86 protein-coding genes, 2 tRNA genes and 1 pseudogene (2 of these 89 running past the window's edge) are annotated in these 115,343 nt (G+C 46.5%); 46 read left to right on the top strand and 43 right to left on the bottom strand.

The window, feature by feature from the left end:
- The 4 genes from PP178_RS03720 to PP178_RS03735 all read left to right on the top strand — a co-directional run.
- On the top strand, window positions 1-10,008 hold the 3' portion of the coding sequence (locus PP178_RS03720; protein ID WP_272592965.1) for a T9SS type B sorting domain-containing protein. Its footprint begins 3,432 nt before the window's first position; 10,008 of the gene's 13,440 nt are visible here — the last part of the coding sequence; its start codon lies off the left edge, out of view; it ends in the stop codon at window positions 10,006-10,008.
- 21 nt (window positions 10,009-10,029) lie between these two features.
- A complete protein-coding gene (locus PP178_RS03725; protein ID WP_272592966.1) occupies window positions 10,030-10,974 on the top strand; it encodes a PorP/SprF family type IX secretion system membrane protein in 945 nt (314 codons plus the stop codon).
- A gap of 41 nt (window positions 10,975-11,015) precedes the next feature.
- Window positions 11,016-11,375 (top strand): dihydroneopterin aldolase, encoded by a 360-nt coding sequence (gene folB / locus PP178_RS03730; protein WP_272592967.1) that lies wholly within the window; start codon window positions 11,016-11,018, stop codon window positions 11,373-11,375.
- A gap of 45 nt (window positions 11,376-11,420) precedes the next feature.
- Window positions 11,421-11,491: transfer RNA gene (locus PP178_RS03735), tRNA-Cys, on the top strand.
- Window positions 11,492-11,526: 35 nt separating this feature from the next.
- Here PP178_RS03735 and PP178_RS03740 read toward each other — a convergent pair.
- From PP178_RS03740 to rnr, 3 genes are all read right to left on the bottom strand, one after another.
- On the bottom strand, window positions 11,527-12,192 hold the full coding sequence (locus PP178_RS03740) for a LysE family translocator (RefSeq protein ID WP_272592968.1): 666 nt from the start codon (window positions 12,190-12,192) through the stop codon (window positions 11,527-11,529).
- A gap of 7 nt (window positions 12,193-12,199) precedes the next feature.
- Window positions 12,200-12,877 carry a head GIN domain-containing protein gene (locus PP178_RS03745; protein ID WP_272592969.1) on the bottom strand — a complete coding sequence of 226 codons (678 nt, stop codon included), beginning with the start codon at window positions 12,875-12,877 and terminating at the stop codon, window positions 12,200-12,202.
- Window positions 12,878-12,941: 64 nt separating this feature from the next.
- The gene (gene rnr, locus PP178_RS03750; RefSeq protein ID WP_272592970.1) at window positions 12,942-15,128 is read right to left on the bottom strand and encodes a ribonuclease R; all 2,187 of its coding nucleotides are present in this window, start codon (window positions 15,126-15,128) and stop codon (window positions 12,942-12,944) included.
- Between the two features lie 628 nt (window positions 15,129-15,756).
- Here rnr and rpiB point away from each other — a divergent pair.
- The 3 genes from rpiB to PP178_RS03765 all read left to right on the top strand — a co-directional run bounded on the left by rpiB (window position 15,757) and on the right by PP178_RS03765 (window position 17,619).
- A complete protein-coding gene (gene rpiB / locus PP178_RS03755; RefSeq protein WP_272592971.1) occupies window positions 15,757-16,188 on the top strand; it encodes a ribose 5-phosphate isomerase B in 432 nt (143 codons plus the stop codon).
- A gap of 63 nt (window positions 16,189-16,251) precedes the next feature.
- Complete coding sequence (locus PP178_RS03760) at window positions 16,252-17,172, top strand: cation diffusion facilitator family transporter (RefSeq protein ID WP_272592972.1); 921 nt, start codon at window positions 16,252-16,254, stop codon at window positions 17,170-17,172.
- 3 nt (window positions 17,173-17,175) lie between these two features.
- Entirely contained in the window at window positions 17,176-17,619 is a 444-nt protein-coding gene (locus tag PP178_RS03765) for a GNAT family N-acetyltransferase (RefSeq protein ID WP_272592973.1), read from the top strand.
- Window positions 17,620-17,665: 46 nt separating this feature from the next.
- On the opposite strand, the gene PP178_RS03770 is transcribed toward PP178_RS03765, so the two are convergent.
- The 5 genes from PP178_RS03770 to rnpA all read right to left on the bottom strand — a co-directional run bounded on the left by PP178_RS03770 (window position 17,666) and on the right by rnpA (window position 22,041).
- The gene (locus PP178_RS03770; protein WP_272592974.1) at window positions 17,666-18,040 is read right to left on the bottom strand and encodes a hypothetical protein; all 375 of its coding nucleotides are present in this window, start codon (window positions 18,038-18,040) and stop codon (window positions 17,666-17,668) included.
- A 135-nt stretch (window positions 18,041-18,175) separates the two neighbouring features.
- Window positions 18,176-19,036 carry a fructosamine kinase family protein gene (locus PP178_RS03775; RefSeq protein ID WP_272592975.1) on the bottom strand — a complete coding sequence of 287 codons (861 nt, stop codon included), beginning with the start codon at window positions 19,034-19,036 and terminating at the stop codon, window positions 18,176-18,178.
- A 3-nt stretch (window positions 19,037-19,039) separates the two neighbouring features.
- Window positions 19,040-19,996: an MBL fold metallo-hydrolase gene (locus tag PP178_RS03780; RefSeq protein ID WP_272592976.1), complete on the bottom strand. Its 957-nt coding sequence runs from the start codon at window positions 19,994-19,996 to the stop codon at window positions 19,040-19,042.
- 49 nt (window positions 19,997-20,045) lie between these two features.
- On the bottom strand, window positions 20,046-21,674 hold the full coding sequence (locus tag PP178_RS03785; RefSeq protein WP_272592977.1) for a S41 family peptidase: 1,629 nt from the start codon (window positions 21,672-21,674) through the stop codon (window positions 20,046-20,048).
- Window positions 21,655-22,041, bottom strand: coding sequence for a ribonuclease P protein component (gene rnpA / locus PP178_RS03790; RefSeq protein ID WP_272592978.1), 387 nt, complete (start codon window positions 22,039-22,041; stop codon window positions 21,655-21,657). Before rnpA ends, PP178_RS03785 begins: the two co-directional genes overlap by 20 nt.
- A gap of 126 nt (window positions 22,042-22,167) precedes the next feature.
- Here rnpA and PP178_RS03795 point away from each other — a divergent pair, with 126 nt between their 5' ends.
- Both PP178_RS03795 and PP178_RS03800 read left to right on the top strand, forming a co-directional pair.
- Window positions 22,168-24,024: a CBS domain-containing protein gene (locus PP178_RS03795; RefSeq protein WP_272592979.1), complete on the top strand. Its 1,857-nt coding sequence runs from the start codon at window positions 22,168-22,170 to the stop codon at window positions 24,022-24,024.
- Window positions 24,021-25,205 carry a succinylglutamate desuccinylase/aspartoacylase domain-containing protein gene (locus PP178_RS03800; RefSeq protein WP_272592980.1) on the top strand — a complete coding sequence of 395 codons (1,185 nt, stop codon included), beginning with the start codon at window positions 24,021-24,023 and terminating at the stop codon, window positions 25,203-25,205. Before PP178_RS03795 ends, PP178_RS03800 begins: the two co-directional genes overlap by 4 nt.
- Window positions 25,206-25,247: 42 nt before the next feature.
- On the opposite strand, the gene PP178_RS03805 is transcribed toward PP178_RS03800, so the two are convergent.
- The 5 genes from PP178_RS03805 to PP178_RS03825 form a co-directional block, all read right to left on the bottom strand.
- The gene (locus PP178_RS03805) at window positions 25,248-27,125 is read right to left on the bottom strand and encodes a M1 family metallopeptidase (RefSeq protein ID WP_272592981.1); all 1,878 of its coding nucleotides are present in this window, start codon (window positions 27,123-27,125) and stop codon (window positions 25,248-25,250) included.
- A 3-nt stretch (window positions 27,126-27,128) separates the two neighbouring features.
- Complete coding sequence (locus PP178_RS03810; protein WP_272592982.1) at window positions 27,129-28,772, bottom strand: S8 family peptidase; 1,644 nt, start codon at window positions 28,770-28,772, stop codon at window positions 27,129-27,131.
- A 69-nt stretch (window positions 28,773-28,841) separates the two neighbouring features.
- Window positions 28,842-29,702, bottom strand: a complete 861-nt coding sequence (locus PP178_RS03815) for an MBL fold metallo-hydrolase (protein WP_272592983.1) — start codon at window positions 29,700-29,702, stop codon at window positions 28,842-28,844.
- Window positions 29,703-29,777: 75 nt separating this feature from the next.
- Window positions 29,778-31,994 carry a SulP family inorganic anion transporter gene (locus PP178_RS03820; protein WP_272592984.1) on the bottom strand — a complete coding sequence of 739 codons (2,217 nt, stop codon included), beginning with the start codon at window positions 31,992-31,994 and terminating at the stop codon, window positions 29,778-29,780.
- Window positions 31,991-32,848 (bottom strand): universal stress protein, encoded by an 858-nt coding sequence (locus PP178_RS03825; RefSeq protein WP_272592985.1) that lies wholly within the window; start codon window positions 32,846-32,848, stop codon window positions 31,991-31,993. The genes PP178_RS03820 and PP178_RS03825 overlap by 4 nt, the downstream gene beginning before the upstream one ends.
- A 115-nt stretch (window positions 32,849-32,963) precedes the next feature.
- Between PP178_RS03825 and PP178_RS03830 the strand changes: the two genes are divergently transcribed.
- Window positions 32,964-34,829, top strand: coding sequence for a cation:proton antiporter (locus PP178_RS03830; protein ID WP_272592986.1), 1,866 nt, complete (start codon window positions 32,964-32,966; stop codon window positions 34,827-34,829).
- A gap of 39 nt (window positions 34,830-34,868) precedes the next feature.
- On the opposite strand, the gene lepA is transcribed toward PP178_RS03830, so the two are convergent.
- On the bottom strand, window positions 34,869-36,665 hold the full coding sequence (gene lepA / locus PP178_RS03835; RefSeq protein WP_272592987.1) for a translation elongation factor 4: 1,797 nt from the start codon (window positions 36,663-36,665) through the stop codon (window positions 34,869-34,871).
- A gap of 133 nt (window positions 36,666-36,798) precedes the next feature.
- On the opposite strand from lepA, the gene PP178_RS03840 reads away from it, so the two are divergent.
- Together PP178_RS03840 and dusB are read left to right on the top strand one after the other, a co-directional pair.
- Window positions 36,799-39,249: an outer membrane beta-barrel family protein gene (locus tag PP178_RS03840; RefSeq protein WP_272592988.1), complete on the top strand. Its 2,451-nt coding sequence runs from the start codon at window positions 36,799-36,801 to the stop codon at window positions 39,247-39,249.
- Window positions 39,250-39,313: 64 nt separating this feature from the next.
- On the top strand, window positions 39,314-40,312 hold the full coding sequence (gene dusB, locus PP178_RS03845; protein WP_272592989.1) for a tRNA dihydrouridine synthase DusB: 999 nt from the start codon (window positions 39,314-39,316) through the stop codon (window positions 40,310-40,312).
- Window positions 40,313-40,318: 6 nt separating this feature from the next.
- Here dusB and PP178_RS03850 read toward each other — a convergent pair whose 3' ends face one another.
- Both PP178_RS03850 and rbfA read right to left on the bottom strand, forming a co-directional pair.
- A complete protein-coding gene (locus PP178_RS03850) occupies window positions 40,319-41,527 on the bottom strand; it encodes an ABC transporter permease (RefSeq protein ID WP_272592990.1) in 1,209 nt (402 codons plus the stop codon).
- A 3-nt stretch (window positions 41,528-41,530) separates the two neighbouring features.
- The gene (gene rbfA, locus PP178_RS03855; RefSeq protein WP_272592991.1) at window positions 41,531-41,923 is read right to left on the bottom strand and encodes a 30S ribosome-binding factor RbfA; all 393 of its coding nucleotides are present in this window, start codon (window positions 41,921-41,923) and stop codon (window positions 41,531-41,533) included.
- Window positions 41,924-41,973: 50 nt separating this feature from the next.
- On the opposite strand from rbfA, the gene mce reads away from it, so the two are divergent.
- From mce to PP178_RS04015, 34 genes and pseudogenes are all read left to right on the top strand, one after another.
- Window positions 41,974-42,381 carry a methylmalonyl-CoA epimerase gene (gene mce / locus PP178_RS03860; RefSeq protein ID WP_272593614.1) on the top strand — a complete coding sequence of 136 codons (408 nt, stop codon included), beginning with the start codon at window positions 41,974-41,976 and terminating at the stop codon, window positions 42,379-42,381.
- Window positions 42,382-42,488: 107 nt separating this feature from the next.
- Window positions 42,489-42,562 (top strand) — tRNA-Ile (locus tag PP178_RS03865).
- A gap of 253 nt (window positions 42,563-42,815) precedes the next feature.
- Window positions 42,816-43,115 (top strand): hypothetical protein, encoded by a 300-nt coding sequence (locus PP178_RS03870; protein WP_272592992.1) that lies wholly within the window; start codon window positions 42,816-42,818, stop codon window positions 43,113-43,115.
- Window positions 43,108-43,452, top strand: a complete 345-nt coding sequence (locus tag PP178_RS03875) for a hypothetical protein (protein WP_272592993.1) — start codon at window positions 43,108-43,110, stop codon at window positions 43,450-43,452. The genes PP178_RS03870 and PP178_RS03875 overlap by 8 nt, the downstream gene beginning before the upstream one ends.
- A gap of 153 nt (window positions 43,453-43,605) precedes the next feature.
- On the top strand, window positions 43,606-43,863 hold the full coding sequence (locus PP178_RS14785) for an HU family DNA-binding protein (RefSeq protein WP_430974694.1): 258 nt from the start codon (window positions 43,606-43,608) through the stop codon (window positions 43,861-43,863).
- Window positions 43,811-44,380: a hypothetical protein gene (locus tag PP178_RS03880; protein WP_272592994.1), complete on the top strand. Its 570-nt coding sequence runs from the start codon at window positions 43,811-43,813 to the stop codon at window positions 44,378-44,380. The genes PP178_RS14785 and PP178_RS03880 overlap by 53 nt, the downstream gene beginning before the upstream one ends.
- Window positions 44,334-44,672: a hypothetical protein gene (locus PP178_RS03885; RefSeq protein ID WP_272592995.1), complete on the top strand. Its 339-nt coding sequence runs from the start codon at window positions 44,334-44,336 to the stop codon at window positions 44,670-44,672. Before PP178_RS03880 ends, PP178_RS03885 begins: the two co-directional genes overlap by 47 nt.
- Before the next feature lie 295 nt (window positions 44,673-44,967).
- On the top strand, window positions 44,968-46,932 hold the full coding sequence (locus PP178_RS03890; RefSeq protein ID WP_272592996.1) for a hypothetical protein: 1,965 nt from the start codon (window positions 44,968-44,970) through the stop codon (window positions 46,930-46,932).
- A gap of 15 nt (window positions 46,933-46,947) precedes the next feature.
- Window positions 46,948-49,272 carry a hypothetical protein gene (locus PP178_RS03895; RefSeq protein WP_272592997.1) on the top strand — a complete coding sequence of 775 codons (2,325 nt, stop codon included), beginning with the start codon at window positions 46,948-46,950 and terminating at the stop codon, window positions 49,270-49,272.
- A gap of 88 nt (window positions 49,273-49,360) precedes the next feature.
- On the top strand, window positions 49,361-50,476 hold the full coding sequence (locus PP178_RS03900) for a hypothetical protein (protein WP_272592998.1): 1,116 nt from the start codon (window positions 49,361-49,363) through the stop codon (window positions 50,474-50,476).
- 71 nt (window positions 50,477-50,547) lie between these two features.
- Entirely contained in the window at window positions 50,548-51,981 is a 1,434-nt protein-coding gene (locus tag PP178_RS03905) for a hypothetical protein (RefSeq protein WP_272592999.1), read from the top strand.
- Window positions 51,982-52,047: 66 nt separating this feature from the next.
- Window positions 52,048-52,872: a hypothetical protein gene (locus PP178_RS03910; RefSeq protein WP_272593000.1), complete on the top strand. Its 825-nt coding sequence runs from the start codon at window positions 52,048-52,050 to the stop codon at window positions 52,870-52,872.
- Entirely contained in the window at window positions 52,872-53,552 is a 681-nt protein-coding gene (locus tag PP178_RS03915; protein ID WP_272593001.1) for a hypothetical protein, read from the top strand. The genes PP178_RS03910 and PP178_RS03915 overlap by 1 nt, the downstream gene beginning before the upstream one ends.
- Window positions 53,553-53,574: 22 nt before the next feature.
- On the top strand, window positions 53,575-54,378 hold the full coding sequence (locus PP178_RS03920) for a hypothetical protein (protein ID WP_272593002.1): 804 nt from the start codon (window positions 53,575-53,577) through the stop codon (window positions 54,376-54,378).
- Window positions 54,379-54,451: 73 nt separating this feature from the next.
- Window positions 54,452-54,700 carry a hypothetical protein gene (locus tag PP178_RS03925; RefSeq protein WP_272593003.1) on the top strand — a complete coding sequence of 83 codons (249 nt, stop codon included), beginning with the start codon at window positions 54,452-54,454 and terminating at the stop codon, window positions 54,698-54,700.
- Window positions 54,700-55,764, top strand: coding sequence for a hypothetical protein (locus PP178_RS03930; RefSeq protein WP_272593004.1), 1,065 nt, complete (start codon window positions 54,700-54,702; stop codon window positions 55,762-55,764). The genes PP178_RS03925 and PP178_RS03930 overlap by 1 nt, the downstream gene beginning before the upstream one ends.
- Window positions 55,765-56,616, top strand: coding sequence for a hypothetical protein (locus PP178_RS03935; protein ID WP_272593005.1), 852 nt, complete (start codon window positions 55,765-55,767; stop codon window positions 56,614-56,616). It begins immediately after the preceding gene.
- Window positions 56,616-57,092, top strand: coding sequence for a hypothetical protein (locus tag PP178_RS03940; protein WP_272593006.1), 477 nt, complete (start codon window positions 56,616-56,618; stop codon window positions 57,090-57,092). Before PP178_RS03935 ends, PP178_RS03940 begins: the two co-directional genes overlap by 1 nt.
- Before the next feature lie 5 nt (window positions 57,093-57,097).
- Window positions 57,098-58,228 carry a hypothetical protein gene (locus PP178_RS03945; protein WP_272593007.1) on the top strand — a complete coding sequence of 377 codons (1,131 nt, stop codon included), beginning with the start codon at window positions 57,098-57,100 and terminating at the stop codon, window positions 58,226-58,228.
- 597 nt (window positions 58,229-58,825) lie between these two features.
- Window positions 58,826-59,203, top strand: a pseudogene (locus PP178_RS14790) (hypothetical protein); the annotation flags it as partial.
- A gap of 138 nt (window positions 59,204-59,341) precedes the next feature.
- Window positions 59,342-63,049: a tail fiber domain-containing protein gene (locus tag PP178_RS03950; RefSeq protein WP_272593008.1), complete on the top strand. Its 3,708-nt coding sequence runs from the start codon at window positions 59,342-59,344 to the stop codon at window positions 63,047-63,049.
- On the top strand, window positions 63,049-63,459 hold the full coding sequence (locus PP178_RS03955) for a hypothetical protein (RefSeq protein ID WP_272593009.1): 411 nt from the start codon (window positions 63,049-63,051) through the stop codon (window positions 63,457-63,459). Before PP178_RS03950 ends, PP178_RS03955 begins: the two co-directional genes overlap by 1 nt.
- A gap of 387 nt (window positions 63,460-63,846) precedes the next feature.
- A complete protein-coding gene (locus PP178_RS03960; protein ID WP_272593010.1) occupies window positions 63,847-64,485 on the top strand; it encodes a hypothetical protein in 639 nt (212 codons plus the stop codon).
- Complete coding sequence (locus tag PP178_RS03965) at window positions 64,469-64,657, top strand: hypothetical protein (protein WP_272593011.1); 189 nt, start codon at window positions 64,469-64,471, stop codon at window positions 64,655-64,657. The genes PP178_RS03960 and PP178_RS03965 overlap by 17 nt, the downstream gene beginning before the upstream one ends.
- Window positions 64,657-65,094 carry a M15 family metallopeptidase gene (locus PP178_RS03970; RefSeq protein WP_272593012.1) on the top strand — a complete coding sequence of 146 codons (438 nt, stop codon included), beginning with the start codon at window positions 64,657-64,659 and terminating at the stop codon, window positions 65,092-65,094. Before PP178_RS03965 ends, PP178_RS03970 begins: the two co-directional genes overlap by 1 nt.
- Window positions 65,091-65,684: a hypothetical protein gene (locus PP178_RS03975; RefSeq protein WP_272593013.1), complete on the top strand. Its 594-nt coding sequence runs from the start codon at window positions 65,091-65,093 to the stop codon at window positions 65,682-65,684. Before PP178_RS03970 ends, PP178_RS03975 begins: the two co-directional genes overlap by 4 nt.
- A gap of 184 nt (window positions 65,685-65,868) precedes the next feature.
- Complete coding sequence (locus tag PP178_RS03980; protein WP_272593014.1) at window positions 65,869-66,513, top strand: hypothetical protein; 645 nt, start codon at window positions 65,869-65,871, stop codon at window positions 66,511-66,513.
- The gene (locus PP178_RS03985) at window positions 66,506-66,940 is read left to right on the top strand and encodes a hypothetical protein (protein ID WP_272593015.1); all 435 of its coding nucleotides are present in this window, start codon (window positions 66,506-66,508) and stop codon (window positions 66,938-66,940) included. The genes PP178_RS03980 and PP178_RS03985 overlap by 8 nt, the downstream gene beginning before the upstream one ends.
- Window positions 66,937-67,686, top strand: coding sequence for a hypothetical protein (locus PP178_RS03990; RefSeq protein ID WP_272593016.1), 750 nt, complete (start codon window positions 66,937-66,939; stop codon window positions 67,684-67,686). The genes PP178_RS03985 and PP178_RS03990 overlap by 4 nt, the downstream gene beginning before the upstream one ends.
- Complete coding sequence (locus PP178_RS03995; protein ID WP_272593017.1) at window positions 67,686-72,413, top strand: hypothetical protein; 4,728 nt, start codon at window positions 67,686-67,688, stop codon at window positions 72,411-72,413. Before PP178_RS03990 ends, PP178_RS03995 begins: the two co-directional genes overlap by 1 nt.
- A gap of 99 nt (window positions 72,414-72,512) precedes the next feature.
- Window positions 72,513-74,336 carry a hypothetical protein gene (locus PP178_RS04000; protein WP_272593018.1) on the top strand — a complete coding sequence of 608 codons (1,824 nt, stop codon included), beginning with the start codon at window positions 72,513-72,515 and terminating at the stop codon, window positions 74,334-74,336.
- 191 nt (window positions 74,337-74,527) lie between these two features.
- Window positions 74,528-76,453, top strand: coding sequence for a hypothetical protein (locus PP178_RS04005; protein WP_272593019.1), 1,926 nt, complete (start codon window positions 74,528-74,530; stop codon window positions 76,451-76,453).
- Window positions 76,450-78,342, top strand: coding sequence for a hypothetical protein (locus PP178_RS04010; RefSeq protein ID WP_272593020.1), 1,893 nt, complete (start codon window positions 76,450-76,452; stop codon window positions 78,340-78,342). The genes PP178_RS04005 and PP178_RS04010 overlap by 4 nt, the downstream gene beginning before the upstream one ends.
- 17 nt (window positions 78,343-78,359) lie before the next feature.
- On the top strand, window positions 78,360-93,791 hold the full coding sequence (locus tag PP178_RS04015; RefSeq protein WP_272593021.1) for a hypothetical protein: 15,432 nt from the start codon (window positions 78,360-78,362) through the stop codon (window positions 93,789-93,791).
- 32 nt (window positions 93,792-93,823) lie between these two features.
- Here the strand turns inward: PP178_RS04015 and PP178_RS04020 are convergent, their stop codons facing one another.
- The 27 genes from PP178_RS04020 to PP178_RS04150 all read right to left on the bottom strand — a co-directional run.
- Window positions 93,824-94,378, bottom strand: coding sequence for an Lrp/AsnC family transcriptional regulator (locus PP178_RS04020; protein WP_272593022.1), 555 nt, complete (start codon window positions 94,376-94,378; stop codon window positions 93,824-93,826).
- 96 nt (window positions 94,379-94,474) lie between these two features.
- Window positions 94,475-94,885, bottom strand: coding sequence for a hypothetical protein (locus tag PP178_RS04025; RefSeq protein ID WP_272593023.1), 411 nt, complete (start codon window positions 94,883-94,885; stop codon window positions 94,475-94,477).
- Window positions 94,840-95,898 (bottom strand): hypothetical protein, encoded by a 1,059-nt coding sequence (locus PP178_RS04030; protein WP_272593024.1) that lies wholly within the window; start codon window positions 95,896-95,898, stop codon window positions 94,840-94,842. Before PP178_RS04030 ends, PP178_RS04025 begins: the two co-directional genes overlap by 46 nt.
- Window positions 95,898-96,584 carry a hypothetical protein gene (locus tag PP178_RS04035; protein ID WP_272593025.1) on the bottom strand — a complete coding sequence of 229 codons (687 nt, stop codon included), beginning with the start codon at window positions 96,582-96,584 and terminating at the stop codon, window positions 95,898-95,900. The genes PP178_RS04030 and PP178_RS04035 overlap by 1 nt, the downstream gene beginning before the upstream one ends.
- A gap of 226 nt (window positions 96,585-96,810) precedes the next feature.
- Window positions 96,811-97,137, bottom strand: a complete 327-nt coding sequence (locus PP178_RS04040; protein ID WP_272593026.1) for a hypothetical protein — start codon at window positions 97,135-97,137, stop codon at window positions 96,811-96,813.
- A gap of 27 nt (window positions 97,138-97,164) precedes the next feature.
- Complete coding sequence (locus PP178_RS04045; protein WP_272593027.1) at window positions 97,165-97,716, bottom strand: hypothetical protein; 552 nt, start codon at window positions 97,714-97,716, stop codon at window positions 97,165-97,167.
- A 16-nt stretch (window positions 97,717-97,732) separates the two neighbouring features.
- Entirely contained in the window at window positions 97,733-98,008 is a 276-nt protein-coding gene (locus PP178_RS04050) for a hypothetical protein (RefSeq protein WP_272593028.1), read from the bottom strand.
- Between the two features lie 2 nt (window positions 98,009-98,010).
- On the bottom strand, window positions 98,011-98,472 hold the full coding sequence (locus PP178_RS04055) for an A1S_2505 family phage non-structural protein (RefSeq protein ID WP_272593029.1): 462 nt from the start codon (window positions 98,470-98,472) through the stop codon (window positions 98,011-98,013).
- A 114-nt stretch (window positions 98,473-98,586) separates the two neighbouring features.
- Entirely contained in the window at window positions 98,587-100,101 is a 1,515-nt protein-coding gene (locus PP178_RS04060; protein WP_272593030.1) for a UvrD-helicase domain-containing protein, read from the bottom strand.
- Between the two features lie 9 nt (window positions 100,102-100,110).
- Window positions 100,111-101,184 (bottom strand): ATP-dependent DNA ligase, encoded by a 1,074-nt coding sequence (locus PP178_RS04065; RefSeq protein WP_272593031.1) that lies wholly within the window; start codon window positions 101,182-101,184, stop codon window positions 100,111-100,113.
- A gap of 16 nt (window positions 101,185-101,200) precedes the next feature.
- Window positions 101,201-101,977 (bottom strand): deoxynucleotide monophosphate kinase family protein, encoded by a 777-nt coding sequence (locus PP178_RS04070; protein ID WP_272593032.1) that lies wholly within the window; start codon window positions 101,975-101,977, stop codon window positions 101,201-101,203.
- Window positions 101,977-102,501, bottom strand: coding sequence for a hypothetical protein (locus tag PP178_RS04075; RefSeq protein ID WP_272593033.1), 525 nt, complete (start codon window positions 102,499-102,501; stop codon window positions 101,977-101,979). Before PP178_RS04075 ends, PP178_RS04070 begins: the two co-directional genes overlap by 1 nt.
- 17 nt (window positions 102,502-102,518) lie before the next feature.
- On the bottom strand, window positions 102,519-103,502 hold the full coding sequence (locus tag PP178_RS04080; protein WP_272593034.1) for a PD-(D/E)XK nuclease family protein: 984 nt from the start codon (window positions 103,500-103,502) through the stop codon (window positions 102,519-102,521).
- A 172-nt stretch (window positions 103,503-103,674) separates the two neighbouring features.
- On the bottom strand, window positions 103,675-103,905 hold the full coding sequence (locus tag PP178_RS04085) for a hypothetical protein (protein WP_272593035.1): 231 nt from the start codon (window positions 103,903-103,905) through the stop codon (window positions 103,675-103,677).
- A gap of 27 nt (window positions 103,906-103,932) precedes the next feature.
- On the bottom strand, window positions 103,933-104,760 hold the full coding sequence (locus tag PP178_RS04090; protein WP_272593036.1) for a hypothetical protein: 828 nt from the start codon (window positions 104,758-104,760) through the stop codon (window positions 103,933-103,935).
- A 71-nt stretch (window positions 104,761-104,831) separates the two neighbouring features.
- Complete coding sequence (locus PP178_RS04095; RefSeq protein ID WP_272593037.1) at window positions 104,832-106,151, bottom strand: hypothetical protein; 1,320 nt, start codon at window positions 106,149-106,151, stop codon at window positions 104,832-104,834.
- A complete protein-coding gene (locus PP178_RS04100; RefSeq protein WP_272593038.1) occupies window positions 106,151-108,379 on the bottom strand; it encodes a hypothetical protein in 2,229 nt (742 codons plus the stop codon). The genes PP178_RS04095 and PP178_RS04100 overlap by 1 nt, the downstream gene beginning before the upstream one ends.
- 23 nt (window positions 108,380-108,402) lie before the next feature.
- On the bottom strand, window positions 108,403-108,675 hold the full coding sequence (locus PP178_RS04105; RefSeq protein ID WP_272593039.1) for a hypothetical protein: 273 nt from the start codon (window positions 108,673-108,675) through the stop codon (window positions 108,403-108,405).
- Between the two features lie 22 nt (window positions 108,676-108,697).
- Window positions 108,698-109,315, bottom strand: a complete 618-nt coding sequence (locus PP178_RS04110) for a hypothetical protein (protein ID WP_272593040.1) — start codon at window positions 109,313-109,315, stop codon at window positions 108,698-108,700.
- Window positions 109,315-110,349 (bottom strand): CHC2 zinc finger domain-containing protein, encoded by a 1,035-nt coding sequence (locus PP178_RS04115; protein ID WP_272593041.1) that lies wholly within the window; start codon window positions 110,347-110,349, stop codon window positions 109,315-109,317. Before PP178_RS04115 ends, PP178_RS04110 begins: the two co-directional genes overlap by 1 nt.
- Window positions 110,350-110,398: 49 nt before the next feature.
- Entirely contained in the window at window positions 110,399-111,001 is a 603-nt protein-coding gene (locus tag PP178_RS04120; RefSeq protein ID WP_272593042.1) for a hypothetical protein, read from the bottom strand.
- A gap of 112 nt (window positions 111,002-111,113) precedes the next feature.
- Window positions 111,114-111,803, bottom strand: coding sequence for an AAA family ATPase (locus PP178_RS04125; protein ID WP_272593043.1), 690 nt, complete (start codon window positions 111,801-111,803; stop codon window positions 111,114-111,116).
- A 17-nt stretch (window positions 111,804-111,820) separates the two neighbouring features.
- Window positions 111,821-112,918, bottom strand: a complete 1,098-nt coding sequence (locus PP178_RS04130) for a DnaB-like helicase C-terminal domain-containing protein (RefSeq protein WP_272593044.1) — start codon at window positions 112,916-112,918, stop codon at window positions 111,821-111,823.
- Entirely contained in the window at window positions 112,884-113,450 is a 567-nt protein-coding gene (locus PP178_RS04135; RefSeq protein ID WP_272593045.1) for a hypothetical protein, read from the bottom strand. The genes PP178_RS04130 and PP178_RS04135 overlap by 35 nt, the downstream gene beginning before the upstream one ends.
- The gene (locus PP178_RS04140; protein WP_272593046.1) at window positions 113,447-114,670 is read right to left on the bottom strand and encodes a DEAD/DEAH box helicase; all 1,224 of its coding nucleotides are present in this window, start codon (window positions 114,668-114,670) and stop codon (window positions 113,447-113,449) included. The genes PP178_RS04135 and PP178_RS04140 overlap by 4 nt, the downstream gene beginning before the upstream one ends.
- Before the next feature lie 51 nt (window positions 114,671-114,721).
- A complete protein-coding gene (locus tag PP178_RS04145) occupies window positions 114,722-115,075 on the bottom strand; it encodes a hypothetical protein (RefSeq protein ID WP_272593047.1) in 354 nt (117 codons plus the stop codon).
- Window positions 115,063-115,343: the 3' end of a DNA polymerase gene (locus tag PP178_RS04150; protein WP_272593048.1), read on the bottom strand. It continues 1,636 nt past the right edge of the window; only the last 281 of its 1,917 coding nucleotides appear in the window; the start codon falls outside the window, past its right edge — the gene reads right to left on this strand; it ends in the stop codon at window positions 115,063-115,065. Before PP178_RS04150 ends, PP178_RS04145 begins: the two co-directional genes overlap by 13 nt.

The raw sequence follows: 115,343 nt of genomic DNA on the forward strand, positions 1-115,343 counted from the left end.
GCTGAACGATTCACAGGACTATCCAAGGGGGATTACCGTATCTATATCCGGGATGCCAGCGGCTGTGTTTACCGCACTCCAAAGATAGATGTGGATGAAGTTGACGGGCCTGACAGGCTTCACGTACGTGATATGTCTGATGTTACTTGTCCCAGCAATACCGCCGATGTCAGTCTTCACGTTCATGATGGAGAAGAGCCTTATACTTTCGAAATCATTGCCCCAATGGCGATCCCTTCTTCCAGTGTAGATGAAGACGAAGGCTTTTTTGATGGCCTGGCCCCGGGAACCTATACCGCCAGGGTTACCGACGCTAACGGGTGTACTTTTGATGACGTATTCACTATAGACCCCATTCCGCTTATCCAGGTAAGCGCTACTTCCGTTAGGGATGTAAGCTGTGTTGGTGGATCCGACGGGCGTATTGAATTAAACATCACCGACTTTGAAGATAAGTATAGCTACTTCCTCGATGGCGTGGAAATAGATAAGGACGAGGATGATGCTACGCAGACTATCAGTGGGCTCCCTGCCGGCACCTATACCATCATGGTCCGGGATAAAGATCTGGATTGCGAGGATACTATCAGTGTTACAGTTGCTGAACCTGCTTCTGCACTGAGCTTTACGGAAACTGTTAGTCCGCTTACCTGTACCACCGACGCATCCCTGGATATTGATGCCAGTGGTGGATGGGGCGGTTACAGCTACGAAGTAGAACAACCTGATGGAACCTTTCTTGGGCCACAGGGCAGCGATATCTTCAACAATTTGGCCCAGGTAGGAACCTATACCATTACAGTAAGGGATTCAGGAGGCTGTGCCACTACCGGCACTTTTGACGTGATCTCTACGACCAACCCTGTAGTTATCCTTGCCGCGACTACAGATCTTTGTTACGACCCTGTTAACGGGGTAAGCCTTACTGCTAGTGTCAGTGGCGGAGTAGCTCCTTACGCTTATAGTATCAACGGTGCACCCGGGCAGACCACCGGTGTATTTGACAACCTTAGCCCGGGAGTGTATACCGTAGTGGTCACTGACTCCTACGGATGTACCGGGACCTCGAATAGTATTACAATTGAACCCCAACTAACTTTAAGCGCTACCCTTGTTAAAGAGCTGGATTGTACTGCTTCACCGGATGCGGTCATCGATGTTACCATCAACGGGGGATATGCTCCCTTTAGCTACGAGGTGAATGGCGGCGGAAGCAATGCCGTGGCCGGGAATACCTTCACCTACACGACGGCTGTGGACGGCACTTTCAACTTTACTATCACGGATAGTGAAGGCTGTTCCGCCACGACCCAGGTGATCGTAGACCCTATAACTAATCCCGTAGCAACTCATAACCCGACCGATCCTTCCTGTGACGGGGCAGGAGACGGGATCGTAGAGATACTGATCGACAATAATTTCGGAACACCGCCTTACCAGGTCAATTTTGACGGGGCCGGACTCTCTGCCCAGACCTACTATAACGGTTTAAATGCAGGCACATATACCTATGTAATAGAAGACAGCAAGGGATGTACTTATACTGATACCGTAGTGCTGACCGCTCCGAACCCCATGGCCGGCGATGCGGTCATCATACAGGATTTTACCTGCCTGCAAAGCGGAACCCTGCAGGCTCAGAATGTGACCGGCGGAACAGCTCCATATGAATACAGCCTTGACGGCGTGACCTTCAACTCGGGTGCAGGTGCAGACACTTTTAGCGGTCTCTCTGACGGGACATACAATATTTTTATCCGGGATGCCAATGGTTGTGTATTCACCACTGTGAACGTGAACATCCCTGCCCTGGATCCACCAACAGACATCACTTTTGCCGCCACGGCGCCCAACTGCCCGGCACAGACTTCTGATGTAACCTTGACCGTTTCAGACGGGGTGGGAAGTATTACCTACGAGATTATCGCTCCAGCAGCGGCCGTAATCGACAACGGCAACAACAATGTATTTCCAGGGCTTGCTCCTGACACCTATACCTTCAGGGTTACTGATGCTAACGATTGTAGCTATGAAGAGAATTTTACCATCAACCCGGTTACCCCTATAGACATCACCGGTACACTGATCAGGAACGTCTCCTGCGTGGGATCTTCAGATGGATCTGTCGAATTTAATGTAAGTGGTTTCTCTGCTACCTATGCTTATAGTGTAAATGGCGGTGCTGCAACAACAGCACAATCCTCAGGAACCATCAGCCTGAACGGGCTTCCGGCAGGAAACCATACCATAATAGTCACCGACGAGACGACGAATTGTACCGATTCTGCAACCGTCACTGTAGATGAACCTTCAATCCCCTTGAGCTTTACCTTCGTGGTAACCCCGCTTACCTGTGATGTAGAAGGAACCGTTACCATTAACGCACAGGATGGCTGGCCACAATACACCTATGAAGTTGAAGAGCCGGATGGTACCATCCTGGGGCCACAGCCGGGTAACTTCTTCAGTGGGCTGAACCAGGTAGGAACCCATATCATCCGTGTAACCGATTCCGGTGGATGTACGGAGACAGATTCTTTTGACATCGTGACTCCTGCAAATCCAACCGCCAGTATTGATGCGGCATCGGACCTGTGCTACAGTTCTACCAACCTGGCAGATGTAGTGGTAGGAGCTTCAGGCGGAAATGCCCCGTATTATTACCGAATCAATGGCGGACCAACCCAAACCTCCAATACATTCAGCGACCTTATCCCGGGATCTTATACGTTTACCGTCCTGGACAGCAATGGATGTTCTGACGATGTAAGCCTGGATATTGAGCCCGAACTTACGGCCAATGCAGTACTAACCAAAGACCTGGATTGTACCGCTTCTCCCGATGCTATCATTGATGTAGCTACCAACGGTGGTTACGGGCCTTATACCTATGAAATTAACTTCAATGGTGGAGGTTATGTGCCTGTATGCGATTGTTTTCCTTACACCACTTCTACTGCCGGAACCTACCAGTTCCGAGTAACCGACAGCCAGGGATGTGTGGGAGAATCCAATATAGTGACGGTAACTCCTGCCGTAAACCCACAAGCAACTGCGATCACTACCGACCCTTCCTGTAACGGGAACAGTGATGGGGTCGTGGAAATAGATATCGATGCTAGTTTCGGCGTTGCACCCTACCAAGTGGATTTCAATGGTGCCGGGTTCACCGCACAAACCGTGTACAGCGGCTTACCAGGTGGCAATTATAACTATATCGTAAGAGACAGTAAAGGCTGTGTGTACAATGACACCGCCGTACTGAACGATCCTGCGCCCTTTATCGCAACAGTAACACCAACCAATGTATCCTGTGGTGGTGCCGGGGATATCCCCGGGAATATCGTAGTAGATATTACCAGTGGCGGAGTTCCGGGCTTTACTTATACCCTGTATGATAACCAGAACAACCTCGCTGTAACAACCAGTGCCAATCCACAAGTAACAGCAGCCACATCAGTTACCTTTGATGGTCTTGAATTTGGCGACTATTACATACGAATTATCGACGCCAATGGCTGTGAATATTACGAGAACCCAATCCGTATCTTGTCCAACCCTTTCCTGAGCCTGAGTTCGGCTCCGGCTGCGGTGGACTGTATCAGCGGAGGAACCGTCGAGCTCCTGGCTTCCGGTGGTTCTGGTAATTATACCTTTACCATGTACGATATCGGGACGCCTCCGAATACAGAAGTAGCCGGGCCTGGGGCAAGCGAAGAAACAGCAACTTACACCGGTCTTAACCCGGGGCAGACGTACATCTTTAAGGCAGTAGATAACGCAAATGGTTGTACCAGTTACGTAGAAGCGACTATCCCTAATGTCTCGCTTATCGACGTAGTTGCAGACCCGGTTATACAGGATATCAGCTGTAATGGTGCCAATGATGGTTCCATTAGCTTCCAGGTAGAAGATTATGATCCTAGTGTGGTTAATATCAATTTCAGTATACTGCGTGCTGTTTCTAATATTCCATTAGCCGGACCGGGCTACAGCGGGTCTTTCCCGACCAACGGGGGAGCGCCGACCGTAGCACATACGATTTCAAATATCCCTCCGGGAGATTATGTCCTGTTATTCGAGGAAAATGAGAGCCCATTCTGCTCTAACACTTATGCGTTCAGGATCATAGAGCCTACACCATTGTCACTGAACCTCTTGGATCAGAATAATGCCAATTGTAACGAATTCGGCCAGGTGACTGTACGTGCCCAGGGCGGAAGCGGTCCTTATACCTATGCTTTCGTAGAAGATGGGAACGCACCTGTTGCAGCCGATTTCACAAGCAGTTCTTATGCCGAACTGGATCCTGCGATTAATACCGCCTGGGATGTTTACGCCCAGGACGCCAGGGGTTGTATCACCGCTCCTATAGACATCACAGTCACAACAGATCCAAGCCCGGTCATAGACCTGGTGGCGCTGAACCAGTGTGCTGCACAGGAAGGAAGTTTTGAAATAGAGGTAACGCTGAACATCGAAGGCGTCGGCCCCTATACCCTAAGCCTTAATGGCGGGGCATTCCAGTCCTGTACCCTTACCAATGCTGGAGATACTAAATTATTTGGCGGGCTCAGCTCCGGTACCCACACCGTAACCATCCGCGATTCCAATGGTTGTGAGCACAGTATGAGTGTGGATGTGTTTCCTCCTTCTTCATTGTCTGCAGAAGCTACGGTACAACCTACCTGTGCACTGAACGACGGGCAGATCCTGCTAACTCCTTACGGGGGATCCGGAGCCTATACCTATGACCTGATCAATAACGGAACAGGTCTGAGCGAAGCCTTCGGAGGTGTGCCACAGGCATCCCCTTTATTTACTGCCCTTGCCCCGGGTAATTATACCGCCTATATCTACGATACCGTTGCTGTGGGTTGTAGCGCCTCGGTGACTTTAGATCTTGAAGTGCCTACCGCAGTGAGCTTCACAATTATTAAGAATGATGTCTCCTGTAATGGAGGAGCAGACGGAACCGCTACAGCGGTACTGCCTGCGGGAATGAATAATCCTCCTTATACCTATCAACTTCTAGATGCGTTTGGAATACCCATTACAGTTATTCCACAAGCCAATAATACTTTTAACGGACTTGCTGCCGGGGATTACCAGATCCGTGTGATGTCTGCCAGGGGTTGTTCCAGGGTAGAACCTGTCACCATTGACGAACCATCAGTTGTAATGGCTTCTGCTACGAATACGGAATTCAGCTGTAATCCAGATAATACCGTTGCCCAGGCTACGATCACCGTGAACGGGGTTGGTGGTACAGGCAGCTATATGTACAGTATTGACGGAGTTAACTATTTCAGCAATAACACCTTTAATATCAATGATACTGGGGCGGTACAGAACCTGACCCTCTGGGCCAGGGATGCCAACGGTTGTGCCGATGATTTCGCTCTTAGCGTTAACCCACTGCCAAAGATCACCGATGTAGCTGTGACCAGGCAAGTGGCTATCACCTGTGCTAATGACGAAACAGCCCGAGTTACGGTAACTGACGGGTCCGGAGATTTTGATTTTGACCTGCTGCCTATAGGATCTGCGCCAACGCAGAGTCCCGGTGCAGGTTTCTATACAGCCGATTTTGACTTGGCAGCTCCAGGAGATTACACTTTCAGGGTAACCGATAATGTTACCGGTTGTTACTACGTGACCACTCCATATACCGTAGATCCATATGATACTATAGAAGTAACTGCTACAGCAATAACACCTGTGACCTGTTTTGGGGATAGCGACGGTGAATTGGAAATCAATGTTAGCGGCTATACCGGGAATTATAACTACCAAGTATACCTGGCCAATGGAACCCCAACCGCCATCAGTGGCGTGGGGAATACCGCGACTAACCCCATGACCATCGGCGGATTATCTGCAGACAATGTTTACGTGGAAGTGGTGGCGACAGACACCCCATTCTGCGATGATAACAGCAACACGGTGACCATTGGATCGCCTAATGCTCCACTTCAACTGAACCTGATCTCTAATATCAACGCTAATTGTACCATTGGCGCCCAGGTAAGTGTACAGGCCAGCGGTAGTACCCCGGCTTTTGAATATGCCTTTGTACCTACCACCACAAGCCCGGCCGGACTTTATGGACCGAGTACCGATGCTACGCTGAGTCCTGCTGTTTACCCGGCAGATTACGATGTGTACGTGAGGGATTCCAGGGGATGTACTACCATGATCACCATTACCGTGGACGAAGATCCGATGCCTACCGTTACAGCACCGGCCTTTGCTACAGACCAATGTACCTCTGACGGTACCTCTTACGCCTTTACAGTAGCAGGAACAGGAATTGCTCCGCTGCAATACAGTGTGGGAGCAGGGTTCCAGAGCAGTACCACCCTTAACGTGAGTGCACCGGGAACCTATACCGTTACAGTACGTGACGGCAACGGCTGTACCTCGACCGATACTATTGATATACTGCCTCCGCTAGGATTAAGCCTGGTGGCCAGTGTACAACCTACATGTGCCCTTAATGACGGTGAGATCAGCATCACGGCCAGTGGTGGTTCCGGAAGCTATGAATACGACCTTCTGGATCCGGCCATGGTCAGCGTGACCGGCGGTGCAAGACAAGCTTCAAATACCTTTGCAGGACTGGCACCGGGAACCTATACGGCTATCGTATTCGATACTGCCGGATCCGGATGTGACCAGCAAGCCCTGGTAACCTTAGAGGTGCCAACCCCGGTGAATTTCAGTACGACCAAAAATGATGTTTCCTGTAATGGAGGAAGTGATGGTGATATCACCGTTATCTTACCTGCATCCAATGATAATCCACCATATACTTTTACCCTGGACGATGGGATCAACCCACCGGTGGTACAAAACGGAAGGGTTTTCAGTGGACTTCCCGCAGGAACTTATGACATTACCGTAACCTCTGCACGTAACTGTGTGGATACCCAGACCGTTATCATTGATGAGCCCGCGGTAGTAACCCTTTCGGCTACGGCTACATCCTTTGCGTGTAACGCTGCAAATGGTAAAACTCAAGCCGTAATCTCTACTGTGACCGGTGGAGGAACCGCACCCTATACCTACAGTATAGACGGTACTAATTTCCAAAGCAACAATAGCTTTAATATTAGCGATACCGGGGTTCAGCAGACCATAACAGTAACTGTAAGAGATGATAACGGATGTATCGAAACAGATACGGTCATCATTGATCCGTTAAATGTCTTTACGGCAACAGTAACACAGGTGAACGCCATAACCTGCGCCAACCCGGAACAGGTGATCATCAATATCTCTGATGATGGTAACCCTGCCAATACCTATACTTTTGAACTACTGCCAATTGGTAATCCTAATGGTGTACAAACTGGCAGTCCAACGAATACTTCTGCAGAGTTTGACCTGATGGATATCGGTACCTATACCTTCCGCATTACGGATAATGCTACAGGCTGTTATATTAACACTGTTGCCTACGAGGTGCTCGCATTCGACTTTATGGAGGTTGAAGCTACCGCAATATCACCGGCCATCTGCTTCGGAGATAGTAACGGGGCCCTGGAGATCAATGTTACCAATTATACCGGTGCCTATACTTACGAAGTCTTTACAATGGGTGGAGTGACTACAGGAATTACCGGGGCCGGGAATACATCGACCAGCCCTATGACCATAGGCGGACTACCGGGAGGAAACTTCTATGTAACCGTTTCTGCTACGGACACGCCATTCTGTGATGAAAACTCGAATAATGTAGTCATTGATTCACCTACTAATATACTGACGGTAAATACCCAGGAAGTAGCCAACGTAGAATGTACTAATGACCAGGGAGAGATCCTAGTGGATCCGTCCGGAGGTTACATGCCTTACAACATCGTGTTGACCAATACCACTACAGGCCAGGTATACACCCAGGCTAATGTGAACAGCTACGTCTTTAGAGCCTTGTCTGCCGGTAGTTTTACCGTAGATGTTACCGATGCTTCGGGATGTACGATCTCGGACAGTGAGACCTTGGTACAACCAAGTATGATCACCGCCGGAATTACTGCTGCTCCTGCTACTCTTCAATGCTTTGGAAATACTGACGCAACGGTTACCGCTACCGCTGTATCCGGGGGAGAAGGCAGTTATCAATATCGCCTGAACCGCTACGATTCGGCAGGGACAACCCTGTTATCGACCGGGGGAGCCCAGGTGAGCCCAACGTTCACTAACCTGGGGGCTGGCGTCTACAGTATCAGTATTTCTGATAGCTGGAGCTGTGATGTGGAAACCGCCCAGGTGACCATCACCGAACCTGCAGAGGTAGAGAGTTCATTAAGGCAGATCAGTACTCTGAGCTGTAATAACCTCGCCCGGTTAGAATTAACTGCCACAGGTGGAACCGCACCTTATGAATACAGCACCAACGGGGTATCGTTCAGCCCGATGTCCGGCGGAAACAGCCACGTATTTAATGTTTCGGACGGGGTATACCAATACTATGTCAGGGATGCATTCGGCTGCGAGGCGACGATCTCTAACCAGGTTTCCGTCGATGCCGTACCACCTCTAAGCCTGAACCTGGATACCAGCGCCGCTGTGATCAATTGTACCGGCGAAGCTACTGCAACAATTTACAGCAGGGCTAGCGGAGGACTCGGAAATTATTCCTACGAACTGTTCAGCGATGCAGCCCTGACCAGTCTTGTTGCAGGTCCTCAGAACAACGGGGATTTCAGCAACCTCGCTGCAGGACAATACTATATCAGGGTAAGCAGCATGGATTGCGTGGAAGTTTCACCGCAGATCCTGATCCAGGACCCACCGCCATTGCAGATCGATGTACAGCAGTATACTGATGTCACCTGTGCAGGGGAAGACGATGGTACCATTACCGTAGAAATATCCGGTGGTTCAGGAAATATATTATATGCCATCAGCCCGAACCTGAATAAGTTCAGTAGTGAAAATACATTTACTGATCTCGCCCCGGGTGTTTATGACGTGATCGCACAGGATGTCAACGGATGCTTTATTCCATTCCAGTTTACCATCACTGAACCAACACCGCTAGAGGCCACTTTTACGACCTTACCGGAGGTTTGTGCCGGGGAAGAGGACGGAAGTATCTCTTTGAACATATCGGGAGGTACAGCGCCTTACAGGACTGCATTCAATGCTAACGATGATAGTGATTTTGTAAACGGTCAGACCGACTTTAACAACCTGGCTGCCGGTACCTATGTCATCTTTATCAGGGATGCACAGGATTGTGAGACCAACGTGATCGTCGAGGTAGAAGGCGGAGTTAACCTGAACGCTATGATCAGCCCGGTTTACGAATGTAGCGGTGCCATCCCGGACAACTATTTGGATATTGTCCTTGAGGATGAGACTGTGGCCGACGATGTGATGTATGCCCTGGATTCAACCGATCCTGCAGATATGCAGCTCGATCCTGATTTCAGGAACATTCCGCCCGGAGATCACTTCATCAGTATCTCGCATGCCAATGGCTGCCTGAGAACCATCGACTTTACTATCGAATCCTTTGAGCCTTTAACGCTGGTTCTCGAACAACATAACATGAACGAGATCACAGCTGTAGCTAACGGGGGCGGTGGAGACTATACCTTCACTTTTGACGGGCGTAACAACGGGGATAGAAATACCTTTTTCATCAACAGGACCGATACCTATACGGTAACTGTGGAGGATGCCAATGGCTGTACCATGTCTGCCGAAATTGCGATGGAATTCATTGATATTGAGATCCCGAATTTCTTTACCCCGGATGGTGATGGAACAAATGACACCTGGGTACCGCGGAACCTGGAAGGCTTCCCGCAAATACTAACCATCATTTTTGATCGTTATGGTAGAGAGGTCTATCGTATGGACAATAAGAACAAGGGATGGGATGGTTTCTACCAGGAAACCGAATTACCAACCGGGGATTATTGGTACGTGATCAAGCTGAGAGGTGAGAACGATCCACGTGAGTTCGTAGGCCATTTTACCCTGTATAGATAACCAACTTAACCAGAATTTATAATGCGCAAAATCCTATTTTCCTTAATGCTTTTTTCAAGTGCATTAGGCCTATATGCGCAGGAACTTACGCTACCCCAGCTATCACAGTACCTGGCAGACAATCCCTATGTGATGTCTCCTACCTATGCCGGCATAGGGGACCACATTAAGATCCGCGTTAACGGTCTCACCCAATGGGTGGGGATCAAGGATGCGCCCGATACACAGTCCCTGGCGGCAGACGCACGGATGGGAAACCGCTCCGGTTTAGGGATGCTGATGTACAACGATAGTAACGGGGAGACCAAGCAGAGAGGGGCACGGGTATCTTTTGCCCACCATCTTACCCTGGATAAATACGATGATGAATTCCTGTCGTTTGGGCTTTCCTATAATTTTAACCAGTTCCGGATAGATATTGAGAATTTTGATAACCCTGATCCCAGCGTTACTGATGATCGGTCCACGACCAATCATAATTTTGACGTAGGCATGCTCTATCGAAAAGACAAATTCTACCTGAGCCTGAATGCCTCTAACCTGCTCGATAAGGACTTGTCTAAATTTAACCCGGTCTTTGAACCTAACCGTTTACGAAATTATTACGTGTATACGGGTTATCGTTATACAAAGAATAAAAACAGCAGGCTGGAAATTGAGCCTTCTGTCTTCTTCCAACTCTTTGAGAGTGATGGCCGTTCCGTGACCGACCTGAACACCAAGTTCCGCTGGTATAATTTTGAAGATTATTACTATGCCGGGGTCACCTACCGTTTTCTCAACGACCAGATCGGGAGCCCTTTGTACATAGCTCCAATTGCCGGCTTAAAGAAAAGCAACCTGTATTTTGGCTATTCTTACCAGATCATTCTCAACGAGATCCTAGGCTTCAGTACCGGTACCCACGTGGTTACCTTTGGAGTTGACCTCTTCCAGGGTCTCAGTAATTGCCGCTGCATGTACTGATTCTGTACGGTTTAGTGTAAATTTGCAGAAATTTATATGCATTGGGAATCATTACCATCAGCAATATCCGGCTCTATGCACACCATGGATGCCTGCAAGAAGAAGCCATTATCGGAAGCGACTACAGGGTAGACCTGGAAGTGGAAGCCAAGCTGGAAAAAGCATCTGTTACAGATGACCTGGATGATACGGTAGATTACGTACACCTCAACTATATAGTCAAAGACGAGATGAAACAACGTGCTAAATTATTAGAACATGTAGGTCAGCGGATCATTGACAGGATCTTTTCCGAAATCGGGCAGGTAGATAAGGTGATAGTTAAAGTGGCTAAATTAAATCCTCCTATCGGGGGCGATGTGGAGAGTGTTGCAGTGACCCTAAAAAAAGACAGGGTGTAAGTTTTTTACTTCGCAGGAAAAAATATTACATTTGCACCACCAGAGGGCATCGTGGCCGAGTGGCTAGGCACAGCTCTGCAAAAGCTTGTACAGCGGTTCGAATCCGCTCGATGCCTCAACAAAAAAGACCTGTTATAAAACAGGTCTTTTTTTATTCCTTGATCATCTCTATACCCTTTTCAAAATTCAGTTTATCCTTGGGCAGGAATCCCTTGGTTACCAGGAAAAGACCGCAGATAATAAGTATGATCCCCAGTACTTTCTTCAGGATCAGTATCCTGGGTTTTGTCAGTTTTCTTTTGAGTTGTTTCGCCAACAGTATCTTGATGAGGTCCATCACAAAATAGGCTCCTAACATACTTCCGAAAAAGACGGTTATCCGCTTAGGGTCGTTATCCACATTAGGGCCTACCACGATCAGTATACCTAACCAGAATACCAATACTCCAATATTGATGAAATTGAGCAGGAAACCTTTTACAAACAGGTTAAAATAACCACCTCTACTGCTTTTATATTTAGCCTTCTCTTTCCCTGTCCCTCGTTTTACAACAACTGTTATACCGTACATCAGCAGGATTACCCCACCAAAAACATAGAGACCGGGTTCATTACTGAGATTCTCCAATAACTGGAAACTACTGAAATAGGCAATACCGATAAAGAGTATATCGGCCAGGAATACACCAAGATCCAGAAACAATGCAGCCCTGAAACCTTTGGTTGCACTTGTTTCCAGTAAGACAAAGAACACAGGGCCGATCATAAAACTGAGTAAGAGTCCTAAGGGTATGGCTGCCTGTACGTCGTCTAGCATAATTCTATTACATTCTTTTTATTCTACCCCCAAAGACGGTTTTCTCATCCATCTTAGCAGGATCCCCGTAAACCAGGACTTCTCCTCCAGCTTTTACGGTAACCTTAGCATAGTCCGTGGCATAGATCTCCGCCGTAGAACCGGCGTTAACATTTACAGTACTGAATTTTGTTTTAAAATTCTTCCCATAATAGATTCCGCCTGTATTTATGGCCACATCCTGCAGGTCTGAAAGACCACGGGCGTTGATAATTCCACCAGTCACAGATTTGATCAGCATCTGTTCTACCTCTGCAGTGATATCCAGTTCTCCGCCTTCCTGCGCTTTAAGTTCCAAAACCTGTTGTTTAATGGTCTTTTCACTACTTATCCTCGCATCTTCATTAACATCAATAACCAGGAGGGGTTGAGTGTAGTGCAATTCCACGAAGGTCCTGTAGCCTGCGAACAGTTTATCTATCTCCATCCTAATCTTAAGAACACCATCACTGTTTACCAGGGCAACCTTATTGGTATTTGCCCCGGTGATCACTGCCTTATTGACATCAGAACGCACCAGCTTTACCGATAGGCCATCATAGACTTTAACCTCTGAAAACTGCTGCAGTTCCTGTGTGACTTTTTGCTGGGCATTGGCCACAGCAATAGTCAAACCGAGGAAAAATAATATCCGTAAGAATTTCATGATATAGGTTTTAGGACCAATCCCTAAGTATAAATATAAGCATCATTGCCACTGTAGCCGAAACTTATTCCACTTTTCCGATCAACGAGAAGTCCAAATGTCTTTTGACTAAATCGGTATCCTTTACCATGACCCGTACTTCATCACCCAGTTGGTATACTTTCTTTTTACGTTCACCGACAAGGGCATATTGCTTCTCATCAAAAACGTAATAATCATCCTTGATATCACGGGTTCTCACCATTCCCTCGCATTTATTCTCAATAATTTCCACATAGATACCCCATTCGGTGACCCCGGAAATAACACCGATGAATTCAGTGTCCTTATGATCTTCCATGAACTTGATCTGCATATACTTGATCGAGTCGCGCTCAGCGCTTGTGGCCAGGTATTCCATATTGGAAGAGTGCTTACACTTCTCTTCGTAGGCCTGGGCATCAGCCGATTTTCCACCGTCCAGGTAATGTTGCAGTAATCGATGTACCATCACGTCCGGGTAACGACGGATAGGTGAGGTAAAATGAGTGTAATAATCAAAGGCCAGCCCGTAATGCCCTATATTATCCGTGGTATATATTGCCTTACTCATAGACCTGATCGCCAGGGTATCGACAAGATTCTGTTCCTTTTTGCCTTTAACGTCTTCCAATAACTGGTTAAGGGAATCGCTGATCGATTTCTTATTCTTAAAATTCAGTTTATGACCAAAACGGGATACGATAGCATTAAGCGCCATCAGTTTATCCTCATCCGGATCATCATGCACCCTGTAAATAAAGGTCTTTTCAGGTTTCTGGCTACCGATGAACTGTGCCACTTTCCTATTGGCCAGTAACATGAATTCCTCAATAAGTTTATTAGCATCTTTTGATTCTTTGAAATAAACTCCAACCGGCTCGTTATTCTCATCCAGGTTGAATTTCACCTCTACTTTATCAAAAGAAATAGCGCCTTGTTTCATACGTTGAGCTCGCATAATTTTTGCCAGCTTATCCATAGTAAGCACTGCATCCACGATCTCATCGGAAACATTATAAGCGCCTTCCCTGATGGAAATTTCCTTAGAGATGGTATTCCCTTTATTTTCTATGATATGCTGGGCTTCTTCATAGGCAAATCTTTCATCAGAATTGATCACTGTACGCCCAAACCATTGCTTGATGAGCTTTGCATTCCGATCGATTTCAAAAATGGCGGAAAAGGTATATTTTTCCTCGTTTGGCCTAAGTGAACAGGCATTGTTGGAAAGTACTTCCGGTAACATTGGAACCACGCGGTCTACCAGGTAAACAGAAGTTGCCCTCTGGTATGCCTCGTCTTCTAAAATGGTATCCGGTTGTACGTAATGCGAAACATCGGCGATATGTATCCCTATCTCGTAATTACCATTTTCCAGTTTTTCAAAAGATAATGCATCGTCAAAATCCTTTGCATCCTTTGGGTCTATAGTAAAAGTGAGAACATCGCGCATGTCTCTTCTTTTAGCGATCTCCTCCTCTTTTATGGATGTGTCTATCTGGTTTGCAAAGTGTTCCACTTCTGAAGGAAATTCATACGGTAAACCGTATTCTGCCAATATAGAATGTATCTCTGTATTGTGTTCACCCGGCATACCCAGGATATCGGTGACCTTTCCTAAAGGTGAAGAAGCGTCTTCCGGCCAATCGAGGATCTCAACAATTACTTTTTCGCCATTCTGTGCCTCCCCGATCTTATCAAGTGGTACAAAAATATCCGTATACATCCGGTGGTCTGTCGGCCTGATGAAGGCAAAAGTCTTCTGCAAATCTACAATTCCTACGAACGAATGTTTTTTTCGTTCCACAACTTTTACAATCTCACCTTCCTGCTTATTGGATTTCTTTTTGGAAAGTACCTGTACTTCTACCGTATCTCCATGAAATGCTCTTTTTAATTTATTATAAGGCACAAATACGTCCTTATCCAATCCTTCTGCAACTACATAAGCATTTCCGCTGGCGGTTACGTCTATCTTTCCAATATATGTTTCAGGAACAAAAGAAACCTGGTATCTGCCTCTATCGGCTTCTTTAATCCTGTCTTTTTCCTTTAATTGACCTAATCGCTTGATTAGCAAGTTCCTGCCTTCCGTATCATTGATATCCAGCTTAGAAGCGATCTGTTTATAATTGAAACTTTTTTTCGGCTCTTTCTCCAAGACAGAAAATATTCCACGAGTTATTTCGTTCTGTCTATGGTTTTTGGCCCTTTTTTTCTTCTTTGACATTCAAATTTTTAATTAGGGGTGAAAATTACGAATTATAATCCAGTGCACCGATTCGTATCACTAAATGCTCATCGTAGTTTAAACTCTTATTAACATCTATATTAATATCTCTTTTCTTTTTATTGTTTTAAAAAATTAAATGGAGGTTATGATAGCTTGTTAATAGTGGGGATAAGATTCTTTTGATTTCCTTGCGTTGAACATTTAAAAAGGTTTACTAACATTTTATACCGGGTAAAACTATCTTAAAATTCAATTCGTTACCGCTGTTATGAACGAGTTTTAATAACCGCTATTAACATCATTTTTTTGATAACTCTGTAGTTTTTTAGTGTTCATACCTTCCTCTTTCATTTGCATATCTTTCTTCTAATTTCTAAGAAATTGATTTCTATCTTTGACTTGTAATTTGTACTACTGAATTTTTTTTGGAGTTAAAAATTTATTCTTTAGAACTTATCCGCTATTCATAAACTTTGTATGGTTTCCGGTAATTTCTTTATTTTCAGTGTATTATAAATTATCTTTAAAATTACATGTTCATAACCCCACCTGGGTGTTTAATTACCGCTATTTTTAATTGGGTCACAGCGGTAGAGACCTTATATAATAGATAAATACCTATAAAATGAAAATAGCAATAGGAAATGACCACGCCGGTACTGAATATAAACTTGCAGTGGTAGGCCTGTTAAAATCTATGGATATAGAAATAGTAAACCACGGGACAGATAGTACAGACAGTGTTGATTACCCTGATTTTGTCCACCCGGTTGCTGAGGAGGTAGAAAAAGGTTCGGTAGATTACGGTATCATTATATGTGGAAGCGGCAACGGAGCTTCCATGACGGCAAACAAACATCAGAAGGTAAGGGCCGCCCTCTGCTGGAACAATGAAATAGTTGCACTGGCCAGGGAACATAATAATGCCAATATACTGAGTCTTCCCGCAAGGTTTATAGCCTTGCCCCAGGCATTGGATATGGTTAAAACCTTTCTCACTACGGAATTCCAGGGCGGAAGGCATGAAAGAAGGGTAGATAAGATACCTTGCATGTAAATGGTAGTGGTATATATCTAGTCCTTCTCTGCTGAGCTACTTTATAAAGAGAACAAATTGCCTATGGCACATTCCCATTCCCACCACGATCATCGTCACTTCCATGGTGATAAGAAAGGAAAGAGGCTATTTATTACCATTTTTCTCAATATACTGATCACCATAGCCCAGGTAGTTGGGGGAATCATTTCAGGGAGCCTGTCCCTCATTTCTGATGCACTGCATAACTTTAGTGATGTCTTATCCCTATTGGTAAGTTATATCGCTAACCTCCTGTCTAAAAAGAAAGCTTCTCCCGGAAAAACCTTTGGTTATAAACGCGCTGAAATCCTGGCTGCTTTTATCAATTCTGCATCATTGATGATCATTTCACTGGTACTTATTAAAGAGGCTATTGAACGATTTATTCATCCTGCAGAAGTAGCTGCAGACCTGGTCATCTGGTTATCCCTGCTGGGTATAGTATTTAACGGGGGTAGTGTATTGTTAATAAAGCGAGATGCCTCCGCGAATATGAATATGAAGTCGGCTTACCTGCACCTGATCACAGATATGCTTGCATCCGTTGCCGTACTGGTGGGAGGTTTGCTGATGAAATGGTACCAATTGTATTGGGTGGATCCTCTTTTAACGTTAATCATTGCCTTGTACCTTATCTATATGGGGTATAACCTGTTGAAATCTTCTACAAAAGTCCTGATGCTCTTTACTCCGGACACCGTACAGGTAAAGGATATTGTAGAACGATTAAATCAGATCCAAGGGGTTAGAAACGTGCATCACCTGCATATCTGGCAACTCAATGAAGATGAGATTCACCTGGAGGCCCATGTAGATTTTCGAAAGGATATTCGCCTGTCAGAATTTGATGAGGTCTTGAAACGGATAAAAGAAGTATCAGAAAAAGAATTCGGGATCACTAATGTGAATATTCAGCCGGAATATGACACCTGTGATGATAAAAGCCTTATAGTAGAACATTGATGCATGAATATTAAAGTAAAGACTTTCCGGGAATTGGAATTACAGGAACTCTATGACCTCCTTGCCTTGCGATGCCGGGTTTTTGTCGTTGAACAGGACTGTCCTTACCAGGATCCCGATGGAAAAGATCATAAAGCATGGCATGTTCTTGGCTATAAGAACGATGATCTTGTTGCCTATACCAGGGTTTTTAAACCAGGAGATTATTTTGAGGAATGCAGTATTGGACGTGTAGTCGTAGCCCGGGAGGAGAGAAAGTATGGTTTCGGGAAAGATATTATGCAAGCTTCTATAGATTTTGTATATGAAAAATTCGGGCCTATAGATATAAGCCTGAGCGCACAAAAATATCTATTGAAATTCTACAGGGATCTCGGCTTCCGGGAAAGGGGAGAAGAGTACCTTGAAGATGGTATACCCCATATGAGTATGGTAAAAAAAATATAGCTGCAAAAGTGCAGCTATATCTGTAGTCTTCGCTTCAATAAGGGTTTTAGATCTTAATAGGCGTCTTATTGGAAAGATTGATATCCTGTAACATGGTATCGGTAAACTTATAATGCCCCCTGGTGGTGATGATCCTGAAACGGTTAGATTTCATTCTGCTCAGCGTATCCAGGAATAACCATTTGGATTTAAGCATTTTTGGTTTTTCTGACTTCAGGCTGATATCGAAGAAATACTTTCTTCCATTCTTTGAAGCCACTATATCCGGTGTTACGGTAGTCCCTGAACTCTTCTTGAGATAGGACTTTGGTGTTTCATACCCTTCCAGATCTGCTTTGATCTCCTTAAAACCCCTTGCTTGAAGGTGTTGGATCGATTTCTCTAAAAATTTCGCGTGATCTGACTTTTCTGCTTTTACCATAGGGTAGAAGATACAAAAAAATAAGGTCTGGGGCAAAGTATACTACCTGATTAACAGGACTTTAATATGCTTAGCGTTAAAATTTATTTCGATAGGGTGCAAAATTATCCTGAGCTAAGAAGGAAGCTTGAAGGATTAAATTCGCCTTTGCAGGATCTGCATGACTGATGATCGGTAGCTGCTACCAAAAACATTGAGATGCATTAGCAAGTAGTAAAGCTGGTACCAATCCTGTCTTATATCAATTCCGGGTTCAACAGGTCTCATCGCTTCGTAGGCCGAGTAGAATTCGGCCGGGAATGCACCGAACAACCGGCTCATCGCAAGGTCTACTTCTGCATGTCCCCGGTAAACAGCTGGATCTACAAGGAAGGGCTGGCCGTCTGTACTGATCATATAATTCCCGCTCCAGAGATCTCCATGGAGCAGGCTGGGTTGTACATTATCCATATACGGGTAGATAGCGGATTCTAAACGGGAAACGGTGGGAACATCACCCGGCAGTAGAAGTTCCTTTTCCAGGGCCAGTTGTAATTGGGGCACCAACCTCCTGTTTACATAGAATTGAGCCCAATTCTTTTCCTGGCGGTTATCCTGTGGCAGGCTCCCGATAAAATTAGCTGATTCTAAACCAAAATCGGGTTGACTAACCCTATGCATGCCGGCGAGTTGCTGTCCTAATAATTCTATTGCTTTTTTAGACGGCTTACCAGCTTCAATATATTCTAAGACCAGGATTCCCTTATTAAGATAGGAACTGCACGCCAGGACCCTGGGAGTGTTGATGGTATTGGTTCTGCGTATATAATCCAGGCCAGTTTGCTCTGCAGCTGCCATCTCGTAACCCTTATCCTGTTCATAGATCTTACAGAAATAACGATCTTCCGTGGTTTCTACAAGAAAAGCCTTTCCTATATCTCCCCCTCTGATATGGTCTGTGCGTTTTACAGCTGTTCCGAGGATATCGTTTAAAACAATAAGGATGTCACGGTCCATATTTTACAAGCGGAATTGCATTCCTTCCCTGCTGATATTGAAGCCAAGTTCTAGCAGTTCGCGACTTGCTTTACTGCCGGCCGATAACAAAGGGTTGGTGTGATTAAAATGAATGAAATATATCTTTTTGCGATCCTCATCTTTAAGTTCACTGAACCGTTCTAAACTTTCAACGACAAAAGGGTGGGGGATCTCTTCCATGGAACGGGAAGGGAGTTCTGAACCGTCATAGAATGTGGCATCCAAAAAAGCGAGATCTACTTTTTTTATCCATGCAGAAATATCCTGTTCCCAGCGGGACCATTTATCGATATCCGGGATAAATAAAGCAGTTCTAGCCCTCCCCTTGATCAGGTACCCGACCGTCTCGGAATATTCATCTCTATGGGGCACATTCAGCGGTTGAACGCTAAGTGCATCAGACAATTTTATTTCTTCATCTTCCCGGATTTCTGAGAGGTTGATATTCCCGTTGTGAATAAGCTGGTCCCATGGGCCATTTTCTTCTAGAAAATCCTGCATTCGCGGCATGGTATAAACCGTGATAGCTTTACTACTGGCTGCTTCTTTTCCCAGGTACATCAGGCCACTGTAGTGCCCTATATGGGCATGCGTGAGAAATATCCCGTCGGGCGGTGCATTTGAATTTCCTGCCTTCTGCTGTAATATTTTCATTTGATCCCCAATATCCGGAGTGGCCTCGAATAAATAGGAAGTACGCTGTGTAGGATCGACCACTCCAAGGGAAACAACTTTCTCATGTTTTGATGGATCGTCCCACCTGTTGCTACAACAACTTTTATTACAACCAATCTGCGGGGCCCCTGCATCCTGGGCTGTTCCAAGAATGTAGAGTTGAACGCCTTTATTCTCAGTTTCAGGAGAAGTTTGCTGTTGCCCACAACTGAGTAATAAAATAAAATAACAACAGCTGTGGATAAGGATTTTGAGTTTATCCATAAGACAAGATCTTTCTCCCTCAACTCTGTTCACAGGCCTGGATACCATCTTAATTCAGAATACCGGCGTAGCGAGATTTATCGGATAACAATTCCCTGGAGACCTGTATGGCATTATCATTTTCCAGGTAATAATCATATAGTCCTTCCCTGTAGAAATAGCGTTTCAGGATCTCATCTTCAAGATTTTTCTCTAATTCTTCCCGGTAAGTATCCAGGGAGGATAATTTTTCTTTTTCAATCTCTGCCAATAGTTGCTGGTAACGGGTATTCATCCCTGCTCCGAGGGCATCCGATCGCGGGTTGCTGATTGCTTCTTTCAGTGCTTTTTCGACTGGTGTTTCAAATTCCAGCCCACGTTGCGATACAAAACTTTTAAAAGACTGGTAATCTTTATCCTGGAAATTGAATTGTGAAAGATCATCCATAGGATTTTGGTAATGATACTGCGTGGCGAAATCAAAGATGAGCAGGTTGGCCATTAGGGCTTTGGTGAAATCATTGGATTTTAAAGCGGTAATTTCCAGGTCGGGCATTACTCCGCCCCCGTCCTGTACCTTTCTCCCATTCCTGGTCTTAAAATCCCTGAACTGGGTATTACGCACGGCATTACCTTGGTCATCCCTGTTCCAGTAATCAAGAGATTGAATACATCTCCCGGAAGGGGTATAATAACGAGAAATGGTTACCTTAAGTTGGGTGCCGTAGGTTAATTTAAGAGGGCGTTGTACCAAGCCCTTACCAAAGCTCCTAGCCCCGACAACCACAGCCCTGTCCAGGTCTTGCAGTCCCCCTGAAACAATTTCACTGGCAGAAGCACTGCTACCATCAATAAGTACCGCCAATGGGATCTCTGCATCCAGCGGTTGGTTCTTGGTCTTGTATTCCCTGTTAAATTTAGACACCTTGGACTTGGTGGTCACTATGAGTTCGCCTTTCGGTACAAACAGGTTACAAACAGCGATAGCTTCAGATAATAATCCCCCGGGATTTCCTCTTAAGTCCAGTATAAGTCTCTTTGCCCCTCTGCCCTTGAGATCATTAATAGCTGATTTGGTCTGGGAACTGGCTTTTTCATTAAACCTGGATAAGACAATATAGCCCGTTTCCGGATCCACCATGTTGTAATAGGGCACAGCGTCAATATCTATCCCTGCTCTTTCCAGGGTAGTTGTATTAGTTTTTCCCTGTCGCAGGTAGGTGATTTCTACCTCTGTATTCTTAGCGCCTTTAAGAAGTTCGCTGGCTCCTTCTTTGTATTCTGCGATACTGATATCGCCGATTTTAAGAATCTCGTCCCCAGCCTTCAGGCCCGCTTTATCCGCCGGGTAGCCCTTATAAGGTTCTATGATCAGTAAACGGTTGTCATAAGAGCGAACCAAGGCCCCAATTCCCGAATATTCCCCGGAATTATTAATACGATAAGCTTCTACATCCTGTTCATTAAGGAATTTGGTGTATGGATCCAGGTCATCGAGCATATTCTTGATGGCAGTATCCATTAATTCGGCCGGGTTGGTTTCGTCCACATAGTTCATGTTCAGTTCTTTGAACAGGGTGGTGAAGATCTCAATTTGTTTTGCGATCTCGAAAAAATCGCCTTTAAAACTACTGCCTGCTACCAGGATCACCAAGGCGAACACCGGTATCAGGATCTTTTTAGTCATTATCTTTTTCATCTCGTTTCGCTAAAAATTTATCGATAAGCAAGCGCATAGACCGGTCCATATCGACCTGGCTGGGGATTTCCTTTCCAAGGTAAATAAATAGAAACGCAAAAGTTTGCTCACTGTTGTTAAAAATAAGGGACTTATGCTTCCGGTAACTTTCGCGCATTAATCTTTTTATACGGTTCCTGTGTACCGCATTTTTAAACTTTCGCTTGGAAACCGTTACACCCGCCTGCACTAAAACTTCGCTGGGAAGAGGAGTTTCCAAATACTGCAGCCGGAGCGGGAATACCGTTAAGTGGCTACCTTCTTCAAAGAGCCGGTTAATAAGCGTGGCACTTTTCAGCTTTTCGTGCCTTGGGAAGCGTTGAGACATATCAGCACAAAAATAGGAATTAAAACGCGGCAAGACCTGCTGATGATATTAATCATAGGAGCATTGCGGCCTGCATTATAATTTGAACCGATATTCTGTTTTGAAAACACTTTAAAAACGGTAAACATGGGAGTAGCAAATGTAAAGGCATTGGAAAAAGGACAGGATCAGCTGTCATACCTCCACAGGCTGTTGGATGATATCAAGGCCCTGGAGATGATGTTAGAGAAAGACCTGATTGAAAAAGTTCCGATCAGAATCGGGGCAGAGCAGGAATTCTGCCTGGTCAGTGATCACTGGGAGCCATCGAACAAGGCTTTGGAAGTTCTTGAAACTATTGATGACCATCATTTTACATCGGAGCTGGCCTTATTTAACCTGGAGATCAACCTGGATCCCCTTGAACTGAAAGAAAACTGTTTTTCCAAAATGGCCGAACAACTGCAAACCTTGCTGGATAAAGCAAACAGAGCGGCTTCTGAACACGGAGATCGGGTACTGCTGACAGGGATATTACCTACCCTGACCCGGAAACACATGGACCTGAGGTACATGACACCGATAGATCGGTACCTGTTGCTCAATAAGAAAGTTCAGGAGATCCGGAAAGAAGCAATAGAGCTCCATATAAAAGGTGTGGATGAACTGAACCTACATCACGACTCTATTATGTACGAAGGATGTAACACCAGTTTCCAGGCGCATTTGCAGATCAACCCGGATGATTTTAAGAACACCTATAACTGGGCCCAGGCCATAGCCGGCCCGGTACTCGCTATCTGCACCAACTCACCAATACTGATGGGTAAAGAACTATGGGAAGAAAGCAGGATTGCACTCTTTACCCAAAGCGTGGATACCAGGGCCAGTACCTTTTTACTGAACGAGAGAGAATCCAGGGTAGGTTTCGGGAATGCCTGGTCTACCGGTACTGCCGCAGATTTTTATAAAGAATCGATCGTAAGGTTCAGGAGCCTGCTCAATACCCTTTCCGATAAGAATACGAGCACCTCCAAGGTAGAAGAGGGTGAAATGCCCGCCTTAGATGCTCTTAACCTTCATAATAGCACCGTATATAAATGGAACCGCCTATGCTACGGGGTAGCCGATGGGAAAGCACATCTGAGGATAGAGAACCGATACATGCCCGCCGGACCAAGTGTAGATGATGAGATCGCTAATATGATGCTGTGGGTTGGCCTGATGAATGGGCGTCCTAAGCACCTGGAAGCCATTGATGAGAAAATGGATTTCAGGGATGCCAAAAGTAATTTCTTCAATGCGGCCCGTTATGGAATGGCCAGCCAGTTCTATTGGGAAGGCAAACGGATATCCAGTAAAGACCTTTTATCCGATGTTTTACTTCCTATGGCCTTCAGGGGGTTATACCGAATGAAAGTAAGCCCGAAGGACGCAGAAAAATATTTAACCATTATTGAAAAACGGATTCGAACTGTCAGTGGTTCCCGCTGGATGGTAGAGGCATATCGTAAGCTGCAACAAACCCACCATATTCCGGACGCTATTCGTATTATGACTGCTACTATATACGAGAGACAGCAGAAAGGGTATACGGTAGATTCCTGGTTGTTTCCCAGGGGAGACGAGGATCTGAAAGGGTTTGAGGATCGCACGGTGGCAGACCAGATGAAAACCAAAGTGCTGACCGCCCAGGACGGGGACAGTGCAGAGCTGGTGCTTCGCATCATGGAATGGAATAATATTCACCATGTACCTATCCTGGATGATAATGCAGACCTGGTAGGGATTCTTTCCGCAACTGATTTTGACACGCAAGAGGAGCAGGAAAAGCTAGAAGTACAACGAGTATCAGAGTTAATGACTACAGACCTGGTCACTGTAACCGAATCTACCCCCCTGAGCGAGGCAAAAAGTATGATGCAATCCAAAATGGTGCACAGCTTACTCGTGGTGCATGGGAAGAAGCTGGTAGGCATTATTTCCGATAAAGACTTAAAATGATCAGCAATCCCCGGTCTCACATCATGGGAGAATTCCGCGGAACGGAACACGGCCCAACCGTGGTTATTATCAGCGGGATACATGGGAATGAGCCGGCCGGTGTCATGGCCCTGGAGGAAATTTGCCGGGAGATCAGGGAAGGGGATATGGAAATCAAGGGCTCTCTTTATGCCCTCAGGGGGAACCTGGAAGCCCTGAGGCAAGGCAAGCGTTTTATTGATGAAGACCTGAACAGGATCTGGCGTAAAGAAAGGATCGAGATGCTCTTCGGATCAAAGACCCTGAATAACGAAGAACGGGCAATGAAGGAGCTACTGGATATACTCCGAACTATTTTTAAAAAATCCTCACCCCCTTATTACTTTATAGACTTGCATTCAACTTCCGGGGATACGCATCCGTTTATCACTATCAATGATGCCCTGATCAATCGAAATTTTGCTCGCTTATACCAACTCCCGATCATACTCGGGATAGAGGAATACCTGTCCGGGCCTTTACTAAATTACCTCAACCTGGAGGGATGGCTTTCGATGGGGCTCGAAGTAGGTCAACACCATGCCCCTGTATCATTAAAAAATGCGGTATCCTTAATTTGGATGACCCTTGTTTTTACGGGGCTGCTAAACCTGTCCCAATGCGCTGACTTTAAAGCGCACCGTATCAGGATTTCTGCATCTGCCGGTGGACTCCGGGGATTCTATGAGATTTTTTACCGGGAACGCATCAGCGCTGGAGACCAATTTAAAATGGTTCCCGGCTTCCGTAATTTTGACCCGGTTGCAGCTGAAACCCTGTTGGCAAACCGCAACGGGAAAGAAATCATCTCACATCGGCGGGGAATACTTTTTATGCCCTTATACCAGGCACAAGGAGAAGATGGGTTTTTCCTGGTACGGGATATTCCGGCCTGGATCTTACAACTATCGGTACTGACCAGGAAGATCAGGTCTAAAGAGATTTTAGCACTGCTGCCGGGCATTTGCATAACCGGGCAGGATCATGCAGATCTATGGGTTACTGCTAAAACTTTTAAAAGGATGGGTAAACCCATATTCCATTTATTGGGCTACCGTTGCACTTTAATGGAGAGTGGTGATTACCGGATGACCAATCGGGAGTTCCGGGCAAAAAGCATTGCTTATAGCGGCGCCCCTTGGAAAAACGGGCTACTAAAATAATAAAGGGGGCAAGCCCCCTTTATTTCTATTCAAAAATATGCCTTATGGCTTATTCTCCTCTTCCGCTTGCCACAGGTTATTACTCCTGTCTACATCGGCCATCAACTGTGATGGATCGATCACGATGGCTGCGATCTCGCTTTTAGGACGGTCCAATTTAAAACTGTATTGTTTCATCGCCCATGGCCAGTCCGGTAAAACAGTCCAGGACAGGTTGGGATAAGGATTGGATTTTTCTCCGCGCATCATCCTGAGTGGGGCATACCTTATTTCCTGGGTTCCGTCGCTGTAGATCACGAGAATGTCCATTGGCATTGGCATTTTCCCGACTCTTTCCAGGATTACCTCCGTGGTCTCACCTTTATCTTCAACGGATTTGACGCCGTAATCTATAGTATTGGTGGTCTGTGTCCAGTCGGTCAGGTACCAGTCCAGTTGCATCCCGGAAACTTTCTCCGCGGTACGCTTTACATCGTTAGGGGTCGGATGCTTAAATTTGAAATCTTCGTAGTACTTACGAAGAGTTTCCATCAGTTCTTCCTGCCCTATCACGTAGCCCAACTGGGAAAGGAAAACAGCTCCTTTACTATAGGCGGCTATACCGTAGGCATAGTTAACATCGTAACGGTCTGCGTGAGTGCTCTGGGGCTCCTCAAGACCGGAATTCACCAGGGCAAAATAACCTTTATACGAATTTTCAAACGGGTTATCCTTACCCTGTTCCATGATGACATTCATGCACAGACTGGATATAAAACTGGTAAAGCCCTCATCCATCCATTCGTGCTTAGCCTCGTTGGTAGCCAGTACATGCTGGAACCAGGAATGCGCCAGCTCGTGTACCATCACCCCTACAAGACTTTCAAAACTACGCTCCCCGGTGATCAGGGTACTCATAGCGTATTCCATTCCCCCGTCACCACCTTGGATAACCGAGTATTGTTCATAAGGATATTCACCGATATTCCGGTTAAAAAAAGTCATGGCCTGGGCCGTCTTTTCCTGTAGTTTCTTCCAGTTTTCTTTAATTTCCGGTTCATCTTCGTAAAAGAAGTGCAGTGTAGGTCCGTTCTCCATCTCCAGGGTGTCGTGAATATAATCCGGATCGGCAGCCCACATAAAATCGTGCACCATAGGCGCTTTAAAATGCCAGGTCAGGGTTTTCCCTTTGTGCTTGGGTTGCTTAACACCCTTGGCCTGGTAACCATAGCCGATCTCATCGGCATTCTGCAGGTAACCACTGCCTCCTACGATATAGGATTTATCCAGGGTGATCTTTACATCAAAATCGCCCCATACCCCGTGAAATTCACGTGCGATATATGGATCGGCATGCCAGCCTTCAAAATCGTATTCAGCCAATTTGGGGTACCACTGGCTCATAGAAAGGGAGATCCCTTCTTCGCTATCTCTTCCCGATCTCCTGATCTGCAGGGGTACCTGCCCATTGAAGTCCATTTCAAAAGTGGTAGATGCTCCCGGCGCCAAAGGCTCGGCCAAGGTCACTTCTAAGACTGTGCCTTCCAGGCTATACTCCAATGGTGTTCCATCCTGGCTGAGGGAAGAGGCTTTTAAATAACCCATTTCTTCAGGTTTCAGCTCAGAAATCCTGCTTTTTCCATCTTCCTTCATCATCCTGCCGTCCGGATCTTTGATACTCTGCAACCGCATATCCATTTCACTTCCGGGTTGGAAAGCATTAAAATACATGTGGTAGAATACCTGGTCCAGTGTATCAGGAGAGTTGTTGGTATAGACCAGTTTCTGGCTGCCCTCGTATTGGAAGGTTTTTACATCCATGTTTACATTCATGGTGTAATCGACATGTTGTTGCCAGTAGGGGGAATTTTGTGCTGTTGTTACCTGGATAGCCAAGAGGGCTACGATTCCCAGCAACAGCGCTTTAGTTTTCAATATCATGTGTTATAGTTTAATTTTTCCTTTGGCCACTTTATCGGCCATTATTAAAGCATTATAAGCGTTCACCATTTTACCGGACCTGGAGATCCCGTCAAAGGACTTGGCTTTAGACTGGTCACCGGCTACCAGTACCGATGATTTGGTGGTTAGGCCGGATTCCATAATGATCTTTTTCACCTCGGAAGCGGAAAGTTTAGGATAATGAGACCATACCAGTGCAGCAACACCGGATACGGCAGGGGCAGCCATCGAGGTTCCTCCCATAAAGTCGTATTCGTTGCCCGGCAGGGTAGAGTATACCTTACCCCCCGGCGCAAAAACATCCACATTCACCTTTCCGTAATTAGAAAAAGTGGCGACCATATCTGCACCGTACTTACTCTCCAGTGCACCCACGGTAATCACGTTATCCGCAAACTCGGGCGTATTGCCTTCCTGGTCATTCGGGTAATTCGGGTTTTCCGGTTTATCCAGGTCCAGGCCATCATTTCCCGCAGCGTGCACGATAAGCACATCCTTTTCTGCGGCATATTTGATGGCATCGTAAACCCACTCTGCGTTAGGGGAGAACGATTTACCAAAACTGGCATTGATGATCTTTGCGCCGTTGTCTACAGCATAACGAATACCAAGGGCGATATCCTTGTCATACTCGTCACCATTGGGAACAGCCCTGATTGCCATGATTTTTACGTTATCGGCAACGCCATTGGCGCCCTGACCATTATTCCGCTCTGCCGCGATGATTCCAGCAACATGTGTGCCATGAGTCTCATCCTCGTGCCTTGGCATAGGGTTACCGTTTCCATAATCAGTATCCGTAATGTCATAAGGGTCATCCCCTACAACAGACCTCCCGTCAAAATCCAGGTTAAAATGGTATTCCAGTCGTTCCGAGAAATATGCGATCCCGTTTTTTAATTCTTCTATTACTTCGGGAATGCTGTCCTTAAAATTGTACATCTGTAGCAGTACCGCTTTATGCTGTTGTAAAGCCTGCTCTTCAGTTTCTATGTCGTATACCTCATCTTCGGTGTAGTCTTCCTTCCCCAGGTGGGCCGACACGGCCTTATCGGCCTCTTTTACAGCCTGCAGGATCTGCTCATATCGACTCTTGTTCTGTAGTGATTCCTGTTTTTCCTCGTCTAGCTTTGCTTGTGCGAGTGCACGAGTAGCGGCATCGTCAAGATCATTCTTCAGGATACGGGTATACTCCAATTGTTCATTATAGGATTCCCCCAAGAAATTATAACCGTGTACGTCGTCCACATACCCGTTCTTGTCATCATCCACACCATTTCCGGGTTTTTCATCAGAATTAGTCCAGATCACTCCGTCCAGGTCCTCGTGCTCAAGGTCTACACCGGCATCAAGCACGGCAACGATAACTGTTTCCCCTTTTTTATTGCCGATAATTTCCCGGTAGGCCTTGTCAACACTCATTCCCGGGATGGTATCCTTGATCAGGTCCAGGTGGCCCCAGTTCTCTTTTTCGGCTTGGGTCAGTTCTGCTGTTTTCAGCGGAACGTTGTCAATATTTTCTACCGGTGTACTTACGATGGAGGTACCTCCACAACTCACCATCAGGAGAAGGGCAGCGGATAAGCTGCTCAACCTGCTTGCGTATTTGATTGTCTTAGGATTCATGTATCTGTTAATGGTTATAAACTATGTTAGGATTAGCTGTACCCTGGCTTTAGCAGGGGACCGCCAAAATTAATTAAATACTTCATCAAACGTAAAAGTATCTTTCAGCCTTACCCCCTTTTCTGTATGTTCTACGGTACAGATCTCGTTATGTGCATCGTGTTCCAGCATAAGGTAATACCCTTCGTCTGCAGCTCGTTTCAGGAAGGCCCGTTTTTCATCAAGGGTCAGTAAAGGCCGGGTGTCATATCCCATTACATAAGGAAGAGGAATATGACCCACGGTAGGCAGAAGGTCTGCCATAAAGACCAATTTCTTGCCTTTGTAATCGAGGTGTGGGATCATCTGTTTATCGGTGTGCCCGTTTACAAACAGTATATCAAATCCCAATTGGGTTTCGGTTTCATAGGTGCCGTATGGCGGCTTAAGGAATTTCAGTTGCCCGCTTTCTTCCATCGGCAACAGGTTTTCTTTCAGAAAAGACGCTTTCTCCCTGGCATTGGGCTGCGTTGCCCATTTCCAGTGGTCCCTGTTGGTCCAGAACGAGGCGTTTTTAAAAGCCGGTTCATAACCGGTCCTGTCCTTATTCCATCTGATACTGCCTCCGCAGTGGTCAAAATGCAGGTGGGTCATAAAAACATCGGTAACATCATCCCTGTGAAATCCATGTTTTTCTAAGGATTTATCCAGGCTGTGGTCTCCCCAAAGGGAATAATAACCAAAGAATTTATCCGACTGCTTGTCGCCCATCCCGTTGTCTACCAGGATAAGCCTTTTACCTTCTTCGATAAGGAGGCACCTGGCAGCCATATCTATCAGGTTATTGGCGTCTGCAGGGTTGGTCCTGCTCCACAGTGTTTTTGGAACAACGCCGAACATAGCACCGCCGTCCAGTTTAAAATTTCCGGTCTCAATGGGGTATAAGGTCATGTCGTTGAAGTAAACAGCATGCAAAATAAGAAATGCAAAAGGGAAACCTGCCTTTGCTTTCAAATATTTAACAGATCAGTCGGCCTGTTGCAGCAGATTTCGCAATTGTTGGCCAAAATAGATCATCTGCTTTATCTCCTGTACGCCTAATAATCTCTCTTTTTTCATGATCAGGAGAGAGTGCCCGTTAGACTCTACATGGTAGTAGGGGTTGCTCTCCAGGAACAGGACGAGCGGATCTGTGAACATAGACCTGATCTGGTTATCATCTTCACCACTGAGGTAGAAGCGTTTGTTAAAATCAGGGTGGTGATCAATATCGATGTCCTTAAAGCCGGCCATCCCGTAGAGCATTTGTAACAGGCCCTCTTTATCCAGGGTGAATACAGGAATCTTATGGTCCAGTTCTATGTGCATGGCCGTGGTCTTTATCACTTCCCTGGCGATGAAAGCACCTTCAGTGAATTCCAGGTCAAACACGCTCATCTGTTCACCGGGTTCTGCAATTCGGTTATAAGAATACCGGATCTCCCTGGTGCGGAAGAAGATAAAATCGGACAGGAAAGAGGCATCGGTCTGTTTTTCGGGCTTGTACATCCAACGGTAATCCCCTGCTGTTGCTTGCAACCCCCTTTGCCGGGACGTAAAGTAGTTTTCGATGGGCTTTAAGGCACCAAAGGGTAAAATCTTGCGCAGTGCAAAGGGGTGAGCACTATCTGTTTCATGCTTATCAAGTCCGATCAGCTCCAGGCTCCCGCCTTTCTTTTTAAAAGTAGCACCATAACTTTCCAAACCTTCCATTACCGTATCGTCCACAAAATTACAGAGTGAAAAGTCTAAGACCACATCAGATTTACCCGGGATGGCATCCAGCTTATTCTTAAGCCGGTAAAAGTTCAGGAAGCTGCAGAAATACTTGACGCTAACATAGTAATTGTCCCCATCCGATTCCTTGTACATCAGGATATTGGGTTTTATCAGGTGACTGAGGAATAAGGAAAGGCTCCGGTTAACTACAACGTGAATTAAAAAAGTAGTCAGTATCCCTATGGTAATCCCGGTAATGAGATTGGTGAATAAAGTTCCCAGGAGTGTGGCGAGGAATATGAGCAATTGTTCCCGTCCTATACGAGCTACTTTTTTAAAGGTGTTCGGGGTAGCCAGTTTATACCCGGTATAGACCAGGATAGCTGCAAGGGCTGCCAGGGGTATCTTTCGGAGTTGCTCCTGGAAGAGTAGCACAAAGGCAAGTAAGAAGGTTGCGTGGAAAAGGTTGGCAGAACGGTCAGTCGCACCATTATTCACATTTACCGAGCTCCTGGCAATCACGGTCACTACGTTCAGCCCGCCGAGAAAGCCGCTCACTGTTGTGGCAAACCCAAGAGCTTTCAGGTCTTTATTTACATTAGAACGCCTGTTCTTGGGGTCCAGCTTATCTACTGCCTTGATTGAGAGCAGGGACTCGATACTTGCGATAAGGGTAATAGCTAATACTGCAAGGATAAAATCGGTATGCAGTGCTTTTCCAAAATCCGGGAAGGCAAGACTGGCCATAACGTCATCGGGGAGGCTGAGCAGAAAACCATTCTCCAGGGGGTATGCTATGTTCAGGAGATCGTAGGTATAACTAATTCCTATAGATAGGATGAGGATCCACATAGGGGCCGGCAGCAAATGAAAATAAGGGTTTCTTAATTTCGGGTACCCAAAGAGGATAAGCAGGCTGATGATACCGATGGCAGCGGCCATGATGCTGCCCTGGCTGGGCTCACTGAACAACTGGATAAAGGAAGCTGGAATGTCCCCGAGCAGGGAGACGATACTTCCCTGCGCCTCCATATTCCCGATCATGATGTGGAATTGCTTGGACAGGATACCCAGACCAATGGCTGCCAGCATTCCCTCAATGGCCGAGGCCGGGAAGAAATCGGCCAATCGTCCCATTTTGGCAAATCCCATTATGACCATGATAATCCCCGAAATAACTATAGCGGCAAGGGTAAAGAGGTATCCCTGGTAAAGATCTCCTTTACCTAAAGTAGTGATGGCAGATAGCAATACGATAACCAGGCCGTTCCCCGGTCCGGTTATGGTAACATTAGAGCCTCCGAGCAGTGCAACCAGCGTTCCCCCTACCACCGCGGCAATGATCCCAGAGATCGGAGGTGCTTCGCTGGCCAATGCCAGGCCGAGTCCCAGGGGTAATGCGATCAGGGAGACCACGAAGCCCGAGAAGAGGTTCTTGGGCAGATCAGCTGCCTTTCCCTTTATGAATTTATTCTTTTTCTTCACGGTTTGTTTCTTACGATCAAAAGATCTGTGGGCAGATCAGACAGTATATATTCAATATCATGGGTAAATACCCGGTCAATAAGCCGGGTACTGTTCGGGGCATTCATCACTAAAAGGTCTGCCCGTACCACTTCGGCATAATGGCCTATGGAATAGCCGCGACGCCCAAAAATACTTTGGTTCTTCACCTGTATCCCTGAACTAATATTGGAAGGAAGTTCTTTGACCAGGTTCCGAACCCGGTATTCTTCCCGGTGTTTTAATCTTTCTTTTACAATATTGGCCCGCTTCAGGGAGCGATCATCCTCTACGGTTACATGGATGTCTTTCTGGCGAATTTCCTCAACTATGGTCAGCTGTTTTGCACCGAGTACAGTTGCAGCATAGAATGCTGTACCTATAGTCAGCGGGGTGTCCGGTGCATCCAGGCCATTGACCACCACGTGCTGGCAGGGAACCCTTTCCAGGGAGGGTTTGATGAGGAGCATTACGGAACAGTTCACCTTACGTGTCAGCTTGCGTGCTATACTGCCCACATAGAACTGGTAGAGATTTTCGTGTTGCAGGGCTCCAAGGATAAGCAGGTCTATATGCAGTTCCTCGCATGCACCCGTTATGACAGGAATAGGAGCTCCTTCCCGCCAATGGATGTCTACCGGGACATCATTGTATTCGGCCCGGTTAAGGATTTCTTCAATTTTCCTTTGCTTGCTTTCGGTTTTATCTCCTACATGCAACAGCACCAGCCGGGCTTTAAAGAAATGCGATAAGCGGATGGTTTCCAGTATATTTACCTCCAGGTTCGGCGAGAAGGCAAAGCCGAACAGGATACGTTTAAAGCTGAGGTATTGCATGGAAAAGGCTCCGTTTTGCGGGCAATATAACACATAATTGCCTAACCGGTTTAGGCATATATAGCATTACCTTTGGGAATCAAATAAAAACTGTAATTTTCAGAAAAAAGATCTTATGGTAGAATTAGCGGGAATAATTATCCTTGGAATCCTCGCCCAATGGGTGGCATGGCGATTAAAGCTGCCGGCAATCTTGCCCCTTATTCTCATCGGGCTTCTCGTAGGACCTATCGCTACACTATTTACAGAAAAAGGTCAGAAACTGATAGAACCCACCTGGAACGGATCTATAGGATTGTTCCCAGGGGACAGCTTATACTATTTTGTTTCCCTTGCGATCAGTATTATCCTTTTTGAAGGCGGTCTAACCCTCAGGAGATCTGAAGTAGCCAACATAGGTCCGGTAATTACGAAACTGATCACTGTAGGCACCCTGACAACCTTTATTACAGCAGGAATTGCCGCGCACCTGATCTTTGGGCTCAGCTGGCAAATATCCTTCCTGTTTTCATCCCTGATCATCGTTACCGGGCCAACCGTGATCACGCCTATACTCCGGAATATCCCGCTGAAAAAAGACGTGTCTGCAGTGCTAAAATGGGAAGGAATCCTTATTGATCCCATCGGTGCACTTGTGGCTGTATTGGTATACGAGTTTATCAGCGTAGGAGATGGGGAGACCTATACCATGAAAGGATTGATCGATTTTGGAAAGATCCTGCTTTTCGGCTTTACATTCGGATTCACCTTTGCCCATGCACTCGCATTCGTGATCAAGAAAAACTGGATCCCGCATTACCTGCTCAACGTGGTAGCGCTATCCACGGTATTAGGTGTTTTTGTAATGTCTGACCAATTTGCACACGAATCAGGACTGCTCGCGGTAGTGATCATGGGAATGGTATTGGGAAACACCAACCTGCCCAACTTGAAGGAGCTGTTGTACTTTAAAGAATCACTCAGCGTGCTGCTGATCTCCATACTGTTCATTTTACTGGCTGCCAATATTAATATGGAAGACCTGTACCTGATCTACACCTGGAAAACAGCCCTCTTATTCGCCATCATCGTTTTCCTGATCAGGCCGATCGGCGTGTTCTTAAGTGCTTACGGGTCGCACCTCACATTCAAGGAACAACTGTTTGTCGGCTGGGTAGGTCCAAGGGGTATTGTAGCTGCCGGTATCGCATCATTATTTGGGTCTAAGTTGCTGGCCAGAGGAGAAGTTGGGGCAGAGTATATTACCCCGCTGGTCTTTATGATCGTCCTGGGAACCGTATTGCTAAACGCCACCACTGCGCGAATGTTTGCCCGAATGGTAGGCGTATTCCTGGAGAAATCTGAAGGAATCCTCATTATCGGCGCCTCAAAAACCTCCAGGCTGATTGCAGAATACCTGCACGCGAACAGCAGGCACGTAGTATTGATAGACAATAACGAGATCAACATAGAAAAGGCGAAGAAACTAGGGCTGGAAGCGATAAAAGCCAATATATATTCGGATACCCTGACCGATAATATTGAGCTGAACGACATGGGCTACCTGATGGCACTGACAGGTAATTCCGAGATCAACGATTACGCCATAGATAAGTTCAGGGACCAGTTTGGGGAGAACGGATCTTTCCGCCTGGTTAATGCCGATGAAATGAAAGACCCGGAGAATAACCCGAGAGAAGGGCTATTCTCGCATACGGACGACTTTATTAAGTTGATGGAGACTACCCGGAAGTTCCCTTATATCCACGAGATCGAGATCAATGACCAGAAACACTATGAAGGCCTTATAGAGATGACTAAGGCCGATGATGATATCATCCCCATATTCCTGAAATTTCCAAACGGGGAGCTCAATATCATCCCGTCATACAGCAAGGAATTCACAGATATTACTGAAGGATACAAACTGGTATACCTGGGGAAGAAGTTGCAGGTAGAAAAGACTTCTGAAACCAAACAAAAAGAAAAGACCGGGAACTGATCTGCAGTGCCCGGCCTTTAGGTATGATTTAAAAAAGTACTAATCGTTAAGCTTCAGCACAGCCATAAAGGCTTGCTGTGGGATCTCTACGTTCCCTACCTGTCTCATTCGTTTTTTACCTTTTTTCTGTTTTTCCAGCAGCTTTCTTTTACGCGAGATATCCCCTCCGTAACATTTGGCGGTAACATCTTTCCTCAGTGCCTTGATCGTTTCCCTGGAAATGATCTTGGCCCCGATGGCAGCCTGGATAGGAATATCAAATTGCTGTCTCGGGATCAGCTCTTTCAGCTTCTCTACCATCCGTTTTCCAATATCATAGGCATTGTCAAAATGCACCAGTGCCGACAAGGCATCAACGGGTTGAGCGTTAAGAAGGATGTCTACCCGCACCAGTTTAGAGGTACGCATCCCGATAGGTGTATAGTCAAAAGAGGCATAGCCTTTAGAAACGGTTTTAAGACGATCGTAAAAATCAAAAACGATCTCTGCCAAAGGCATATCAAAGGTGAGTTCTACCCTGTCTGTAGTCAGGTAGGTCTGGTTGGTGATCTGTCCTCGCTTATCGATACAGAGGGACATCACATTCCCGACAAAATCGGACTTGGTGATGATGGTGGCCTTGATATATGGCTCTTCTACACGTGCCACGGTAGAAGGGTCGGGCAGGTCTGAAGGGTTATTTACGATAATTGGCTCCTCGGGAGTCTTAGTGCTGTATGCAAAATAGCTCACGTTGGGCACCGTAGTGATCACCGTCATGTCAAATTCACGTTCTAAACGCTCCTGTACGATCTCCATGTGCAGCATTCCCAGGAATCCACAACGAAAACCGAAGCCCAGTGCAGCACTACTCTCCGGGGTAAATACCAGGGAGGCGTCGTTTAGCTGTAATTTTTCCATGGAAGAACGCAGCTCTTCAAAATCTTCAGTGTCTACAGGGTAAATCCCCGCAAATACCATGGGCTTTACATCCTCGAATCCCCCGATGGGATTCTTGGTTGGTTTAACGGCATCGGTAATGGTGTCACCCACTTTAACTTCACGTGCGTCTTTAATACCGGTGATCAGGTAACCCACATCCCCTGCTTTAATAGAAGCCTTAGGTACCTGTGTAAGCTTCAGGGTTCCCACCTCATCAGCATCGTATTTCTTATCAGTAGCGACAAATTTTATCTTTTGTCCTTTCTTTATTTCACCATTAATTACCCGGAAATAGGTCTCTACACCCCTGAATGGATTGTAAACCGAGTCGAACACCAGTGCTTGCAGGGATTCATCCACATTCCCTTTGGGAGCGGGCACCCTTTCAATGATGGCGGCAAGAATCTCTTCTATTCCCAGGCCTGTTTTGGCACTGGCAGGAATCACTTCCTCCGCGTCACAACCCAATAGGTCTACGATATCATCAGTCACCTCCTCCGGGTTGGCACTCGGAAGGTCTACTTTATTCAGCACGGGAATGATCTCCAGGTCGTTCTCCAGGGCAAGGTATAGGTTAGATATGGTCTGGGCTTGTATGCTCTGGGCTGCATCTACCACCAATAATGCTCCTTCACAGGCGGCGATAGAGCGCGAGACTTCGTAAGAAAAATCCACGTGCCCGGGGGTGTCAATAAGATTCAGGATATATTGTTCTCCTTTATAGATGTATTCCATCTGGATCGCGTGGCTCTTGATGGTGATACCGCGTTCGCGTTCCAGGTCCATACTATCCAGGAGCTGAGCTTTCTTTTCGCGCTCGGTTACGGATCCGGTGAAGTCCAGCAGCCGGTCGGCTAAGGTACTCTTACCGTGATCAATATGGGCGATAATACAGAAATTACGAATGTTCTTCATAGCATTTCCAACTTTTACGAGGTTGGTTTTCAGGAATGGCAAATATAATTCATTTCCACTCAAGGAATTCACATCTAGCCTCAAAATCACGGGCTTTAAGCAGGGAGATGATCGATTGTCGTAAATAATCTTAGTGATATACCTGATTATTTTTATAGATTTGACAGACATCCCTGAATCTGTGATGCGAACAACCATTTTGTTGCTTCTGCTGTTCCCCCTTGGACTTAAGGCCCAGACCTATGAAGTTAAAGGAACCGTCAAAGACGGCCTAGGTACTGCAGTGGCATTTGCGAACGTCTTTATCCTTAAAGCCAGCGACTCCTCTATTGTACAGGGTACTTCTGCCCGTGAAGATGGGCGTTTTGTGCTCAACAACGTGCTGCCCGATCTTTACCTTTTAAAAGCCAGCTACTTTGGCAGTGGATCAAAGTTGCGCGCCCTGGATATTAGAAAAGATGTGAATATCGGGACTATTATCCTTGAGGGTAACGGTGATGACCTGGATGAGGTCGTGGTCACGGCCAGGCAGCCCACCCTGGAACAACGGCCTGACCGACTTATTTTCCACGTGGAAAACACCATCGTCTCCCAGGGAAATACCTGGGACCTGATCCGGAATACCCCAGGAGTGGTCAATGTTCAGGGAAGCCTCCAGATACGAGGGCAGGAGGCCACGGTATACCTCAATGACCGCAAAGTGCAGTTATCTCCTAACGAAGTCCGGGACCTGCTAGAAGGACTCTCCGGCAGCAGTATCGCTTCAGTGGAATTGATACAGAACCCACCTGCCCGGTACGACTCAGAAGGAGGGCCTATCCTTAATATTGTGACCAGCAAGGCGGTTACCCCCGGTTACAAGGGAAGCCTGCAGGGTTCCTTTACCCAGGGAGTTTTTCCGAAATACCAGCTGGGAAGCAGTCATTATTTTAAAAATGATAAACTGAATCTCTTTACCAACTACAGCATCAGTCCCCGAAAGGAATTTGACGATGTTCCCAGCACAATCAATTTCATCAACCCGGCAGATGATATTTTTGCGCGTTGGGAATCCCAGTTAGATCGCACCACCGATAAGCTAACCCATAATGCAAACCTGACCGCCGATTACGACTTTGATAATAGGAACAGTATCAACCTGACAAGCAATGTCTCTTACACCCCGGAAGACAGGATCAGTAACAGCCTTATCATGGAAGCCCTCAATGCCACGGGTAATCTGGACTCTACCCTGGTGACCACAAGTACTATAGATAACAGGAACCTGAATCTAGCGACAGATCTTACGTACGAGCACCGCTTTAAGAAAGCCGGGCAGGTGATAAAGGTCAATGGGCACTATACGCATTACGACGACAGCCAGGACCAGGCCGGTTCTACAGATTATTTTGATCCCGGGGGAATGCTTATGAGAAACTTCAGCTTCCAGACCGATGCAGGGCAGGATATAGATATCTATACCGGGCAATTGGATTATTTTGACCTGTTTGGCGAGCTTAATTTTGAGGCGGGCCTGAAGCAATCCGTGATCCGTTCCAGCAGCCTGATAGACTACCTGGCCATTAACGGCTCCCAAAACAATTTCCCCGATGCTTCCACCGACAATTACGAGTACAGTGAAGATATTTCGGCGGGGTATATCAGCTTCCTGAGAAACTGGGATAAATGGTCCTTAAAAGCCGGGTTGCGCGCAGAGCAGACCAGGGCAGAAGGAAATTCCATCACCTTGAGCGAGACCATTGTACAGGATTACTTTGAACTGTTCCCATCTTTTTACCTGATGCACAACCTTACGGATGAGAACAGCCTATCCTTTAATTATAGCCGGAAGCTTAGGAGGCCCAATTACCGTGACCTGAACCCATTCCGCTACTATTTTAACGAGTATGATTTTGCTTCAGGGAATCCAAATCTCAGGCCTTCTTTCAGTCATAATTTTAACCTAAACCTTTCGCTGAAGAACACTTACTTCATCGACCTGTACTACCGGGATAACGGTCGATACGTGATGAACCTGAGTTTCCAGGACAACCAACGGCAGATCCTTAGGCAGGAAAGGCAGAATGGGCTGGGGAGTACCTCCTATGGGCTCGACTTTATCGTGAATGAATCGATCAGCAATGCCTGGTATCTCTTTGCCTACGGTTCCTTATTTGTGGAAGAAGAGAAGTTTTCAGGGATAGAGAGTGGAAATGTTCCTATCACCAACCGCGTGGAAGGCGTTTTCCTGCAGCTCGGTAATTTTTTAACCCTCAGTGCAGATGGCACCTTTACGGGGGAAGCTTCTTTTACCTATATCTCAGGCTTCCTTACCGGTTCTTATGTGCAAGATGCAACGGCCACCTGGAATATGGGGCTGAAAAAGACACTTTGGGATAACCGTGCCAGTATTTCGATAGCTTTTGAAGATATCCTGAATCGGTCTAACGCGCTACGAACTACACGTTACCTAAACCAGTTTAATTCCTACTTAAAAAACGAGGAAACCCAGATTGTACGGATCGGCTTCACCTATAATTTTGGTAATTTCCGCTTGGCGGATAACCAACGCGAGGTTAATAAAACGGAGAGAGACCGCCTGTAAACCAAGGAAATATCTTTTTAAGTCCGTCTTATTTCTTAATTTTGCATCCCAAATTATATAGCATATGCCCAAGATCGGTAACATAGAATTGCCCGAATTCCCACTTTTGCTCGCTCCTATGGAGGATGTGAGCGATCCTCCCTTCCGCGCCCTGTGCAAGGAACAGGGAGCAGATGTGGTATATACGGAATTCATTTCTTCCGAAGGGTTGATCAGGGACGCCGCTAAAAGCGTTATGAAGCTGGATATTTACGAAAAGGAAAGACCCGTAGGAATACAGATCTTTGGAGCCAACCTGGATTCCATGTTAAAGTCAGTGGAGATCGTTGAAGCTTCTAACCCGGATATCATCGATATTAATTTTGGATGTCCTGTAAAGAAGGTGGTCAGTAAGGGTGCCGGTGCGGGAATCCTGAAAGATATAGACCTTATGGTATCCCTGACCAAAGCCATGGTAGAGCATACCAAACTGCCGGTCACCGTAAAGACCAGGCTGGGCTGGGACCAGGAATCGATCAAGATCGTTGAGGTTGCTGAACGTCTCCAGGATGTTGGCTGCTCTGCAATTTCCATTCATGGCCGGACCAGGGTACAGATGTACAAGGGTGAAGCCGATTGGAACCCCATTGCCGATGTTAAGAACAACCAGCGCATGCATATCCCGGTATTTGGTAACGGGGATGTAGATAGCCCGGAAGCAGCGAAACGGATGCGGGATGAATATGGGCTGGATGGCGCAATGATCGGGCGCGCCAGTATAGGTTACCCCTGGTTCTTTAACGAAGTAAAGCACTACCTGGCCACCGGGACACACCTGGAGCCACCCACCATGGAACAAAGGGTAGATGCGGCAAGGAGGCACCTGCAGATGGCGATCGACTGGAAGGGGGAAAAATTAGGAGTATTTGAAACCCGCCGCCACTATACCAATTACTTTAAAGGGATCCCCAACTTTAAGGAGCTGCGTATGAAAATGGTAACCAGTGATGATGCTGCAGATGTATTCGCCGCCTTTGACGAAGCTTTGGAGCAATTTTCAGATCACGAATTCGCCCGGTTATAGCCCGAGTTAAGCCTGTAATAATTTTTTATTCACCCTGCTACTGGCGATCTGTGAAGCGATGATGCCCAGGAGAACAATAGTGCCGAGTACAATCAGGATATTGATGGGTTGAAACTCTACCGGGTAGGCCAGGGAAGGCGTGATACGCAACCAGCCGAATGCGATCTGTGACCCGATCAACAGCGCTCCCAGCCCAACACCAAAAAAACCTCCCAAGCTGGTCACCATAACTCCCTGTATAAAGTAGACCTGTCTTAATTCGCGCACCGTGGCTCCCAGGCTGTAGAGGGTCCTGGTATTCTGTTGCTTGTCCAGTATCATCATGATAATAGCCCCTACAACGTTAAATAGTGCGATGATCAGCACCAGGGTAAAGATGAGGTAGGTAGCCAGGTTTTCCGTATTCAGCATACGGTACAGGGTGCTGTTCAGGGCGCGGCGGTCTTTAAGGATGATGCCGGCGCCAAGAATTTCAGCAACTTCTGATTGAACTTCCTCCATATTGGCACCATCGGCTATATTAAAATTCACCCCGGAAACCTCTGCAGCTGATTTTTCGAGCAGGGCCTGCACCAGGTTCAGGTCCGTAAATACGTATTTCTTATCCAGGTTCTCTTCTATGGCATAAATACCCGTAAGCACCAGTGAAACCTCGGTGTAGGGTTTAGCATTCAGCGATTGCTGGGAGAGGGATCCCTTGCCCGGCTTGGGCGCCAGGGCGACGAGGGGATTCTGGTAATTGTTGATAGAAAGCCCGAGGAGGTTGGCGATACCAATCCCCGCTACGGCCTGTTGTCCTTGCACATTCCAGGATCCCAGGTACAAGGTGCTGTCGATCCCGGTGGCCTTGTTGTAATGTTCATCAACGCCTTTGATGTAGGCGACATGACTTTTCTGCTGGTGATTGAGGTACACCCGTTCTTCGATCTCTTTGGAATAGGATGCAAGGCCATTGACCTGGTCCAGGGCTTCTTCCTGTTCCAGGCTGACCGAAAAGAATTTACCACTTTCCGGGAGGGCCTTAAAATCAGGATCAAAGGTGTTGCTGAAGGAGAGGCTGAAGCTTTTCAGGCCGGCGAAACCCGAAAGCACTATAAAAAGGGCGGCAGAACCAATCACGATGACCAGGAAGGTGATCAGGTTGATGATGTTCACCGCATTCTGGCTGCTTTTAGATCGCACATACCGCTTGGCGATGTAGAACGGGAAATTCAATGATCAGGACTTTTTCCTTCTAGGTAGGAGGTCTGGATTTTCGATGGGGTTGTCCCCTTTTTTGAGCGATTTCTCAATTTGGTCTATATATTCCAGGGAGTCATCCAGGAAGAAAAGTAGTTCCGGGGTACGTCTTAATTGGTGGCGGGTACGCTGAGCCAGTTCATGCTTTACGGGAGCCGGGTTTTCTTTCAGCTCTTCCAGGATCTTCCCGGCCTTGTCGGTGGGGAAAATACTGACGTAGACCTTCGCAATTGAAAGGTCGGAGGTTACCGCAACTTTAGAGACAGATATAATGATCCCTTTTAGTCCGGCGTCCATCACTGTGCGTTGTAATATATCGGCCAGGTCTTTCTGTAAAACCCCTGCTATTTTTTTCTGTCGCTGTGTTTCCATGGGGCAAAAATACGCACATTATGTGTAATTTAGCACCAAAGCAAGGGATAGTGAACAAAATTGAACATATAGGGATCGCGGTAAAGGATCTCCAGGCCTCTAACGAGCTTTTTGCAAAGCTCTTCGGCCAGCCGCATTACAAGACCGAATCGGTAGCCTCGGAAGGGGTAACTACCTCTTTTTTCCAGGTAGGGCCGAACAAGATCGAATTGCTTGAAGCCACTAACGAGGACAGCCCGATTGCAAAATTCCTGGCGAAGAAGGGAGAAGGCATCCATCACCTCGCTTTTGCCGTAGATAATATAGAAGCAGAGATCAAACGATTGCAAGGCGAAGGTTTTACCATGATACACGAAAAACCGAAGAAAGGCGCGGACAATAAGCTGGTCGCGTTTTTGCACCCCAAGAGCAGTAACGGGGTACTGGTAGAGCTTTGCCAGGAAATCCCCCGCCCTTGAAGTTCGGGCGGACGGGCTGATCGGGATCTTATTTCTTTGCAGGCTAATAAAATAAGTGCTAATATTGCAGTCCGAAATTCACGATATTTCGGAATATCTAACTTAATGGTCCTATAGCTCAGTTGGTTAGAGCACCTGACTCATAATCAGGTGGTCCCTGGTTCGAGCCCAGGTGGGACCACATCGCAAACCCTCAGTAAACACTGGGGGTTTCGTGTTTCTACACCCCAGCGTAATACTTTCCTCTACACCAAAAGTATTAACAAAAGTATTAACAGAGCCAAATTTCATACTTCTGTTGACTTCTCTTTCCACCTGTTTACCCGGAGTACCCTTTTTTATATTGAAACAGAAGATAATTTCGTTAATCGAGGTAATTTCTTATATTTGTATCCCATATAACCAGCCCAAGGGCATTTTAACAGAAGAAAATTTTGGATATAGTAGAACACGGACAAGAATACCTTCTCGCCAACTTTGGAGAGACCTCAGGTAGCCAACGTATCCGATTCACCGAAAAGGTTAATGGACAATTTATCCAGGGAACAACTCACGAGGAAGTCATCGATATGCTGATCGACAGATTCTATGCCCTGAACAAGAAAAGTTACTCCCCGATCAACCAATGCATCATCCTCCTCTTGAAGAACATTCGCAGACTCATGAAGGAGAGACTGTCAAAAAAGATTGACCGAGTAATCAGGTACCAGGAAAAAACAGGTACACATGAGTAAGCCAAGAGAGATCACCGTAAAGACGACACCCGATGGATTCCTGGGGAAATACCTCAGAGCCATCAATGGGATGCTCAACCTTACCGAGAAGGAACTCACTGTACTGGAGGCTATGATCAATATTGACAGAGACATTACCGCAACAAAAGACATCCGCAGGATGTTAGTCTCCCAAGGAGTAGCCAGCTCTACCACAGTACTTGGCAATAGCATCAAAGCCCTCAAGGATAAAAAGGTAATCAGTCCAAACCCCAATGGTAAGGGCTACATCTATCACCCGCTGGTGGTTCCCATGACAGATACCATCGTCATAAAATTCAAGGTCGATGGAGAGTAACACGAACATATTCACCTTCTCGAGTTTCAACAAAGCGTGGGACTATCAAAGAAGGCAAGAGGAAGAATTTAGAAAGCACTACCCAGGTACGACATCCGTAATGGGAGTCGCAGGGTACTCTAAATACACCGTAACTTTTAATGTCCAACCCTAATGGCACGACGTTCAAAGTTCAAACATGATATTTATAGAGAGATCGTAGCCGAGAACGGCGGCACGATAAAAGAGACAGAAAGCATCGTAGAGTCAAGTTTAGCATTTACAAGGAAGACAGTAGAGAAAGGAGAGTTCGCGCAGGTACGCCTGCCGTTCTTTGGAAAGTTCCATGTAAACCCATACCGATTAAAAAAGCTAAACGATGCAATTCTTCAGAGAGGAACAGTTCAAGGTAATAGTAGATCCGGAGATTAAGGTCATCAAGGAGTTCAGGAATCTGATCGCCAAAGATAAAGACCGACAAAAACGCGAAGCTGTAAAATGGTTCGCCTACATCTACTATACCAATGATTACCGGTCGCCTCTTCTGAACTACCCAGCACAAGAGCGTCATGCACGTACCCTGGACAACGTAGGATTACCTGCAGACTTTAAAATATTCAAGGAACTCGAGGAAGCTACTGCAAAGTATAACGAGTTCCAGGAGACCGCCACAGTGCGATCTCTTAAAGCTATCAAGAACGGATTAATAACTTCTTCCCAGGTCATCAACATGCTCAATGACCGGATCGACACTGTACTTTCCAGCGGAGATCTCGCACCAGAGCTATATGATGAGATCACCAAGAATGTATCGCGCATGCTGGAGCTTTCCGATAAGCTCCCTAAAGCCATCGATACGATTGCGGACCTGGAGGAGAAAATCAAAAAAGAACAAGCAGCAGATGTCAAAATTAGAGGAGGAGGGCAAAAAGGAGCCTTCGAAGATTAAGATGAACGACCCTATGGACACAGAGCCCATGACCATCAAGCTCGAAGAGCTACGTAGATGCGCAGAAGGGCATGGTGATATGAGTGGGGAGGAGTACTACTTCTACCACTATTGCCGCATCAATGGAAAGCTACCTAAGCCAGGAACATTCAAAAAAGACTTTCATCGCAAAGGATGTACTGAGGAGCAGCAAAAGAACTGGAGGGTACTCAAGTCAAGAAGATCAGGACCTAGACCTCTACTACATTACTACCCATTAACTAAGGACGCATGGCGAGGAGAAAGAGAGTAGGGTTCGGACCTAAAGCGTTTTTGTGGGTCGACCATGAGAGTTGGAAGGTCAGTAAAGAACTTAGCCAGCGACAAGTTAGTAAAATAACTGAAGGACATACGTTTAGTAGCTTCCTTCGCAATAAAGGAACAGATGAGAAAGATTGAACAATTAGCAAGGCAAGTACTTAAAGGAGCATTATGTGTGATGGTATGCATTTGCTTTTACTGTCTCTGCTATATCCTAGCCTACAACATTATTTATCATATCATATTCTAGCACCTGAAGTTACGCAGCATAGTCAACCCAAATCACTATGCTTACAAATACTCAGGAATTCAGGCGTGAAGCCCAGAAATTCCTCAAACACGGATACTACTGTGGTGACCCCGCAGGTACCGCCAACCATTACGAATACTGGTCCGAGCAGCTCAGACGCTGCAAGGAAGGATTCACGGTAGGTGATACCTACATTACCGGGCATCACTATTTCTACTTGAACTTCTGCCAGATCCGTCTGACCGACGGGATCAAGAAGGGAGAGGCTACCCGGAAGGTAACTACCTTTCCAGGCTTCTGGGATGGCGATTACCATTTCTTTATCGGGATGGAAGAGGCTGCCAAGCAGGGTAAGCACATGATCGTGTCCAAAGCCCGGCGGAAAGGATTCTCCTATAAGAACGCGGCGATCGCTGCCAACATCTACAATACCCAAAAGCATTCTTACACCCTGCTATGTGCTCATGATAAGAAGTACCTGTACCCGAAAGGAATCATGACCATGGCAACCAACAACCTAAACTTCCTCAACGAGCACACCGCATGGTCCAAGAGAAGACAGCGTGTGGATCAGATGAAACATGTCAAGGCATCGTACCTGGAGAATGTCGGCGGGCAGATCATCGAGAAGGGATACAAGAGTGAGATCGAAGCGATTACCTTCAAGGATAACCCGGATGCTGCCCGGGGAAAGGATGCCTCCTTTATCATATTTGAAGAGGGTGGTGCTTTCGACAACTTAAAGCCCAGTTACTTAGCTACCCTTCCCTGTGTACAGGATGGTGGGGTAACGACGGGTCAGATCATCGTATTCGGTACCGGGGGTGATATGGAGGGTGGAACCATCGACTTCGAGTCCATGTTCTATAACCCGGAAGCCTACGACATGTACGCCTTCGATAACGTCTGGGATGAGGGCGGCGCCGGTGATACGTGCGGGTACTTCTTCCCCTCGTTTATGAACAAGATCGGGTTCATGGACAACGATGGGAATTCCCTGATCGAGAAGGCAAAACAGGAAGAGCAGGCGAAACGTGATGACCTGAAAGCCAACGCAAAGGATGCAGGAGTATATGACAAGTATATTACCGAGTACCCCTGGTGTCCGAAAGAGGCGTTTCTTCAAACCAATTCTAACATGTTCCCCACTGTTGCCCTGGCGGACCACAGAGGTGAACTTGTTCGATCTGGATTAAATAAGCGACTCTCCGTACACGGGCGGATGGTGCACGGTAAGGAGGGACCTACCTTCCGGATGTCTGAGAACGCTCGTCCCCTAGATAAGTTCCCGACACAGAAGGGCGATGACATCAGGGGCTGTGTAACGATATGGCAGGCTCCTTATGTGGGCAGCTCTGGACATACACCGGATGACATGTACGTGGTGGTACATGACCCCTATGCGCATGAGGGCGGTAAATCCCTTGGTGCCGCCTATATCATGAAGCGTCCCAATAGGTTCAGTAAGCCGGATGATATGATTGTTGCCGGGTACGTGGGAAGACCCGATACCCAGGACGAGTACAACGAACAGCTCTTCATGCTTGCCGAGTACTACAACGCACGGATCGGATTTGAGAACGATAGGGGAGAAGTGATCCCTTACGCCAAGAGACACAGGAAGTTACACATGCTTCTGCACGAGGCAGAGATATTCTCCAAGAAAGAGAACATCAATATCAAGGCTCTTGGGCGGGGGTATGGGTGTTCGATGGGATCCAGACAACGTAAAGATCAGGCAGAGATATACCTAAGAGACTGGTTAAAAGTCCCTAGAGGAATCACTGAGTCTGGCGAAAAAAGATTAAATTTACACTTTATAAATGATATCGCTCTTTTAGACGAGCTTATCAAGTACGACAGAGACAAGGGCAACTTCGACCGCGTATCAGCACTTCTGGTCGGAATGATGTACCTGAAAGACCTCCATGACCGGGAGGTTGAAGAATCACAAGTTACTACAGAATCAGATAATTTCTGGAACACCGAATTTTTCGGTTAATCCCTGTAATAACCTATGAGCTTCAACCTACCCAAACAAAAACTTACCTACGCGCAAAAGAAGAAGGACGACTTCGCTATCATGAAGGAGACCATCAAGGCGTATATCGACCGCGCTGACTTCAACCGCAAGCGAAAGCAAGACTTCTATTCCTTCTACGATTACTACAACGGGAAGATGAACCTGAAGGATTACGCCTATGTGACGGATCCTTACAACGCTGTCGCCAAAGGGAAGACACCCCGCAAGTTCCCGGCGCGTATCCGGAACTACAATATCATCAAACCCGTGGTGGATCTCCTAGTGGGAGAGCGTGCCCAGCGTCCCTTCAACTACCAGGCTGTGGTTGTCGGCGGCGACATCAAGAATAAGTATGAGGAGTACCGCACCAAGCAGTACCGATCGTACCTGGAGCAGATGTTCGTCAACGAGATGAATAAGCAGGGCGTACAAACCGGACTACCTTCAAAAGAACTTCCCGAGCCTGAGGACTTTGCCAAACAGGTACAGACCTCCTACCGCGACAAGCGTGCCATCATGGGACAGCAGGCGATGGATTACATCGTTGCCAATGTGGAGCTGGAGGACAAGCTACAGACCGCATTCTTTGACTGGGTGGTAACCGGAGAGGCGTACTCTTGCAAAGGGGTACTCTTCGGAGATGTGGATTACCAGGTAGTTTCTCCTACCGATGTCTTCTATGAGGCAGGACCTGAGGTGAAGTATATCGAGGATGGTGACATGGCAGGTCAGCGAAAGCTCATGAGCGTCAACGAGGTAGTGGACATGTTCCATGATGTACTCACTGACGATGAGATCGACCGCTTGGAAAACCCCGAAGCAAACACCTCACAGAACTTCTCTATCCCTTTCCTGGCACAGAACGGAAATGACAATGACGACAGGCATACTGACCGCCTAGTAGAAGTATACCACGTGAACTTTAAAACCTTCACCAAGATCGGATTCGTAGAAGTGCCGGACCAGTTCGGAGCCATGGAAGTGATCGAGGTAAGTGAGAGCTACAAGCCCATGCCTGGCGAAAAGGTGGAGTGGCATTGGATCAACGAAACCTGGGAAGGATACCAGATCGACGGATCCATCTACAAGCACATACGACCTACCGAGGTACAGCGTACCCAGATCAATAACGTATCCAAGGCGAAGCTCATGTACAATGGCGCCAGGTACTCGGATAGGAATTCTGAGAATGTCTCTATTGTAGAGATGGGAATTCCTTACCAGGTCCTCTACAACGTTTTCCATTACCGACTTGAGCTGTCCATTGCCAAGAACAAGGACAAGATCGCCCTGATGGAAATCAACACCGTACCTAAGAAGCACGGGTGGGATGAGGAGCAATTCATGTACACCGCAGACGCGTTGGGCTTTGCCTTTATAGATTCTACCGCACCGGGACAGAACAAAGAGCGCGTGAACTTCAATCAATTCCAGGTACTCGACATGTCCCTGGGACAGTACATCGGCGCACAGTTTGAACTTCTCCAAGCCATCAAGAATGAGTGGGAAGAGTTCCTTGGGATCTCCCGCCAGCGTAAGGGTCAGATCATGGCAAGTGATGGCGCCGGTAACACTAACATGGCAGTAGGGCAGAGTAACATCATGACCTACGAGCTGTTCAGGAAGTTCTCCAAGTTCGAGGAGCGCGAGATGAACGGTCTACTGGACGTATCCAAATTTGCCTGGAAGGAAGGTAAGCAGGCTACCTATATCACACCGGACTACCGCGAAGGTATCCTGGATATAGAGCCTTCTGAGTTCCAGGAAGCACAGATTGGAATCTTCATGAAGAACTCCTCTAAGGAGACAGAGAAGCTTGAGACCATGAAGCAGTTGGCATTCAGCTTCGCACAAAATGGATCCCAGCCCTCAACGGTAGCTGAGATTCTGGATCTAAACAACTTCGCCGGTATCAAGGAGAAGGTGAAAGAGGCAGAACTTAAGCAGCAGGCTTGGGAGAAATCACTCAAGGAGATGGATCAGCAAACTATCCAGATGCAGAACGAAGGTGCAGCGCAACAGGCACAAGCAGAACAGGCATTCACAGCACAGGAGAGTGCATCCGAGCGGGATAGCAAAGAGCGTATGCATGCTGAGAAGATACAGGTAGAGTGGGCAAAACTTGGAGAGAATTCCAAACCAGAGATGCCTGATAACAGCGCCGAGGCAATGAAGCTGCAGAACGAGCGTGAGAAACGCGAGACAGACAAGTGGAAGACCAACCGCCAGATAGCCTCTAACGAGAAAATTGCGAGCGGTAAAAATGAAATTGAGAAGAAGAAGATAGCCGCTATGAAGAATAAGCCCGCATCGAAATAATATAAAAAACCTATATAAGTAAGACCCCCGGTAACACGGGGGTTATAATAGATTCTAAGACAATGTTTAATTAATTTTGTAAGCAACTATGAGTGATCAAACCACTGGTTTTGACCTTAGTGATGTATCAGTCGGAGATATCCTTGGAGGATACGATGAGCCGATTGATAACCAAGAGGAAGAAGCCCAAGATCCAACAAACGGATCCGACAATGAGGGAGCTGACCCAATCCAACAGCAGGATCCAGACCAACCCACTGGAGATCAAGATGACCCTGAAAATCCCAACGATTCTGAAGAAGACCAAGACGAAGGAGAAGACTCGCAAGAAGGAGACGATCCAGTCGACTCCGAGGACGAACCTACGCTATTAGAAGAACTTCAAGAGCGATTAGGGTACGAGATTGATGGAGAGTTCGATGACAGTGTGGAAGGGCTTACCGAGTACACCAAGAAGGTGGGTGAGCAAGTAGGACAGCAGTACCTCCAACAGGTATTTGAGCAGTTCCCGGATGTGAAGAAGTACCTGGAGTACCGCGCACAAGGCGGAGACCAGGGGAAATTCTTCGAGACTGCAAAACAGGTACAGGACTATTCGTCCCTTACCGAGGAGCAGCTTAAAGGAAATGCAGCCCTACAACGTAAGGTAGTTACAGAGCTTCACAAAGAGCTGGGCTACGACGATGATACGATCAATGAAATTGTGAAAGACCTGGAAGATAGTGAGCTGCTGGAGAAGCAGTCGCTTATCGGTAGCAAACGTCTTGCCGCTATGAGTCAGCAACGTGAGGAGCAACTCCTTGCCGAGCAACAAGCAGAAGCCGAAAGGCGTGCTCAAGAGCAGCAGGAGACTTGGCGTGAGATCGGAGATACGATAAAGCGCGGAGAACTTAAAGGTCTTCAGGTACCTGAGGCAGACAAACGATCATTCTATGATTGGATGGCACGCCCGGTAGATAATTCAGGACGCACACAGCGGGACCTGGACATGGGTAAGATGGACCGAGAGGCTCAACTTGCACTGGAATATATGTATTACAAGAAGTTTGATTTCGCCAAGTTCGGCGGGACCAAGAGCAAAGCACAAAGTCTACGCAGCAGACTGCGATCCTCAAAAGGAGCAGTCACCAATACCCTCTCTAGGGGACAGAATCCAGGACACCAACGAACAACAGCATTACCTGGGTTAGACGAGATATTCTAACAAAACTTAGTTCACAGCATATAGAAGTTACTGCAGCATTTGGCACTTAACCTATAACCCCAAATATTGCCATGGCAGATAACAATCGCAAGCTGCGTCTTTATGAAGACGTATGGAATGCGCAAGGGATGACGGACGAGAACTCTCTGTCTAATGCCTTGCTGACCCAACCTGATGTTCTATCGCCAGTGTTGACCCACCTAGCCGGTAAGGAAGACAAGAGGTTCCCTCTTTCTTTTCTGACCGAAGGTATGGGTAACACTCGATACATCAACGACACCGAGTATGATTACCCGGTAATGGGTCGAATCAACAAAGCCGTAACCGCTACCAAACTGGTATCGGGAACCGGAGAAAACCACTCTCGATTTGTGGTGAACTTCCCTGAAAAGTGGTTTGTTCGTCAGTACATCATCGAGAACCCTTATGGTCTTCAGGCGAGGATCATGGAAGATCCTCGTGCAGGATTGGAAGGTGGTTTCGATTACACACTTCAACTGGTATCTCCTGACGCTGCCTCTGCAGTATCAGCCGGAGACATCGAAGGTCTGAAGTTCGTACAACTCTTCGCTCCTGTATCCTTCAGTGGATCAAGAGGTAACGAAAGTAACTGGGTCGCTCCTTCTAAAATGCGTAACCAGATTTCCATCATCAGGAAGTCTTACCGTTTCGAAGGTAACGCTCAGAACAAAGTCGTTAACGTTGAGTTCAACGTAAAAGGACGTACCACTAAGTTGTGGCACGACTTCGAGGAGTTCCAGCACATGCTGCGTTGGAAGGAAGAGTGTGAGTACTCTTACTGGTACTCTACCTACAACAGGGACTCTAAAGGTGTGATCCACATGAAGGACGATAACGGAAACGTTATTCCTCTTGGATCTGGTGTTCTGGAGCAAATCCCGAACTACGACACTTACGCGAAGCTTACAGCTAAGAAGCTGAAGAACATCGTAAGGGATACCTTGTACGGAGCTTCTGATGCTCAGACCATGAACATCGTATTGTTCACCGGTATCGGAGGTCTTGAGGAGTTTGACAGCGCTATGAAAGAGGAAGTTGCCTCTGGAGCGTACATCAAGAACACTGATCCTTCTAGCTTCATCGGCGGAAGCGGTCGTAACCTGACCCTTGGTGGATTCTTCACCAGCTACCAGCACATCGACGGGCACACTATCACAGTAAGGCACTTGCCTTTACTTGACCACGGTGCACGTGCGCTTAACTCTGAGTTGCATCCTTCAACCGGACTTCCTCTGGAGTCTTACAGAATGATCTTCTTAGACATGAGCACTTACGATGGTCAGCCTAACGTACAGATGGTTTCACGAAAAGGTCGTGAGCTTGTACGATGGGCAGTTGCCGGTGCTACTGTACCAAAAGGATTCAGTGGAAACGCACTGCGTGCTACTGACATCGATGGTGGATCTGTACACTTCATGAAGGAAGGTGGTATCTCTATCCGTAGAGCTACTAACTGCTTCCACTTAGAGTGTGTAGCTGCCTAAGAATAGCTTATTAAAAGCCCCTCACACCCTGGGGGGCTTTATTTATTAACCCAATTTTTACCACCAATGCGTAAAACAGTAATAATCAAACGTCGTCCAAATACGACAAACCTACCAGATCACGTGTACGATTCCGCAAAGAAAAGGATCGGCGCTACTTACAATGCCCAAGGAGATGTAAACACCGGGCTTTCCATCAAAGAGACCAACGAACTGATGCCTCACATACTGGGTGTATCGACTCAGGATCCTGCCTTCTTCAAGAAGGTAAAGGAGTTCTTCTTTGACCTTTCCGTTGATGTTCCAGCAATAGGCGTAGAGCTTGAAGTTGGAGTGGACAAGGACGATTCACCATACGAACTGATGGACTACATCAAATACAAATTTGCAATCAAGCACCCTTACCTACTTGTGGATCCAAGAGATCCGGCAGAAGTACGCAAGAAGCGTAAATACATATTCACCCTGGAAGATAAATCCAGAGAGCGTGCCGAGCAGGTTGCCAACAAGAACAAGCGTAAGGAAGCTACTAAGGAATGGATCAAACTTACAGCCGACGAGAAAAAGATGGCTATGGTTCTCCGCGTACTTGGAGAGTTCCCTGATTCAATGGACCAGGATACTATGGAGATCACTTTAGAGAAGATCGCCAACGAGACTCCGAGCCAGTTCCTAGCGGTAGCTAAAGACAAGCAACTGGAGACTAAAGCCTTCATCCGAAATTGTGTATCAGCAGAAGTGCTGAGAAAGGTTGGAAACAGCTACATGGATGGTGAAGAAGTACTTGGTCACAGTGAGGAAGAAGCAGTGATTTACCTGCAGGATAAGGCAAACTCTGAGACACTTCTGAATCTTAAAGCGAAACTTAAACACTACAATTCCACTAAGTAATGACGATCCAGGAAATGCACTACCATGTTGACCAGGGCTTGCAGAAGAACGCGAGCTTTGTGTACAACAACTTTCTCCCACAGGAGATAGATGCCTTTATCAATAAGATGATCTTACGCTTTATCAAAGACCGGTTCGATAGGACTGATCAGATGGAGCTAGGGTTTGAGGCGGTGCAGAAACGCCTGGACGACATTAGGGAATTAATCGAACCCCACCAGGCAACATTCTCAGGGCTAACCCTGGGACAAAATGCCTCTGCAGCACTCCCTGGCGATTACCTATTCTATATCGCCGGGGAAGTGAATGCGGGTTGGGACGACTGCAAACTAAAAGCAGATCTTTCCAAAGATCACACCGTACCGGTACTCATTGCGCCGCAGGACCAGGTACGTAAAATGATGATAGATCCTTTCCGAAGGACTAGCGAGAGAAGCGCACTAGCTACTATAACCCAAAGAGTACTGACGGTTATGGGTAGTAAAAAGTTTATATTAAAAGGTGTAACCTTTGACTACATTAGGTATCCCGCGAAAGTAGACTTATCTTTGAATCAATCGTGCGACCTGGCAGACCACACCCACGATGAAATAGTAGACCTCACAGTACAGCACATCTTAGAAGTTATAGCATCTCCACGTTACCAGAGCAACTCTGCCCAGGCAAATAAAACTGAATAATCTGTAACCCTAAATCTATACCATGTCTAAGCAATTATTTATTGTCAATGTCGATGGTGATGCTACTAACAAAACTGCTACCTCTTTCGCCGATGTTCGAGCTGGGAAGCTGGGCTTTGTTGAAGGCGGAGCTGTCATTGCAAGTCTAACCGGGGGCGAAGCTCAAATCGCTGTCGATGACGAAATCTCTACTCCTTTCACAGGCGTTGAAGTTCAAGATGCTGTAAAGCAAGCACCTTTCGCAGGTACTGCTCAACAAGCAACTATCGACTTCACAGGCGCTGCAGCTGGAGAGCCTCTGTACGTGAAACTGATCGACACTACCATTGGTACAATGGACGTTGAGATCAAGTCTTACGAGCGTGCTACTCTTCAGGGAATCGTTGATGCTATCAACGCTGACGGAGCAAAATCTGGATCTAAATTTGAAGGATTCTCAGCAGCCCTTGCTGCTTCTGTAATCACTGTCACTGCTCCAGTAAACAAAACCTTCAGGGTTTCTGCCACTGACGGATGTACACTCGATCAATTGGCTGTCAAGCCTGTTCCAACAAGAGGACAAGATGAGGATCTGAAGAAGCTGGAAGTTGAGTGCTTACCTTCAAGAGGTATCCACAACAACGTAGGTTTCCCAGTGGTCAAGCCAGACAGCAAAGTTGTTGCCGGAGCTACTTACGTACTTTACGTGTACGATATCGCTCGTGGTGTTCCTAACAAAGCTGGAACTGGTACTGCTGCTATCGAGGACAACCAGATCATCGTTGCTGTTAAGTCTGACTTAGCCAACACGATCGCTGCCCTTGACGGTGACGCTATCGCTGAGTAAGACCAACAACCAACCATAACCTAAGGGGAGGGTACACCCAAACTGCCCTCCCCTTTTTTTATACCTACTATTCATGGCATTCGACTCCACTCTTTATACTAATACCAAAGCACGCGTCCAGACCTTCCTGGCACAGTTTGCAGACACAGAGCTGTGCGGGTGCGATCAAAAGACCACGCTGTTTGTCAACAAGCTCATGGTACTGCTCACCGGCATAGACCTGGACTTGCGCTACGCGGACGACACAGAGGCTACAACGAAGTTGGACCTGTTAATTCGATTCCTCGATGGAGGTAAGGATTACGATTGCGGCTGTAAATAATGGAGGCTCCGACACTACAAGCGCGGAGCGCATACGCTAACACGACAGAGTACTACAACGCGATAACCTGGCGTTACAAGTACATCGCTACTGAATGGGCGAAGAAGACCCTCTATGGGGTCTGTTCTCCGCACCTGGAAGAGATGCTTTGCCTGCGTGCAAAGATCTGGGAACTACAACTGGAACTCGGGATTGATCAGATCGATTCCCCTGCAGCTCCAGGTTCTGCTATTCCTATTCCCGGAAATGAGGATCTGGTAGTAACCGACTCATACATCCACGAACACTACCTCGGGTACTACTCGACAGGTGGTGCAGTCCGGCTCTCCGATATTATAGACGAGCTGGATAACCAAGGAGTTTCCATCACTGGAACTCAACGATACATCGTAACGGCGCTGGTAGATCACCAGACTCAGGGCGCAACCCTAGACCGTTACCTCCTTTACAAGAACGAGACTGAGAAGTTGGTACTCCTGGAGAGTTTACCGATTTCAGATCAGTTCTCCCCTGCCTACCACATGATCAGTGGAAGCGGATCCCCTGCATCTATTGTTAACCAGGCTTCTACGTTCCAGGCAAATCCTAAGCCTCTGATCGTACAGGATGTAACCTCAGGAAAACTATACGGGTACCTGGGAACTTACTATCCAGAAGGTTTTGGAGCTACCGGTTATGTGACCCAAGGCAATGAATTTGTAGAGATCACCCCCTTCCGTGCCGAGGGTAGAACCTCCGACCTGATCAACGATGGTGAGAATGGACAGGATCCATTTATTACCTCTGACGAGGCGCAGGTACTTATCGATGACTCCCTGGAGAACTATTACGATAAGCCTGAGATAGATGCAATGCTCGGGGGCGCGGTAGACGCACACTATGTGCACAACCAAACCTCTGACTCTAACACCTGGGCAATCACACACAACCTTGGCAAGATGCCGAGTGTAGTGGTAATTGACGACCAGGGAAATAACGTAGAAGGTGAGATCACCTATACCAGCACCAATGGTCTGGTTATCACATTTAATAACCCATTTCAAGGAACTGCGTACCTGAACTAGATGAAGAAGATTTCAGCTCCCATAGTAGATTTTGACAAGTCGGAGATCAAGAACTTGCGGATGCCCTACGGCGTGGCGTTTCCTTCAAGTCCTAAGACCGGACAATCCTTCTTTATTGGGGATAAGTTTTACATCTTCAATGGTACGGTATGGGTAATGATCCAGGGAGAGGCGGGACGCGGTATTAAAAGCGCACGTTCTAATGGAGACGGTACATTCACCCTAACCTATACTGACAACACCACCTTTATCTCTGAAGACCTTTCCGGACCAAGAGGAGCTACTGGAGAGCCTGGTACGCCTGGACCTCCCGGTGCTGATGGTCCTATAGGTCCGCAGGGTCCAAAGGGAGACAAGGGAGATACTGGTGCTCAAGGTCCGCAAGGATTACAGGGACCTGCAGGAGCTGACGGTGCAGAAAATGCAGTAGCCTACGGAGCGTGGAACAACATAACTGTTAATACCCCTAGCGGTGGTACCAACTCGAATCATTTAGATTACGATAGTGAATGGGGTCTCTATGTGCCCTATCGAAAGATAGGTGACATGGTGTTCTTCAATTTGGATATCACTTTCGACTTGAACCCGATACCTAACAATACGCTGAATTATCTAGGACATTTTGAGGTAAGTGGATTTAGCGCAGGGGGACCCTTTGAGAGTATGCCTGTACAGGTGGTAGCGAGTTTAGATCACCCAGATATTATTGTCAATAACCATTCCTATTTCGATGGTAGCACCCAGAAGATCAAAGGGCAGGTAGTATTTGCCGGGTCTTCATCGACCAGTTATGGAGTGTCAAATGTAACCTTAAGACTATCAGGATGGCTCATTGAGGCTGTCGTAATGTAATGGCAAAGAAGATATTAAATACCGATGTAGAAGTAGCTGGAAAACTCCGGCTCGATACGATTGAAAATGGCGAAGGAAACTTCATAACGAGGGATTTGGAAGGCGACATCCAAGAGCGTTCTCCTTCCCAGGTACGTGAGGATATAGGAGCAGTATCGACCCAAGGAGGCACCATCGACGGAAACCTTCAGGTGAACTCTCTGGATATCAATACCGAAGAGGGATACCTAATGACGGATGCCAACGGGCGCGTAGTCTCAGTACAGGTAGATCCTAGCGGTGATAAGAACCACAGGCACTACCAGGGGACTCCTTCGGATACCTGGACAATAGTGCACAATTTAAATAAACGACCCTCTGTCTTCGTGACGGATTCCGCCGGAACGGTATGCGTGGGGGACATCAATTATATTGACCTGAACCAATTAACCATATCCTTTAATGGCGCCTTTAGCGGATACGCCGAATTAAACTAAACCCCATGAAATACCTAGTTAATTTAGACCTTAATAAGAACCAGCTATTAAACGCTGCGCTTCAAAACCTGGCTTCCCACCCAAGTAGCCCTGTTGTGGGACAAATCTACTGGAACACTACCGACGACGTAGCGTATGCGTGGGACGGTTCCCAGTGGCTCAACCCATTCCAGGATACCATCTACAACCATCCGACCTTTACGGCGTTGGATCCAACCCTCTCTGGAGCTAATGTGCTGGCGAGTTTGGAGACCAATACCGAAGGGCACATCACTGCTGCCACCACCAGGGTACTGACGCTTTCTGATCTGGGATACACTGGAGCTACTGACGCGAACAAATACGTACACCCTACCGATGGTGTGGATATGGGTCCCGCACTTACCGGAGCTACCGTAATATCTGATGTGACAGTCAATGCTGAGGGACACGTAATTGGATTCGCCACAAGGAACATGACTGCAAGTGATCTGGGCGCGGCGGTTATTGATGACGCTGCAAACAACCTAACGCACACCTGGAGTTCCAGCAAGATCCAAGCGGAGCTGGATAACATCAGCTCTCAGGTAGCCGGGGCACTGATCTATATCGGTGGATACGATGCCGCAACCAATACCCCTGATTTGGATACCACACCTTCGGGTATAGAGAAAGGTAACACCTTTACGGTAACTGCAGACGGTATGTTCTACTCTGCCTCAGTGCAAGCAGGAGATATGCTGATCGCTGAAGTGGATAATCCTGCGAGCCTGGCGGATTGGACCGTGGTCAACAAGAACATCCCGGACATCGTTGATGCCTCTACAACTGATAAGGGTATCATCGAGATCGCTACCCAGGCTGAAGTAGATGCCGGTACCGATACAGTACGTGCGGTAACGCCTGCAACTTTGTCGAGCTATGTGGCGGAAGCCATATCCGGTGGTGCATTTGCTGCCTCTGTAGGGGATGGATCTAACACCAGCTTCAACGTTACTCACGGACTAGGCACAGAGGATTGCCTGGTGGAAGTGTACGATGCTGTAACCAAAGAAACCGTAATTACTGATGTGGACAGGCTCTCTACCTCCCAGGTACAGATCCGAGTAAACGTCGCACCCGCAACCAATGCATTAAGAGTAGTAATCCGAGCTTAATAATCGATTATGTCGAAGTACCTGATTGACCTGGAGGTATCCGGGAAAGTAATTTCTAACGAGGGGTTAGACCTGTTCAATACTGACAAGAGCAGGCTAACCTCTATCTCCAATGATGAAGTATCTGGAAACAGTATGCTTAAAATCAAGGGGGCTAATTCTATCCACCGGACTGACTTCTATTCATCGTTCCAAGGGGAGTCCCATTACGCCCGCCTCGAAGGAGGTATGGACGGCGTGGATGGAGCATTGTACCTGTATAGTTTAGATGTCAATGGTACTCGGATAAATACTACGACCATAAGGGCAGGGAATTCAACCTTTGGTGGTGATGTAACAATCTCCGGAAATTTAAACCTACTTAAAGGTACTACCAGGATAGTTGATATCGGACACACAAAGATACGTGACAACAATGCAGATGCGACGATTATAAGTAACAATCAAAGTGGTACAGGTTCTATCTACTTTAGACCACAAGGTGATGGCGCTAGTTCTGGTCAGGTAAAGATCACAGCATCTGGAACATTAGAGGCTCCGGCATTTAAAAAGAATGATGGAACGTCTGATCAGATCCTTCTCGCTGACGGTACGACCATGGAAGTCTCATCACTTAATATCGACAGTAAGCTGGATAAGGCAGGAGGCAGTGCAACAGCCTCACTAAATGTGTCAGACGGCTCTACATCAAACATACAATGGCACAGGTACAGCTCTCCTGTTGTTGATGGAACCGGAACCGGGGGTGAAGTTGATAATGCCAACGGATTAATAACATTCAATACCCACGCTGGTGAGTACGGTCGTCAACTTGCATGGAATGATACTGGCGACGGGTTCTACACCCGGAAATTCACGGCAGGAGTATATTCTTCCTGGAGAAAAATTTGGACGGAAGGAAGTTTCGATCCATCAACTAAATCAGACGTAGGGCACACGCATACCGTTAGCGAGATTACAGATTTCGACCCCTCACAATATCAAAAACGAGACGGCTCAAACTCAATAACGGGGGTTCAGACCTATGGCGCTCTGTGGGAAGGAACGTTACCAGCCCAGGGGACAAGAGTAGCCCTATTTAATATTGGAAACTCAAGCGCTGCCCACGTCTTAATGACTTCAGCAGAGAACGGACACTATCAGCCGATTGAATTGCTTATCTACCGCTCTTCGGGTGGTCAGATTACAATTATTCGACAAACCAAACAGGTTCATGCACACGGCAATGATATCGGATTCACCGTAGATAACACAACTGGAAATATTTACGCCGAGAAAGTCAATCACACCACAGCTAGGACGGTTACCATCGCCCACGCTAAAGCCCTAAGAGGTTCATTTAGCGTATTGGACGGTTCCTTGACCGACACAGGATTAGGCGTTGACCAAAGTGCAAGGACAGCTATTGCAGATGTTTCAAATCTGCAAACAGTATTAGATGACAAGAGTGACGTAGGACACACCCACCCCGAGTACGGTCTGAAGGCAAGCTCCAATACCTGGACCAGTATAAACTACTTCGATAACGCTATCGGGCTACGTAATAACCAGTCGTACTCTGGAGGTGCTAATCTTAACTTCATTGGCAGGAAGTCGACCGATAAATTCCTCTTCTCCAGGGAGGGGTACGCTAATATAGCTGCCCTTTTGGATGTGTCTCAATTATCGGCAGAACGCAACTACATCCTTCCTGACCAGGGAGGTACCATAGCACTAACTTCAGATCTTGGAGGGCTTAGTACTTCTGCGGAGTGGGGAAGCATCACCGGAACACTTGCAAACCAGGCGGATCTTTGGAATGTGCTGACGCAGATTGATATTGTAGATAACCTGGACGGGACCTATACCTTCACAGATGCACAAGGAGGCACCACGGTTATCGGGGACACCTCAGTATCTACCCTGGTCAATAACGGCGATGGCACCTACACGTACACGGACGAGACTGGAGCTACACAGTCTATCGACACCAACGCGTCCAGCAACCCGTATAACAACGCGATCTCCGGACTTGCTGCTATCAATGTACAGTCGGCTATTGATGAAGTATATGCCGCTATAGGAGATGATCTTGGTAACCACACGGCGACCCAGACGCTTAACATGGATGGTAACAGCCTTGATAATGTTTCTGAGATTCGCCCTAGTGGGAGATTCAATATTGGAGGTTACGGGGATGGGCAAGGTTTTGGAAACCTATACTCCTTCGGTTTGATGATCGAACCTGTGCGGACGTATGGTCCAATACGCTATTGGAAAATTAGTAACGGGTTAAGTAACGGGCATTTAGAGATCCAGTCTGAGAATTCAACGAACGAAAATGGATATACAACAGTCGCAACGATAGCTATAGATGGTACACCCGCTGTGTCCACAGACCTTACCACAAAGGCATACGTCGATGCTGCTGTAGGAGGTGCAGGAGGCGGTGACGCAGGTACATTTGATGGACTGGACAGTACCCAATTCCTTCGCTCGGATGTAGATGACACTTTTGATGGAAACCTTACTGTTACTGGGGATGTATCAGTATCTGTAAACGGATCAAGTAATTTGAACCCCAGGATCATTGGTGCGGTAGATATGAATGGTTCAGGGGAAGGGGCTGCTTTCCAGTTTGGTGACGAGTATAATTCCATTGAGAACCAGTACACCTATGGTCTAGCACTGAATTCCTACCATACAATCATTTTCCGCGGAGGACATAGAACCTTAGGGGGTCGAATGAACTTCCAGGATGCTGGGGGGTGGTATGATCCTGATACCGCAGAATCGGTTAGGTTCCTTTTAACCGGAGCCGATGATGGGGTAGCACTGCAGCAAGTGAGTGCTTCTCCTACAGGTACTTCGATGCATCTAAAGAACAGCGCAGGGACCAAGATATGGCAAGTCAACGCTGATGGATCCACTACCGCTGATGCTTTCATTAAGTCTGGGGCAACCTCGGATGATGTGCTCCTGGGTGACGGAAGTACTACAAGCCTCGCTGCCATTGGGGGCGGAGGGGGAGGAAATGTAACCAAGGTCGGTACTCCGGTGAACAACCAGGTAGGTGTCTGGACTGGAGACGGAACTATTGAAGGAACTCCGGATGTCACTTATGACGGATCTCAATTTAAAATCAGCAGAAACAGGACAGGGACCTACAACAAGACTGCTGGCTTTTATGTACCTAACATGGCAAATGGGGATTGGAATGAGTTCATCTTTGGTAAAGATGAGAGCACTAATGACAGGATCTCACTCGCCTTCAAGCATGTTGCTGCAGGATCTGCAGATAATGAGTTCAAAGCGATCTTTTACGGAGGCGAAGCTATGACCTTTAATGGGCATGGAACCTTAACTGTAAAAGCTGCTGATACTACTTCATATAAGTATAATAATTCAAACTCAGGGATAGTACATGCGCCAGACGGAGGGTACTTTTCTACGAGTACTTCAAGTATTACAGGAGCTATAGAAGTTGCTTTACCTGCAGCTACTGAAGGTGCGGCAGATATGATATCTTTTGAGGTTCACATTTTTAGGTATACAGGAGGAGCAGGAGGCGGAAAGTCACACAAGTTCATCATACACGGATATAACTATCAAGCTGCAGGAGGAACCACTTGGGCAAATTGTAATGCCACCCAACTTACCTCTGTCGCTAATGATGAACTTACCGTTAGATTTGGGAATAACGGAACTCAACCTTGCATTTGGATTGGGGAGACAACTACAGCATGGGAGTATCCACAAGTTCAGGTAATGAATGTAACAGCAGGATATTCTACAAACATCAAGAACTATCTTAGTGATTGGAGTGTATCTATAACTCCAACTCTAGGGGAGGTAGATGCTACAGCCTCTACAAACCTTACTGCGTCGAGTTCTCTTGAAGGACTCAAACTATCCCAAAGTGGTAATTATTGGGGGGTGATACCTCATGTTACTTCTGGGGGAACAATAGAGATTGGAAAATACATAGATTTCCATGATACCGACGGAGACACAGGTGATTATAGTTATAGAATCACAACAGCACAAAATGAAATATCTTTTCCCAAAAATGTTAAATTCTCTGAAGACAGTGGGGCGGTTGATTTCTATGGCGTAGGCAGATTTTATGTTTCCGCAGCATCTCCCTCATACCAAAGAATGGACGCTAGGTCTGATGGAACAGAAGCTAGATTACACTGCTATGGTGTCCCAGAGTCAGGAACAGGAGCAACTTCGTTTAAACAAGCATGGTGGGATGGTGGTTCGTATTTAAACGTGACAGCCGTCTCTGGTACTGCGACTTTCGATGCTGCGATTTACGCTGATAGATTTCAGACATCTAATTCAGGGGATGGCGCAACTCTTTTGACATTCAACAGTGATAGGGCATGGTCATTCTTGCAAGAGGGTTCAGGGTCAGGTACACGACTAGCCCTTCGAGATTTGACAGGAGGTAAAACCTTTGAGATTCAAAACAATAGTGGTGTAAAGCAATTTGAGTTTTGGACAGGAGGTGGAGTTGCGTATGCCACGGACTGGACTAACTACTCCGATGAAAGACTTAAATCCGACATTAAACCTCTCACAGGTAAGAAGATGAATGTCGATTGGAAGTCTTACACCTTTAAAAAGGAGGATAGGGTAAGGTATGGTGTAATTGCACAAGAGCTTGAAGAACATCATCCTGAGCTAATACGGGTAAGTGACGACGGGATGAAGGCTGTCTCTTATACCGACCTATTAGTATGCAAAATGGCAGAAAAAGATGAAGAGATAAACACCCTAAATGCGCGAGTAGAAAGGCTAGAAGCTATGGTAGAACAGATATTAAACAATAGGTAATGGCACTGAGTACCGCCTCGAATATAAGTCTCTCACAAGTGATCACTGAGATTGGACTTCCATCCGATTCCTCCCTGGCAGACTGCATCGCTAATGTGAACTCCAGTGGATGGCATTCCTCGTACTCTGGCAGCAAGGATAGACTATCGAATTTTAGAGGGTACAACCACTCCGCAGGTGGAACCTACCAGCAGACCACTGCAGCCCGCAGTACCAGTAGCTCCTCTAACGCCTGTAGTATCGGGGAGAGTACGTACTGGATTGATCAAGGGACGAACTTCGGTAATACCACCAAGATATACCGCACCAGTAGTGGAACGCTCGCCTACTCAGGGTGGTACGCTAAGAGTGGTCAATGGAGGTACTGGAGTGGATCTGCGTTTACCAGCAGCGGTCTATGTACGCTCTAAATATTTTTCTATAGACCTTTGACTCAAACAGAAGAATATTTTGTAATTTTACCTCATAAGAAACATTACAGGTTCTACACCTCACAGAAACTAAAGTTATACAGAATTAAATTGTGCTATCGCATACTGTATAACTATGTCCATCTCCGAATTCATCCACATCCGAAACTTTGCCACGAAGGTTATCTTCTTCCTGGTGGCATGTGCGTTACTGGCGGCGGTATGTTATCCACACATCTTAGAAAAATTCTATCTCAGCGACCGTAAAGCGGACGACTGGGATTCTACTGATACCATACTGACCAGTCTATCGTTGTGCCTATTTGGTGGTGGGGCTTATTTGAACAGACTAAAAGACACCGGTCTTAAAATCCTCGAAAAGTTCAAATGATTAAGCTCGTAAAATCCATCCTCTCCTTTGGAGATCGTGACAGTAAAGACATTAAGAAGGTACGCAACTACCGGATATTGGTCCTTTATGCCGCGACCTCGATTTCCTTTTTCTGGAACATGAATAACCAGGCTGTTATCGAAACACTATCGGTTGAAGTACGGGAGCTTACCTACAACCTGCACAGGTACAAGGTAGAGAATAAGATGCTGATGATGCGCGAGAGTGCCCTACTAGAGGCTCTGGCAGACATTCCCATTCCGATCTGGGTAAAGGAATCCTCAGACAGAGGCTTCATAGTACGGTACGTGAACCGTGCCTACGTGGATGAGTTCTTAAAACCTAGAGGGTACACCTATTTCGATTACATCAACGAGACTGACTATGCGGTATGGGACTCCGTTACTGCCAAACAATTTCAATATAACGATTCACTTACCGTCGCCTTGGGAAACGCTACTGCGTTCCCTGAAATGGTTCCCGACTCCTTAGGGATCCGACGACGATGGATCGTAGGCAAGACGCCTAAAAATTTCCAAGACTCAATCTGGTTCGTTGCAGGGACTGCTGTACGGAAAGATCCAGACGAAGAATTTAAACCACGTAAACGAAAATACAATGCTAGACAAAGTTAAACTATGGGTAGAGAAGACAGGAATGATCGGAGCTGCATGGCTTGCAATCGCTGCAGCAGCATGGGTCCTAATGGGGGAATTCTACGCGGGAGCTGCTCTCGGGATCTTCGTGTACATCAACTTCAACGTGATCAAGAAGATTGTGATGGATCAATATAACAAGCTGGTCTGATGGTAACCTCCAGGGAATGCATACAGGTCTTCGGCAGACCTACGGTAAAGTTTGAATACGCCCACATGGAAGTGTACCACACTTCTTTTGAGGAGCGTAAAGCTATACCATGTCTTCCTGAGCGGATCTACATGAACCGGCAGATGGTAAAGCCTTTCCGCCAGGGACTACGCAACGCCATCGACCGTGATGTTGCCTGCGAGATCCTTACCTGGGACGGCTGCTTTGTGGTTCGTAAGATGCGCGGCAAGGATGCCTGGTCGCTGCACTCATGGGGTATCGCCTTTGATATTAACCGGGAGTGGAACGAGCTGCACCAGAAGCCTACCATGTCACCAGAGCTTGTGAAGTGTTTCACGGATGCTGGCTTTGAGTGGGGTGGATACTGGGAGGACCCGATAGATGGAATGCATTTTCAATTAGCCAAGATACAATGAGAATAAACCTGCCCGCCATACTGATATCTATTCTGCTTTTGATGGTCATGATTGCCCAGTGTCAGAAGGATCAGATGGATGATCGCATCACCACCGAGGTGACTCTCTACCGTGAGGCGAAAGTATTTGTATCTGATACGGTGTACCTACCGGAGCCTGTAGAAACTATTATCCAAAACCCTAATAATGAAGGATATAAGCAAAATGAATTATCTCCCACAGGAGAAGCCAAAGACGGAGAGCTATCGCTTCCTGATCCTGGACATGTCATCAATACCTACCGTGAGCAATTTCGAGACAGCCTCGGAACTACGGAGGTACACTCAGAGGTCAGGGGTACACTTCTACGACAGTTCGTCACGAGATACCAAGACCCCTACACCATAACCATACGGGACACCGTTTCCCTCCAACCCCGACATGAAGTGTTTGCTGGGTTCGATATCGGTGTCCCTGTATTTGGTACCCAAGTACAAGCAGCACCTATGGTACGTGGGAACCTATTGTGGAAAATGAAAAATAAAAATATAATGTCCATAGCCTTAGATACTTACGGGTATGTCTGGCTTGGTTATAACTGGAAGCTATGAAAAATATACTGAAGAATTTCAAATTCAAGAACCATTGGAAAGTACACAACAAGAGCGGGAGGAAAGTAAGCATCAAGATACGAGTCGGAAAGGTCACTGTCCTGGATGTATACTTCACCCTGGGTGTAGCGTTTCTAAGCGTTACTCTCTTCAACTATACTGTCCAATACGCAAAAACTAAATAATGACGACCCTCAACAAGATTGTTTATGACATCGCCCACTCCCAGGGACGAGAGCATGAACTGGATTACATCGAGCGGCTGAAGTTCCGGGTTCACGGACTGCGTGCCACGATCATACGTCGTGACCTGGATCGTAACCGCTTCACGCCTAACATCTACCTGCAGACTATCGGATGCCTGGACATGGAATTCGTCGATGCATCATCTTGTTGTGGCGTAGAAGTAGGCTGTAAAGTGTACCGTTCTACCGATCGCGTACCTGAGCCGGTAAGATTTAAAGACCGGATCCCTTTCTATTACGTGGGAACTATTGACTCTAAAATAGAGTATGCACCAATAAACCGCGCAGCTCTAGGTACTGTTGGATACAGCAAGTTTACGGCGGGCATGCCCCGGTACTACTTTGATGATGGTTATATATACGTACTGGGGACCCTGCCCAAAGCCGTACAGGTCAAAGGTGTCTTCGAGTACCCGAACCAACTTGCTCCCTTCTCATGTGATGGGAAAGCATGTTACGACGATGACCAGCCTTACCCGATCAGTGCAGATCTGGCTCGGGATATTACCAGGACACTTCTTGGAGAAGATGTACGTACAGAACAGCCTGACAAGGATAAAGACGAAGTAACCATAGATGGATAAATTTTCAGCAAAGGATATGTACGAGTGGTACCGGAAGAACAATCCCGGATCCGATGTGACGTACACCCTCTACAAACATATCCTGGTAGAATTCTATAAGAAAGCAAGTAAGAAGATCCTGGAAGGGGAAACCTTCAACCTGGGACACAAGCTCGGGAGTATCAGGATTAAGAAGGTAGAGCGCAATTTTAACCGCCCTACGATCAACTGGCACGAGACCAACAAGCTCAAAGAGCAAGGCATCAATAAGCATGTCTACTTCACGGATCCTTACTGGTTCCGATGGGCTTGGGATAAGAGCACAGTTGCCTTGAGAAATAAGAGTGTGTATAAGTTCTCGCCTACCGAAGGGAAGAATGGGAACAAGAAGATGCTGGTACGCATGCTCAAGACAGATGAATTTGCACAACTAAACTATAAACCATGAATTATAAACTGACATCCTCCAAAGAAATCATCGCCAAAGTATTCCGGGACGTAAAGCCGGACAGTGGTTCTTGGGTACTGGATGCTATCGAATGGATTGGCGAAGCCCTGGAGTACATCGGCGTGTACTCGGGACTGGAAAAGACCTTCGAGGATGTTGAGATCGAGAACTTCAGAGCTGCACTTCCCTGTGACCTGCACCTGATATCCATGGTAGAATACAACGGTTGCCCCTTGCGTTATGGTTCCAATCCCCAGATCTACGCCCTCCCCAATGACCCCGACGCGTATCTGAACCCTAATGCCTTCACTCAAGTCACTGCATATTTTAAGAGTGATGCACAAGGGGGCAACCTCACTTCATTTACCCAGGTAGACGCACGTGGTAGCGATGGCGAGCGTTATGTGCTCAACCCCGGTATGATCCAGACCACCTTTGATAAAGGAACGGTACGGATCCATTTCATGCGCATCCCGACCGACAAGGACAACATGCCTATGGTACCTGATAATGTCATTGTCAAAGAGGCGCTGCAGTGGTACATCCTCAGGCAGATGATGTTCTCCGGGTACAAACATCCCATATTCAATTTCCAGTACTGTGACGCGAAATGGGAGAAGACCTTGGGGCAAGCACAGAATGATCTGATGTTCCCATCAGTAGATAAAGCTCAGTCTTTCAAGGACATGTGGGTGACCATGGTTCCTTACGGACGTAGCTATGACGAATTCTTTAACCACGATTAATGAAACAGCGACTCGTTACCGATACTAATGCTCTGAATCAACCTCAGGATTCCTACCGAAGGGCATACAATGTGATCAAGAACCGTGCACTCGGCGCTCTCTCGAATGAGGAAGGCTTTGAGCGGATCAGTATCACAGCGTATGATATCATCTATGCCCTGGCTATCGATGATGATCGCCTGGTTCTTTGGGCAAAGGAAGGAGCATACTCCGTAATTGCGGTGCTGGATCCGGAAGGTAACCTGGATGTCCGTATCCGTGAGGAGGCGCTGAACTTCAGTATGGACCGTCCCATGAAAGCGGTTTACCTGCGGAACTTTAAAAAAGAACTCACTGTAATCTGGGTAGATGGCATCAACCATGACAGGATTCTTAACCTGGACAATATACCGTTTGACCAAAATGGATCCAAAGGTCTTGTACGTGAGGATGACCTTGCGCTAATGCGCCTGGCTCCGGGGTACAACACTGCCAATATAAAATTGTTGCCAACTGAAAACTCGGGCGGTGAGTTGAAGACCGGGGCGTATTACTTCACATCCAGATATAAACTAGAGGATGGAAGTGTTACTGCCCCCGGCTTCACTATGGGACCGGTGCACATCACTGATGGATCTACTCGTGATGGATTCTTTGTCTACGATGGAGCACCTGCCGGTATCCCCTCTGGCAAGAGTATCAAGCTGAGCTTCACAGACACAGACAGTAGGTACAAATCCATGGAGATCATAGCGGTACGCAAGATCAACAGTACCCTAGAAGCATTTGTCGTTGCGGAGCGTCCCTCTGGATCTGATTTCGAATTCACATACCGAGGTAACGAGAACCACGAGGAAGTTTCCCTGGAAGAAGTACTCGTACCGGAGATGATCTACGATTACTCGAAGACCCTGACATTACATGATAACAGGCTCTTTAGAGGAAACCTGAAGTCGGATGCTGCCAAAGACTTCAACTACCAACCTTACGCCAATGATATCTATGTGGACTGGGTAGTGGATACGGTCAACCTTGACCAGGTAGAGGGATCTTTCAAAGACCCGTACACCATATTTACCAAGCGCGGATTCTTCCCTGATGAAGTCTACGCCTTTTACATCCGACTCTACTTTGAGAACGGAACCAAGTCTGATGCCTTCCACATCCCCGGTCCGGAGGCAACCCAGGCAGATGATTACCACATGGATCATCCTGCCAACTATTCTTCAGTACTCGACAGGATCTCATCTATTAAGTCCAGGGGACACCTGCACAAGCGCTCGAACCTGATCGATGGTACGTACACCAGTAACACGGATCACCTGGAACACGACCTGGAGGTAGAGGGCGATATCAAGTTCTACCAAACCAGGGAGACTGCTATCGACCGATCGGATAGGAACATGGGTGTGTGGTACAACGAGGACGAATACTACGAAGACGACGCAGAGAAGTGGGGAGATCTAGCCGGTGAACAGGTACGTCACCACAAGTTCCCATCCCTTCCTATGCTGGTGGACTCTAACAACCCGATGGTCACTGGAGGCGGCGCCAATGCCCTTAGAGCTTCAGCCAACTCTTCCTTGTACCTGAGGGGTATGAAGGATAAGAATAACTACGGTGTTGCTATGGCAGTCCCGCTTACCGTCGACAAGTCAGCGAACCCAAATATCCAAGGGCAGTCTTCTTTTATCATGCCTTCCGGGTCACAGACTGCGCAGGCAAGTATAGGAGATGAGTGCTGGTATTACAAGACAGAACAGATCACCCCTGCAGATGTCTACATATACTCGAAGATGTCCTCTGCATTCGAGCCGCTATTCTTTATCAACCAGGTATCGCAGACCGAGACCTTTGTGATCGACTACGATATTAGTTTTTCTCACCTTGTACACCGCTCCCATACCAAGTGCCGCGTGCGTACTCAGTTCGGACAGTTCCGAAGGGATGGAGATAAACCTTTCTCGCCTATCGATGATGCAGGGCAACTAAAACACTACAGCCTCGGAGAGCATACTAATCCGGTGTCTTCTTCAGGAGAGACGCACGAGTACAAAGGTACCATGACCATTACCTTGAACAAGAATGAGTCCCTGGCACTGATGATCGAATATTTCATGCCTGATGAGGCTACCGATGATGTATGGCACGAGTTAGACTTCACCTTCTACCGTTCTGATGTGAAGGTGAGAAGGTTGGGCGAACCTGAGAACACCACATCAGAAGGTAAGGTCCTGGGGATCGATGTCAAGAACATCAAGTTCCCTACGGAGATCCAGAGTACCATCAAGGGATACGAAATCCTCTACGCGAAACGCGACACCTCTAACATGCGTGTGGTAGGGCAGTCCCTTCTTTTCGGAACAGCTCCCCATCCACTTAAACTGAGTTCCCTTGGATCCCATGCAGGTAATAGTCCTACGACGGTAGCCAGGTCAGAATCTAACGCAAACGACTCTGTAATCCCAACCTTGCGGGATGACAAGGTGCGTTTCCATGCCTTCGACCTGCTCAAGGATAAGCCGATGCTTCAGCCCTCATACGTGAAGGTAGGGGCGACGCTCCAGGGATACCGTACCGGCGAGCGACAGATTGAGGATAAGTTCTGGGATCCAGAGCTTGCCAGTGATGATGGACGACTTAGCCAGGATACTCCAGTGCAAGCCCACTACCGAATGGATCTGGTATCTACCGGAGACGCTGGAGCACTGAACCCGGTATCGGAATTCAACGAGCTTCGTGCAGTGAGTAATTACAGGTACATTCCTGCAGATGGTATCATGTCATACGGGGAAGAGAAGCTTGACAACAGTTACTCTGAGGAGTGCGCCATATTTACCGTCTCTCACCCTAACCCACAGATACAGGAGCAGGGATCAGATAAGACCTCCATCAACGGCTGGTTCCCGAAGACCACTAAGTTCGACCATGCTGCCTCACAAGGCAATGATAATACGCTACAGAACTATTACCTGGGATCGCTCTATGTACACAAGAGAAATGTCTACACCAACCTGGAGGACCAGGAACTGGTCAGTACCGGTAAACTATTCAAGGTAGTTTCGCCGACACTTACCCAGAGGACCTACTCCCTTTTCGGTGGAGATACATTCTTCTCCCTCTACGGGATCCGTCTCACCGCGGCACTGTTCTATGGACTCACCAAGTACGTGTCTATTGATAAGAATGAAGCCCTGAAGAACATCTTCTATTTCCCCTGCTACACGGTAAGTAACGTCGCGCTACGACACTCCGGTGGAACCTACAAGGACAATTACTACCCGGCAGTGGGGACCAACTACTCCTCTTATGACGAGTGGCTTACCCGCCCGGCAGATAACGCCAATACGAATTCCTTCACCTACAACGACGACTATACCTCTGTGGGAGATCTTGCCTCAGGTACGGTCTACAACCAGAAGGAGGAATTTCTATCGGAGTTCCCTTTCCGGGTAGCTCGTGGTGTGGCGTATGACCCAGAGAATAAGTACTTCACCCTTCGTAAGTTCCTGGCGAATGATTACAAGGAGATGCCTAAGAACCGAGGGGAGATCATCAACCTGGAGAGTTACGCTACGGCGCTGATGATCCACATGAAGTACTCCCTGATGCGTACTGTATCCAAGGAAACCATTGCCACCTCAGAGCGTGATGCGGAAGTAGGTACCGGAGATATCTTTAGGATGGAACCCTCGGAGCTTCTAACGACCGAGCATGGGTACGCGGGAACACAACACATGGGCGCGTGCCTGGTATCCCCACTGGGATATCTCTCCATTGATGCTGACCAGGGGAAGATTTCCCTCTTCAACGGGAAGCTCAATGAGATTTCAGGGCAGGACATGCGCAACTACTTCCGGGACGAATTCATCCTGAAGCTCAAGGAACAGCTCGATGGCAAGGAAGTACAGCTCAATACCTACGATAATCCATTTGCCCCTGGCGGTGTAGGATACACCACAGCCTTTGATCGCAGGTGGAACAGAATCATCATCACCAAGATCGATAAAGTACTCAAGATTCCAAGTACCAACCTGAGCCTCACTGTATCCGCCGGGGATTCCCTGGTGGTACGTGAAGGCAAATTCCAGATCCTCAACGGAACGACGCTTCGAGACCTGGAGCCGAGCGATGAAGAGATCTTTTTTGATGACGTTTCCGAGACGATCTCCTTCGACGGGCAGTCTTGGATATCCTGGCACAATTACGCGGGTAAGGTGATGGCTAACACCCGTAATGAAGTGTACTCCTTCAAAGGTGGTGATGCGTATCTGCATAATCAACCCGGTACTTATGGTAAGTTCTACGATGGTGAGATATTCCCATGTACCTTGGATGTGTCGATCAACCCACAATCCAATATCACGAAGCTCTATCAGTCCCTGCAGTGGATATCTGAGGTGACAGATGGGTCACGGTTCTTACATGATAAAACCATATCCCAGGTACTGCTCTACAACAATTACCAGTGTTCGGACTATATCTCCATTGAACCCATGGTCAATGCAAGGAATAATGAGGGCACATGGTCCTTTAACGAGTTCCGGGATATTGTCCTGGATAAGGAGGCGGCGTTCATGGAAAGCGACGAGCCAATCCCATCAAATTTAGATCCAAACATGCCTTGGTTTAACCAGAGAAGGTTCACTGATAAATTCGTTGTGGTCCGGGTTTTATACGACAATATTGACCAAAATGCCTTATATTTGTACTCGTTAGAAGCATCAATTCTAAGGTCACACAGATAGATACGGGGAAAGGGTATAATACCCTTTCTCCATATACAGCATAAGAGAGTTCACGTAGCATATTGACCACTAGGCAGATAGCCTATTCAATCTTATGCTATGATCCCAGAACTCCTCAAATACCTCCAATTACCGCAAGCCCCACAGGGTGACGCGACCTCACAACAAGTTCCCAACTACTCAGGACAATTCTATGAGATGCTACCCATGCTTACTGGTGGGCAGCAAGGTACTAATGGGTTCAACTACCTACCAGGACAGTTACAGTCTCCCAACCTTAATGCGCAGATGCCTACACAGCTAGGTGCTGCTATAACGGGAGGAACTCCTGCCCAAAGTCCTATGGGCGGACTCTTTGGAAATGTCAAAGACTTCTTCGGCAAAGGGGGACAAGGTATGGGCACTATGGGAGGTGCAATGGCATACGCTGGTGCGGGACAACTGGCAGGCAACATGGCAAGGAATGCCTTCGCAGGAAAAGACAAAATCGTATCCAAGACAGAAGGAAAGATAGCCGGAGCACTTAAAGGAGCGGGTACTGGTGCAGCCATCGGATCTGTGATCCCTGGAGTAGGTACCGCAATCGGCGCCGTTGGTGGAGCACTTGTCGGTGGACTTACCGGTCAAGGAAACCGCGATGAGATCATGCAAGATCGTCGCACTGCTTACAACGACGTCTTAGATCGCAACCGTATTATGGACCACATGCAGGGCGGCAACATCCTGAACAACTACAGCTCTTATGGCGTTGAGTCTTCCGGGTACATGGAGTATGGCGGAATAGTAGGTCCCACTACGCACGGTAAGAAACGACAGCTCCAACGCAAAAGCGAGGAGCAGATAAAACGAGAGCGTGCAGCCCTGGCTAAAGAAGCAGTGGCGAATTCCAAGAAGACACGAGAGAAGGCGGGTACACGATTATTTGCTACCGGAGGTAAGGTAGATCCAGGCAAGAAGAAGGAGCAGGTATCCTCAGGCTTGGGTACAAACCTGATACGTAGAATGCTACCCATGCCCCTTAACGCATCACAAATGGTAGCGTCCATGGCAACTGGAGATAATAAGTTCTCGACCAGGGATGCAGATGTTATGACCAATAACCATCTCTATAGGTCAGTTGAAAACGCTATCAAGCGTTCAGGAAAGAAGAATGGTGGAACCGAATACAACGATTATAGCCCAGCTGTAAATAGAGATATCAATTCCCTTAGGATGAATGCAGCTGATATGGCTGCTGGCAGCTTGATTTCTCCTGAGTTAAAGGCAGCTACCACTTTCGGAAGGGTATCTTACAGAACTAATCCAGATACCGGGGAAGTAGAAGTGTATGATTCTTATGACTTCTCGAAGACTCCGAAGACCGGGGGTGTGTATGGAAATATCCGCAACACGGCAGGTGAAGTAAGCCAGGCTAGAGGCATCAAGGAGCAAGCCCAACTCATTGGAAAGTTTACCCCCGGAGAATGGGCACCTGGACTCAACCCTGCATCCTTAGCTAATACCCTGTCTAATCCGTTCAATCTTATTGATGTTGATTACGATACTATTAAGAAGGTTAGTGGGACGGCTTCTCGTATAGGCAATCGTGCAATGGATGCCGTTGAAGATTTCGGGGATGATGTGTATAGGACAGGTAGGAAAGCCTACAACACCGTGAAGAAATACATACCATTTGAGAATGGAGGATCTGTACCTGCAGACTACAAAGTAGAGGGTGGAGAAGTAATGCAAGTTCCGCAGGGTGCACCCATCACAACAGATAACCACGGTGGAGCAACACCAATAGCTCCAGGGATGGTAAAATTCCAAGGAGACAAGCACAGCGCAAAGAGCGGTGGCATAGGAGTACAAGGTGGAGAAGGTGGATTTGTATTCTCCGACAAGCTAAAAACAGACCCTAAGAAATACCTAAGCGGTCTTTAAACGATAACAAAATTCTGTTCTGGGCTTTTAGATAAAGTGCCCACAGGAAAAAGATAAGTGTTAATAACGGATGAATAATTACGAAAACCCAAATGTTGATCTCTTTATAGGTGAGTCCAGTCATGCGTGCTCCCCACTCAAGAAGCTCTACGCAAAGGTCGAATATATAGTCCATAATAAATAAGCTTTACATGCAAACTTACGCAAAGATCGCTGAGGCTCTGGCGAAGAAGGAGTTGAAATATCAAAAGATGATGAACGATGCATCTTCCGAGCGCGAGAAGAATGCTGCACAGCTCATGCTAGAGCGTGTGACTGAAGCGAAAGCTTCCCTGATGGCAGACAACCAATCTGCTGCAGATGTGCAGACTCAGAAGTCCTATGCTAAAGGAGGCTACGTAAAGTACGACGATGGCGGAGAGGTTGATCCTATCAAAGAGCTTATGAAGAAAGCGAAGGATACGATCATGAATAAGCCTAATGTCAAGCCACAAGTAATCATCAGTGACCTTCAGGCGCAGTTCCCAGGTATTCGTCCTGAGGTAATCCAAGGTGCCTATGATAAATACAAGCATGAAGCTGTAGAGGGAACAATTACCCCGCAGGGAATCAGTACCAAAGGTACAAAAGGTGCTGCTCCATACTATGGCGAGAGACCTGGACAAGCTAAAGCTGCTACGGCAGCTGCTCAAGGACCGCGAATGATGAAGGAGATGACGGTCAACGACAGAACTTACCCCCACCAGGAAACTCTGCCGATTATCCATCCTTCCAATCCCTATACAAACAACCGGTCTGCATGGGAAACAGGACCTCAGATTATCAATGATGGGTATCCACAACAGGGAGGACCTATCCAGTCTCAAATGTACCAACCCAATCCACTTACCCAAGGCGCGTATGGATCTAATCCCGGAACTGGAGAGTACTCGATATGGGATCGCCTCAAGGATATGGGAAAAAGTACCCTGGATTATTTGAACAACACCATTGGAAATTCTTCTACCGACAATCCTAATTTCGATAAGAGTGCATGGCAAAGGAGGCAGGACGAGGCTAAGAAGTATGGTCCCGACACCGTAAGGATCACTCCTGATGGTAGGGCACATACGCAAACAAGCGGCTACAATATCGATCCTAATCGTCCAGAACATCAAGGTGTACCTGCAGGATACGAGGCAACAAACCAGGAGAATATCTATCCTCAGAATGCAGGTTCAATATTTGATTACGGAATACCTGGCGCAGTAGCGGCAAAGAATACCACTGCTGCTAAACCTGCAACTGCTTCAGCTAAAAAGGCAGGAGGTACTAAAGCTTCCGGAACTGCAGCAGCCAAGGCATCCACGACGACCGTACCAACAGGCGCAGACTTTACTCCTAAGGTAAACCTCCCTGGTTCTATGTCGTATTCTGACTGGCAAGCAGGTCCAGATCTGGAGTCAGATCCGGTAAAGGCTGCACTTGCCCAAGATCCTGCAGCTAATGCACCAGACAATAAGTTCTGGCAAAGACCAAACTATGGTAACAAGATCATGGACATGGCGGGTATGGCTGCACCCTTCGCAGATAACGTCGCCTTCTCCAAGTACCTGGATAAGGTAAAACCTGATGCGATGCCTCACCTCTATGGTGCGCCGCAGATGAATACCAATTACAACATTGAACCACAACTCGCCGATGCGAAGCGCGGACAGCGTGCGGTAAACAAAGCTCTGGATCAGTCCAATGCCTCCAGGGGAGCTTCCAATGCCAACAAGGTAGGCGCATTTGCTGCTCGTATGGGGCACGTGGGACAGCTGCATGCCCAGAAGGAAAATGCTGAGAACCAGATGAAGAACCGTAAGGCGCTTATAGGGAACAGGATCGCCAATCAAAACGCGAACCTTATGACCCAACACGGACAAAATATGGTAGACTTCCACAACCAGAAGGGCTACAATAAATACCTCAATGTCCTGAACATGACTGAGGACTTCGGGAACATCAACGGACAACGATTAGAGCGTGACCGTCAGAACCAGATGCTAGAGATCCTTAAACCGTACCTGGATCGCTACGGTCAGTACACCAAGTACGTGAACATGTACGGACCACAAACACAACAGCTTAAATGAGAAATTATTTCGGAGCACCCAAGTTTGCTCAAGTAGGGAAACTCTTCCAGGATCTTCCAATGGAAGCTATCCAGACCACAGCGGAGGGATTCAACCAGATGTATGAGACTAACCTGGCAGATATCAATAAGCTTCAGGCTGCGATGGCTGCAATAGAAGTCTCAGAGGAAGACGACCACTGGAAACAGGATAAGATCGCGAAACTTCAGGAGCAGATTGACCAGGTAGCCGCAGGGGATGGACTGGAGAACGCTGCTGCCTTCGTAGGTAGGGCTACTGCAGACCTTCTTAATGACAAAGATCTAAAGCACCTGCAACGAACTCACGCTAAGCGTCAGAAGGATGGGGAGATCCGTGACACTTTAAGGGCACAAGGATTCACGCCGATCGATGCCCGGAATATTCTCAATGGAGAGAACTTCCAAAGTATTTCCCTGGATGAGAATGGGAACAAGGTCTACAATGAGTACCAGACCGGGTACATGAAAGCCGGTGAATACGACAAGGTAAAATCTTCCCTGTTTGACCACATGCCAGAGCGTGGTGGTACATTCTACGCACCCGGACCGAATGGTTCGATGAAAGAGATCACAACCACAGGGATCGCAGAAGTGGACGTAAAAAACTACGCGGACGCCGCCATGGATCGTTACCGTAGTACGGATACCTACCGTACAGAGCTGCTGGATTGGAGAAGTAGAGGATACACGGCAGAGGAGGCAGAGAGGGAAATTTATAAGGGGCTTATCGGAGCTGGTATGGAGCGCGTTGGACAACAATCTCAGAGCCGTCTGTACGGATACGAGAACCCTAACAAGACCGCATCAAGAGCTGCTGCCGCAAGAGCAAAAGCTCAGGAGGGTCGTGGTGGCGGTAACATGTTCATGCCACAGGTAAGTAAGATCGGTGGATCAGATAATAACGGACCAGCGATAGATCCATATCGTTGGGTTAGTGGTGTATCAAGGGACAAGGCGAATATTGTAGTCAACGGACATTCTAATGCCCCGGTAGATTCATCAGAAACGAATGTAGTTCCTGTTAACGGGTTCTACAGCTTTGATCCTAAGAACTCTGATGATGGATTCTGGACTTCTGTAGGGCATCAGCTAAATACAGAAGGGACAATGTTGGAAGGGGTTAAACACGTGAACAACGTACAGATATTCACAGACCCGCAAACCGGAGAGCTACTACCGTTCGGTGAAGGTTCATCTAACTCTAAAGGACGTAACATCTCTGAGGATGCAGTGCCACAGCTCGATGAGTATGGTGCGTATTACGTGATGGATAATGACGGGAATAGAGTAGATGTTAAGCCTACAAACGTGAAGCAGTACGTAGACGCTGAAGGCAAGCGTTATTTCCTTCCGATGACTCAGGATGAGGAGTACAAGTTAATGCCGAATTCTGTGGTAAATAACCTGCCTATCCAGATGGGAGCTGCCCGCTCGGGTGGAGAACGCACGGTGGATCATTTCGATATGCAGACCATACAAACAGGGTTGGAACAGATCATTTCCCTGGACGATGATACACAAGAACAATATGGGCTTAATGCGCTTGCTAAGATTCGTATGCTTCCGGATACTCCAGAGGTTGATGCGTTCAAGCAAGAAGTGTTTTCAAGAGTTTCTACAAGAGAACAACTTCCGGATCTTATTCCTTTAATATTCAACAAAGTAAGGCAGAGTCAGCAACATATTGGAGGTACTACAAAGGTATTTGACAAGTTAGGTTCGATGCTTGCTCCGATTGTAAACCAGATATATTCCAGCCATGCAGCCTCTATGAATCAAGGTCAAACTGTTAAGAGCGAGATCACGCGAGATGACAGGACCAGAGTTCAAGGAGTAGTGGGAGGATACCAAGAAGATACAGATAACTAATCACCAAATAATTTTTAATGCCAGATCCAACTAAACCAATCCAGGGACAAACAAACGAGACCCCTGAACAAGTACAACCGCAGGGTAGCGCATGGGACACTGCATTCGACGGGTATAAGAAATACGATCCATACGCTATGGATTCGTCCACTGGTATTCACTACATCGATAGTGAGGAGCGTGAGACTACCATCAAGGAAGCGACCAGGAACACCATGGAGGAAGGCTTCCGAGGGGTGGATGGTAAATGGCATTCTGCAGATAAGCTCAACAAGGCGTACAGCCGCCTGATTGGTGATGATACTACAGACAATCCCGAGGAGAAGCACGAGCTTGCCCGCGTTACCGGATTCTCGGAGCTGGGACAATCCATTGCAGATATCCTGGGAATAGACGAGTCGAAGGCACAGGATGCGAATAACCTGGTCGAGGAGATGTCTATGGGACTGATCCCAACGAAAGATATCGTCAAGAGTCTTATGTTCAATACCAACGGATTTGTACCGCTCTGGGATGATGAGAAGAAGAAATACATTCTCCAGGAAGTGGATATGAATCCTAAGGACACCAAGCAGGCTACCAAAGAAGTGATGTCTGCCTATGGTACTCCGGATCGTAACCCCACCTGGTTAGGCTCACTCATGGAGGAGTACGCTGAAGGTGTGATGGGACTTCCATCAACTGTTGCCAACGGATTAGAGGCATTCTCCGATGCGATGTTAGAGGGGAACGTGAACTATGGGATGAACAACCTCAAGAATATCGCTTCAGGAGATTTGTCCAAGACCTTTGAGGACATGGTTAACCTGGAGAAGTTTGAGGCAGATCCCGATAACTGGATCAACAATACCGCAAGAAGGCTTCGTCAAAACAAAGAGCTTAACCGTACTCGGGACTATGTGTACCAGGACAAAGGTACATTTTCAGATCCTGTCAATACATTCTCTGCGATCGGACAGGGACTCTCCTCGCTAACGCAGTACGCACTTACCGGTGGACCGCTTCGTAAGATGGCTACCTGGGGAGCAAAGACCGTAGGGAAAGGCTTCTTCAAAGGTACCGCAGCGGAGATCGCCAAAAAGCAGATCCAATTCGCCAATAACTTCGGTAGCATGACCGGGGGTATGACGATCAATACCGGGTACATCATGGAGGAGGCTAGAGCCAATGGTATTGACTCTGCCAAAGCAGGAGCACTTGCTCTTGCAGTGGGTATGGTATCTACTGGAATTGAAATGAAGCTCGGTTCCAACAAACTCAATAACTGGCTGATCGGATCCAAGGGTAACGGTACCAAGGAGATGATGCAGGCTATTGCAAAGGAAACCGGAGGAGACCTTACTCCCGGAGCTATAGAGGCAGCAGTAAAGAAACCTGGAGTGCTATCCAGCCTTACCGATTACTTTGCTGAGAAGGCAACCAAGTGGACTCCCGAAGGATTAAAATCCAATACCGGGGTCATGGGGAACGTCAGGGCTGCAGGTAAAGCAATCTTTGGACGAGAGACCAACGTAGGGAACTCGCTAAGAACAGGATTCGAGGAAGGTGCAGAGGAATTCTTCCAGTCGATGACCGAGAGTACCAGTAAATTCATTTACAACGAACTACTCGCTAATGAAGAGGACCAGGCGGGTGCAGGTAAATTTGCGCCGCAACGATTCCTTTCTGAAGAGTCGTTTCACCAGGCAGTAGAAGAATTCGCCATGGGCGCCATTATCGGTGGTGTGGGTGGAATCTTCCATCGTGAGAGTAAAGAACGTCGTGATATAGCGAATCTTGTTGCTACCGGGCACACTCAGGACCTGCTGGCAATCATGCAATCGCTTAAAGATGCTGGTCTGTACAATGACGAGCAGTACAAGCACTATGTCGGATCTATCGAGAAGCTGGATAGTATCTGGAAACAACATGCTCCAGATATCCTAGCAGCGCAAGATCCAAAAACCAGTGTCAACTACCGTCAAAAACATAAGGCTGCAGCATTCCAATCCGTACTGATGGAGATGCATGCCCAGAAAAAGCTCGATGAGACACAGCTGGAACTCAGTGAACTCAGTGCCAAGGAGAAGCCCAACAAAGCGGAGCGAGGAAAGATCCAGGAACTAAAAGATAAGCAGCGTGCACTACGCGCCAGCCGCTATGCCTGGGGTGAGAAGGTAAAATCCTTCAAGGACTATCGTAAGAACCGGTACTCTAATGAGATCCGGGAGTACGAGATGGAGATGAACTACAGCAAAGGCGTTGCCCAGGAATTCATAAATGAATTTAAAGAAGATGTCGCTGCACACAAGAGCGAACTGGGTACCCTGGATAAAGGGACCAAGGAATACACTGCGCTAAGGGATAAAATCGAGGCTAAAGAGGGCACGCTCAAGCAGATGCGTAGCATGCGCAAGATCTATAACAGTCAGCTGGGCAAACTCAAAAGGAAGGATTTCCGTGCGCGATTCGATGAGAAAGCCAGGGGCGAGAGTAAAGAGAACCTCAAGAGTCAAGACTTTGCGCTGGGTATTCTCAATAGAGGGATGCGGTACGTGGGCAGTGATGAGAGTCAGGCGGGACTACTCGCCAAAGGCTACGAGATCTATACCAGCCCTGAGGGATGGCAAATGACCGACGCTGATGAGATCATAACCGAGGAGCCGAAGGAAGAGGCGCCTAAGAAGGAAGCTCCTAAGAAAACGCCGAAGGAAGGTAAGAAGAAAGGAGACCTTAATGTGGAAGATACTGGTGGTGCTCCAACGGGACCACTACCTGGAGATTTAGATAAAGATGAATTAGATGCCCTGGGTACTCCTCCTGAGGTTACTGAAGGCGTGGATACTTCAGGTGCTCCAGATACGGGGAATACCAAGAATACTACTCCTACATCTCCGTGGACCCAAAACGGGAACCCTGATGCGGATACTAAAGTAACTGAAGGCAAGGATGATAGTTCCAAGTGGACCGCAAATGAAGCTCCAGGTAACAACCCTGATGCTGAACCTACCCAGAAGAAACCTAAACCTAAAAAGAAGAAGGTCACCCCGAAAAATGCAAAGTACCCGAACAAGCAAGAGGTATTTTACAACCAGTTCTCTTCCCTATACGATGGCTACATGACCGCTGTCCAACGTAAAGAACGTGACCGGATAATTCGGAACCCTAACTTGTTGGAGAAACTTCAGTTCAGGACCACTGATAAGGTGATGCGTGCGTTTAAGGTTAATCCTAAAAACACCTTCTTCCCGGATTCTGAAATCGGCGTCCTCTCCAATGATAAAATTGTAGACATAGAGGTCGTCTACATGGATGGAGATACTCCTGTAGTACTTGGTGCACTGGAGAATCCATACAAGTTTAGCAGGGACAGGATGAAACAGGTTCCACTGAATTTGTCCTCCCTTACCTTCGATGAATTCACTACCATGTTCAATATCACAGGGATAGGCGCCCATACCCCTGAGAACTTTGAAAAGATCAAGCAGGAGCAGGCAATGTTGGCTGAGTTGCGTAAAGCAATCCACCAAGCTGCAAAGGACAAGGAGGATGGTGAAATGGTCGTAGATCCGGGAGCTATTCCGATGAAGACCCTGGCGAATTTCAAATTCAATAGCTCAAAGGACGAGAAGGGTGAGCAGGTAATTAACGGTCTGGATATTACCGAAGCCAAGGACCGGAACGGAAACTTTGTTATCTACGATAAGAAAGCCAGGAAGTACCTGACCCCATCGAAAGCTCCACAGGGAGTGAAACCGCCAGCGCGTCGTTCTAAAGGTGCGAGATACCAGGCATTCATGGAAGCAGGAGGTGCACAGGTATGGATACCCCTATCGCCAAAGGATGCAATTAAAAAGGGAGAAGAGGCTGCGTACATCGCAGAGCTGAACGCCTTGATTGCGGAAGTGCAAGCGCTGGATTATGACAAGGTAAGTATCGTTTCCCCTAAGGTAGAGGAACTCACTGAGAAACTCAATGAGAAGTTTATCGCCCTGGAGTCCAGAGACATGTACATTAAGTTCGAGGTCTTCAAAAACGATTTCAATAATGCCTTCCAGGTCAATCTGTGGTCGTACCGTTCCGATATGGAACAGCCCATGAACAAGAAGAAGGAACCAGTTAAATCGATCCAAGACTTCAACCACCTGGTGAACCTGGTAAAGCGTGTGAGCGGAGTGGTTGTAGCGCGGGAGAACTTCCGAAACAGTATCGATGAGGAACTGGAAGCTGCACCTGAGAATGCAGAGCTGTTCAATGTATTCAAGCACCCAGATATCTTTCAGCCAACCGTTAAGGTGGACTTACCTAAAGTAGACGTTTCAAAAATATCTACTGCTCCTCACCTGGATATCTCCAAAGAATTAAAGACCAAGGAGGACAAGGAGGCAGAGGAAAAGAAAGCTGAGGAGACTAAAGAAATTGTATTTACTTCTGAGGACCAGATCATTGATATGGGTGCGGAGCAGGGCTGGACTCCTGAGCGTATTCTCGAAGAGCTGGAGAAGTTCAATAACCAGGAAAAGAACCAGGAGAATGGTGCAAAATTCGAGCGAGTACGTGGGGTAGCCCAAGCACACTCGGAGCATATCATCAACCTGATGGCAGCGAAGATTAACAAGTATGCGGCGACGACCACCAATAAGGAGGCTATGATCCGTAAGTTTCTGGCAGAGTATGTCGACGGACTTACACCTCAAAGTGTGGGGATCACTGACTTTACAGATCCGGCAACGCGATTCAAGCTAAAGACCATGGCTAAGGAAAGAACCGCCTACGCCAAGGAGGAGAACATCCAGCTGATCATTGATGAAGTCAAGAAGAAGTTCATTGCCCTGGATTATAACACCGTAGATCTGGAGTCCCTAGAGGACAACGAAGAGGGCGCAGATAACGATTGGGACATGGAGGCTATGGAGCGTCGTATGAAGACCTCCAAGCAGATAAAGGAATTCATCGCACTGACCACCGTAACCAAACCGGATCAGTACGGGCGTACCATGGAGACCCTTATCAATTACGACAAGGTGTACAATAAGATCCTGCACAACCTTGCCAACACCCCAAACCAGGAAACTCGCGTTCAGAAGCTCCGCGCACTTGCCAAAGGAGATCCTGAAATAGCGGCTGTAGCTTACCGGGTACTGGATACAGGAGTCAATCCTTCCATCTACAAAGGATTCTTCACCGAGTTCAACAAAGTAAGATTAGATTACCTGCAGACCGTTGTCCGAAAGGGTGAGACCAAGGTGTATAATGGGATCCAGAAGGATGCGGGAGAGATGCTACTTAAACAATGGGCACAACTCTTCTCTGCCTATTCATCCAGGCTTACCGACGAGCAGAAGGAAGAGATCATCCAGAACCTGGAGGCACTTACCGGGTACATGCAAGAGGGGGATGTGGATCTCCTTCGTGAGGAGCTTTCCGACCCTATGAAGGAAGTTTTAGAGAAATACGGAGAACTACAGGTATTCAAACGCACCTTCCAGGCATTCGGAGTGGAGCTTCCCGACACTTACGTCAGTGGGTCCATGGATTACGAAGGGAACGAGGATGCCAAACTCTTCGGAGAGCGTGAGGATTACATCACGCCTAAGGACATGGACAATATCATTGATGCCTTAGACCGATGGGATTCTGTACGTTCCGGACTCTTTAGTGAGAATGGACAGCTTAAACTCTTCAGGAAAGTAGCGAACAAGGCTGTTCCATTTACCGATGATGTTTTTGAGAAGACCCTGACCGATGCAGAAGGTAAGATGCGATACGCGTTTGTCTCCCCGAACTATTTGCTCGAGAGTGTCCACCAGATGCTCAAGACAGGTACGAATGAGAATTCCGATGTCCTTCCACATAACTACCTGTTGACCTTGAATCCCGAGATCCGCAAGTCCATGGGCATTGCTTTCGTGGGAGATATTAAAATAGATCGTGTCGGTAAGGTATATAAGAACCTGACTCCTGAGGAGTATATCCATAACCGCCAGGCGCTCTTTAACAGCGTCATGCTTAGAACCGCCAGGAATGGTAAGGGGATGGAAAATAGTGCAATCTACCAGCCCTTCGTTATCGCGGAGAAGCGTAGCTCATACGGTATTAAACTGCCGATAAACTTCGGATTCTTCAGTGGGGGTAAGATCACCAAAGATGCTGTGGACACATTCTTCAACACGGTATTCCGCGGGGAGTACGATCGAATGATCGACATCCTAAGGGACCCGGAGATCGCTAAGTTCTATAACGCCATCAAGTCCAAGGACGGTAAGCCGGTGACCAAGTTCACAGTACTTACAGCCCTCAACGATAATCAAGCACTGATCGAAGCTATCGAGGCAAGTAAGGACAAAGGAATCGAAGCGGTAGAGGCAAAAGCAAAGAAGGCTATTCGTAAGATGCTGGAGGCGGTAGTTGCGGAGACGCACGAACAGCTCACCAGTGATGCAGGTCTTCAATCCCTGGATAGTTCCGTACTAAGGTTCTTCAAGGACGGTAACGCCAAGGCAAGTAAAGATGAACAGATCCAGAATTACGCTGCCATATTTGCCCTGAACGACATGCTCGTTAGAGCCTCGGTACAGGAGATGATCCAAGGGGATGCTGCCATTACCAAGAATGAGATCGACCGTGTAAAACGTGCGGCGGGACTCAATGCTGCAGGGGTTCCTGTAATCGACCGGGCAATCAAGGTTGCTTACAAGACCGATGGTAAAGCTACGGAGATTGCCCCCGAGACGGTAAACCGTGGTAAATCTGAGTATGATGAGGAAGGCAAACTGATCAATGGACATGTTTCAGATTCGGATGATGCTGTGGTATATGTTACTGCGCAGTATCGTATGGAGATGGATAGCCACATGGGTAGGCTTACCCAGGAGCAGGAGCGGATCTACCAGAAAGTAATTGACGGTGAAAAGCTCAAGGATTGGGAAGTCAAAAAGATTGACCTTATCTCTGCAAAGACAGTGCACTACACCCCGGAGATCTACAACAAGAAATCGGATGTGGTTCTGACCAAGGAGATGACCTCCTACAAGAAGAACGGCAAGTGGGTTGCAAGGAAAGGTTTTGAGCGGCTGCACAACATGCGGGAGTGGATGGAGAAGAACGAGGTGGACCAGCTTGTTACACTCAACGCAACCAAAGGTGTCAAGAACGATGCGATAGAAGACAGCTTCTTCAGCAGTGAGAACTTTGGACTGGACAAGGATGTTCCCCTGGTGGATTCAAATAAGAAATCCAAGGCACTGAGTCCTTCCAGGTACGATGCCTATATGAATTCCACCATGCTTGATGGACGATACGAGCGTCTGCAGGTGGAGAACGCTTCGAAGAGTGCCAAGGGAGTATTTACTATTACACACCCGACGCAGATCATTGAACTTATCGCTGCGGAACTCTCTGACGTGCCCGGTGCACCTTCAGTACGTGAGCTAAAGGAACGTATGGATTCCCTGCGTGCCGGTACGCTCAAGGAGAATGTAGACCTGGCACTCAAGTACCTGCTTAGGGAAGATGAGAAGGGTGATTTGAACATCAGCGACTTTATCGAGAAGGCAAAGCAAACGCTGGAGGCTGCACAGGAGAAGGAAGAAGTACTCAAGTACCTGGTGGATGAGAACGGGAAGTTCAAATACAACATGAACATCCCCCACGTTGCACTCGCGCTGAAGAAGATCATGGTATCCCACACGAACAAAGGGACGCTTGCAGATAAGATGCCCGGAGCCAAGGTGACTATCGTGCCTTCTACGGCAATTCAAGGAGTAGTCTACAAAGAGATCAAGAACGAGGATGGAAATATCATCGGCGAGGAGCTTGCGGATCCTGTTGATGTCATCGAGAACCCACAGAACTACGAGGGTGAAGAGTGGAAGTCCAGGGATCTGAAAGTACACAATCCTGACAGGGAAGGTGAAACTGCCCTGGCGGAAGTAATGATCACCCGACGTTCTGCGAACCTTATGGGACTCAAGCCCGGTGATACGATTCCACCAGAGGCACTGGAGATCTTCGGAGTTCGTATCCCATCACAGTGGTATCACTCGATGATCGCCGCCAAAGTGGTAGGGTTCTTACCTGACACCCACGGAGATATTGCAGTACTTCCTAAGGAGATGCCGCTTATTGCAGGAGAGGATTTCGATGTGGATTCCAGGTTCCTGATGATCAAAGAGGGATACTGGGTAAAGAATGAAGATGGTACCAGGGAATACAAACTCTACGGTTCAGCCACTACGGTAGATGGACGATGGGATGAATATTATCGTTACAACTCCCAGAGGAAAGAAATCAAAATAAGCGTCTCTAATGCGTTATCTGGGCATCCGGAATACAATTCCCTAGTCGAGCGCTTTAACAAGCTCAGAGAAGCCATCAAAAACGATCTGGTGGACACTGATCTACTGGATGACGAACTCATTAGCGACGAGCTTAATGAGATGGATCTGAGTGCTGACAATTTCCTGGGATGGTCCGGGGACCGAGTAAGCCAAGTAGAATCGCTTAAAGAGGCTATTGGTTCTCTCAAAGCCGATACGATCAAGGCAATAGAGTCTCTTAACGAAGATATCCAGGCAATCAAAGACCAGGCTACTTTAGATGCGTTCAAGGCATACGGACTTCTGGATAGTAAGCTTGCTTTCATGCAGGCTAAGGATCCGGTAATCGTTCCTGCCAATAAGAACGAGCTGATCAGTACCTACATTGAGATGTTCACCCACAAGTCCATACAGGACAGACTCAAAGTACCGGCTAGTCTTGACGGTCTAGTGGAAGACTCCAAATGGCTCAATAGTCTGTGGGGAAACACCAATGAGAACGGTAGCGTGAAGGAAGGTAACTCGATGCTTATCTCTCCGGTAGGGGCGTTCAATGCCTGGTACAACAACGTGAGTGGTGCAGCGAACATCGGTAACGTTGCCTCGACCAACAGCTTCATTGCCTATGCGACGAAGATGGGGTTAAAGTCCCAGATAGCGGTAAATATAGACGGGACAGACTTCTCCAGTTTTGCCCCGACGATGGAGCATGATATCGACCAGGAAGGAAACCCTATCGAGAACAGGGAATTCAAATGGGATACGATCTCCTCTCTGATTACTGCGATGACGGATAACGCGAAGGAGCGACTTGCTTCGAAGCTTAACATGAAGCGTCACTTTGTTTCCCAGGCTACACTGATGGCAGGTATGGGAATCGGTAGGAGAAGGATCAACCTGTTCTTCCACCAGCCTGCACTGATGCACCTGGATGTTCAAGGTAAGAACAGCGTAAGTGATGAGATTATCGACGAGGCTATTGGGGCGATTAATGCTTTACTCGATGATGTAGAGATCAAAGATGGAGGGCTTACCTCTAAGGACATGCTTCGAAGTGTCAAGTTCAACAAGATGCGTGGTGGAAAGTCCAGATACCAGGCACTGATGGAACTTGGTGAGGTGCAAGGAGGTGATATTGACTTCCTGATCACACAGCTCCAGGTACTGCAACAGTTCAAGGCACTCATGGAGATCAACCAGGGAGTATTCGCCGTTCAGGATGTACTCAATGTGAAGAAAGGATTCAAGGATGTAAGGGCGCCGCGTAAAGTAGCGGAGTCTTGGGACAATATAAATGCAGTCCACCCCGAAAGCGGAGAGCCGTTATTTATCTTCGATAATGCGGGTAGCGTGATGAACCAGGACAAAGTAGTCCGAGAGTACGTCCGATCTGCCGACGCGATTGGTAAGGCATGGAGAAGACACCTGATTGATTCCAGCACTGCATTTTTGAACATGGAGGAGGAATATCCTCATATTGAAGCTATTAGTGAGGAGATGATGGCGTTACTGGTATCCAGAGCATTCCGCCAGGAACTTATGAGCCAGGGAGTAGATATCTCCAAGAAGGCACATTTATTATTCCCTTCGCTTACAGGTCAGACCCTGGTAGATCAGTTCGAGGCACTACTTAAGAGCGATCCGACATTTGCAGCTAATGAATTCATAAAGCGATTAGATGTAAAGCGTGCCGGAGGGAGGAGTAAGATCGATGTACTTGGGGTGGACACCTTCGCTAAGTACTCACCCGCTACGCGTAATGCAGTAGAGGAAGGCTTTGACGAGCTTTGGAACTCAACAGATTCAAAGGTACAGGAGTTCGCACAAAACGCACTGTTCTACCTGATCCAGAAGGATAACTTCAAGTTCAAGAACGACTCCTTTGTGGCGTACCTTGCTCCTGATATGATATCCAACGTACTCAAGCGTATGGATGGTATCCAGAAGGCTTATCTAGTAGATAGCGATCAATTATCTGAGGTTGGAGCTTCGCACTCCATGCTTGTAGGAGAGCTGTTAGACTTACTGGCGCATACCAACAAAGATGCATTCCGATTCCTCAAGCCGGAGCGTATGGAAAAACTCAAGGCTAAAGGAGCAACCAAGATAGCTCAGAGGACTAAGAAGGGACTCAGGCTGCATGTTTCTGCTGCTGCGATAAATGCAGACAAAAGAGAGAATCTTGCAGCTCCTGATAAGGAGAGCATGAATTTCCATAAGTACATCAACTGGAATGGCGTCGTGTATGAGTTGGAGAAAGAATCTTTCGACACCGATGCCGATGAGCCTGCTTACTTTGTCAACTACAAAAGAGTCAAACCAATCAACTTAGGTGGAGCTTCTCCATTACATCTTAGTCTGGACGAGGCGAAGGCACTTGCGGATAGTCTGCCCAATGATAAGATTACCACGTTTGCAGGAATGGCTCCAGCCTCTGCTTATGTACCGGAACCTGGAGAGACTACTGCTCCCGATAAGGATCTCGATGATAAGGGATTCCAATTCGATCCGAACCTGAGCTTTGTGATGCCGGATAAGAAGGACACCCCTCCTACACCACCTCCAAGTAAGGATGATGATGATATTCCAAATCTTCCGGACCTGGATGACAGCAACCTGCTCTTCGAGAGAAGACGTAGCGCATCTTTCGATCCTGAGACCATGGACCTTGGAGAAGCGATGGAGAACTTCAAGGGCAAGAAGGTGTCGCTCACCGAACTGCTCTCGTACTTCAAGCCAGGATCCGCGTACCTGGATATAGCAAAGAAGGCTGAGGAGTTAGGAATTACCTTGATCATTGAGGACCACGGCGCAGATGCTTACGGTATCTACCATCCGGGTGGAGAGATCCAACTTAACCCAAGGGTTATTGGAGCAGCTACAGGTACTGAGAACTATGGCGTGTCGAGGCTTGAGCAAACCCTGGTACATGAGATGCTGCACGGGATCATTGAGAAGCTTCCCAAGAATAAGCGTGCGAAGATGATGGGGGAAGTGGAGAAGTTCGTTGAGGACCTGAAGCAGTACGAAGGGGCTATGTCTGCCGAAGTGCGGGAGTCTTTCCAGTACATCAAGAACGACCCTGAGGAGCTGATCACCTACGCATTCACCAACGAGCCTTTTGCAAACTTCCTTGCCTCTGTTGAGAGCGATGTGAAGGTAGATGGAAAGAAGCAGAGCTTCTGGGAGCGACTTAAGAAACTTATCCTGGATAGGATCCCTGCGAGTCTGAAGAACAGCAAACTTGCAGAGCTGTCTCAAATACTGGACAATGTACTTGGGTACAACCCACTACAGGACGATGCACCACTGGACCTGAATAACGATGAGATGTTCGATTTAAAATTCGAGCGTGCCCGTACCAAACCGTTCTCGGTGAGTCCTCAGGATTCCGGGGCTATCAGGGCAGGATCCAAAAAGATGAGCTACATCCAACCTCATGAGGTACACTCTTTCAAGAAGGGAGATACCCTGGACATTATTTCTAAGCGAAAAAGTACCGGATCTCGTGTGAAGGTCAAGGCTGTAAAGCATGTTCCTAATTTCAGTAAGCTTCCACAGGATCAAAAAGACCGTGCGGCGCAGTTGATGAACGGGTTTGAGTCCTTTGATGAGATGATGACCAAGATGCAGTTCGATGATCCAAGATCATTGGCGTCCATTCAGTTCCCTGCACTACGCGAGTTTGTAATGGGAGATTCCGAAGGATACCTGATGGAATATGGAGCAGCAGGTATGACCACAGACGAACTGGTGGATGAGGCGAGAGCTAAGAACCCAGCTAAGGATCCAATGAAGAACCTTCTGGAGATGGTAGAGACTGAGCTTACCGAGCAGATTGATGCACTGGAAACCTCCGATTTAAAGGATGGTACGTATAAGTCCAATAGGATGAAGCGTCTGAAAGATATGCGGGAGAAGGTAGTCAATACTGAAGACCTCCTGGCAATTACCGATGGCGCTCTGGAGGATTTAAAGGCTACCAGGGATGTACTCAATAAGAGATTGGAGAATTTGAAAGAGGGTACTCCGGTAGAGGATATCATTTCAGAACTCTTCAAATTCCGACGCTTAGTTGAGAGTTATAAGTTCCTGGATAAAATCGTAAGTGAGGAGAAGAAGGTGATTGCAAACAGTAATACCCGTGAGATTCCGGACCCAAGCGGTAAACTTGAAGAGCTTCGTGCTGCACGTGACCTTCGAAATGAGATCCAAGACAAGCTCCTCAAAGAGATCGAGCCGCTTATCGCAGAACAATTCAAAGTAGAGATTACAAAGCAGGCACAGCAGCAGCTTAGATTGGAGCTTGACGAGGCACGACAGTCCCTAGAGGATCTGGAACAGGAGCACTCGGAAAAGCCGGATATGTCTGATGATAAGAAGAGCAAGCAGATAGAGGTTGCACAAAAGCGTATTGCAAATATCCAGGATGCCTACAGTAAGGCAGCACTCGATGAGGCAGATATTATTGCGCTACTAAACAATGTTGAGAAGGACATACCGTACCTGGAATATTTAATGGGTGCTGCCTCGCAATCATCAGATCCACTCCTGGCAATGTACTCACTCTTTACCAAGAGGAACCACGAGATATCGAGAAGGAAGACCATTAAAGCTGCCAATAAGGTGCAGGAGGTAATGGACCGATTCAAGAAGAAGTACTCCGGCATGAATCTGGAGAAGATCTACGAGGATATCTACGAGGAAGTCAATACTGGTGGAAAGGATCAGGTGCAATTCACAGACAGGGTTGACATGAAAGCCTTTAAAGAGGCGCGTGATCTGTACATGACTACAATAGATAGAGCGGCTGAGAAGAAGAAAATTCAGGCAGAGATCGATAGGCTCACTGCCATGAAAGGAAAGAAACCGTATCACCTGAACAAATTGGACCGATACAAAGTCCTGATGGTGAACAACGATGAGCTAAATAGGTATCTTATTGAGCAGTGGTACGTTGAGAATACGAAGCCGAAGAGTGATGATGAGATAAGGGAAGTTCTGGACGAGATCAGAGATACCCAAGGATGGGATGCTCTGGTAGAATTCGCCAGGGACCAAATGAATAACAGAGGAAGACTAAGGTGGGGTATCCTTACCAAGGAAGAGTTCAAGGCATTCGGCAAGGAAGGTGAGACGAAGAAACAAACCGTTGCTCGTCTGATGAAGGAAGGAAAGTTTGGATACGAGATCTACTACAAAAAGGAGTTCAAGGAGCCTATAGATAAGTACTTAAACCTGAAGTGGTTAAAGATGTACAACAGCGATGGTACTCCAAAGAATCTCAAGGGAGAGATGCACAAGGTACTTCTTGACACGTACCTGGCATCGCAGCGTAAACTGCCTATCCATGAGCGTCAGGGATTACTGCTACCGGGTATCTACAAGAAGGCGAAGGATAGATTCACTGAAGGAGAGAACATCATCGAGATCATCAAGCGTGAGGCTAATGAGATGAAGGAGAACTACATGGGTGAGAACCTTGCAGAGGATGTCGATTACAGCAGCGATAAATACCTGGGAGGAAATTCACACCAGTTACCGGTGTACTACCAGAATACGCTGGAGGCTGCCGATACAAGTCTTGACCTGGCGCGTAATATCCTCATGTACGAGGATATGGCAAACACCTACCAGGCAAGGGTGAAGTCCATGGAGACTGGGATGTTCTTACTTGATAAGTTCAAGAGCAGAACGATCAACCAGCAGAACTCCTTCTTCCGTAACCTGTACGATAAGACCGCAAGGAAGTTAGGGCACACCCGACAGCTTGAGGACAAGAAAGGGTCCAGGTACACGGAGCAGCGTCTTGAGAAGTTCATCCAGATGGTGGTCTTCGGGGATGCCAACCAGGTCGTGAAGCTTGGGAATGTAAGGGTTGATAAGATTGTAAGTACCCTTATGATGCACGCTTCTTTCACCTCTTTCGGATTGCACGCCGATGCACTCTCCAGGATCTTTATGGGAGCTACCGCCAACATGAATCAGCAGCTTATCCAGCAAACCATCGAGGCATCTGGAGAGGGAGACATGTCAGTGAAGGATATCCTTAAAGGGCAAGAGCTCTTCACGCGTATGGGAAAGCAGATCCTCATTGAGGACTTCGGGAAGAGTGGCAACAAATCCAAGATTGGACAGTTCATTGATCTGTTCGATGTGATTCAAGGAGAATTCCGCGACACGTTGGGTAGACGAATTTCCGGATCCAAAGCAAGGCAGCTTATGAGTACGGATGCACTGTTTGTTCACAGGCACCTAACGGAATACGAGCCTCAGGTTGCGTTCTTTTTAGCTCGGGCATACAAGACTATGGTCAAGGACAAGGACGGCAACGAGATCAATCTACTGGAAGCCTACGGCATCATGGACAGCAAAGGAAACCTTACCTCAGGTACTGGTGAACTGAAGCTTCAGGAAGGTGTAGAGTGGAATGTGAATGATGAGATCAAGTTCATGAACCGTATGCACGCTGTAAATAAGATGCTCAATGGGGTGTACAACTCCTATGATAAGAGTGTCCTGGAATATAGTGTGTGGGGTAAGATGCTGATGTTCTTCAGGAAGTACCTCTATCCATCTATGCGAAGGAGATGGGGTAGTCAGTACATTGATTACGAACAGGATCAGTATCAGCGAGGATATGCATTGTACTTCTGGAGGGCAATGCGGCGTGAGCTATACCATTACAGAAGAAGTTTCCCAAGGGTAATGAAAGGGAACGATTTGTCTACTAGGGAGAAGCAAGAGGCTGTGAAGTCCTTAGTCTCTTTCGGTATTGGATTCAGTAACATGTTAGTGGCAATGGCGATCAAGAATATCATTGCAGCCACGGATGATGAGGACGATGTGGTACTGAACTACATGCTCTACAATGCCCTTAGGATGCAGGCTGAAACCTGGTCATTCTGGAACCCGCAGGAATTCATGAGGATCATGAGATCTCCCACGATTCTAACCACGCATATTGAACGTATTTCTGATTTTGCAGTGCAGTTTGGAAGTCCGTTTGAAGAGTATCAGAGGGATACCGGAACTAATGAGAAAGGTGATAGTAAACTATACGCCAGGTTTGTGAAGTTAGCCCTTGGGCAGACAGCGTACAGTGAGAGTCCTAAGACAGCAGTGAAGGTATTCGAGAGTTTCACTAATTAAAAAAAAATAGGGGAGCGTAATTGCTCCCCTTTTTATTCTAAACATATTCCATGTCTGCTAAATTCTACCTTATTGGTTTCCCATACCTGAAAGTCAACTGGGAATTTCAATTTAGTTAGAATGTCAGACCACGCTTCCACAAAGTCATCTTTTGACTTGAAGATGCCGTTGATAACGTAGTTGCAGATCTTAGGGTCTGAAGTACCCTCGCGCTCTATAACTTTACTTTTTCTGATTCCCGGTACGTTAAATACCGATTTAGAAAATTTCTCTGAGTCTTTTTTATAGACCGCTGCAATGACCATGACATGGTAGAGGAAGCCTAAAGCTTTCCAGTCTAATTCATAATGCGGCTCTTTTAATAGCCCCTTCTTTAATAGCTTCTGTACCCGGACATGTGTTGGACCAGGCGTAAGCTCAATCTGTTCTGAAAGATCCTTGTTGGTAATCGTTGCGTTTGACGAAATAATCTCAAGAATCTTGACATCAATTTCGTCGATGTCCTTTTTCCTTGGCATTCTTTTTTGTTTTGTTTTCTTCTTCTCAGAAGGAATAATTGATGAAACTAAATTATATTGATTTTTCATATATTCAAAATTTTATTTGGTTAAATACAACTAAAGGGGGTTCTATGACCCCCTTTAAGTTGATTAATTTGTAAACCTTCTGTTAAAAACCTAAGATTATTTTAATTCGATTTTGTCTAAAACCTCTCCGATATTGTCAATTGACTCCTCTACAAAATCTTTATACTGTGGGTCTTCTGTCCAATTTTCACTGAAACTCAATAGGAGTTTACTCAAATCTTTTGTTGTCTGTCGAAAGCGTTTTAATTCGATTTTGTTAATTCTTTCCCTCTCCTTTCGATTTTTTCGATTAGGAGCTTTCAACTCCGATATTCTGTGTTGAATTTCTTGTATACGTACAAGGTCATTCTTACAAAAATCAAAGTATTCCGAAGTAGTTGTAGCTAGAGCAATAAATTGCTGTAGGTATTTCATGTTCCTGTTACCTATCTGATCTGCCTCTGACTCTAACTGCAGGATCTCTACCAAATTGTTTTCTGGGATATCTCTTCCCGATACTTGTTGCATTGCTTAAAAATATTTAGTTCTCGTATTTCTTTTTCATTATCTCTAGTAGGGTAGGGCACCTCCAGTACCAGGTTAGTGGTGCGGTCGATGACATCCCTGTAATTCTCCTGTACGATATCTCCAAACAAGAGGAAGATCACTCCTCCCCGGTTGCTTAATCGTTTCAGTACCTCCCTGTTGAAGAACTCCCATCCAATATCTTGGTGTGCGCGTTCTCCATAGAAGTTACGGGTATAGATATCCGGGATGAGCAGTGCACCTTGCTGTGCAAAGTCTTCCAGGTTCTTTGTCCTGTTGAGATCCATACCGTCGTAGATCTCGTCCTCCTTGATGTCCAGTAAGACTTCAAGTGGCTCGTATTTATCGGCATAAGAGTCATGTGTAGAGAAGGCAAGTCCTCTACCCTTGTCCCTGGGATGTGTGTCTATCATGACAATAGAGACATCCAGGAACTGACATGCTCTGAACGGGGTGAATACAACATCTGATTCAGGTGAGACTCCCCTTTTACGGGCTTCTCTCAGGTACCTGGAGAGCTGTACCATCTCCTCGCCGGCAAACACCTCATGGAGTTCATCAAACCATTCGTACCCGAGCTTTTCAATCAAGTTCTTTGCCCTTTTAGACTTGGGAGCTAAGTCCCAGTATCGTATAGGGCACACTATCTTTGCACTACTGCCGACGCCTTTATCCCAGGTCTTGAATCCCATTGTTTTGAGGGTCTTGACTTCGATGACATAATTCATCAACTCCGTTTCGTAGTGTATGATATCTACAATGTCCAGTAGGATATAGTACACGGACCATGCCTTGTACTTGCGGTACTTGTCCGCTTCCTTCTCTCTCTTGTAGTAGATGAACGTATCGTCCTTTTGGATAATCTTTCCAATGATACGCCACCGGTCTTCGTTGGGCTGCTGTAGAGATAGTTCCCCGGTAGAGCTGTTATAGTTCAACCGGGTCCCATTCTCATCAGTCCTGTTTATGATTAGGTCAATGCGAGCTTGATCCATTATAGGCTGAAAGCTTTCATTAACGAAAGTGCTACTACTGCTACTGCAAGTAGAACAACAATGACCACTAAAGTCCACATATTTGCTCGTAATCTTTCGATCTCTGATTCGGATTTCGTTATTCTAGCCTCAAGGTTACGATTCTTTTTGTCTAAGGAGTGTACATCACCTTCTAAGGTGCCCATCCGCAGTCCATCACGTACCAGCTTCTCCTTGAATAGCGCCATTCCAGGATTGTTTTTTGGTGGAAGGGCATTTGCCAAGTTTCTATCCTTCATCGCTGCAGCACGAATCTCAGCTTGTCTTCGAAGGTTCATTTGCGTTTCAGAATCTACCTCTTTGGTGTCCTCAACAAGAAACTTAGGATTAGGACCTGTTGGTTTATTTGCAGGGTACTTTCTCAGATAGGCTCGCATCGCATCGTGCGCCATACTTATATTGGGAGGCGTATTTACAACCCAGAAGTACTTAGTTCCCTTTCCCTTGCCTTCACTTCGTATTATTCCCTGCTCTTTGAGGAATTTGCTCATCCGAGCTGGATTGAAATCATAGTCCTGCATTAGTGTTGTAAGAGCAAAGGATTTTTTCCCTTTGCATTTAGCAAATAGCTCCTTAAATAGCTCGTAAAACTTCTCTTCAGTAGGTGAGAGTTTCGGTTTTGAACTTGTGGTGACTTTAGTTTCCATTATAATTTAGTGTTTCGTTTTGCTTTATCTACTTTTCCTAGTAGGTCTTTGATTCTCTCTTTGTTTTCATGGCTTTCCTCGTACTTTAGAGCATTGCGTAATTTTAATTTCAATACCCACCATACTAATTTCTTAGTGAGGTAAGGGATTAGAAATAGGTAAGAAAACAATGCTGAAAGCCCCAAGGCAACAATCCAAGAAATGATTTGAAGGGGGTTCATGTTTATCATACCAGGTCTTTTTTAGGCGCCCTGCTCTTCCAGATGTTTTCTGGATTACCAAAGTGCCTGTTTTTGTGCAATCTGTATGATCTATCCCTCAGGGCATCAACCATTTCCATATCTGGAGGTCCATCGGCGGTCCACTCATAAGTAGCCCCTGTTGCACGCCCATATTGTGTAATGATGCCGAGATCTATCATCGCTGCGGGGAGTTGCGAAGACACCCCATGGTACTTGATGATAGTTCTCATGGCAAATTTTCTGTTATTCTTAATACTGTCGTGTACGTCTTCCAGTACCCCTAAGTATCGCTGTTTTAGTTCACTCCACATGATTCTATACTTTTAATTATTAATTCTTTAGATAGGTTTAAACTCTGCTTTGGTTTCTCGATCACAGGTCTCACAGTACTCATGGTCCATAGGATCCCCGTGAAGCTCATATTCTTCCAGCTCTGGATTCCAAACTGCCCATGCAGTGTGCAGGATGCTATTATCTCCGCAGGTTTTGCAGAAATAATCATACTTCTTCTTAGGTTCTTTATCGTGACTGTACTTATCCAGGATGATATCGAAGCTGGGGTAGTTCTCCATCACACTATATGAGGCGCGTTGTGCACCGTTGTAATAGATCATTGTGCCATGCTCCTCAGATGACTCCAATCTCCAGGTAACTACCAGGTAGTACTTCGGGTATAGACCCGAAACATATTGAAGTAGATCCTGCATCATGAACTCGTCTACCGGGCATTCCCAGTTGAAAAATGATCCTTGTGGATCCTCGCCCCGCTTTATGGCACGGGTTGTCATCAGTTGTTCGAAGACCTTCTCCAGGGCTTCTTCTTCTTTAAAATCTAAAGGCTCCCTATCTTCATTTAGTATAAGGAGTCCGTAAAATATTGAATCTGCCATTGTGGTGATTTTTTAGTTATGAAAATGTGTATGCTCCTCGGTCTTTACCCTTGTTGACTCCTCGCTGGTACATGGAGATGAAGGCTCCCTCCAAGGATTCTATTTCCTGGAGAACCCTTTCAGTCTGCCAATTCTCGGTCAAGAGGTACGGGACTGAGTTCATCTCCTTACAGGCGGTATTCCAGTCTTCTGGAAGCTCATCTGCATGATTTCGTAGTTTATCAATGATCTCCGGGCTGTCATCCGTTAACCAGTGCTGACAAGCCTCGAAGAAAAAATCTGGTTCTTTCATGATTATTCGTTTATAAGCACCTCCCAGAATTCCCTGGGAAGGTGCACGTTCTTCATTTTTATTGCTTTCTTGAACATCGGAGCGATCTGCTCAGGCGTGAACCCGGCTATGCCGCATCCAATTTGTGTGACAAGGAATTTGAATCCTGTAGATCCAGTGAAATGACTTGCATCTTCGAAAAACATATCCACATACTCTTCGATCTCACTGAGGGACATCTCTGAAAAGTTTTGTCCTACCGTAGGAATCGCATAACAGTCGCCTGTAAATCCATAATCGATCCCTTGCTCAGCTCCAAAGTGCCTTGCTGCATAGGCTGCTGCTCCTCCGGCATGGTTGCCGTCCAGGTTGGATCCAAACACGAATATTTCATCCCGATCCATCTTGGTTATTACATCAGGGGTTATTCTACCTCTTGAGATCCACCAGTATTTTAGTCGTTTAAAAAGTTTCATTTTTGCCATTGTCTTGATTTTTGTGGTGAATATTAAAGCCCCGGTATATACTTGTTTGTAGGATAATTTTTCTAGGTTCCCAACACGAAAAACTTTCCACACTTCAACCGGGGCTTGTTCTGTTTATATTAAATCTTCAAACTCCTCTTTTGTGATATTGAGGTAGTAGAGTTCCTCAGAGGCACGGGTCCTTGCCACGTACTTGAGGTTTATCTCCTGTACTACTTGAGATTCTGACCGTGCAAATGTGGAGGGAATAAGGAACTCATTGAGAATGTACACCACCGGGTTCTCCAGTCCTTTAGACTTGTGTATGGTACACAGGGTAATTCCCTTGATGTCATCGCTCTTAACGAATAGTCTGTCCAGATGGTGAAGCAGGTCATCTACGGTGTTTAAGTCACCATAAAAGTGACGATACATCATACCGAAATTATCCAGGTTCTCTCCGAACTTGTTGGCTTTCCATTTGAGTAGGAAATCATCTGATTCTTCTGCCTTTTCCGATAGATTCTCATACTTTGCTGATAGCTTCTTATAAACAAATGCCATGTCTTCACGCTTCTCTCCAGATAGGAATTTTTTAATTTCCCCCAGGATATCATCACCTTTGAGATACACCTTCTTCCCCCTTGTCAGTAGATAAAAGAAGATCTTGATCAGAGGTCCGGTATTCCTGCAAATTATTAGAGAATTATCCTTGATGACATCCAAGTGATTGATGTCTAGGTGTCTAACAATCCCCTGGGTCGTCTTAAAACCTCGCATGACATTATACACCTTGTTTGCCTCCTCTAGTATGGATCCTGGACAGCGGTAGCAAATATCCAGGGGAAGCTCCTTGACGTTATCTTTATCTGCAAACATCCTGAATGACGACTCATAAGCACCTGCGAAGCCATAAATGGACTGGTTCCCATCCCCCACAGCAATCCATTTTTGTACATCTCCTTGTTTTAGGATCATGTCTACCATGGTGTGTTGTGCCAGGTTAAGATCCTGCGCCTCGTCAATCATCAGATGTACTGGAGATGTTGGTATCCGGAGCCCTTTGATGATGGGAACATAGATCATGTCCACAAAATCAATTTTCATATTGGATTTGTTATAGGTAGCATCACGCTTCTCTAAAAACTTCTTCCAAATAAGCTCCATGTCTGAGAGATCCGGGAGGTCGTTGGATGTATCCAGCATGTGCTTCTTTACTTCCTCGAAGTCATCTGTGAGAAACATTCGGGAGATGTCATTCATTGCCATCAACGCAGGCAATATTCCCTTCTTCTCATCCCAGTTGTACTGCTTGTAAATGTTCGGGTTATCCTTCTCTGTAGCGATTGCCAACTTAAAATTCTTACCCGTGTCGAGTTCAAACTTGAAGGATTTGCGTATCGCTTTAAGTCCCAGGGAATGTAATGTCATTGCTCTGGCGTACTTTATACGCTTACGCTCTAGTTTGGAGGTAATCTCCTCTTGAATCGATTTATTAAATGCCAAGAATAATGTCTTGGTCTGTGATCTGTCAATGAGTTGCATGAGAGTGGTAGTTTTACCACTCCCCGCAACCGCACTAATCAAAATATTGCAATCTTCCTTTTCCCAGCAATCAAATATTGCTTGTTGTCTATGGCTCGGTTTCATTAAGTTCTGTTATTTATCGTTTCTAAATCCTACACACACTGGAAAGCGTGGTAGCCCATCGTCAGTATGCTCGAAGAATCTTACCTCTGCAGTCTGTCCGATGTATCTGTCTTTGTTCTGCAAAATTTCTTCTCGCTCGTTATGGGAGAACTTCATTCCGGTTTTAAACTCATCGCCCTTATTGTTGACACATACCAGGGTAGCATGCTCTGGTCTAGCCTCTGAAGGCACTACAGCAATTACCGGGTAAGTCTCATCAATGAAATCCTTGTACTTGAGAAGGTTGGAGCTACGGGCTTTGATCTTATAACCCTCATTGCCCCATCGTACCATGGTTCCCTCGTACCCAAGAGAGATGAAATAGCTATGGTTGTCCTCGATGGCAAATACATCATTGACTTTCACCGTGCGTACAGTCTCCAAAGAGGTAACTTCATGTAAGTTCTTTTGAAGTAGCCGGTTTAAACGCATATCGAAGGGCACATTCGCTACCATATCGTACACATGATACTTGACCTGTTCAGTTTCTCCTGCGCGGTACTTCTTGATGAGCTTCATATTCTCCTGGAAACTTAGCCCATGGGCATAGAGTTCTCCATCAAGAATCATCCCTTCTGAGTAGATACCCATGAGGTCCTGTTTGATGTGCTCCAGTGTGGTGATCTCCTTATTGGAGCGACTCATCATCTTTACCTCTCCACCTTTCATGATCGCCAAACACCGCATTCCGTCCAACTTGGGCTGGACATAGCAAGGGAAGGTGATCTTGTGAGATTCTTTCTTGTAATCCTTGGCAAGCATGGGCATGATTACTACCTCGTTTTCTGCCTCCTCTGGAGTCTCAAAGTACCCCTGGCGCATCTTGAGTTCAATCTTTGCCTGGGCTTCCAGTACCGCCTGCTCGGTAGCGGTGGTTTCATTTGCCCTACCGACATTCTTTGGTTCGCAGGTACTGGTGTTGGTGACTTCAGCCCCTCCTAGTACTCCCGAGTACTGGTTAAGAAACCCATCCTGTGCCTCTATACGCACATACCGGATCTTTCCTTTGGAATCTTTCTTGTAAATAGTTTTCGTGTATTGCATTGTGGTGATTTTTAAGTTATGGTTGTATTTCTTTAAGGAGTTCTAACGCCATCTCTACCTTTCCTACCAGGCGGTCGACGCTACCGTCATTCTCGATAACAAGGTCACAGTCCTCTGGCGAGAGGGAGTTCTCTGAGGCGTGGCTGTCGTTTTTCTCCAGCCCTGGACGTTCTACCCAGATAAGCATTCCATGCTCCTGTACTGCCTCTGCTTCATTCTCAAATCGTACATCAGAGATGATCCACTTTGGGTCAATTATCTCGTATGCAGGCAATCCTTCTTTGGATGCCAACTCGGGACTCTCATAGACCATTGGGCGGTACTGGTTCATCAGCGCATGCACCCAGATATCCGGGTGGATCATCTCCCTTCCGAACTCGGTGCCGATAAGCTGCATAAGCTTTCGGGGAGTCATCTTCTTACCGTTATCGATTTTTTCACTGTGACCACTTTGATATAAATTAAACGTGTATGGGTCTGCTGTGGGTACTATATCGATAACAGGCTCAATGATGGATTTGCCCGTACCTTTGGTGGAAAGCTCTGGTATAAGTTCTTCCCTCCAATCCCTGTCCTCTTCCAGCGTATCCATGTCGCATCCCAGGATGATACAAGCGATCTGCTTTACCGGGTAGGCGAACTTCTTAATCTCGAAGGTCTCTTCTAACCGGTGTGCCGGGGAAGCCATGAACTCCTGGTAAGGAGGGAGGTTCCCGCTCATGTGTAAATAGTTGATGATATGAGCGACGGTATCCTTCCCGGATCCTTTCGCTCCTGCTAGTCCTATAATCATTACAGTAAGTTTTTAAGTTCTTGTTGTTTTCGATCAAGGACTTCCTCGTAGTATTCAGTCTCGCAGTCAGTGATATCTCTTCCGTCGGGGGCAATACAACGATCCTCCTCGTTATATTCACCAAACTCACTGTCGTTAACCTTGATTTCCAGGATTTGCTCGTTGTCTTTGTACCAGCTCCTACCGTACAGTAGCATACCAGGCTCATCGTATTCGGTTTCTATAGCACATTTCCCTACATGTGATAGGTACTTTAGAAGCTGCTCTGGTGGTCCCCATTTAGAGGTTCCTGTAATCAACAAATGTCCTTCCCCCTCATTAAATAAGGTGTTTTCTTCATCGCAGGGGTGTATGGATAGTCCTGGGAACATATATTCCCCTGTTGCATCTGTAAAACAGAACCAGTTATCAAAGTTTTCCGGTTTGTTACTCGTGTCGGTATTATTCAGGATAAGCTGCTTTACCTTTGAAAGGGTAAAAGGTGATCCTATAATGGTGATGTTATTTATGCAATGATTTGCCATCGTGGTGATTTTTTAAGTTATTTTTTAGGTGATAATCGGATAATCCCGTCTCCGGTACATTTCTCTACAGAATCTACCCAGTTGGCGCTGGAGGTATGAAATGCGATTCGTTTGAGTAGCGATGGTATTTCCTGGTCTTTCTCTTCCAGGTACGCAGTTACGTCAAATAGCTGTGCAGTGTGGTAGTTTGAAGTCTCTACGGCGGCAATAAATGCACTCTCCAATAGATATTCTCCATAGCCCAGCTGCTTCATAAGCTCTGCTGCAGCTTTCTTATAGAACCGCATCTGTCTTGGGTACTTGAAATTCTCGAATTTGATGGGAAACTCTGATATCGGTTGCCCGGTAGTTTTCACATCCAGAAGGAAATAGGTCTTGAACTTGTGGTTGATGATAAGACGGTCAATCTTGGCTTTGAACTTCAGGGTTACCCCTGCTACCTTCATCTCCCAGAAAACCTCTTTCTCATTAACCGCTTCGATATCCTCCTCATCTTCAATCTCCTTGAGCCAGAAATAACACTGAGGATCCATCAGTAGTGAAGTCTTACAGGCGTCTACAATTTTACCTGTGGACTCGCTCATACCAATCTTTCCAGTGTTCTTGATATTCTGCATGTACCTGACGTACTCAATACCACCCTCAGTCTTGAACTTCTTGACTTTCGTCCCTGGCTTCCAGTTATTTTGGAAACCGAAAGCTTCGATAGCTGCCAGGATGTTTTCATCGGTCAGTTCTACCTCATTTTGAACCATATTATCTGCGATCTCCCCCAGGGTAGCACTTGGCTTCGTTACATTTGCGATCACGAACTTATGAGGCTCCAAAATGCTCATGTGGATGAGTGTACCGTTAATCAGGTAGGACTTCTTGTCTTCCTTTAACGTACCGTCAAGGAATGATTTGAATTTTTGTGGTGATCCTCCTTCTTCCGGATCAATGTACTTGAGTGAGGAGCTGGAAACCCTCTTCACACTGTAGTAGGTGTCTACTGGAATCATAATTTATTGGTTTTTGGTATGCAGAATAATATTTTGCATAATTATATTAAAAGAATGTATAAAGCAAGTAAAACAGAAGAAAATTCTGTGGTATAAAAACAAAAAACCCCGAGCCTTTACCCCCGGGGTTTAATAGAAGTGGAGTGTTACTAACTCTCCGTCAACAAATATTTTATAAGGTGTATACCTGTACTTTACGATAGACGCAACGGTAGAAGTCTTCTCCGTGTGCAGATCCAAGGTATACAAATGAATAGTATTGTTCCTCGTCGAAGTGGTTGAGGATTAGAAAAGATTGTCCACGGACCAGGTATCCTAAGACGTCATACCGGGTCACGTGGAATCTTTTTGTTGTGTTGGAGAGAATGTCTTTCTCCAGGTAAGGTTTATGCAATTCAAACATCAGATACTATTCTGACGTCTAAGATATCTAATTCTGGTATAAATCCTCACATTCTTTTTCGCCTGCAAGCCAACATTGTCTTCCTTCCCATAATTGGTACTCGACAAAGTTGATGTCAAAATCAGCCGAAATGGATACCGATTTATCCTGGTTGGTGATGGTCATGGTAAAGCTGCGAATCAGCTGTCTATCGGGTGCGATCTGGTATTGTCGGTATAAGAAATTGGTCATATCAATACCGGGCGAGTAGGATGCTACCTTACCCATATCATCATAGATGGGTACCTGTGTAAGATTTTTATATTCAGGTAATACCCTGAAGTCACCATTATCGGTAGAGGACTCATAAATATATCCGTCTTCATCCATAAGACCTGTTACAACTAAGCCGTATTCCTCACTAGGTAGGGAATCCCGTACCCTGATGGAAACATACATAGTGTCGGATACCATCTCATGTGGTATTCCAACTAAAATATCAGAGGTATTCTTCTCCTCATAGGGTGCCCATAGGTTACCAATAACTAGATCCACGGTGTCCCTGGATACCTCATAGACATCGTACCTGGTGGATGTAGTATCCCCGGTATTCTGGTCGATGGTGTAGGTAGGAACGGAATCATAAGTTACCTCCTGGATGTACCGATACTCCTTGAGTGGGTACTGGGAGATGAAAAGGGTAGAGTCAGCTCTACCGGTTGTGGAGCTTCCAAAGGTAGTACTACCTCCGTTGGTCCCCTCGGACTGCACCGCTGTGAAGCGAACTGCCTGTCCTTGTTCTGTGCTGGTGCCCAAATCCTTGGAGCACGCATAGCAGATTGCTGCGATCATTAAGATCGAAAGAAATCGTTTCATAATTAGGTTAAGTTATTTAGTTAATATTTACACAAAGATAAGGGGAAGCTTTCGCTCCCCCCGTATCTAATTTATCCAATAGTCACCAATCTGTTCTTTATCAGCGACATGGCTTCCTCATTTTCTTCTTCGTCTTGAAGCTCCTCAAGTTTAGTCTCCAGAAGTTCCTTCTCGAAGTTGATGTAGTCATCCTCAAAGTACTCGGTATCCAGTTCCATGATCTTTCCTTCCTGGAACTCACACACGGCATAAGGAAGGTACTCACTCACGCGCATTTTCTGCCCATTATAATCATACGGAACGGCACCTACATTCATAGGATTCACCAGGCAAGCCAGGATGTACGTTTTCATACCGTACCCGCCGAAAGTGGATACATAACCTGGCGCACCCACATGTAATCCGCTTGAGCACGTTCTGTTAGGATCCCTATCGACTTCTTCCATTGGCATGGATACCGGCTTCCCAAGCTCTATGTGAGCACTCCTGGTGTGCCAATCAGTGAAGACAGGCGACTCATAATCGAAGAGATCAGAGATCCCTTTGAACATGTCCTCCAAAGAACCCAGAACCTCGAAGTCCGGGTACTCTGATTGAAGGATTCGCTCGGCAAGAATCTCCTTGGAAGGAATTGTGCAGCCTGCAGCATGGTAGAAATCCTCCTGCTTGCCGCGGTTATCCTCCATTAGGATATACTCCTTAGGGTAATTCTCCTGTATCCATTCTTTGATATGGTCTACTACGTAATCATCGTAGGCAACATCAATGGCGTTTTCGGTGTACTCCTCCAACTCTTTACTATCCATGATCTGGAAGCTATTTTCCCTTAGCTTAACCACGTTTTTATCAGAGATTTCTATCCCTGCAGCTTTGTGAGTAACGTACTGCTGAGAGACGAAAATGCCCAGATCCTTGTCCTTCTCTCCCTTGAATGCCACTGACTTATAGGCAATAAAGTACCCATTGTCTGTGATCGGCATCTTGAAGTTCTCCATGAATTTAAAGAGGTCACTCTTCACCTGGTCGTTATCATTTAGCATGAGTAGCGTCCAGAAGTTCCTTAGAGGCTCCAGAGGCAAATCGTGCTCTAGGTGCTCCTTGAAGCGATCCAATATTAATTGGGGCAGAGGATACTCGGTATTGCCCATGAAGTATTCCCCTCTCCTGTTACGCTGAAGTACTCCATTAAGGTCAAAGTTCATCCTATAGGAAGGAGAAACAAACTTCTGCAACTTCTCTACACTCTCGTCCGTAGGGTTCTGCTTGAACTCCAGGACCTTCTTATAGGCTTCTATGGATTTTTCATCCTCCTCAAAGTAGAGGAAGAAGGATTTACCATTGATGTTTACTGTTAGTTCCCTTCCGGAACGCATTGCGATAATTCTGTTCATTATTTGTATAGATTAAACGGTTTCTTATATGTTTTTAATACGTCTTTAACTGCCTGGCATACTTCTGAATCCTTATAATACCTGACAGCTTTATCGATCCTTTTAATAGCATTAAGGGTATCTCTGTTATTTTCAGCATAGGCTTCGAGTTTCTCAAGGATGTCCTCGACAAACATTCCGTACTTGGAGGAGAATACTCCATAATCATGGGCATTCTTTTTCTCCAGAGAGAACCAATGGGAGCCTTTAATGCTTTTACAATCATTGATATACCATTTATAGGCTTGATCCAGGTGACTATATAGATCTTCGGTAATCAAGCCGGTTTCCCGCAGTTCTGTCTCACCCACTATGTAAGGGATGCAGAAACTGGCAACTTTGTTTCGCTTTTCGATCCCCTTCATGATAGGATGTTCCTCTACCTGGGACCAGTGATAGCAATTCTCCTCACCACGTAAGTACCTCCTTGCGTTGACTTTGGAAATTTTAAACACCATATACTTATCATAGTCAAGTGTCTTTTGAAGGTTTTTCCGTACGAGATCAAGCTCCGACTCCTCTCCCTGATACCCATAAACGACCAGGACATTCGCCCTGCACTCATCAATGATATCCGATACTCTCCGCTTATAGAGGCGAAATGATGGAGCACTCCAGTTATTTCTAGGTTTGATAAGACGCAGGGTGATTTCATCCCTCGAGCGTTCTGGTGTGAACCGGTTCTTTTTATAATCATCGATCCACTCCTCAGGTACTTCTACTTCGTCATAAGATTCAGAGTGCGCAATCAGGTACCTACCTACTACTTTCAAGTATTGTTTGAACTGCCTGTCAAACTCCTGCTTTGCGTCCTCTCTGCTGGTCGCCTCTACCAGGTCCTCATAGTTACCCACGTGCCGGAAATAACTCTTGCAAAAATCTGGATCCGACTTGAGCTTAGCACTCATCGCAACCACGAAAAAGCTATTTTCAAACTCCTCCGAGATGTACATGTCTTTGTACTTGCTCATGGACTCCTTGGCACGGTAGATAGGACGATCTTTTTGAATGCACTCTCTAATAGTGGTATCTATCTTTCTAGTGCTGGACACCCCATCCTTTACAAAGGCTCTAAAATGAAAGAGTCTCTCGAATGGGTTTTCTTTGATACTGATCAGGTTGAGTCCTTTAAGGTCCTTGAATTGCCACTCTTTAAGATCCATCTTCTCCATCAGGCAGCTGGGTACGGGATAGTTCTCACCGTTTAAGACTACAGAGCTGTTGTCCCTGTGGGTCTTAATGTAGGTCAGTAGATCCGTCTCGTCCTTGAGGCTTGATTCCCTGAGCTTACTAAGCTCTTCTGCTGCCTCTGCCATACGCTCCTTGATCTTGAGTCTGGTCTCGTAGGTATATCGGATACTCTCTCTGGTCATGGTGACATCAATCTCACCGATTCCAAAGTACAGGGATATGGATCCCTTGGTTTCATGATCCTTAATACCAAAGAGACTTGCATCGAGCGGGTAATGGATCTTACCGATACACACGCCCATGTTGGTGGTGTACTCATCATTGGTCCGCACGATAAAGTGCTTCCCCTTGATCAGTTGGTAATCATTATCCATATCACAGTCTCCAATAAAGCTCACGCCCTCAAAGTACCGGAGCTGCCTGCACAGTGCCTCCCTGAACTTCTCAGCATCTTCATAGGTTTTTATGGCGATCCTTACCTCGGTACCTCTTCGTTCGGTACTTGGAGTCTTATGTACCAGATCCGGAATGTTTCCATCCTTGCTCTCATAGATGATGTACTGGTACTCATGACCGTCTACCCAGGTGGTAAGCTGATACGAGGATGCATACGCCAGGGGAGATTTACCTCCAACGCCGAATCCTCCGATTTCCTCATTGGTATCCCGTTTGGTGGACTCTCCATAGGAGCAGTACACGTTTTCCATACGCCACTCATCAATACCGGTACCAAAATCCCGGATAGCGATGAATCCAGCCTCCCCAGTTAGGTCGCAAGGGTCTTTCATTTCTACCAGGACATCATCGCTCACACCTAATTCCTGGTGTGCATCGAAGCCATTAGAGACGATTTCCCTAACGATAGTGCCAATAGGATCTGAGTACATCCCTCGTGAGAGTCCTGCGATAATTCTATCAGCATTCTTCTCCTTGATGGTCATCTTCTTGCCCGAAGGTGCGTCGCTTACGTCGACTTCTTGTGTTTCTTGAAATATCATTTTTCAGTTGCTTTTTTTAATTATTAGATATGCTCATCCTTGATGACCCATTTCATGATATCATCATCTGGTTCTTTCTCTACTACTTCTTGCTTACCTACCAGAGCGTAAGTGCGACCGCACTCTCTGCATTGAAGATCCTCTTCCTGCTCAACCAGGTAATCGTCCATACAGTTGGGACAAATAAGGTTGGTGCTCTCGGGTGTATATTGTGTGGGGGTAAATACAGGCATGTGCTGTACGGGCATGCCGGACTCATAGAGTTGCCGCATGTACTCTTCTTTCATTCTTGACATAATGTGTGGTGATTTTAAGTAATTACCAATCCTCAGGGGCTACTCCTTCCCAGTATGGGTTGGATATAATCTCCTGGCGATTGTCTTTGTAAATTTTAAATACGAACTTCCGCTGTTCCTCTGAAGCTACAGGGACAAACTCTGGTGCAGCACATTTGGTGATGTACTGGATGTTATCCTCCGGTATGATTCCAGCCTCTGTGAGGGCATCCTGGAAACATTTGTTGTAGATCCATAGGTTGTCCAGGTCCCAGTTACCGATACCGATCTCCGCATGGAGTTCCATATCAATCTGGATTGGAAAATCTTGGATGGGTTTTACCTCCTTCAGGTACTTGAGAAAGTTCTTTTTGATTGCAAGCACTATCTTAGCTCTCATGTGATGTGGCATCCCGGAGTAAATCTCCTGTCCGTTGATCTTCTTGTACCTTGGGGTACCTACAGATCTTGGGTTGGCTATTGCCGGAGTTCCTGTTTTGGGATGTACCAGGATACCCTTTTTGTTGAAGACGTATTTCTCGTACTTCTTAGGTATCTTCTTCTTGGAGCCTTTCTTATAGTGTGTAGCCCTCCGCTTCTCGGAGAGTTTGACCTGTGTGATATACAGGGGGATCGTAATTAATTCAAGTATGGGTCTCATTACCAGTAGGGGATATCTTTTCTTATTTCATTTTCTTCTTCAATTAGGGTTTCAATGTGATTAGTAACTAACTCGACTATTTCACGGGTTTTTTCTTTCCCGTTCTTCTCGAAGTATTCGCTGATATCTTTGGCTTTCTCCTCAGGGTGAAGCATCAGTACCTTTATTCCGTATGTCCTTTTGAGATAGTTTGCCATTTTAATACCTGCATAATCATAATCATACAGGGAATGGATATGCTCAAAACGCTTCTGCATCGCCTCAATAAAGCCCTCTGGTGGATAGCAGCTCTCCGAAGGGAGTGCTACTGAGGGGACATCAAAGAGATCCAGAACCATTACATCCTTTAAGGATTTGGTAAGTACCAGGTGCTTTCCCGTTTTGGGAAGTTGACGGTAGCCTTGAACCCGTTGGGTATTGTGAATAAAGCGCATGGCGCCTTTACCATATCGGGTGGGGAAGTAGAGTTTGTATTCTCCCTTCCCCAAACGATAGGCATAGCATGGATCATTATCCGAATGGTTGTATAGAATGGAACCGTTTAACCACGCCACTTGTACGGGATAGACGTTGAACTTATCCAGCTCTTTACGTCTAATACCAAAGCGATCATACCAGTACCCCTTGTCGACCTTACGCCATTTGCGACGCTTGATCTGGATGGTAGCTTGCTCTTCACAAGCCCTCTTCTCATCCTGGAGATGTGTGTACTCGACCTTTGGTACTTTAGCATTACCGACACCATTGATATCAAAGTCCTTTGCGATCTTCTCCAGTGCTTCATAATAGTTACACTGGTGGCGATGCATGACAATGTGAAAACAATTCCCACTTACCGTGCCCCCGAAGTCTGTGAAGATGAGTTTACCCTCCCGGTACGTCATAGAACAGGATGGATCCTGGTCTTTACGGAAGGGAGATCTAAACTTCTTCCTGAGTTTGATCGGTAGCCCTAAATAGTGCTCCATGATCTGCTCCTGGGAAAGGTGTTTGAGAACGTAATCCTCTGTTATATCTGGTGTAATGTTGTACATAGGCGAAAAGTAAAGGGGCTAACTTGTAGCCCCTTATTCAATTCAATTCTTAAAATTCTTCGTCTAAGTCATCATCTCCGGCGAAGTTGTCATCCGCATCATACTGAGCTTCAGTATCAGGCTGAGCAGCAACTACTCGGTCGTACTTGGTGATTGCAAGACGGTCGCTCTCTTCCATGTTCTGGATAAATGGAGAGAATGTCTTGGTAGGCAGAGTAGTGTAGTCCTTCTTGTTGTAGACAAGCTTGATACGGAACTTCTGATCCTGGTACATGTTACCGGCAAGGGCAACCACCTTGTCACAGTACTCTCCCCAACCGTTGGCTGAAAGGATTACCTGATCCTCTGGCATGAATGCAGAGAGGATGTGTTTGATACGAGCAGCAAGCTCCTCAAATTTCTGAGCTAAAAACTCCTCAGGCTTATCAGTCCAACCTTTTGCAGCCTGGATAGTTTTCTCTGGGTCGATCTCAAACTCCGTGTGGTTGAATGTGGCACCGTCTTCAGCTTCAAAGTAGAAACGAAGTACCGTGCTCCCGGTATTGTCCTTCTTCGAGTTCTCCTTTACGATGTTAACGATCTTGATGTTCTGGTGGATTCCAGGGTTTAAATACTTCTCTGTTGCTCCGGTTTCTTGTGTGATGTTGTACATAATTGTAATTCTAAGGTTTATTAATATTTAAAAGATTATTCTGTTTAGGTGATGGCAAATATAACATTTCTGCTTTTATACAGAAGAATATTTTGCAGTCAAGACAAATTTTTTAGTCGATATAGATCTGGTCCCAATCAAAGGGCATCACTTTACCAACCAAATGTTCCTGTCGTGTTCCGGCTTCGAGTTCATCGTCCGCCCTGAAAGACACTTTAAGGATCGAGGTTCCATCTTCCTGGCGCTCCCGGAACATATAGCCAATAGCATCGCTATCTGCCATGATAAGGTTCTTGAGCTTGCCTGAGAGGTCTAAGGACTGTACTGATACAGATGCATCAGCCTCTTCATTGATGATGGTCTTCTTCCGGTGTCCGATCAGGATTAAGTGCGGAGTCACGCTTTTAAGGCGTCGGATCCAGGTCATTGTCTTTAGCCTGGTCTCATTGTACCCTGCGCCATAAGGCATACCAATTAGGTTGGTGACACCATTGGCTTTACAGATGCCTCTCTCAATCCAGTCCACCAGGTTGTCCAGGGTATCTACGGCAATGTACTTGTACTGAAAAGAATTGGTTTTCTTCTCCTCCAAAAGTGCCTTGAAGACTTCTCCGAACTCCTTCAGGTTGTTAGCCTGGACTTTCATGGCGCTTACCATGTCGGTACCTGCCTCGGTATCTATAATCAGACAGCCGTCTAACTTAGAGAGTACCGTGGTTTTACCGACCTTGGATTGACCGAAGAGGGTTAATAATTTAGGGTTGCTGCGACTTGACGGCACCCTTTCTTTGGGTAATTCCATACGTAGTATTTAAAGGATTATTTAATAAGTGCTTGTTTTTCAAGGAGTAATACCCTTTGGAGATCCTCATTCGATATCGCATCGAAAATCTCCTGGCGAATGTCCTTATCCTTGGGTCGCTGTACGAACATCCCATATTTGAGGAAGTTGTACATCAGGATGAACCCTTGCTGTCCATTACGCTGCTTGAGTGCATGGAGTGCAATAAGGTGCTTGGTAGGAATATTATTCTTACCGTAGTATTCCAGGTTAAGGAGTGCCGGTTGGTGTACCACCAGTACCACATCAGATGCATGGTATAATTGCTTACTTCCATGGATATCTGTCTTGGTAGGGTAGTGCATTGCCGGGTTGGTAGGATCCCTTCTTCGCTCGCCTTCTATCTTATCATTGAGCTGTCCCAGGATAATGCCTAGGAGTCCATACTCCTTCTTGAGTTGTATGAACATCTTGCCCAATTCTGCCAGGGTTTCAATCTCATTCTCACCCTTTTCATTGAGGACAAGCAGGGAGTGGTCCATCGTGACAACGATCTTATGATCCTTGTACTTGTCTGAGGCGGCAACGTTCTTGATGGTTGCCTCTATCTGCAACCTGGTACCTGGATTCTCGAAATAGAGAATAGGTTCCTCGCCAATGGCGTTGCAGTAGCTCTCAATTAACTTGTAATCCTCCTTATTGAGAGGATCATCCGATGACATGAGTTTTCGAAATGGTATCTTAGTGTTCGCTGAGATCCTTCGCATAAACTCTACCTCACTACTCATCTCAAAACCGAAGTGTAAGATGATGAATTTGAAATCCGGATTATTCAGACGCTGGTCCATGAAATCACGGATTAGCGTATTGAGAAGATAAGATTTACCGTGTCCGGAAGCTCCAGCTAGTAGCACCAGCTGACCGAAGTGAAATCCGCCCAGGAGCATCCTGTTTAGGCTGGTGTAGCGTGTGCGTAGTACCTTGTGTTTTCCCGCCAGGGAATCTGTCAGGTGCTTCTTCACACCCTCTATGGTACTTGTGGTGTTCTTCGCCTTTAGAGCAATCGAAGAGAAGGTCTTTTTCCCTTTGGGTATTTCTGCCTTAATTAAATTGGTATTCGGAAGGTAGTTCTCCATTTTCTGCGCTTTCTTTCATTTCTTGATGTAACTGCTCCCATCCTCTGGATTCAAAGAACTTGATGATACCGGTATTGAGGTATCCCCTGAACTTTGCCCAATCAATAGCAAGTATGATGCTGTTGTGAAGTGGGACATTTGATTTAATTAAATTGATGTAGCGCTCCTCTAGCTCCTCCATGTTACACCCTTTGGTAGGCATCTTTTTGGAGTGGATGAACAAAAAGTTAGGGTATGCCTCCCAGAACTCTCTAAACATTAGAGAAGGATCCTTGGAGAAGATCAGCTCTTTGAACTGGTCTGTCACCTCGAATGCATCCGCACTGAACTTCTTGTTGTCTTTATTGGTATTGATCAAAAATCCACGGTCTACCAACTCCAGGATTTCACGCTTGGAGAAAGGTTCGCCTTCTTCTACCGTGCGGTAGAGTAGTGCGTATTCGCGATATAGGATCAGCCAAATGAAATAAAACTGGTCTCTTGTAAGGTTATGGCGCAGTAGAAACTCCCCATACCTTTTGATGTCTATCATATAGCTGCTTTTAATTGTTGTACTTGATTTTTAATTTCGTCGATACTATCGACCCAGACCACATTTTCGGCTTTTCCTTGCCTGCTGCGTAGCCACTTCTCATCTTGGGTATTCTTGATGTATAAGTTTACGATCAGTCCTAGTTTTCCTTCGGAGTATCGTATTGCCCTTCCGGTGCGTTGCAGATCCTGTCTTCCAGAACTTGTCCCGCTACAGATCAGCGCCATCTCAATACCATTGACATCAAACCCCTCGTCTAAGGACATTGCGGTATGGATCACCCGTACCTTGGTCCTACCATCTTTGAATTTTGCCATCGACTCACGTCGCTCTTTGGCTTTCATCTCGGAGTGGTATGTCACAGAGATCTTGGGGATCTCCTCCATAATGCGGTCACAAAATGTGGTGGACTGCGCGAAGGTTATCGTTGGTACCTGGAAAGTCTCAATCAGCTTCACAGCTGCCTCGACCTTTGAGTTGGCATAATACAAGAACTTCTTTCGCGCTTGCATATTGCGATTAAAGTTCAAGGCAAAGATGAAACACTCCCGGTCTTCCCATCCCATCCGTTCTGCATAGAGCTTACGAAAGGATGCATCACTTAAACAACGCATGGCGGTGTCAAAGTCATGGCTGAAGAAAGCGAAGTACTTATGGAACAGATCTCCGATCCTCTTGTACTCCTTCCTGTCCTTCTCGTCCATCTCTAATCCCAGGTTAAATACCCGGAAATCGGAGACGTAGCCATTTGCCAGGGCTTCTTTCATATCCACCTTGTCAATAACCGGTGCCCTACTGTTAATGATCACGTGCCTGTTATCAGCACGCTCCAGGGTTGCAGTAAGACCAAGGATGAATTTGTACCGGATGCATTTAAATACATTCTGGTAGCTTTTGGCAGCGTAGTTATGTACTTCATCACATACCAGTAGATCCGTCTGCCATTGCTTCTTGATCACGGTATTGACTACTTCTACGGTTACATTTATGAGCTTCATTTCCTTGATCTTACCCTTCCACTGTTTCTTCAGGGCTTGGGTAGGAACAATCACTAGGGCAGACCTGTCTGGTCTTCTCTCGTTCATGTCCTGGATGATAAGGAGTGCTACAAATGTTTTACCAAAACCAGTGACTGCCTCTAGCGTACCTTTGGCACGATTAGACTTCCATTTCTCAATGATTCCCTGCTGTCTTTTAAGCTTTACCTTATCAATCTTCATAGTTACTCAGGGGTTACGGTTTGAGGATCTATGACTTCCCAGGTGATGATATCACCTTTGTTGTTTTTGGTGTGCTCGTTGGATGCAGGCTCTTTCGAGGGGTCCAAGGGTCGATCTTTCGATATTGGGGATGCTTTGTTCATTTTCTTCTATTTTAAGGTTCATAATGGAGTCGATACGTGTTTCAGTAAAGAGTGGAGAACCAATATGGTTGGCAATATGGGCTTCCATACTTTTGATCTCCGCTCTGATTCTGATTTCTTCTTCTAGGGTTAATTTTTCACTATCAACTTTGTTTTGAGCTAAGAGGCTTTTTAACCTGTCTACATAGTTCTGCAGGTAATTCTTTCTTACTGCTGTTCTTTGGGATTTGGTCATTGCCTCTTGGTTCTCTACTTTTTCCATGCGCGGGATACTTCTGTTTCGGCTTTTAGTAAGCCATTAGTAATTATGGTTTTGGCTGCGTCTTCCATCAGTTCCGTAAGCTTATCTCGCCAAGTATCCGCGTAATCAACATGCGCAATGGTATCAACCTGATCATGGACCGTCATCACTAATTTGACTGGTACCTGATCACGTTTGATATACTTGCGTATCTTGACTAGGGCTAACTTGACCATATCCGCGCTACTTCCTTGGATGGGGGTGTTTTTACTCGCCCGCTCTATCTGTC

Source organism: Zeaxanthinibacter sp. PT1 (genome assembly GCF_028464225.1).
GTDB lineage: Bacteria > Bacteroidota > Bacteroidia > Flavobacteriales > Flavobacteriaceae > Zeaxanthinibacter.

Bases quoted from the DNA above. Each gene is read 5' to 3' on its own strand.
- PP178_RS04030 (WP_272593024.1), bottom strand. From the start codon at position 95,898: ATGGATCAAGCTCGCATTGACCTAATCATAAACAGGACTGATGAGAAT.
- PP178_RS03955 (WP_272593009.1), top strand. From the start codon at position 63,049: ATGGCACTGAGTACCGCCTCGAATATAAGTCTCTCACAAGTGATCACT.
- PP178_RS04015 (WP_272593021.1), top strand. From the start codon at position 78,360: ATGCCAGATCCAACTAAACCAATCCAGGGACAAACAAACGAGACCCCT.
- PP178_RS04080 (WP_272593034.1), bottom strand. From the start codon at position 103,502: ATGATTCCAGTAGACACCTACTACAGTGTGAAGAGGGTTTCCAGCTCC.
- PP178_RS04125 (WP_272593043.1), bottom strand. From the start codon at position 111,803: ATGGAATTACCCAAAGAAAGGGTGCCGTCAAGTCGCAGCAACCCTAAA.
- PP178_RS03920 (WP_272593002.1), top strand. From the start codon at position 53,575: ATGTCTAAGCAATTATTTATTGTCAATGTCGATGGTGATGCTACTAAC.
- PP178_RS04090 (WP_272593036.1), bottom strand. From the start codon at position 104,760: ATGAAACGATTTCTTTCGATCTTAATGATCGCAGCAATCTGCTATGCG.
- PP178_RS04065 (WP_272593031.1), bottom strand. From the start codon at position 101,184: ATGCAATACACGAAAACTATTTACAAGAAAGATTCCAAAGGAAAGATC.
- rbfA (WP_272592991.1), bottom strand. From the start codon at position 41,923: ATGGAAACACAGCGACAGAAAAAAATAGCAGGGGTTTTACAGAAAGAC.
- PP178_RS04010 (WP_272593020.1), top strand. From the start codon at position 76,450: ATGAGAAATTATTTCGGAGCACCCAAGTTTGCTCAAGTAGGGAAACTC.
- PP178_RS03990 (WP_272593016.1), top strand. From the start codon at position 66,937: ATGAATTATAAACTGACATCCTCCAAAGAAATCATCGCCAAAGTATTC.
- PP178_RS04120 (WP_272593042.1), bottom strand. From the start codon at position 111,001: ATGTACAACATCACACAAGAAACCGGAGCAACAGAGAAGTATTTAAAC.
- PP178_RS04095 (WP_272593037.1), bottom strand. From the start codon at position 106,151: ATGAACAGAATTATCGCAATGCGTTCCGGAAGGGAACTAACAGTAAAC.
- PP178_RS04105 (WP_272593039.1), bottom strand. From the start codon at position 108,675: ATGTCAAGAATGAAAGAAGAGTACATGCGGCAACTCTATGAGTCCGGC.
- PP178_RS04100 (WP_272593038.1), bottom strand. From the start codon at position 108,379: ATGATATTTCAAGAAACACAAGAAGTCGACGTAAGCGACGCACCTTCG.
- PP178_RS04050 (WP_272593028.1), bottom strand. From the start codon at position 98,008: ATGAAAGAACCAGATTTTTTCTTCGAGGCTTGTCAGCACTGGTTAACG.
- dusB (WP_272592989.1), top strand. From the start codon at position 39,314: ATGCCCAAGATCGGTAACATAGAATTGCCCGAATTCCCACTTTTGCTC.
- PP178_RS04115 (WP_272593041.1), bottom strand. From the start codon at position 110,349: ATGTACAACATTACACCAGATATAACAGAGGATTACGTTCTCAAACAC.
- PP178_RS04140 (WP_272593046.1), bottom strand. From the start codon at position 114,670: ATGAAGATTGATAAGGTAAAGCTTAAAAGACAGCAGGGAATCATTGAG.
- PP178_RS03950 (WP_272593008.1), top strand. From the start codon at position 59,342: ATGACTTCAGCAGAGAACGGACACTATCAGCCGATTGAATTGCTTATC.
- PP178_RS04060 (WP_272593030.1), bottom strand. From the start codon at position 100,101: ATGAAACCGAGCCATAGACAACAAGCAATATTTGATTGCTGGGAAAAG.
- PP178_RS03830 (WP_272592986.1), top strand. From the start codon at position 32,964: ATGGTAGAATTAGCGGGAATAATTATCCTTGGAATCCTCGCCCAATGG.
- PP178_RS03980 (WP_272593014.1), top strand. From the start codon at position 65,869: ATGACGACCCTCAACAAGATTGTTTATGACATCGCCCACTCCCAGGGA.
- PP178_RS03885 (WP_272592995.1), top strand. From the start codon at position 44,334: ATGTCAAAATTAGAGGAGGAGGGCAAAAAGGAGCCTTCGAAGATTAAG.
- PP178_RS03725 (WP_272592966.1), top strand. From the start codon at position 10,030: ATGCGCAAAATCCTATTTTCCTTAATGCTTTTTTCAAGTGCATTAGGC.
- PP178_RS03925 (WP_272593003.1), top strand. From the start codon at position 54,452: ATGGCATTCGACTCCACTCTTTATACTAATACCAAAGCACGCGTCCAG.
- PP178_RS03960 (WP_272593010.1), top strand. From the start codon at position 63,847: ATGATTAAGCTCGTAAAATCCATCCTCTCCTTTGGAGATCGTGACAGT.
- rpiB (WP_272592971.1), top strand. From the start codon at position 15,757: ATGAAAATAGCAATAGGAAATGACCACGCCGGTACTGAATATAAACTT.
- PP178_RS03770 (WP_272592974.1), bottom strand. From the start codon at position 18,040: ATGGTAAAAGCAGAAAAGTCAGATCACGCGAAATTTTTAGAGAAATCG.
- PP178_RS04145 (WP_272593047.1), bottom strand. From the start codon at position 115,075: ATGGAAAAAGTAGAGAACCAAGAGGCAATGACCAAATCCCAAAGAACA.
- PP178_RS03945 (WP_272593007.1), top strand. From the start codon at position 57,098: ATGAAATACCTAGTTAATTTAGACCTTAATAAGAACCAGCTATTAAAC.
- PP178_RS03745 (WP_272592969.1), bottom strand. From the start codon at position 12,877: ATGAAATTCTTACGGATATTATTTTTCCTCGGTTTGACTATTGCTGTG.
- PP178_RS03970 (WP_272593012.1), top strand. From the start codon at position 64,657: ATGGTAACCTCCAGGGAATGCATACAGGTCTTCGGCAGACCTACGGTA.
- PP178_RS04085 (WP_272593035.1), bottom strand. From the start codon at position 103,905: ATGTTTGAATTGCATAAACCTTACCTGGAGAAAGACATTCTCTCCAAC.
- PP178_RS04135 (WP_272593045.1), bottom strand. From the start codon at position 113,450: ATGATAGACATCAAAAGGTATGGGGAGTTTCTACTGCGCCATAACCTT.
- PP178_RS03785 (WP_272592977.1), bottom strand. From the start codon at position 21,674: ATGAAAAAGATAATGACTAAAAAGATCCTGATACCGGTGTTCGCCTTG.
- PP178_RS04000 (WP_272593018.1), top strand. From the start codon at position 72,513: ATGATCCCAGAACTCCTCAAATACCTCCAATTACCGCAAGCCCCACAG.
- PP178_RS03890 (WP_272592996.1), top strand. From the start codon at position 44,968: ATGCTTACAAATACTCAGGAATTCAGGCGTGAAGCCCAGAAATTCCTC.
- PP178_RS03905 (WP_272592999.1), top strand. From the start codon at position 50,548: ATGGCAGATAACAATCGCAAGCTGCGTCTTTATGAAGACGTATGGAAT.
- PP178_RS04005 (WP_272593019.1), top strand. From the start codon at position 74,528: ATGCAAACTTACGCAAAGATCGCTGAGGCTCTGGCGAAGAAGGAGTTG.
- PP178_RS03985 (WP_272593015.1), top strand. From the start codon at position 66,506: ATGGATAAATTTTCAGCAAAGGATATGTACGAGTGGTACCGGAAGAAC.
- PP178_RS03795 (WP_272592979.1), top strand. From the start codon at position 22,168: ATGGGAGTAGCAAATGTAAAGGCATTGGAAAAAGGACAGGATCAGCTG.
- PP178_RS04035 (WP_272593025.1), bottom strand. From the start codon at position 96,584: ATGGAAACTAAAGTCACCACAAGTTCAAAACCGAAACTCTCACCTACT.
- PP178_RS03965 (WP_272593011.1), top strand. From the start codon at position 64,469: ATGCTAGACAAAGTTAAACTATGGGTAGAGAAGACAGGAATGATCGGA.
- PP178_RS03975 (WP_272593013.1), top strand. From the start codon at position 65,091: ATGAGAATAAACCTGCCCGCCATACTGATATCTATTCTGCTTTTGATG.
- PP178_RS03760 (WP_272592972.1), top strand. From the start codon at position 16,252: ATGGCACATTCCCATTCCCACCACGATCATCGTCACTTCCATGGTGAT.
- PP178_RS04075 (WP_272593033.1), bottom strand. From the start codon at position 102,501: ATGGCAAATCATTGCATAAATAACATCACCATTATAGGATCACCTTTT.
- PP178_RS04025 (WP_272593023.1), bottom strand. From the start codon at position 94,885: ATGCAACAAGTATCGGGAAGAGATATCCCAGAAAACAATTTGGTAGAG.
- PP178_RS03995 (WP_272593017.1), top strand. From the start codon at position 67,686: ATGAAACAGCGACTCGTTACCGATACTAATGCTCTGAATCAACCTCAG.
- PP178_RS04040 (WP_272593026.1), bottom strand. From the start codon at position 97,137: ATGTGGAGTGAACTAAAACAGCGATACTTAGGGGTACTGGAAGACGTA.
- PP178_RS03825 (WP_272592985.1), bottom strand. From the start codon at position 32,848: ATGCAATACCTCAGCTTTAAACGTATCCTGTTCGGCTTTGCCTTCTCG.
- PP178_RS03900 (WP_272592998.1), top strand. From the start codon at position 49,361: ATGAGTGATCAAACCACTGGTTTTGACCTTAGTGATGTATCAGTCGGA.
- rnpA (WP_272592978.1), bottom strand. From the start codon at position 22,041: ATGTCTCAACGCTTCCCAAGGCACGAAAAGCTGAAAAGTGCCACGCTT.
- PP178_RS04110 (WP_272593040.1), bottom strand. From the start codon at position 109,315: ATGAGACCCATACTTGAATTAATTACGATCCCCCTGTATATCACACAG.
- PP178_RS03775 (WP_272592975.1), bottom strand. From the start codon at position 19,036: ATGGACCGTGACATCCTTATTGTTTTAAACGATATCCTCGGAACAGCT.
- PP178_RS03780 (WP_272592976.1), bottom strand. From the start codon at position 19,996: ATGGATAAACTCAAAATCCTTATCCACAGCTGTTGTTATTTTATTTTA.
- PP178_RS04020 (WP_272593022.1), bottom strand. From the start codon at position 94,378: ATGAAAAATCAATATAATTTAGTTTCATCAATTATTCCTTCTGAGAAG.
- PP178_RS14785 (WP_430974694.1), top strand. From the start codon at position 43,606: ATGGCACGACGTTCAAAGTTCAAACATGATATTTATAGAGAGATCGTA.
- PP178_RS03800 (WP_272592980.1), top strand. From the start codon at position 24,021: ATGATCAGCAATCCCCGGTCTCACATCATGGGAGAATTCCGCGGAACG.
- PP178_RS03805 (WP_272592981.1), bottom strand. From the start codon at position 27,125: ATGATATTGAAAACTAAAGCGCTGTTGCTGGGAATCGTAGCCCTCTTG.
- PP178_RS03940 (WP_272593006.1), top strand. From the start codon at position 56,616: ATGGCAAAGAAGATATTAAATACCGATGTAGAAGTAGCTGGAAAACTC.
- PP178_RS03910 (WP_272593000.1), top strand. From the start codon at position 52,048: ATGCGTAAAACAGTAATAATCAAACGTCGTCCAAATACGACAAACCTA.
- PP178_RS03930 (WP_272593004.1), top strand. From the start codon at position 54,700: ATGGAGGCTCCGACACTACAAGCGCGGAGCGCATACGCTAACACGACA.
- PP178_RS03875 (WP_272592993.1), top strand. From the start codon at position 43,108: ATGAGTAAGCCAAGAGAGATCACCGTAAAGACGACACCCGATGGATTC.
- PP178_RS03880 (WP_272592994.1), top strand. From the start codon at position 43,811: ATGCAATTCTTCAGAGAGGAACAGTTCAAGGTAATAGTAGATCCGGAG.
- PP178_RS03935 (WP_272593005.1), top strand. From the start codon at position 55,765: ATGAAGAAGATTTCAGCTCCCATAGTAGATTTTGACAAGTCGGAGATC.
- PP178_RS03810 (WP_272592982.1), bottom strand. From the start codon at position 28,772: ATGAATCCTAAGACAATCAAATACGCAAGCAGGTTGAGCAGCTTATCC.
- PP178_RS03895 (WP_272592997.1), top strand. From the start codon at position 46,948: ATGAGCTTCAACCTACCCAAACAAAAACTTACCTACGCGCAAAAGAAG.
- PP178_RS04070 (WP_272593032.1), bottom strand. From the start codon at position 101,977: ATGATTATAGGACTAGCAGGAGCGAAAGGATCCGGGAAGGATACCGTC.
- PP178_RS03815 (WP_272592983.1), bottom strand. From the start codon at position 29,702: ATGACCTTATACCCCATTGAGACCGGAAATTTTAAACTGGACGGCGGT.
- rnr (WP_272592970.1), bottom strand. From the start codon at position 15,128: ATGTCAAAGAAGAAAAAAAGGGCCAAAAACCATAGACAGAACGAAATA.
- PP178_RS04130 (WP_272593044.1), bottom strand. From the start codon at position 112,918: ATGGAGAACTACCTTCCGAATACCAATTTAATTAAGGCAGAAATACCC.
- PP178_RS04055 (WP_272593029.1), bottom strand. From the start codon at position 98,472: ATGGCAAAAATGAAACTTTTTAAACGACTAAAATACTGGTGGATCTCA.
- PP178_RS03740 (WP_272592968.1), bottom strand. From the start codon at position 12,192: ATGCTAGACGACGTACAGGCAGCCATACCCTTAGGACTCTTACTCAGT.
- lepA (WP_272592987.1), bottom strand. From the start codon at position 36,665: ATGAAGAACATTCGTAATTTCTGTATTATCGCCCATATTGATCACGGT.
- PP178_RS03915 (WP_272593001.1), top strand. From the start codon at position 52,872: ATGACGATCCAGGAAATGCACTACCATGTTGACCAGGGCTTGCAGAAG.
- PP178_RS03765 (WP_272592973.1), top strand. From the start codon at position 17,176: ATGAATATTAAAGTAAAGACTTTCCGGGAATTGGAATTACAGGAACTC.
- PP178_RS04045 (WP_272593027.1), bottom strand. From the start codon at position 97,716: ATGGCAGATTCAATATTTTACGGACTCCTTATACTAAATGAAGATAGG.